Below are 115,343 nucleotides of genomic sequence, written 5' to 3'. Positions count from 1 at the left end.
ACCATCCATTTTTTAATAATGATTGCGAAGCACCATTAATTCGCGATTTATTATATCCAATTCTATAGTATATTTCTTTGCTTTCACCTTTTTCAAACACAAATACTTTAGTTACAGCTTTAATTTTTTTCAGGTGATAACCTTTGGCAGACATTTTACACAACCAATTTTCAGTTTCTATAATATCAAGGCTCCAAAATGGTCTAAATACCCTTTTACTCATAAAAGTCCCCCTCAAATCTTACTGCATTTTTATAAATTTCCTTTATTCTCTGTATTTCCATAAGAATAAGTTTCTTACCTATTTCCGTTATTTCATAAACAGTCCGTCTTTTGTCGTCTGAAAAAACAGAAATTATGCCCTTATCTTGTAACTTTGTAAGGGTTCCATAGACCGTTCCTGAACCCAACTTAATTCTACCCTTCGTTATCTCTTCCACATGTATTATTATTCCGTAACCATGTCTAGGCTCCGCTAAAGATAGCAAAATATAATAAGCTGTCTCAGTCATAGGCAGGAATTTTTTAAATACCTTATCCATATAGCTCCTCCATATTAACCTTAATTCTAGCTGTTGTATGTCACGACGTGACATGTCTCAATTCGACTATATCATATTACTTTATAATTGTAAAGTAATATGAAAGCTTCAGTGGAGCAGATAACAATTGAGAATTATTATCTGCTCCAAAGGTCTACAACGAGGCTTATTCTACACTTTTAAGAGAACTAACCATATCAATATCTTTAACTTTCTTTGAAAACATAAGGTTAACAAGAATAGATATCAAAATTGTTCCGAAAATACTGTAAAACAAAGATTGAACAGATATTATGGTCATCATATCAAATGTATCACCCATGAATGAAATCATATAGCTAATAAGCCATTTTCCGCAAGGTATCCCAATTATAATTCCAAGGGTTGTAATCCAAATGGTTTGTGTAAGAAGTAGCCACCTAATTCTCTTTGTTTTAAAGCCTAATACCTTTAGCGTGGCAAGTTCTCTTTGTCGCTCTGTAAAGGATAATATGCCGAGATTGTAAAGCACTACTATGCCCAAAATAGCTGCTCCTAAAATAAGTATATATACCATAATGTTCATGGCTTCTGTCATGGTTTCATAACTTTTAGTTAAATCTACCCTTGACCAGATGCGCGTTACACCAGTAACATTAGAATTTATTTTTTTAGAAGTTATGATAGAGGTAGCTTTAAAGTTGTATCCCAGCCTTTCAAAATTATTTTTTGTCAATGTGATGCCTTGGGATATGGGTGTACGGTAAATGGCCCCGATTGTTGATGTAACGTAACGTTCATCACCATAAATGTGAAAGGAAATTTCATCGCCTACTTTAACTCCTAAAAGATTAGCCATTTTATAGCTTATTGATACTTTGTCTTGTGGTAATTGAATAGCCTCACGCTTGGCATTTTGAGGGTTAATAAGTGTTACATTTTCAGTTACAAGTAGCTGCGCAGTTTTCTTTTTATCCTTTGCTTTAATTTCGATAGTACCTTCCATTATTGATTCTCCAGCATAGCTATTTTTAATTGATGAAATTTCTTTTTTGGATGCTTTTTCAGAAAGTGTCAACTTTGTTTCATAGTGGTTAATATCCGAATACTGCCAACTAATAACATCCTTTACGCTATCTTTCATACCAAAAGCACATACAAGCAGTGATGTACATCCCATTACACCGATTATAGCCATAATGGAACGAACTTTACTTCGAAACATATCCCGTAAATTCCACTGTGTATTGAACCCAATCTTTGCCCATAACTTTGTTTTTTCAAAAAAGCCTTGTTTCATAATCCTTGGAGCCTTAGGCAAAAGCAATTGAGATGGTATATCTTTTAGAACTTTACGGCAAGTAAGGTAAGTTGCCAAAGTACATGCAATTACAGAAACTAGAGCCATTATAAATGAAGAGACTGAAACTTCCGGTTTCCAAACAGGCAAGGTGTATGCTGTTTTTAATGAATCGTAGAAAAGATGTGGCAGAATAAGTGGGCCTGCTACTAATCCAATAACAGCACCAGCAATGGAAATCCATAAGCCATAAGAAACATAGTGGAATAATATGTGTTTCTTCTTGAAACCTATCGCTTTTAATGTGCCGATTTGCGTACGTTGATTATTGACTAAACGCGTCATAGTTGTAATTATTGTAAGTAAGGCAATTGCAAGAAATACAATTGGGAAGACCTGCCCTATCGCTTTATGCTGCTCGATTTCTTCCTGAAACATTGCATAACTTCCAAAATTATTTCTTGTTAAAAATACACTGTACTTACCGTCTAAAGCGGTATCAATTTTTTTTTCTAACTTTGAGTAATCTGTCCCATCGGTAGTAACCAAAAGGTCTGTGTAGAATATTGGTATTGATTTTGGTAAAGACTTGTCGGAGAGATAAGCAAATCCAAAGTTTTCATGGTTTGGAACAATGTCATTATCGCCTGTTGCATACACATATTCAGGATTTAAAACTGTTCCTAGTATTTCTTTTTTCATAGTAATACCATTGAATGTTGTGGATATAGTATCTCCAAGGGTGAGTCCCTTTGCTTTAGCAAATGCGTCGTCCAGCCATACACCATCTTTATCAACAGAAAATTTCTGCCCATCAATAAGCTGGCACTTTGAAATCTTATTTTCATTTGTAAAATGTAGTGTTATCTTTGGTTTGTTTTCAAATCTCGCAACACTGTCTATTGTGAGCCTTCTTTGTACGGAGGTAACACCATTAACTGATAAAACCTTATCAGCATCCGATTTCGTAAACCCACTGCCATAAATCCAGACATTAGCAAAATTAGTATCCCGGTAATACTCATTTGATGCAGTTTGCAATCCATACCATTCACTGTTTATACCTACGTATATAAAAACGCCTAAAATAGACATTATAAAAATTGAAATGAATTGAGTTTTGTTTAGCTTCATATCTCGAATCATTTTGAGAAAAAGCATTACCAGTTCACCTCCTTTACATCAACGGGTGCAGCATTAATACTTATATCCCTCACTTTGCCGTTTTTAATTCGGATAACCTTATCTGCAGCCTGAGCCAGTGCTGAATTGTGTGTAACAATAATAACTGACTTATTTTTCTCTCTGCTCATTTTCTGTAGTAAGGAAAGAATAACAATACCTGTTTCACTATCTAGTGCACCTGTTGGCTCATCGCAAAGAAGCATGGTTGGATTTTTGCATATGGCCCTTGCTATAGACACTCGCTGTTGTTCCCCACCTGATAGCTGTGATGGAAATTTATTTAAGTGATCACCTAGTCCAACTGAGGTCAGTATTTCGGCAGCATCCAATGCCCCTTTCACTACATCCTTTGTAAGTGCCACATTTTCAAGGGCAGTTAATGTTGGAATGAGGTTGTAGAACTGAAATACAAAGCCCACATTTTCTGCTCGATATTCCGTCAATGCATCATCTTTGTAATTCGCTATATTTTTACCATTAATAATGATTTCTCCATTTGTAGCAAAGTCCATACCACCAAGCAAATTAAGAACTGTAGATTTGCCGGCGCCACTCGGACCTAATATAACAACAAATTCACTATCATTAATAGTAAAACTGATATTATCTGCAGCAAGTAGCGTCTTTTCGCCTAAATTATAAGCTTTTGTAACATTTTTAAATTCAATTGTATTTTTCATAGTCCCCCCCTATAATCTGAAACATGTTTCAGATTATATTATACCAACCCGTCCCTTTGTTGTCAATATTAACCTGAAATATATTTCAGGTTTGTTGACTGCTTCACTTAAACTAGTTATAATTAAATTAAAATCTTAGTCTAAGGGAGGACACCATGAGTAATAACTCAATTAGAGAACCTAAACAAAAACGTTCTATTGAAAAGAAAAAAAAGATAATTGAAGTTGGATTTAAACTAATGTGCGAAAAGGGCTACCACAATACAAACTCAGTGGAGATTGGTAAAGCTGCTGGAGTATCAACTGGTATTATATATAACTACTTTACAGACAAAAAGGATATTTTTATTAGCGCTATTCAAGATTATGCTAACAGTCTAACAGCACCAATGTTTGAAAAAATAAGTACACTTAAAGAACCTATTGATTTGACAGACCTATTAAAGCAATTTATTGATATTTTTATACAGTCACACTATATTTCAAAGTCTGCTCACGAAGAAATGATGGCTATGGCTCATTCTGATAAAGATGTAGCTAAGTTGTTTTACCAGTTTGAAATTGATACTACAAACACCCTTATTGAGTTAATGAAACAAAAAGGTATTACACCAACAAACCCTAGAGAGAAAGTTCATATTTCTATTGGGCTAATTGAAAACCTTTGCCATGAAAGGGTGTACCATAAACACGAGTCTATGGATTATATGATTATGACAGACGAAGTTATAAATCTTGTTATTAGTATGTTAACAAATTAAATATTTGTTAAAGTAGTGTAACATCTTTATTTTGCTTTTAGATCCAATATCCACTTAAAGCAAGTAACCCCATATCATTAGATATGGAGTTACCTGCGACGAAATATAAAGAAGATTGTAAAGCAATGATTCACTTTATTTTAATGCATTTTTTAAGCTTTTTTAGAAAAAATAATCATTTGAAAAAATCATTTCTTAAACCCATATATACTTGAGGTAAGACCAATTACAACAATAGTGAAGCCTATTAGATTAGAGTAAAAGATCTCATTAGACGAAAATCCACCCCCACCGATTGCTATGATTGCTACTCCAACAATAGTAACTTCTATACCTATTAACATTATTTGTATTGGAGTCTTATTCTTTGTATGTTTATCTAAAATAACTATAGTTAAAAGTATTGGAATAAGTAAAATAACGATCAAAATCAAAGCTGCCATAAAAACACCCCTCAGTCTATATTTGTTTATACAAATGCTTTAATAATAGTATTTTCTTTTTAAACTCATCTTCTAAAATAATATTTTTTTGAAATGAGTAATAGACTCAATGTGAATGTAACTCGATTGGCATTGTATTACATTTACTATAGAGTATGCTTATTTTACTCTTTGAGCAATTGGATGGTTCTCTTTAAATTGAACTAAATCCCATAAGTTTCCGTATAAATCTTTGAATACTGCAACTGTACCATATGATTGTTCTTTAGGTTCTCTAACAAATTCTATACCTTTTGCTATCATTTCGTTATAATCTCTCCAAAAATCATCTGTTCCAAGGAATAGGAAAACCCGTCCTCCTGCCTGATTTCCAATAAACGATAGTTGTTCAGGTTTAGAAGCTCTTGCAAGTAATATTGTAGTTCCTGACGAACTTGGTGGAGACACTACCACCCAACGTTTATCTTGGTCTTCTTGGTATGTGTCTTCTATTAATGTAAAATGAAGTTTCTTTGTGTAAAATTCAATGGCTTCATCATAGTCTTTGACTACTAACGCAATGTGTACAATAGATTGTATCATTTTATTTGCCTCACTTTCCTTACAAAATATAAGTAATATTATTGTGTCGTCTATTTTTACAAGTTCCTCATAAATATTTATTCACTTATACCACTATTGCCTTATCCAAGAGTAAGCATAATTCCCAATATGTTTAGGAATATTATTCATATCTATAGAGCAATCTTCAATTATTAATAGTTTCTTTTTTATTGAAATATTCCACATTAATGTTATCCTCCCCCCTCCTATGTAATCCTTACCTAATAATATCATAACATTATAAATAGCTAAACTTTAATTCCCCTAGGGAATACAATATAATATGGATGGAAAAAGAACAAATAACGTGAAACCAAAATTTCACGTTATTTTATAAGTATTTATAATGTTTACAAAAGGCTAAAGTAATAATAGACATACTTATTTACACAAGAAAGTAATCCCTAATACTGTTGTACAAACTCCAATTAACAATAATAATATAAAACCGATTATATTTTGTTTTTTAAGTTGCAAAATACTATAAAGTAAAGTATCGATACCAACACAAACCATTACTAAATTCAATAGAGACTTATCGTCTATACCATTGTAGGAATTAAATATATGAATAAAAAACAATATAAATATGGCCACAGAAACTATTTTACGTGAACTTTTATAAAATAAAGAATTTTCATTATATAGATTCATAAACATTCTCCTTTATTAAAAAATAAGATAGTATCTTATTTTTATATTTATATTTATATTTATATTTTAATGCTTTTTGTAATTATTTTCAAGAAAATCAGTTTGATGCTACCCCCATCATTCAATATAATAAGATGTTATGTTATCTATTTGGATCTGAGTTAATACATTGTTGTCTTTATTTCTTTATTTGAGATGTTCTTAATAATATTATCTAAATTAACTTCTAAAGGCGAAAATATATCCTGTAAGTACAATGTATCACCTTCAATTCTGGAATTACAATCGCATCCTGCTCTATATAATATATATTGTCTTCTTTATTCTTAATTGTAAGTAAGGTGACTTACTTGCATGCTATACTTTGCTGCTTTTATTGTCAAGATATTTATTAAGGTACATTAATTTTAAATATACCGATCAATCAAACTAACTTATAAATACGCATATGCACATATAATAATTGTTATATTTTTAGTTGAATATATCTATTTTTACTCCTTCATAGAAATATCTCGTTGAAGTTGAATCCATAAATATAATCCTATTATGCAAGTTAATATTTCTGTTATAGTCATCGACCATATAACCCCATGTAAACCAAACGTATATTTTCCTAAAATCATAATAGGAATTAATAATGTTCCCTGCACTACAGACATTATGGTTGCATCTTTACCTCTTCCAGCTCCTTGGAATATTGCTATAAAAAGACCAGTAATGCCAGCAAACAAAGCTGAAATAAGCATAGCTAGCAAAATGTATATCCCAGTGTTTATTACGTAAGTATTATGGCTAAATAAATGTAATATTGGTTTTCTGAAGATAAATATTATCAATGAAAAGGCCATAGTTAGGATTGCAATATAGGCTGCAGTAATATTTATAATACTCTTCATTCGTTTTATATTGTTAGCTGCATACGCATAAGCAATTAAGGGAATAACTCCAATATATAACCCTTTAGCAGCAAATTGAGCAAGTTGGGCAATTCGCAGAGATATTCCAAATGCAGCAACAGCATAGTCGCCATAGTATGCTGAAAAATTATTTAACAATAAAACGGAAACAATCAAAAATGCATCTAATAGGAAAGAGGATATTCCTATCTTAAAAATATCTTTCAACATGCTAAGCGTTGGTTTGAATGTACTTATGGAAACTGTCAAAGTAGAACTTTTGTTTTTAAGGTAATAAACATAGTACAATACTGCACATGTATTCGCAACAACTGTTCCAATTGCTGCTCCTACAATATTTAAATGACATGTAAAAATTAATATGGGGTCCAAAACAATATTTATGATAACACTTATAAACATACCATTCATCGAGACTTTTGATGATCCCTCCGCTCGTACTACTTGTCCTAATGCAAAGTTAGAAATTACAAATGGACTTCCTAAGATAAGAACCATAATAAAATCTTTGGTGAACAAAACCGTATCACCTTTTGCCCCTAATACTTTTAGAATAGGATGAATTAAAGGTATCGCGAATAACATAAAAATAAATCCAGCTAATATACTTAAGAAAAAAGTAACTGATGAAACTTTTTTTGCATCTTCTAATTTTGTTTCCCCAAGTAACCTAGATATATAGGTTCCACCACCTACACCAAAAACATTTCCAATTCCCGATAATATGATTGTAAAAGGTAACGCTAAGGTGACAGCTGTCATCATCGATGTGTTATTTAGCATTCCAATAAAAAAAGCGTTAATAACATTATAAATCATAATAACGGACATCCCCAACATCATAGGCACTGCCATGTGTGCAATCGCTTTTGGTATAGTTGCTTGTTCAAAATAATAATTTTCTGTATTTTCCATATAATGATCCTCCTTAAATTCTCGGTAGTGTAAATTTTTTATTTCTTATCAACGGTTTGTTCTGTATATTGTGTATTGATTTTAAATTTACACATTTAAAATTCACCTCTCGCAAAATAATATTTATGTTTCCTCGGAAACATAAATATTCTATCACTTTATTGTTTCCTTGTCAATAATAAAGGGGGCTGTATCATACGCTGATGTTTCAGCGCTTTGATACAGCCCGCCTTAGGCTACTTTTTATACAACTCCATTATTCAGAACCATTTCGATTTGTTGGTAAGTTGTATAATGAAATGACCGAAGAGTAACAAAAAATAAAGACTCAAGAGAAATACTCTTGTATAATGTTAAGTGACTAAACCAACATATACGGGAGGATTTCAAATGAGTCAATTAGATTTTATCACACAGAGCAGAAAAGGTAAACACATAACATACGAGGAACGCATAAAGTTAGAAGCTTTACACAAAATGGGACTTAATTCAACTCGTATTGCGGAGCAAATAGGTGGGCGTTCAGAACGTACAATAAGGCGTGAAATTGCTAAAGGAATTGTAGAACTATTGAATAGTGACTTAACCACTCGCATGGAATATAGCGCAGAAATTGGGCAGTCAGAGCATGACAAACAAGGTACCGCTAAAGGTCCTGCATTAAAAATAGGAAAAGATCATAAATTGGTGAAGTACTTAGAAAAAGCTATTGGTATAGATGGCGAATCTCCGTATGCAGCTATTCAAAATATCACAAATAAAGATCTACAATTTGAAACAACTATTTGCTTCAAAACTGTGTATAACTATTTGGATAATAATTTGTTTTTAAATATAAGTAACAAAGATCTGCCTGTTAAAAAGAATGCTAAAAAGAGAAACTATAAAAAAATAAGATCAGCGTATAACAATACCAAAGGAACTAGCATATCGGAGAGACCTGCAGCGGTAGCTGCACGTGATGAGATAGGCCACTGGGAAATGGACACTGTAGTTGGCAAACAGGGTACAAAAACTGTCTTGATGGTGTTAAGTGAAAGAGTAACTCGTAAGGAGTTAGTCTTTAAAATACCATCTAAATCACAGGCGGCTGTCGTGAAAGAATTGGACAAATTGGAGCGTAAAATGGGAATGTTATTCTCGAAAACATTTAAAACAATCACCTGTGATAACGGCTGTGAGAACCTTGATTTCGAGGGTATTGAGAACTCAGTAAGAAATAAACGAAAGAGAACTAAAGTGTATTATGCTCACCCATATAGTTCATGGGAGCGAGGCACAAACGAAAATATCAATAAAATGATACGACGATTTATCCCAAAAGGTGTGGATATTTCAGCATTCTCTAAAAAACAAATTATGCGAATACAGCACTGGATCAACAATTATCCAAGAAGGATTTTCAACGGTTTATCTGCCAATATGATGGAACAGAAAACCATTACAACTTAACATTATATTTTTCTTGAAAATTTCGGACATTTTATATTGCAATCTACACCATTTCGATTTGTTATATCTACACCTTGCTTCTTTATTTCTGCAAATAAGTCTTGTATTGAGCCAAAATAAAGACCCCTCTGAAATAATATAATGTATCCTATAGAGTAGACATTAAAAAAAAGTGAACTGCCCCCTGTCAAGTAGACAGGGGGCAGTTCATTAATACTTCTAACGCTGAACCTATATCTTCATAGGAGTTGGTTCTGTTAAATAACATAATATTTCTCCGAAGTAACCTTGCACTGAGTGCTTTGCAACAAGAAACGAAAAAACATTGAATTTCCATTTAGAAATTCTTGTTTTGCTAATATAAAATTCTCGTGAGACTTCCTGGAAGGAAAACTCGCATACTTTTATTTAATATTCAACATTTCTTAGAGATAATCCTTTTGCTTTTGCCATCGGTATATACTCTGATGCTGTTTCTTCATTTAGTAATTTTTCTATATCCATTGCCTTAATTTTTCCTTTACCCACTTCTAAAAGGCTTCCTATAATAATTCTTACCATATTCCATAAGAATTCATCTGCATTAATTTCTATTTCAATAATGCCTTCTTTTTCTGTTATATTTATATAATTGATAGTCTTAGTAGTTGATTTAGTATTTGTAGATACTGTCGCTAAATACTTAAAATCATGAGATCCAACTAAAGACTCTGCCGTAATTCTCATTTCTTCTAAATTAAGATTCATCTCAGAGTGATAAACATATTTTCTATTAAATACATTTCTTAGTTCATTATTATTTATTTTATACACATAAGTAATTGATTTTATATTATACCCTGCATGAAATTTTTCACTTGCATCCACCATGGATTTCACTACTATGTCCTCTGGTAAAAATTCATATAAACATTCTCTCATCTCATCTATGCTTAACTCACAATTAGTATGAAAGTTTGCCATATAATTTTCAGCATGTACACCTACATCAGTTCGCACGCAGCCTGTAACCTCTATAGGTTCTCCTGCCATTTTAGATAATGCACCTTCTAGTTTACCTTGAACCGTTAAATCGTTATCTGATTGTTTTTGCCATCCTTTATATCTACTTCCATCATATTCTAATATCATTTTTAAATTTCTCATATATATCCGCCTTTAACTTTTTTGATTATTCATGTTTTAATTTTACCCAATGAACATTTTAATTATAGCTTTTCTATTAAAATAAAGCTAATATATTTATCATTATTTAATTTCATATACCCTAGTTTCATAAGGTCTTAATTTTATATTCACACTAGCGGCATAACCTTCCACCACATAATTTGATAGCAATAGTTTAGCCTTTTCATAATGGATATGCTTTGGAAACTCAAATATTGGTTCATTTCCAAAGAAATTAACTATGATTAAGATCATCTCCCCCTCTAATTGTCTTAGATATGCATATATTTCCTCATCTTCTCTATTAATTTCCTCAAAGCTTCCATATACCAATACAGCCTTGTTTTTTCTTAAAGCTATCAATTTTTTATAATAATTTAGTATTGAATTTGAGTCTTCTATTTGTTCATCCACATTAATTTTTCTATAATTTGAATTAACTTTTATCCAGGGTGTGCCAGTAGTAAACCCTGCATTTTCACTATTATTCCACTGCATTGGTGTTCTTGAGTTATCCCGCGACATATAGCGTAGTCCCTTTAGATAGTTTTCTTCACTCACTAACCCGCCCTTAACTAAATCTTTGTGTTTATTAAAAACAGCCACATCTCTATAATCTTGTAATTTAAAGTCCCAAGCATTGGTCATTCCTATTTCATCTCCATAATAAATAAAAGGAGTTCCCTTTTGAGTTAATTGAAGACAAGCTAACATTTTTGCAGATTCTTTTAAATAATTCTTCTCTTCTCCTAGTCTTGATATAGTTCTCGTAGTGTCATGGTTCGAGTAAAACAAGGGGCACCAACCTTCTTCTTCAGGCCTTCCTTGCCATCCACTCATATTTTCCTTTATATCTTTTATTAAGTTTATAGGTTTCCTTTCCCAATCAGTTTCCCCTCTACCCACACTATGCATATCAAAATGGAAGGTAAAGTCTAATTCACCTTTATCTTTTCCTGTATAAACATAGGCATTTTTATAGTTTACTCCACCCGTCTCACCAATTACTACATGATACCCAGTGTTAAATACCTCTTTTCTTAATTCTTTTAAATAATCATGAACTTCAGGTAGATTTTGTACATATTTTATAAAATCACCATATACATGACCTTCTTCTATTATTCCATCTGGAAAGGAATGATCTTTTCCGAGATGATTAATAGCATCCATTCTAAATCCATCTACCCCTTTTTCCATCCAGTACTTTATCATGTTCTTTATTTCTTCTCTTAATTTTTCATTTTCCCAATTTAAATCTGGTTGTTTCTTAGAGAAAATATGAAGATAATATTCTTCTGATATCTCGTCATATTCCCAAGCGCTGCCTCCAAAAAAAGACCCCCAATTATTTGGAGGGTTACCCTTTGTACCTTTATTCCAAATGTAATAATCTCTATAAGCATTATCTTTGCTCTTTCTACTCATTTGAAACCAAGGATGCTCATCAGAAGTGTGATTTATTACCAAATCCATCACTAACTTCATTTTTCTAGAATGAAGTTCTTTAACTAACTCATGAAAATCTGCAAGCGTCCCAAATTCATCCATTATGTCTCTAAAGTCACTGATATCATATCCATTATCGTCATTAGGTGATTTATTTATAGGATTTAAATACAATATGCCTACTCCTAAGTCTTTCAAATAATCTAGTTTTTCTATTATCCCTTTTAAGTCACCTATTCCATCACCATCTGAATCCTTAAAACTTCTAACATATGCCTGATATGCCACTGCTTCCTTCCACCATTTTTTATCCATGGTTATCCCCCTCTTCAATTTTTTAGTTTTAAGACTTATGCGTAATTGCTATTTCTATACACGGTTGGAGAAACCCCCACTATAACTTTGAAAGTTCTACTGAAATGGCTTTGGTCATAAAACCCCAATAAAATCCCAATATATAAAATGCTTTCATCTGTACTGAGCAGTAGATTTTTTGCCCTGTCTATTTTTATTTCTTGCACATATTTCATTACTGAAATACCCATCTTCTTTTTAAAGCAATCGCTTGCATAACCCACTGAAATGTTTAAATCTCTAGCTAACTTATCAAGCGAAGAGTGATTTTCAATATTAATATGTATGTATTGAAGCATTTTATTAATCATAAAATTATCAGTGACTTCAATATCATTTATTAAAATATTAAAATATGCTGTGACCATGCTTATTTCTAAAGCTTGTAACTCAATTAAATCAGTAATACCTTGGACTTTATCATAGAAATTATTATATAGAGGATGCAGCGCACTTTTTGATACGCCATTTTTTATAATTTCCTTTGTGTATATAGCATTCCAAATAATTAAATCATTTTTTTTATTGCGAGCGGACTGTCCATTTTCTTTTTCCTGTAGATGTTTTTCTTTTAGGGTGCTTAATACTTTTGGTATATTTTTTGATTCGATGAAAAATGATATATCATTATTAAAAATATAAATATCTGATTCAAAGGTCTCCAGCATATTTTCACCTCTTTATTTTAATAATCACCTGCGGTGCTGCAATATTAAAGACTTCCGAAGGAGATTTACCACCTTGAGTTATTTAGTTGACTCTCTCTCAACTAATTTTGTATCAATAATATAATTGGTTATATATTCTTTCTCATCTTCCAATTTATTTATTAATAGCTTAACTGCAAAATAACCTAATTCTTCAGAATTAATATCAACTGAAGAAAGTGTAGGCTCTCTGTATGCAGTTAATGGTGTGTTATTAAACCCAACTATTGAAATATGGGTTTTGGACATTTCGCTTATTGCTTTTGATGCACCAAAGGCAATTAAATCGTCAGTGGTGACAACAGCTGTAGGGCTGGATTTTTCTAAAATTCTTTTCATAGCATCATAACCACTACTTTCTGTAAACTCTGCTACTTGTACCATATTTTCATCTATTTTCATCCCAATGTTTTCCATGGATTTCTTGTAACCTTCTAACCTATTTATAGTTACATTAAGTGTAGCCGGTCCTCCTATAAATGCAATTTTTCTCTCACCCTTTTGTATAAGATAATTAACAACACTATACATGGCGTGAAAGTTATCATTATCAACCCATAAAAGTCCTTCTGTATCTTCTGGTTTTCCTATTACTACGAAAGGATAATCTACCTTTTTTAAATAAGTGATGCATTTGTCATCCTTTTTTACAAATGGCAAAATAATTCCGTCAACTCTTCCACTATTTATTAAACTTGTTATATACTTTACTTCTTGATCCTCATTACTACTGTAAGCATACATAATATAATATCCCTTTTTTTGAGCATAATGGCTTATTCCCCTCATAATTTGAATGAAAAATGGATTAGAAAATAAATCTTCATCAGTGCTAGGTAAAATAAGTCCTATAGTTTTGGTTGTTTTACTAACTAAGCTCCTAGCTATTGCATTAGGGTGATAATTGATTTCTTTCATTACTTTATAAACTTTTTTCTTTGTTGCATCACTAATTGTAGAATTATCCGCAATAACTCTTGAAACTGTTGAGGGTGATACATTTGCTAGCTTTGCTACTTCCCTTATAGTTATCGACATGAAAACTTCACTTCCTACTTTCTAAAAATATTTATACGAGTTATATTATAATAAAACTTGATTTCTGAAATGTCGTTAAAGTTTTAGACATCATCTAAAATAACTAATTAGTATGTTATTCTAGATGATGTCTAATTATAAAACTAACCTTTAGTAGCACCAGATGCTAGTCCTTCTACAATGTGCTTTTGTAAATATACAAACAGCAATGTAATTGGAATAGCAACTAAAATTGCACCTGCAGCGAACATTGTAAATTGGGTGTTTTGTTGTTTTTGAACCCATTCAAATAATCCCATCGCAAGTGTTTTCTTCTCACTGCTTTTTAATATTATTTGAGGAAATATAAAATCAAACCAAGGTCCCATAAAGTTTGTAAGTGCAACTAATGTAATTATAGGCCTTGCCAAAGGTAATATTACCTTTACGAAAATAGTCATATTTGAAGCCCCATCTATTTTTGCAGCTTCATCTAAGCTTCTTGGAATACCATCGAAAAAGCCTTTACATAACCATGTATTATATGGTATTTGCCCACCTGCATACACAAGAATTAAACCCCAATGACTGTTTAATAATCCTAACTTACTTATTAGAATAAATACAGCAGTCATAGCTAAGAAACCGGGGAACATTTGTAAAATCATCATTGCCATAAGCCCTTGTTTTCTACCCTTAAATTTAAATCTAGAAAATGCATAAGCAGAAAGTGTTGTTAGTATAACTGACAAAACCATATTAATTATAGCAATTTTAAATGTATTCATATACCATTTCGGAAAATCAGTTTGTGTAAACAACTCTTTATAGTGGATTAATGTTGGATTTTTAGGAATTATAGATGAACTAAATAAGCTTGTACCACTATTGAATGAGGATAAAACAATCCAAATTACCGGTGTCAATATTACTATACATAATAGCACCAATATAGCATATATAATTATTTTTTGAATTACATCGGATAAATTTACCTTTTTATTTTTTACTATTTTTTTATTCATTACATCATGTCCTCCTCTTTGAAGGCTTTGGTTTTACTAAAGCTATATGCTGAAATACTTGCAACAAAAATAAATAATATAATGGTAATTACAGATGCCATATGGTATTGATTCTGATCCTTTGTCATCTTATAGATCCATGAAATTAAGATATCAGTATCTCCTGCATATTGCAAACTTCCATTAACTGGATTACCGTCTGTTAACAAATAAATCATCCCAAAGTTATTAAAATTAAAAGCAAAACTCATTGTTAATAGTGGCATGGTTTGAAAAAGCACTAGTGGCAATGTTATTTTATAAAACTGTTGCCACTTAGTTGCGCCATCAATCTCAGAAGCTTCATATAAAGACTTGTCTATATTAGTAAGTATTCCTGACATAAGTGCCATAAAATAAGGTGATCCTAACCAAACCGTTATTATTAAAATCATTATTTTCGCAATAGTCGGATCTGTAAAAAAAGGTATTTTTCCCATTCCAAAGGAAGCTAACATATTATTTACTGGACCTGGTCCACTAAATGCTAATCTCATTATAAGTAAGGATATAAATGCTGGTATAGCATAAGGCAAAAGAAAAATTGTTCTAAAAAACTTTTTGAATCTTATTCCCTTAGCATTAGTTATTAGTGCTAATAATAATCCAACAAAAAAGTTACAAGTAGTGCTTACTACAGCAAATATAAGTGTCCAAATTCCTACTTTTAGAAAAGTATTATTCCACATTTTTAAATTTACTAATTGTTTAAAGTTATCAAGTCCAACCCAGTCAACTAAGTTCCTTGGTGGCAAATGATTAGGACTTGAATAGTTAGTAAAGGCAACTGCTACAGTGAACATAATAGGAAGCACAATAAAAAATGCAGTAAACAAGAATCCAGGTGTTATCATGATATGAGGAAAATATTTTTTCCACACATAACTTAAGAATTCTTTTGTATTTAGTGGTTTATTACCTTTTTCTATACTTTCGCGTCCTCGTTTTGCATCATAGATATTAAGTATGTATACTGAAATTACAAGAAATAAAATTATAACAGCTATAAGACCTTCAATCATTAAGAAAATAGAATGATCTCCTGTTGCTTTCCCATTCACAAATTTCACACCAGAATCTCCTAGTGAAATTAGTCCCTTTATTGATGTTGAAAAATATCTTATATTAAATAATGCTACTATTTCTATAATTGCAAGCATAATTCCTTTGAATATTTCTTTGTTATATATTTGTCCTAGACCCATAAAGAGCACAGAGAAAAGAGTTGCTTTTTTTGATTTTTTCATTTCATACCTCCTAAATCAGATAGAATTTTATTTTAAATTAGTCATTTGCTATATAGCAAATGACTAACTTCTATTTACAACTAATTATTTTTGAGCAGCTATTGCGTCTCTCACAGTTTTAGCTGCAGTTTTAAGTGCTTTTTCAGGAGCAACTCCATCGTTCCACATTGATGAAAATGCTGCTCCGTATGGAGTCCAAACAAGTCCTATTTGAGGAATTGATGGCATTGGTACAGAATATTTTATTTGATCTAAAAATGGTGCAACCATTGGATCATCTTTAATTTTAGCGTTTCCCATTAGTTTTGTTACTGGTGGTATTTGTTTAGTCAATTCATATCTTTTTAATAACATTTCATCAGATGTTGCTAAACTAGCGAACATTTGAGCTGCTATTGGATATTTTGAATAAGAACTAACAAATAATGTTCTTATTCCTGATAAACTTGATTGTTGCTTTCCATTAGTTAATTTAGGTAATGGTGCTACACCAAAATTAACACCAGCCTTTTCTCTACCTGATACTGCCCATGGTCCATCTATCATAGCTCCTATTTTTCCTTCATCAAATAAACCTTCCGCAATTGTATTAGTTGAATCTGCTGCATTAATTGGTAAAACTTTTTTCAAATCCATTAGACATTTTGCTCCGTCAATTGCTCCAGCTGAATCAATACCTACGTCTGTTTTATCAGTTCCATTTTTAAAAATATAACCGCCGCTTCCTGCTATAAAACTATGAGAGAAGTAAGCATTTCCAATATCCCACATAAATGCATATTTGTTTGTTTTTGCATTGTTAAATGTTTTGGCTTTTGCGATTATCTCTTCATAAGTTTTTGGTGCTGTTTTGAATACATCTTTATTGTAAAATAATCCGTAAGTATCTACTGCTGTTGGATATCCGTAAACTTTACCCTCATATGATACTGCATCTAAGGCTGATTTTAAATAGTCCTTCTTAACTCTTTCTGCAAATAGGTTATTTTCTAAAACTAAACCTGATGATACAAGTTCTCCAGTGTGATCATGTGGTGCATCAAATACATCCGCCCCTACTCCAGCTGGTCCATCTGTAGCCATTTTGGCTTTAGTATCAACAGATCCAACTTCTTCATATGTAACTTTTACTCCGTATTTCTTTTCAAACTCAGTACCAATAAGTTTCATATAATCTGTTTCAACGCCTTTAGCCGTCCAAACTACTAGTTTAGCTCCTGATTCAGGTTTCACTTCAGTTGCAACTCCTTCTTTAGCTGCTGTTGCTTCTACTGCTACTTTTTTAGTACCACATGCTGCTAACGATACAGTGCATGATAAAGCTAATAATAGACTTAATACTTTCCTTTTCATATTTAATCCCCCCAAAATAGTATTTTTATAACATCTCTGCAAGCGTTTGCATATTTTTATTGTAAACCGAATTTTCAGAACTGTCAAATAATCTTTTTACCAAATTTTGTTTAATTAACTATAGTAAAATACTATGTAATATTATTATGAAATCAATTTCAAAATCACTTTGAGCCCTTATAATCTCTAGTTTAGATTCTCTCAATAACAATACTGCTTTACTTTATTACAACAATATTCTAAGGAAATTTTGTACAAACGTATAAGCAAATGCACAATTTTATATTACAATTCAATAAATACAAATAAATTAACATAGTGTATATACATATTTTATTAAGTATATACAATCATCACTAAATGCTTATGATATAATTGCACCCATAAATATACTAGGGCATACAGGAAATATCCATGACAACTTCCACTATTTACTTTTTTCATATGCCTAGAATAAACATAAAAGTGAGGTAGATTAAAATGAATAAGCATGCAATATATCATATTACTGAAACACCCTATGCCTATGGCAGAGATTTAAACACTCTAGTGCTGCGTTTAAGAACAGCAAAAGATGATGTTAAAAAGTGCAATTTATATTATAAAGATAGATATAACTGGGATGATCCATATGATGTTAAAGAAATGAAAATTACAGCTCAAGCTGATTTATTTGATTATTTTGAAACAGAAGTATCCGTTGAGAGAAACAGATATAGATATTACTTTGAGCTAATTGATTGGGATAATAATATAATATGTTTTGATGAAAGAGGCTTTAGAGATAAGACACCAGATCTAAAAGAAATCACAGCTTTTCAATTTGCCTATTTGGCAGAGGGCGATTTATATGAAGAAGCTCCTTGGTTACAAGAATCAGTTGTATATCAAATTTTTCCCGATCGTTTTTATAATGGAGATAAACGTAACGACCAAGAGAATACTTCGAAATGGGGCAGTGTAGTAAACACTGAATCTATGTTTGGTGGAACTATTAAGGGAGTTATTGATAAGTTAGACTATCTAGAGGAATTAGGCGTTAATTTAGTTTACTTAACTCCAATATTTAAATCCACTTCAAACCACAAATATAATACAGCAGATTATTATGGCATAGACCCTCAGTTTGGGACCTTAGACACAGCAAAAGAGTTAATAAAAAAATGTCATGAAAAAGGAATGAAAATTATTTTTGATGCTGTATTCAATCATTCAGGAAGTGACTTCTTTGCCTTTGAGGATTTACTAGACAAACAAGAAGCTTCAAAGTATAAGGACTGGTATTTTATCGACAGTTACCCAGTTAGTACTGATACTGTGAACTACTATACTTTTGCTGATGACGTAAGCACAATGCCGAAATTAAATACTCATAATAGTGAAGTAAGAGAGTATTTATTAAAGGTGGGAGAATATTGGGTAAAAGAAATAGGAATTGATGGTTGGAGACTGGATGTTTGCGATGAAGTTGACCATGATTTTTGGAGAGCTTTTAGTAAAGTAGTTAAAGCAGCTAATAAAGATGCGGTTATTGTTGGTGAAATAATGCATGAAGCAAACTCCTTCTTAAAAGGAGATCAACTGGACAGTATAATGAACTATCCTTTTAAATCTGCTTTAGTTGATTTTTTCGCTAATAGAAGCATAGCTGCAGAAGAATTTGACAATATATTATCTTCTAATAGAACTCTTTATATGAGTAGCATCACAAGGCAACTCTGGAATCTAATGGGTAGTCATGATACTAAGAGATTTTTAACTGAATGTGAGGATAATGTAGACAGAATGAAGCTTGCAATCGCCTTCCAATTTTGCTACCAAGGAGTTCCATATATTTATTATGGAGATGAAATAGGTCTTAATGGTGGTGAGGATCCTCAGTGCAGAAAATGTATGATTTGGGATGTAGAAAAACAAAATATAGAATTATTTAACCACTATAAGACTATGATATCTCTTCGGAAAAATAATAGTGCTTTAATTTATGGTGGCTACAAAAAACTCTATTGCAAGGACAATGTATTAGTTTTTGAAAGAAGTTATGAAGGTGACTCTCTATTAATTGCTATTAACAATAGTGATGAAGAGTATAATGTTAAGCTATCTTTAGATAACACCGCTATAGATATTTTCACATCACAGGAAACAAAATTAAACAATGGATTAATATTAGACCCTATGGAATTCAAAATATTAAAATTATAGGAAATAAGAAAGCGGGGCAGTCATTGATAAAAGGCGTGCCCCTTTTTTAATATATACTTTTCGTTATAGCATAATATAAGAAAAAAGATCCTAATATATTGGTTCATGATGATTCATAGAAAAACCATCAACCATTACATCTAACCTCTCCGAAGTATCCTCTTTTATCTCTACAGGTTTTAGTTTTTTCACAATTCCAAGAGGCTCCTTTAATGAAAGTTTATCGGTGCGTCCTGATATAACCCACAAAATTTTATACCCTTTTGGCATTACATCCAGTTTTTCTTCACCCTTTCCATCTGTAAAATATATTAGTATATTGGTATCCGTATTATTTACATACTTAACTACCGGTGTAAATTTTGTACCACCGCGCGAACTACAACGCTTTCTTATACTATTAATAGACTTAGCCTTATATACCTGCCTTATTTGCGAATCACATTCAATCAAGGTTATTTCATGCTTATAAGTTTTTACAATATTAAAAACTTCCTTTATTGCTCCATGAAACTCCTCATCACTTATGCTACCGCTTATATCTATAGCCAAGGTAATTTTAGCTGTATGCCCTCTTAGTTCTCCCCTTAAATCTAATCTATTAGGTTGACGTCTGCTCCTTCTTGACACAGTCTTTTTTTTATCACTTTCTAAGGTTCCCATTATTTTTTTCAGATATAAATTCCAAGGAATTTCACCTTTACTCGCTTTTAATCCTTTGAGAATTCCCTCTAAATAAAGAGGAACCTTGCCCTTTTCTGCAAGTTTCGCAAATTTTCGCGTAAAATCTTTAAGGGTCTCCTCATCTGTCTCTATAGATTCTTCCCATAAATCATGAGTTTTAGATGCATTAAATTCTTTTTCTATGTGCTTATCCTTAGAGTCATCTTTTTCTCTCTCATCTTCTTGTTCTAATAGATTTAAGGCTTCTTGAATTGTATGCGCATAATACTCCATAGTCATATAATGTTGCATCTTTAAACTATACTTAAAATTTATACTGTCTATTGTCGTGGCATAGGGCGGCAAATAATCTATATACTGGTTCACTACTATATCCATTGCCATATTAATAGAAAGGGTACTATATTTTGTTTTAAGACTCCTTGCACGATTCAAATGGGAGGATAATATGTGATAAATCTCGTGTTTAATAGAGCCCATCATCTGCCTCGGTGTAAGATTTAAAAAGATATAGGGATTAAAATAAATAACGTACCTAGATAATTTAAAGTTTACAGCCGTGGGCGAGGTTATGTCATATTTTATCTCCCTAGACATTTGAAGCAGAAAATACCCATAAAAGTTTTCGTTATCTTCTATGAGCATAAAATTAACCTTTTGCACAAGCTTCAAAAAGTTTTCCACAAAATCCTTTGGCATTTCTTCAATGCTTTTCACATTAGAAATTTCATCATAAAGCTCATTTTTAAGACTTTCAAAGTTTTTCACCATAATTTCACCTAGCCTTTTATTTCATTGTAGGCCTTAAAATACATTTCAACGAAATCCTCATTTTCCAAACATAATTTATAAACACTATTATGACTTTCTTTAATATCCTGCATAATTCCTACCCCTAGGTCCACAGGGTAAATCTCTAGGAATTCTACAAGTCTTTGTATATCACTATTTAAATTTTCTTTCTTATCTAAGATACATAAGATATTATTTGCAATCAAATATAATCTAGTATGACTTTCCTCTTTCACCTTTGCAATTACATCTTGTTGTAATTGCGTGCCATTAAATACCTCCTCATAAGAAATTAGAGGTTTATTATCTTCCTGTGAAAATGCCATAAACTCATGAGCTATTCTATTGCCTAAATTCCCTTTTAATATATTTAAAAATATTCTTTTATGGATTGTCTCTTTATTTTCCTTGTAAATCCTATAGCTTTTAGAAACCCGTTCATAACTTCTAGGGGTTGCTCTTATTTGCTCATCCTTTTGGTTATTAAGTAAATATTCTGGGAAAGTAGATATAAATTCTATAACCTTTTGCTCTATTTTATTCTCAATAGCCCATGAAATCCAAGCTAATGAATCACATTCCATTTGTAGCAAAACAAATCTATTTTCTTGCGCTGCATCCATATCAACTACTTGATAATCAAAATCTTCCCCGTATTTACTAGAAGGATTCATTGCAGCTAATATTTTAACTTTTTCATTTAGCTTGTACCCATTTATCTCCCTATTTAGTATAAGATTCATAAGCTCCTGCTGCACCGTATGTTCACAACGATTTATTTCATCAATAAATAAAAATACCTCTTTACCGCTAGATATCAAATTATCTATTTCTTGTAGCTTTGTGTGAACCGCGTAAACAGTATTTTTCTTACTAACAGTCTTTCCTCTATCATCTTTAAATCTATAATCCTCAACTGTTGGAAGACCACCTATTTCTCCTTCTTTCAAAAGGTTTCCATCTATAATAACTAGGCTCCAGCCTTTAATTTTTGAAAGTGTCTTCGCTAAGGCAGTTTTTCCTATACCACTCTCACCTATAACTAAAGGTACTTCATCCGTTTGTATAACAAGATCTACACTTTGCATTGTATCTTTAAAATTCATCATTCACCCTTCTTACATCATATTCAGTTTTTCATCAACTGCTATTTTTTTGCAGACTTTACTACCATATTTATAAATAAAAATTATTTTATCCATAGATATATTTCCATATTTTTCATTTATACTATCGCAGTTTATAAAATCTCTCACGTATTTTTCTGATATAGTTTCTTTAGATAATACATCTTTGAAAGCCAGCTCCGTAGCATCCATTGGTAGGTCATTAATGAAATATTTCATTACCAAGGCATTGTGCTTTAAAAATGACATTTTTTTATTTTCATCTATGTTTGAAATGAACTTTATTGCAGCTTCATTTTCGCAAACAGCCAAAATTTCTGCATTTAAGGTTGCATTTTTTATATACCTTAACGCATTATAATTTATTTTTATAGCCAAAATTTGTATTTCTTCATTTGGGTTGTCTATATATTTTATAGAGTCATAATCTTTTTCTATAGCTAGTTTTTGCAATAAATTGCTTGGTTCTTTTGCATATTTTATTGCATAGCCTTTTTGATCAATGCCTATTTTTATCAATTCTTCGCAGGGATTTTCAATAAATTCCAAAGTATTCCATAGCTTTGACACAACATATTTTTTCATATCATAACTTGGATTTTCTACAAACTCAATTGACCGTGGATTACTTCTTATTGCTAGCTCCTTCATTTCTTTTGTAGGGTTTCTTATATAACGTAGCATTACCCCATCTTTCTTTATAGCCATTATCTTCATTTGATCACTAGGATTTTCAATATTTCTTATAACAATTGGATTACTCTCTATCATCGCAACGACTTTATTTTCTATCATAAAATTGCACCTCGATACTTATTAATTTAAATTAATTATAACATGAAAAATGAATTTATTATTTCTTGGAAATAAAAAAAAGAGATATTTCTATCTCTTTCATAAACGATCTAAAATTTTATATTTTATATTCCAAAATACCGTTGCCCCAATTTTTACACCTATCTTTTCGATAGGTGGGTGTCCTCAGAGATGTTTAATAGTCCTTGCCACTTAAAATATTGGTCTTATAGGCCAAATCCACACCTAGATCTCGAACTCCCGTATTAATACTGTAGGTTGAAAATAAGAGCTTCACGAATACCTCAGAAATACAAACTTATAAAATCAATGAATACGTTTAAGTATTTCTTATTAAATTTATTATATCAGATTATAAATAAAATTCAATAGTAATTTATAATTTCTTTAAAAATTTTTTTTATGCAATAATGCCTTGTTTTTTTAAATACACTTTTGAGTTTTTATCTGCTTCTGCAGAAGTATATTCTCTTTGCATTTTTTTCATGGTCTTTAATATAACAGCATCTGCTGTACTCATACCGTCTATGGATAAAACTGCCAAATTTTTAATTGTGTCTTCTGCGGTTTCTGCAACAATCCCATTTCTTGCAGGTATAATAGAATTATTTATAGCCAAAATTGCTGATTGTACAGCGACTGATGCAGAAGTTGAAAGCTTTAATGCACAGCCTTCCTTTGCCCCATCACATATCATCCCACTGGTGTTTGCAATGGTATTTTTTATAACCCCATCTATTTGGTCATAACCAGCACCCATTAACCATGCTATAGCAACGCCAGCCCCGGTTCCAGCTGCAACACCACAAGCACACAGTGCTGATAATCTCCCTATATAATGTTTTATATAGCTGTTCGTAATATGACTTATTGCCACTGCCTTAGCCAATCTATCATCACTTACATTAAATTTATTTTTATATGCAACCAATGGCAAAATTGCCGTAAGCCCATTGTTTCCGCTTCCACTACTACTCATAACAGATAAATTCATCCCTGACATTCTCGCATCACTAGCTGCTGCTGTGAGCATCATTGAAGAGGTCATTAAGTCTTCTGACAGAATCCCTTTCTCTATGCTTTCCTTAAGACTAAACCCAACTCCCATGCCCATTTTCTTTTTAAGTCCTACCTTGGCTATATTTTCATTCATCACTATTCCTTCTAACATAGATGCGATATCCTCATGAGGGATTTTCTCAATTTCTTTTATAATGTCTCTTATTCTCAAATTATATAAAATATTCTTTCCCTTATTGCTACTCTCATCCTCATTTGTTAGATCTATTAGAACTTCGCCTAATCTTTCAATATAAATAAATCTATTATGTTTTCCGCTTATAATTACACTACAATTACCTTTATCTGTTACAAGATTTACTTCTACATAGACTTTATCTCCAGTATCTTTAATATCTAGTCTTAATTTCCCACTATATAAAAACTCTTTTGCAAGTTGAACTTGCATTTTGTTAATTCCTTCAAGTACCCTTAAATCCTTTTTACTTTCTCCACCAATAAAACCCAGTGAAGCTGCAATCGAAAGCCCAACCTCCTGCGTATTTGGTATACCAACTGACAATCCATTTTTATATATGTTAGGACTAACAAAAACTTCTGCACTTACTATATTATTAAAAGTTATTAGTTCTTTAGCCTTTGCACATGCAAGAGCAACAGCTACTGGCTCAGTACATCCCATGGCAGGGACAACTTCTTCCTTAAGTGTTTGAACTATAAGATTTCTTAATTTCATGAAAACACTCCCTCAACGAATTATTCTAAGACATACCTATAAAATTAAATACATTAAAAACTTATGTAGCTTTTATTAACATTTTTTTAAATATGCCTTATACATATAATAGCAATACTCATGCCAACAAAATTATACTGAGAATAAACGTTTCAGTGGTGTTTTTTCTCAAAATGATAAAAAAATCAGTATCAAAATGAGAATTAATTCTCATTTTGATACTGATTAATGATTTACAGCTTTGAAAAAGATGATTTGATCCCATATTCTTTTATTTTTCTATATAAAGTTGCTCTACTTAATTCTAAAGCCTCAGCAGCCTTTGTAATTGACTGTTTACTATGTCCAAAATACTCTAGAGCTTTTTCAATTTCTTTTTTTTCTAATTCCTTAATAGGTATAATCTCTACATTCTTATTCGACTTTAAAGTGCTCTCGCAACCTTTCAACCTCTTCGGCAGATCCATACATTTTATAACACTACCACTGCACATATTTACAGCATATTCTATGGTATTTTCAAGTTCACGTACATTGCCAGGCCACTTATAATTCATAAAAATTTCTAAAGAATCATCATCTATTTTATTTATATGCTTTTCTAGCTTAGAATTACATTTGTCTAAAAGATAATCCACAAGAACTATTATATCATCTTTTCTATCTCTTAAAGGAGGTATATTAAGTGGAATTACATTTAATCTATAAAATAAATCTTGCCTGAACTCTCCTTCTAATACTTTTTTTTCTAAATCTTTATTGGTAGCCGCAATTATTCTTACATCTATAGGAATGGATTCTTTTCCACCAATTTTTTCGATAACGTATTCCTGTACTACCCTTAAAAGTTTAGTTTGAAGATGAATAGCCATGTCTCCAATTTCATCCAAAAATATTGTTCCCTTATTTGCTAATTCAAATTTCCCTGCCTTGCCACCCCTTCGCGCTCCTGTAAAAGCCCCATCTTCATACCCAAAAAACTCACTTTCTAGCAGTTGTTCTGGAATAGCCGCGCAATTTATTGTAATAAACGGCCCTTTCGCTCTATTACTATAAAAATGAACAGCCCGTGCAAATAGCTCTTTTCCAGTTCCACTTTCTCCCTGAATAAGTACTGTAGAAGTAGATTTCGCTGCTTTTTCCGCCTCTAATTTAACTTGTTCTAAGCAGTAACTACTACCTATAATGCTGTCAAAAGACGTAACCATAGTCCCTGTGGTAATATTATTTACTGTTTTTAATAAATCGGATATATTACTAAAAGAGCATACTATACCAAAGTTTTTATCACCGATACTAATAGGCTTCGCATCAAGTACTCCTCTGAAATGATGACTACTACCATTATAAGTAAAGTCTTTATTCTTTAAATTCTTATGTTTTTCGATAAGTTTATTGAAATCTAAGTCACCAATAAGATTTTTTATATTTGTATTTAAAATTTGGTTTCCATGAAGTCTAAATAGCTCTAATGCTTTGGTGTTATAATGAAGAATATTTCCTGCGTGGTCCGCTGCTATAATTCCTTTATCTACAGCGTCAAGAACTATCTCAAGTTCCCCTGCCAAAAGCTTTATTTTCTCTGTATTTTCCTGTTCTAATAGCTTTGAGGATATTAAATCCGCCATTCTATTTAAAAAGTTCATTAGGTTTACTTGATTATTTATAATAGCATCCCTTTGTTCTTCTTCAAAAGCAATAAGCCCAATAACTCCAATAGTATCATTACCAACATGAATTGGGCAACAAACCTCGGCAAACTCCTTGCAACTGTAAGCATTATCACACTTTAAGCATGCAAAATGTTTTCTAGGATTTTCAATAACGAAGCTTTCTCCCTGCGTCAGCGCAAATCCAAAAACAGATTTTTCATTTACTTTTTCTCCGATACAATTTCTATACCTTCCCGTCCCTGCTATTCTATTATAATTATTATCTACAACCGTCACATCTACTCCTATGACACTTGATATCGCCTCAGAAATCTTCTGAACATTTGAAACTATTTTTATCAAATCCATACTTATCATCCTTTTAATTTTTTTACATAAATCTGAATTTATTATACCATAGTTAAATCATCTCCTGGGTCGCTGAAATGTCGTTAAACATCTGAATATATATCAGAAAATTCTATATTAATTCTTTCTGTACTAGTTTTATACTGAAATTCATCATCTACATAATGCTTTGTTAATGTTTTTGTTGGAAGTTTAATTATAGCCTCACTTCCTATGTTAATCTCACTTTTTATTTCAATGCTTCCTTCATGCATTTTTACAAAAGATCTTACAAGGGACAATCCTATACCTGCCCCTTCACAAGGACGTTTTAATGTTTTATCTATTTGTGCAAATCTCTCAAATACAAATTTTAACTTGTCCTCTGGTATACCTATACCTGTATCCTTTACAGAAATGAGAATACTATCTTCCTTATCAGTCAATGCCACTAAAATTTTACCACCACAATCAGTATATTTAATGGAGTTAGATAGTACATTAAGCATAATCTTCTCTATTTTATCCGGATCAAAGGTCATTATCTTTTCTTCTACATCTGTATCAAAAGTAAGTTGAATTTGCTTACTTTCCACGTAGGACGCAGCAGATAAAGCTATATTTTCAATCACGCTTACGATGTTAACCTCTACCATGTTTGGTTTAAGTAACCCTGAATCTACTTTCGTAATGTCTAAAAAATTATTAATTAACCTCATAAGCCTGAAACAATTTTGTTTCATTACAACTAGATATTCATCTTTTTTCTCCCAAAATTCTTCTGTATTGTTATATATACTCAATACCTGAATAGCCGAATATATAACATTTAAGGGAGTCTTTAATTCATGAGAGATATTTGTAAATACCTCTGTAATCAATTTATTCAATTTAATAGTTTCATTTAATAATTGAAGATTTTTTTCTATGTCCAATTGCAGTTTTTCAACCTGCTTTTCAGGAGTAATATCACGTATTATACTTAATATCACGGGTTGTCCTGCATATGTAAAATAAGTAGAGGTATTTTGCACATTAGCAACTTTACCATCCTGCTTAAATATTTTTCCTTCAAAATTTACAAGTGTGCTTTGCTTATTGTATATTTCATCAAACTTCTCTTTAATATTTTCACTCTCATCTATATCCATAAAGTCTAAGATAAGTCTCCCAATTAATTCATCTTGGGTATTTAAGCCCACTAATTTTATAGCACTTTCATTCACAAAAATCACTTTATCATTTCTATGAACAAATATAGCTTCTCTTGAATTTTCAATAAGTAAGCTATGGCAATCTTCATTTTTCAATAATATTTTTTCTATATATATACGTTGATTATCCGTGTCCTTTAATTCATCATTAAGTGCTTGAAGTTGTAAATTTTTTCTGTATGAATTTTCTTTTTCAATTTCTACGTAATGACCTAATGGCCATGCAGTTAAAATAAATACTGCTGCCATAATTAAATCATTTTGAAAATATAAATTAACACTAGTATACGGTGCATAAATCAAATCTATAACTAGTATTATCCCTGATGAAATAACAGCCGTAGTAACACCATTTTTCATACCTAATTCTAATGTGGAAGTAACAATTATAAATAGGAACAATAATTTATATTGACTAGTACAATTATTCGATAAAATAATTGTAATTGAAAAAATCATAATAAAAACTAAGTTCTCAATAATTTGTATTAACTTTACATATTTACATTTAAATCTTCTTATAGAAAAAAATGACCATAACCAATAAATACATATACTACTTACTGATAGTAGTGCCGTTGGAATTATATTAATATACCCACTTGAGTTTTGAAGAATCTCATTATTTGATATAAGAAGTTCATTGTATATTACAATTCCACAAAATAATAAGGAAATTAATTTAACAATAGATATAATATCATTTATTTCTTTTTTTCTGCCTCCGTCAATATTACTCATGTTTTTTCACATCCAATTAAAGCATTTATATTTAACAGCAATATAAGGATCATCACTGATCCTTATAACCTTTTTAAGTTCTTATTTTCCCCTAAAGCATTTTGATTCTTCAGCTTTTACATTTTAATACATATATCGCCTAAATTCACTTTATTTCTAATATTATTATATCTTTCTCCAATCATTTTAGCATCAATTTTCATGTTTTAAATTATGTCAATTTTCTACATAGAATGCAAAATACCACAAACCTCCTCTAATCTAAATATAAATTTCAATAAAATACATATAAATATAAATATAAAATATGGATATACTATCATTGAAAGGAGATGGTATTAATGAATGAAGGTCTAATAGTACTAGCGAGAGGAATCATCGGATTTTTCACCTTATTAATATTTACTCGTGTTCTTGGAAAGCAGCAGATTAGTCAACTAACTTTTTTTGATTATGTTGTAGGCATAACTATAGGCTCCACTGCCTCCACTCTAACTACAGATTTAACTAGTAGGGCATGGCCTCATTGGGTAGGCTTGCTTACTTGGGCTGTTTTATGCTTTATTCTTCAATTAATAACTGTTAGCTCAAAGACTGCTGAAAAATACTTAGATGGTGAACCTACCATTGTTATTATAAACGGAAAAGTACTTGAGAAATCCATGAAAAAATTTCGCTACACCATAGGTGACCTTTTATCACAGTTAAGAGATAAAGGTGTTTTTGACTTAAGCGACGTAGCTTATGCAATACTCGAAAAAGATGGACAATTGTCTATCTTAAAAAAAACTCAATGTGATACTGTTACAGCAAATGATTTAAAAGTTAAAACTACCCCTGCTAGTATTGATTTTGAAATAATTTACGATGGATCTATTTTGCAAGATAACTTAGATAAAATTAATAGAAATGAAAAATGGCTAATGACTAAACTAAAAAAGAAAGGTATTAATGATGCTTCCGAAGTATTTTTAGCTATCTATAACGCAACAACTGGTTTACATATAGATCTTTATAAAGATGATATAGAAGAAAATAATAAATAGCAGATAAAGGGGCTTAAACTATGAAAAAATTTATATCATATGCTATACCAATAGTTACTTTAACAATTTTCGTACTAATAATGTTAGGAGGTAATTATTTGAAAAAGCCTCGCACTCCTTCAGAAGACGTAGTTTCTTTTGTAGAGCTATCTATAGAACATGCAAAATCTGAAAAGTGGGATATGCTTGAGCAAGATATCGTCAGAATTGATACTGCCTGGAAAAAAATCATACCTCGCATTCAATTTAGCGTTGAACGAGATGAACTATATAATATAAGTTTAAACATCGCCAGTCTTCGCGGTTCAATAGCCAGTGAGGATAAAGCTAGTACCTTGATTGAATTAAATCAAATTATTGAAAATTGGGATGAACTAACAAAATAATACCTAGTGACCTAGGTATTATTTTTGTTAGTTTATTATTTTTTCTTTTTGAAATTTAGAATGAACTTTTCAAAACCACATGAAGTTCGTGTAATGCTCTAGTTGCCATTACATACCTAAGTTTATCCTCTTGCTTATATTCCCCCTGCAAACCTTCTGTTTTAAGTCCACAAGGCTCATCTAATATCATGATAACTGCATCAAACTCAAGTCCCTTAGCAAAATATGATGGGATTACAACAATCCCGCTATGATACACTGCGTTTTCTTTATTTATAATCTTAACATTAGCATCCTTGTTAATTAAATCAAAGATTTTTTCTGTTTCACTTATATCTTTACAGATAATCGCAATATTTTCATAAGTCTTACTTTTGAACTCAGAAATTTTTTGGGTCATAAAACTTTTAAGTTCATCCTTATCAGAAATTAATTTCTCTTTTACCACTTCACCATTTCGTACTACAGGAACAATAGGATCTGCATGCAAATATTTATTAGCGTACTCCATAATTTCCACTGTAGATCTATAGCTGGTACTTAGTCTAAACTCCTGAGTATTACACCCTGGAAGTATATTCTTTATATCATGCATAGGTAGCTTCCCGTCATATGGAATCAGTCTCTGATTGCTATCTCCAACTATCGTTAAAGAAGAACACTTTGTTAATTCCTTTATTACCATGAATTGAAGTTCATTATAATCCTGAGCTTCATCTATTACTACATGCTTTATTTCCTCAGAAATCTTGATCCCTTCTAGCTTAATTTTAAAATATAAGATACCACCTAAATCATTTTCTGTTAATGCTTTATGTCCATTTATTTTGTTGTATAAATCAACACAGTTTCCATTTTCAATCCAAGTAAGGTTTCTTTTCACTGCTAATATCTCTTTAATTACTTCTCTAATTTTGAGTCTTCTATTAAAATCTAAATCATTTATTTTAAAATCCTTTTCTTCCTCAGGTAACTCTACCACACTTTTTTCATATTCTTTTTGTATAAATCTAACTTTTTCATCTCTAGCGTCTCTAATCTTAGAATAAATAATTCTTTTAATTTTCTTACTTCTTCTGAATAAAGGCATAGTTTTATAGTGATTATAAAACATTTCCATTATTTCCTTTTTAGATAATACTATCTCATTCATAAATAATAAATCTTCTATTTTAAAGTATTCGTTATCTAATTTTTCTACTGAGGTGTCAAGAAAGTTTTTATACTCTGTAGAATTTTTATACATAATATCTCTAGCAAATTCTTTTTCTCCACTAAGCACTTTCTCCATATACTCTTTTAGGCTCATTACTTCCATAGGCCCTAAAATGTCAAAGGCAAAGTCTCTAAATGTTGTTTGCTTAACTCCCGATTCTCCAAGGCTTGGTAGCACTAAAGATATATATTCCATAAATACATTATTTGGCCCTAATATTAGAACCTTGTCTTGGAGTATTTTTCTATAATTATAAAGCAAATATGCTACCCTATGAAGAGCAATAGTAGTTTTTCCACTACCAGCAACGCCATCCACTACAATAGTTTTGGTTCTTGGTTGCCTTATTAAATCATCCTGTTCCTTTTGTATTGTCATTATTATATCTTTGAGCTTTTCTGACGCATTGCTACTAAGCACCATTTGAAGTATCTCATCTTTTACATCTAGCGCTGAGTCGAACATGCCTTTAAGCTTTTCTTTTTTAATAATAAATTGCCTCTTAGCTAAAATGTTTACTAGTATCTTTTCCTTAGGAGCATCATAAAAAGCTTCCCCTAAAGCCCCGGTGTAAAATAAAGATGCAACGGGGGCTCTCCAGTCTACTACTAAAGGTTCATAAGTATTTTCTGGAGTAACTCCAAACCTTCCTACATACATTTTATTAATACCATAGTCTTCTTCAGAAAAATCAACTCTTCCAAAATAAGGAGAGCTCTTAAGCTCAGTTAACTCCATTACTCTTCTATCAATAGTTTTAAATGCTTCCTCCTTTACATATACCTCATGATCAAAATATTCTATTACCATATCTTCATCATCTCTATAATCTTCAATCACTTTTTTCCTATATTCTAAAATATATTTTGTAATTTCTTTTCTCTTTTGAATATATTTTAGAATTTCTTCACTAATGATTTTAATAATGCCATTTAATTTTTCTTCTTCTACATTAAATTCTAATTGTTTCTTTAATTCAACTTCTATTAAACTAGCATCCATATCATATTTATTATTATTCAAAACTACCACCCCATTTAACGATTTTATTTTTTCGTATAATTCGCACTCGTATATTTAAAAAATTTCATTCCATCCAATTATATCTATAATGCCGAGACCTGGAGAATCATTAATAGTTATCGTATTCCCTGTAATACATGCACCACCAACTATTGAATCATGTTCAAATAGCAACATAGTATCTAGATCAGCTTTAATCATATTGGATTTTGACGCTGCAAAACTCGTTGCTGCTGTAATGCCTATTCTACTTTCTAGCATACATCCCATCATACATCTTATACCCATATTTTCTGCCATATTATACATCTTTATTGCATTATTTATACCACCGCATTTCATAAGCTTTATGCTTATGAGGTCTGCCGCTCTTTTTTCAATGATCTTAAAGGCATCTGATGGACCAAAAACTGCTTCATCTGCAAGAATTTTTGTTTCCACATTATCTGTTACATATTTTAGTCCATCTATATCCCAAGCATTAACTGGTTGCTCAACAAACTCAATATCTAACCCCATGTCTTCGAACTTTCTAATAGTACTTACAGCTTCCTTTGGGCTCCACCCTTGGTTAGCATCTACTCTTATTTTTATTCCACGCCTTACCGCTTTTCTTACTGCTTTTACTCTCTCTATATCACGAGCCATATCATTTCCAATTTTCACTTTTAAATATGTATAACCATTCATTACAGCTTCTACTGATTTTGTCACCATTTGTTCCACTGTATCATTTGCTATTGTAATATCTGTAGATAATGAAGTTTTATATCCACCTAAAAATTTGTAAAGTGGCACTCCATATTTTTTGCAAAGTAAATCATATATAGCAACATCAATAGCTGCCTTAGCACTATTATTTCCGTGCATAGAACCATGAATTACTTTCATAATTTCTTCAATATTATCAATATCTAAACCTATAATTCCAGGTTTAATATGCTCTATTGCTCCAATAATTGAACTCTGGGTTTCCCCAGTTATTAAAGGTGTTGGGGCTGCACTACCATATCCTATTTCTCCTGTATCTGTAACCATTTTTATAACTATTTCATCAGAAAAATTAAGAAGTCTCTTCCCTACTTTATATGGTTGTCTCAAAGGAGTATTAATTTTACCTATCCTAATATCTTGTATTTTCATAATTATCCCCCACTAAACGTTTAATATTTTAATAGTATTTAACTTACTTAACCTATTTATACAATAAGAAGTAAATTCTTAACAGTACAATATTTCATTATACCTCTATATCTACTTTAATTCTATTACTTTTATAAAATTCTTTACTAATTATTTTTATACAATTTAACCCTTAAATTTATTCTATTTTTATTTACTTCTATTTAGACATACGTAGGAGTTAAACAATATAATAGGGCATTAAAATATTTTAATGCAGCCCTAAAATTAAAACCTAAATCTAGCTTAATATACTCTTGTATGGGTCGTCATTTATATATTCACACCAAAAAATATGATAAGGCTATTGAAAAGCTAAATACAGCAATCGAATTAAAAAGAAATATAATATTTGATCAAACTACATATTGTTATTTAGGAAATGTCTATACTAGGTTAAAGGAATACGACAAATCTAATAAAAATAATATTAATTGTTATGTTACTTTCCTTAATTTTTATATGTATATAAATTAAAAACAAAAATATGACATAAAATATAGTTTTAATTGTATTAATTTAAACAAAGTAGCCATAGATTTTCTTAAATCTGTGGCTGCTTTGCTTGTTGAACCGAAAATAACTTATTTTAAAATATGATAACTACAATAGAAGGAAATGAAGCACAAGCTGTTCGCAAAGCAGAGCGTTCTTATTTAAACAATTCATATGTAGACGGATTTGGGGATAATGGAGGCCCAACTGCTACTATAAAACTCGCACCTATGCCAGACATAACGAGTAATGCTGAATATGATAAAGCAAAAGTTAAGCTATGGGATGTAGTTTATCAACCGTACCCAGCAGCACGCATAAGATTCAATCAAAAAAATAAAATTGAAGATGTTCTAAAAGACTATAAGGATGAAATAAATAAAGCTGCTAAAAAATATGGTGTTCCTCCGGTATTAATAGCTGGTATAATTGTTAAAGAACAAATTACACAATCTATTCCTGCTGAAGTCGCGCTAATAGATTCTGTCATTAGAGATTTGTGGTTGGAAGATACAACGCTAATTATGATAATCCTAACGTTCAAAAAAATTTTTAAATAATGTTTTTGGTTATCTAGACTCATTAAATACAATGTTAAAGTAAGGAGGAAAGTATATTGAGGTTAAAGGTAATATCGATTATTACTATAATAGTTTCGGTTTCGTTAATTTTTGGCACGATTTATTATGTGAAAAGTGGTCCTAAAATTATTAACGAAAGTATTCCTGATAATAAATTTTCGGCAAAGGAACTTGTAAAAATATCAAAAATACATGTAGATAAGTTCTGGAGTAAAAAAAACTATCATATTAGTAAAATAAATATGGAATTGGATAAAGCTCAGCGGGGTAACGTTGAAATATGGTACGAGGATGATAGTGAAAATAAAAATGGTGTGCCTAATATAATAACAGTAGAAATAAATACTAAAAGCAAGAAAATTCTTAAAATAGCTACCCAACCCAGAGACTCAAAAATTGCAACTGGTGATGACCTAAATATTGAAAAATGGTCTATAGATAGTAATGAGGCAATTAACATAGCAAAAGAAAGGTTTAAGAGCAAAGGTAACTTTGAACTCGCTTATATTTCAGGTGAAAAGCAGTGCAACACCGGTAAAGAAACATGGGATATTATTCTTTGGAATGAAGTGGTATGTCATATTAAAATTGACGTTTATACAGGGGAAATTTACACAAGTGAGGAACAATAAATACAAAAGTTATATTAGTATTATGTAACATTCAATTTATGCTTCTAATATAAAATATTCAAAATCATTAATTAATAACGTTTATGATTTGTCATTGACATTGAGCCTCTATGCATATATTTTTCTGGCATAAAGAAACTACCATAAATAATGTGATAGCCATGTATATAGGCTATCATATAACTCCTCAATTACTTTTATGTTATATTCAAAATAGTAATATAGCAAAAACCCATATCTATGATTGATATGGGTTTTTCTTACGACGACCTGTATGAGACTGTGAACTATTTTTTTATTGCTTATAATCATCTTTCATTCGGACATCATAAGCTACTCGGAGTGCAGTGCCAATTATACTTGCCATTACTACACTTATATACACGCACGCTATCATCCCTAGCCCCAAAAGTCCAGCACCAAAATCATTTGGATCGGACTGAGTGTTGAAAAAATTTGGCACTTCAAATGTGATTATAGGAGAATAAACTAAATAATAAGGAACAGTAACTAATAGTATATTTACCCAATTTGCCTTTATAAAAAATGCCATTATAATTATATAAAATAATGTTAATAAACCAATCCCCAAAACTAGTATTGTACCATTCTTAAACGTCCAATCACATTGTAAATATACTCCTCCAGCAATAGCAAAAATAATACTTATTATTTGAGTTATAATAATCTGTTTTAAAACTTTTGAAATATTCTTCTTAATATAATTCACCTTCTTGATTTAATTCAATAATTCAGCTCCGCAGGAGATTATTTAACAATCACTTTACCAGTCGTATCAATAAATTTCCATTCATCTTTTATGTATACAGATCTAAATACATTTGTATTTTCGGTAATAGAAAACATCTCATTTTATAATGGAGATATTCTTCTTTGGATAGTTTCCGATAGTCGCATTTAATATTTCTTCTCTATCTTTGGTTCCCCAGAAAATATAATTTACCTTCCGAAAACGAACTACAACAAATTGGTATAATAAAAATTAGTCTATATTTTTAATAGTGCTTACAACCGATGAAAGCTCTTTAGAAAGTTTTTTATAATTAACGTACTCAGGGTGATCAGGTGGGAACCCTACATCCATAGGACCACCTATAATATAAGTAACTCCCCTTGCAGTAATATATCTTTTACCTATACCATCCGACATACTTTCATCAAAATCGGGTGATTTTTTTACAATTTCAAAGAGCATACCTCCGGCTATAGGATTAACCGGCTTAAATTTTACGACCAACCCATTATTATCTTCTTCAACCGTATACTTATTTTTCCAAGATGCTGGGAAAGTAACAGAAAAGCCCAAATTATTACTGACATATTCTTGTGGTGATGCTGAGATATTTTTTTTTGGTGAAGGCACTGTTTCTTCAGGAGGTGCTGTTTGTTTTGAGGAAACTGCTTTTTCAGAAGGCACTGTTTTGGTTGAAGGAACCGTTTGTTTTGAAGAAACAGTCTTTTCAGAAGGTACTGTTTGTTTTGAGGAAACTGCTTTTTCAGAAGGTGCCATTTGATTTGAACAAACTGTTTTTTCAGAAGGCGTTGTTTTTTCTGGAGAAACAGTTTCTTCAGAAGAAGGCTGTGACTTTGAATCTTGTACTTCTTCAGATTGCTGTGGTTGCTGCGGTGATGCATCCTGTGAAGTAACTGATGGTTTTGTATTTGCAGCTTTTTCACTAGATGATGACTTTGTACTAGGTGCAGTATTACTAGCAATCTTTGTGCCCGTGGTGTTTTTATTTGTGGTAGTATTATTTTTATTTGGTTGTTTTTTACCTGTTATATAAAAAGTTCCGACTAAAATAATGAATACAATAACTATTATAGACCCTCTAACTAATTTTTTTTTAAATAATTCAATCATATCTATTCTCCTTTTAATTGTAGATTTATTATTAAAACATAAAATAATATAGCTATTGATCCAACATCCCAAACAATTAATAATATTGATATAGGTGTTAAATAAATATTATTATTTGATTTAATAATAGGTTTTTGTGTTTTAAAAGTTTCTGAAACATTACTAAATGATGTATTGTCAATAACTTTAGCATTGATTATAGTATATTCTGGTAAAATTCTTAGCGTAATATTTGGCATGGCAATATTCCTTATAATATACAAACTTAAATCTGCTTGTATATTATAAGGAATAAGCAATTTTAATAAGAGTAGCAACCTTCATTACCAGCCATTCTGAATCTGATATTTTAGGTAAATCTTTCATTGTTAACACCAACTGTAAGAACTAAAAATCATAATTGTCTACACTTGTATTCTACAAGCTTAGTGTAACAGAAAAATTTTCAAAGTCAATATTATTATACAATTTATGCATTATTATACTTTCATTCCTTATTTTATAGCGGCTCCCCAGGAGATGTTTTAACTCAACGGTACACAGCGGTTCTATAAGTAATATAAGTACCAATATAATATTTGGTTATACTGATTAGCCCTAGATTTTCTAGGGGTTTATCTTTATATTAAATATGCATAAACACAGAGGCGTATACTTCTTCTTACCCATTGGTCTAACTCTTTATATTGGCATCACAAACCAAACCAATAGTTCTACGGGTTAGAATTATTTTGATGAAGAGTATGTTATAATAATTAAAATATAAGTAATTTATAGGAAATTAGGTGTACATAAAAATAAATTAATTACCTCAATAAAACTTTAGTAATATAACATACCTTAAAAATAGCATTTTCTGAAGAAAGGAGAAGATCTCTTAAGTAACCTATAATTCACATGATTATGAAAGGAATGTATGTTTAGTGAAAAATAATAATGAATTTCTTGAAAACTATACGCAAATACCAGATAAACAGGCTATAAGAAAATTTATTTGGACTCTTGTTATCCTTGTAAATGTTTTTAATTATGGTGGATTATCCTATTATCAAGATTCTGTATTAAATATGCCTATACCAAATTCTATATTAACTTTATTAATTGCCATTATTTCTATTTTCGATTTAGGTTCATTAATTTTTTATATTTTTCCCAAGCGATTTAACAAAATAATTTGGTTATATACAGCTATCGCTTTTACAGGAACTTCAATTTTTAATTTCTTTATTTCTTCCTTGGTCTTCCTACATGAATTAAATAGCCCTATATCTTATTTAATTGTAATAATAAGTTTATTAATATATATACTTATTATTACTGCTATAATATTTAATATAAAAAATAAGTTAAAAAATGGTTATAGCAAAAAACATATTAATAAGGCATTTGTAGGAATATTTTCTTCCTTCTGTATTTCACTTGGAATAATTTTATCAAAACAAATAGAATTTAACAATATCGGTTTTGCAATTTCTCAATTAGTAATGGCTTATTTACTAATACTCCCATGCTCAGGATTTCATAAGTTTTATTTAATAATTAAAAACAAGGACAAATATAATAATCATGAATTAGGTAGTAATCCACTAAAAAAATAAAATTATGTTTTGCCTAATCAAATTTGTACAAAACTATAATCGTTGACTTTTTAAGAACTTGATCTAATAAAGTTTTGTACTATTAATACAAAACTTTAGATTTATTAATAATATTTTATGTTTTTTTAATAAATTTCTTATAATATAAACTTTTTACTTTAGGACCTAACAATATAAATAAAGTAGGCATAAATAAAATAACGTAAAAAACAGTATGAGATATTAGTGGTGTTGCTGTTTTAAGTGCATCATGAGCAGAAGAACTAATAAATATATATGGTATCCAAACATATAAATTTTCAAAATATTGTGGAGATTCTACTTGATTTATTATAATAAGTACTAAATAACATATAAAAACAGATAAAAAATTTTTAATTTTAGACTTCTCTTTTGTTAATAACATACCAAATACAAGATATAAAATCATAAATACAACTCTAATTATACATTCAGCATAGTAAGGATTGTAATTTTCGTAGAAAAGCCCATAGTCAGGAAAGCCAGGTGTGTTATAAATAATCATTGAATTGTTCCACTGATATATCTCGCTGTGGATAGAACATGAAATCATATAAGCTACGAAAGTAAAAATAGTTTGTATTAAAAATGAGTTTATATTATTTTTTACAATGATGGGAGTATATTTTGAATTTATTATATATATTGTGGATAACTAAAGGGTTAATAACTAGTCAATTTGACAGTTATTAACCCCTTACAGACATGAATCTTATTTTTTACTTCTATTTAGACATGCATCTTGCTTCTAGGATGTATGTCTAAAATTGTTTACTTTGCAAGTTCATATAGTGCATGAGCATATATCTTAGCATTCGTAATTAAATTGTCTATTGTGATATATTCATTTTTTTTATGAATAGTATCTGGTTCCCCTGGGAACATTGGTCCAAAGGCTACAGTATTAGGCATTTCTTTAGCATAAGTGCCTCCACCTATGGATAGCAATTTAGCTTCTTTTCCAGTCTGCTCAGCATAAACCTTTTGAAGTGCCTTAATAATTGGACTATTTGGTGAAAAATATAATGGTTCTTGATGTTCAAACTTTTCTACCCTTATTCCAGTTCCATCAATTTTACTATTAAATGGAGTCATCATATCCTCTAATTTCTTTGTTACAGGATATCTTAAATTTAAAGTCATTGTAGCTGAATTTTCATTCATATCTACAACTCCAACATTAAATGATAACTTACCTGAATTCTCATCTTCAAGGCAAACACCAAAAGACTCTCCGTGTGTTTCCATACCTATGTTTTCATTTAAAAACCCTACAAATTCTGACGCATCATTCGATCCAAGGTCTAATGTTCCAACGAAAGCAAATAATTGCATTATAGCATTTTTACCAAGTTCCGGTAAACTTCCATGAGCTGCTTCGCCTATAGATTTAATTATTACCATATCTTTATTAACTACTGCAGAAAGCTTGTAATTATTATCTTTTATAAAAATCTCCAACGCTTTAACAATGCTTTGTGCGTTAGTAGCCACGATTCCTGCCTCACAATAATCAGGTACTATGTTAGATACTTGACCACCCTTAATATATTTTATAAAGTTTTCACCCTTATTCTTGATCTTAAAATCTTTTACAATGTTAAAAATAGTTATACCTTTTTCTCCATTGATTATTGGATACTCTGCATCTGGAGTAAATCCAGCAACTGGTGCTTTTTCTTTTTCTAAGTAATATTCAAGTTCCTTGCTTCCGGTTTCTTCATTAGTTCCAAATAGAACTCTAATTCTTTTAGATATAGGCAATTTCGCATCTTTAATAGCTTTTAATCCATAAAGTGTTGCCATTATTGGTCCTTTATCATCTGTAGTTCCACGTCCGTACATTTTTCCATCATGAATTTCTGCAGCATAGGGTGGATGAATCCATCCTTCACCTTCAGGAACTACATCTAAGTGACCTAATGCTACAACATAATCTTCACCTTGTCCATATTCTGCATATCCAACATAACCATCTAAGTTAACTGTATTAAAGCCTAAATTCTTTGCAGTGTTTAAAGCACATTCTAGTGATTTAGCTACTCCATCGCCAAAAGGCATTCCTGGCTTAGCTTCACCTTCTACACTCTTAATTCTTATTATTTCTTGAGTAGACTTAACAATATCCTCTTTCATAACGTCAATTAATTTATTTAATTCCATATTCGTTCCCCCCCACTTATAGTCTACGTACGTAGCTTTATCTACATTCGTAGCTTTGTCTACATTCGTAGCTTTATCTACATTCGTAGCTTTATCTACATTCGTAGCTTAGTTAAGATATCATATTATTTATTATTATTTTTCAAAGGTAATCCATCCTTTTTGAGATAAATACCTCAGAAACATAATTAACCTATTAATAGCATTCTGCTCAGTATCATCAAATTTTTGAGCCAGAGCTAAAGCTATATCATAAACTGTTTTAGTGCCATCACAAAGTTGCCAAACCATAGAACCCATTTCATCGAGCTCTATATCATTAACTTTTGATTTTTTTATGAGCCATCTCACAAATTTTTCCACTGGCTTATTATGGTTAAAAAATAGTTTTACTTTTTTATCACTTACAGACCATTGTTCAATCTTTCTTAATGGCCTGTAAATCATAAAATTTTCTTGTGATTTTTCTTTGTTTTTTTTATTAAACATATATTTCTCCTACAAAGAAGTTAAGAGCCATAGTGGCTCTTAACTATATTTTTTCTTTATTTTTCTTTAAGTTAAATTTTGTTTACCATGTCTAATTTTAACATTAAACAGTAGTTTTGTCCACTTTTGTAGCAAACATGTAGATCCATAATCCTAATCCCAAGAACATTATTGCAGCGAATTCGGGGCTTGCGGATAAAGCTGGGAATAACTTCGCTCCAAATCCTATGTCAAGCTTCGCTGTTGCAACTCCTGCTACAACTATACCCATTAAAGCATCTCCTGCAACAAGTCCTGATGCAAGAAGTATACCTTTTTCCACTTGTACCTTTTGTTTTTCTTCGTCTTTCTTGAATTTCTTTTCAACTAATATTCTAATAATACCACCACAAAGAATAGCTGAGTTTAAATGTATTGGTAAATATATTCCAAGTGCAACTGGAAGTATTGGAATTCCTGCCATTTCACAGAATATCGCAATTGTAACTCCAACAAATACTAGAGCCCATGGAAGTTCACCAGTCATTACACCTTTGATAACCATTGACATTAATGTTGCTTGAGGTGCAGCAACGTCCTTACTACCTATACCGTATGTGCTATTAAGCATTAATAATACTCCGCCAGCAACTGCTGCTGCTGCAACTATTCCTAAATACATACCAATCTGAACACTCTTTGGTGTTCCACCAATAACGTAAGTTGTTTTTAAGCTTTGTGCAGTACCACCAGAAACACAGATAGCAACACAAACTATACCACCTACAATAACAGCTGCAATCATTCCTTTATCACCAACGTTACCTGTAATCTTTAATATTGATGTTACAAATAACAATGTAGCTATAGTCATTCCTGAAGCTGGATTATTTGAACATCCAATTAAACCAACCATTCTAGCTGATACAACTGCAAAGAAGAATGAGAATACAACTGCAAGTATTCCACCAACTATACCCACATTAATTATTGGTAACAACCATGAAAGTAAGAATACTAATACTGCTGCGCCTACAACCCAAGTTATTGGTGCCTCAATATCTGATCTTTTTTGGGTATTTGCCCCACCTGCTCCAATACCAGACATAGCTGATTTAAAAGATTTGATGATTGTTGGAGCTGATTTTCCAAGACTTATAAATCCACCTGCTGCAACCGCACCAGCGCCTATATATCTTATATAATTTTTCCAAATATCCCATGCTCCCATTTCACTAATAAGTTTTACTGATGGGAATAATGGTGCTTGCAAACCATGCCCAACATACATTATTAATGGCATAAGTCCAAACCATGCTATTAAAGAACCTCCAAACATATAAAGTGATGCTTGGACTCCAACTATATAACCGACACCCATAAGAGATGCTAACGTATCAACACCAAATAATGTTGATTGCACTGGTTTGATAGTCCATTCAGCTTCTTCGACCCAGAATTTAAATCCACCAGAGAATAATTTGAAAACTGCTCCTCCTATAAGTCCTGTCAATACTGCCTTAAATCCTGAACCCCCTTCACTACCAGTTACAAGAACTTCAGCAGCTGCCATACTTTCTGGATATATAAGGGTACCATGTTCTTCTACTATTAAGAAGCGTCGTAGAGGTGTAACAAATAGCACTCCTAAAAGTCCTCCAAGTAATGTTACAACAATTATAGTAGAGAGTTTTAATTCCATACCCCAAAGTATAATTGCTGGAAGTATAAATATAATTCCACCTGCTAATGATTCTCCCATAGCAGCAATTGAAGATACCATATTAGCCTCTAATATGTTATTTCTTTTAAATAAACCTTTAAGTATTCCTGTAGCCAAAATTGCTCCTGGAATACCTGCTGAAATTGTCATACCTACTTTAAGTCCTAAATAAGTGTTTGCAGCCGCAAATATCATTGCAAATACCATACCCATTATTATGGATATTGCCGTAAGTTCTGGCATTGCCTGACTCGCTGGTATAAACGGTAAGTAATCCTCACCTTTAATACCACCGTAAGCTGTATGAGACAGTTTTTTTGATTCCGCCATTATATATCCCCCTCTTGATTATATATGTTAATCATCTATTAATATAATTCATAATACCATATGTTGTAATAATAACTAATATGAAAATTTATCGTATTTAACCAAATTTTCTCATTTTAATAATTTTTCAGTTAAATCCCTACAAAATGCTCGTTTTAGCTTAATATATCACTATAATTTTATTCTTAATATGGCTTTTGAAACCGTACAATTTTTTTTATTCATTTTCAAATATTTAGTTAATGTTGATTTAAATTACATCTTAAAGTACAAAAGAATATTGGTGTTTTTTCATCAAATAAATTGCCAGTAAATGTAAAGCTTTACCATGGTTTTTTTATTGCAAAACCTTTTAGCTAGAGGGATACTAAATTCAATTATTAGACTATAATATAAATTCCTAACTAATTAATTTTCAAAAAATGAAAATAGCAGATATATAAACTTGCATTTATATCCTGCTATTTTATTATTTTAATTTTCCAAATCTACTAAACGGACTAATTATAATTCCTGCCTTACCCATTATATCTTTTTTAGGTATAAAAGGTTTATCCCAATATCTTGCATCTAGAGAATCTACTCTATTGTCACCCATAAAGAAGTAACTATCTGCTGGCACTTTATATTTCCCTGTTTTACCACCTGGATATACAACATAACTTTCATTTATTTTTTTATTATTTATATATACAGATCCATCTTCTTTAACTTCTACTATATCATTTGGAAGTCCAATAAGCCTCTTTATTAAATCTTCACCCAATTCATCAGAATGAAATACTACTATATCTCCATGTTTAAGGTTATTTTTGTTATGAACTATTGTTACTAAAATCTTATCATTCAGATGTATTGTTGGTAGCATAGATCCAGTCGGAACAGTTACATTAAAGAAAACAACCTTGCGTATTACAAATGCTATTATAACGGCCACTACTATAGGTACTATCCAATCTTGAAATATTTTTTTAATAAAGTCCATAATTATCTCCTCCGAAATCTAACACATTAATATCTTATCACAATATTTACAATATATCAGTAATTAAAATTTATTTTCTTGTTAAATCATCTATTGCGGAGCTGCAATATAATTTGGTATATAAAGGTGAAAAGAGAAGCCGACCTATTAAAAGTCACTTCTCCAAATTTGACGGAAATATATAAAATTACTGTATGTACTATTCCATGCGATGCGCAAAATGTTCCATGATTTTTGCCCAAATACGTTGTGTTTCGATGAATTCAGCATAATGTTTTTCCACATTTCTATTGTATTTCTCGAGTTCTGCCAAGACATTAATAAACTCAGGCTTTCCAAAATAAGCACTGATTTTAGGCAATGTTACTCTCAGCTGCTCTTTTATCTCTCTAATCTTATCCGTGTAGTGATCTGGCTGAGTTATATAGAGCAGTAATGGCTTATAACGGATCCAACCTATACATGCATTATAAAAGCGAGTTTTAACCTTGTCCGTATCAGCTTTGATAAACTTCAATCGAATTGGGAGAACGCCTTCTAAAAGGTGATTATATGTAGAAAATCCGTCATGGAATGTGTAACATGGCACCCTCAAAACTTTTCTCTCACTTAGACATGTGCTTAAAAAAGTATCCTCCCCTCTAGCTCCTGGTGGATTGTAAAAAGGGAAAATACGCTTAGGCTCAGTTAGGTTAATACACAGATTAGCACCTGAGATGAATTTAGAATGATTTATTTCTTCTACCTCTCTGGCCTCATGGCTAGTCAATGTCTTTGTATCTGCATATGTTATCCCACCATTTTTCATAACAGATTTTAATTTATCCCACTTAATAATATCATTACTAATAGCCTCAATAAAAGACCTAAAATCACCTTCGGTCATAGTGTCATTGAATTCCATATATGGAATTGGAGATATATAACCACAGTGATGTCCGTGAGTGATGTCTGCTTCAGTGATATTATTAAGATGTTCTGCCAAAACAAACTGACCTCCCCAAATTGCAGTATCAAGCGTATTAGTTACTGCCATTGGGTATTCGTCATCATCCAAAAAAACAAGATAATCCATTTTGTTTTTTATAGCATTATATAGCACAGCGTTACGCTTGGCTGCATATCCTTTGCCAAAAATCATTTGAGTCTCCTCAAAACTAATGACGTTTTCTCTAATTAAATAATCAATTTCTTCTTTTATAGCAACGCTTCCAATAAATTTACTACTATCAATTTGCTTTACCAAATCGGGATGTACATTTGTGTAATCAGTTATTTCAGTTTTATTATAATGAAGATCATAGGCAACAAAAAGGTTTAAACTTAACCTTTTATCTGCTACCAAACCAGATTCCTTCCAATTGCTTATGTTAGTTCTCAGCACCTTTTGAAAACTCTTTCTTCCCGTCGCAAAACCTATTCCGACTTTAATCTCTTTGACGTTCGGCATTTAATCACTCCCTTTTATGAAAACCTTATGGTAAAGTCTTTCTGTATTGTATATTATACCATAACTAACCCATAAAATCACAAATAGCATTTCAGACTAAATACTACATTTTTCTTTGTCCAAATTATATTTTAATTAGACATTATTTATTATATATTGCTTTTTTTCTTGCAAAAATAAAGGGAGTCGTGAAATTCATGGATTTTCAATTTAAGTGTTATGACCTCAGGGACTTCGGCTTCCTGTTAATCGAAGCACATTTTCTAAACAGAGGTCATATAATGATTTTGTAATACTATGAAAGGATTAGCAATATGTATAATGTTTATGACCCATATCCTTATGGTGTTAATACACCTATGTATAACCCATACAATATGTATAATCTTTATAGAACCTATCAATGTCCTTATTACATTAACCCATTAATGCATACCTCAACTGATGAAATAGAGTATGATTCAATTCAGTTAAAGGATTATGGACCAGAACCGTTTGTAGTTAATATTAATGAGGCTACTAAGCAAAACAATACTTATCGTACCGCTTTATGGACAGGAAGCCATTTGCAACTTACCTTGATGAGCATCAAGGTTGGGGAAGATATAGGTTTAGAGGTTCATCCAGATCTTGATCAATTTATACGTGTTGAAGAAGGGCAAGGGCTTGTTAAAATGGGTGATAGTAAATATAACTTGGATTTTCAAAAAAACGTCTATGATGATTTTGCATTCATCATACCTGCTGGTAAATGGCACAATTTAATCAATACAGGTGACATACCACTTAAATTGTACTCTATTTATGCACCACCTCAACATCCACATGGTACAGTTCATGAAACTAAAGCAGATGCAGAAGCTGCTGAAGAGAACCACGACCACTTATATCAAAATGGACAAAGAGCTCTTAGGCAAAACAAGGAATTTACCTTAAGTGAACTTGCTCAGTATGATGGTACTATGGGAAACCCTGCTTATGTAGCAGTTAACGGAATTGTATATGATTTAAGCGCTAATTCAAAATGAAGCGGTGCTACACACTATGGCTTAACTGCTGGTAAAGATTTAAGCTCTCAGTTTGAAAGCTGCCATGGAGTATCAAGCAAACTAGCTAAGCTTCCTAAGGTTGGTGTGCTTAAAGTATAAGCAAAAAAACTATAAAATAAAATGAGATAACTTAAATACTAAGCTATCTCATTTTATTTTTATACTCTAGTAATAGTAACCTCTTGCTATTTTTGTGTCTCTTGATAAACCAAATGCGGTCTTCCGGGCTATTGTTCGCATTTTGATTTTAATTCGTTAAATAAGAATATTATATATTAACAAAACTAAACATTTAGTATTTCATTTGAAATTTCTTCAAATCTTTCATCAGTTATACCAAGTTTTTTCTTAAATATTTCATCTTCCATTCTTACAGTAATTATCTTGTTAGGAGATATCTCCTTAATAATATTTTTTATCTTCTGAATTGATTCTTCATCATCGGTATAGCCCTTTAGAATAGTTACTTCTAATATAAATTTGCCTTTATATTGCTCTCTAAAAGCTTTCATATTTGAAATATGATTCTCAAAAGTATACCCTCCAATTGGCCGCTGGATTTTTTGAAAATCTTCATTTGAAATAACCTTTATTTCGCCAATAACTTCCTCACACATGTTAGCAATCTCTTTAAATTCTAGCCAATTTAGAATATAACCGTTTGATAGCAGCTTAACTTGCAACCCTTTACCTTTAATAATATTAATCACATCAATAATTTTTTCATTCACTAAAGCTTCACCTTTTGAGTTAATAAAGATTACTTCTGCTTTTGTACTTTCTATCATACCTTCTAGTTCAATCAATGAACTATCTGTTTTATCAAATGATTTTTGGGTATCTACTTTATTTGGCGACCTTCCAATAGGACAAAATATGCAGTCAAAATTACAATGCTTTTCAGGCAGTATATTTACTTCCAGTACCCTTTTACCATCTTCAATATAAATCTCTTTATAACTAAACCCACCCATTGCTATATCCTCCTAAAATTACTCTATTACTACTTCCTTATTATTGATATCTAAAATTGAAATTTTGCTTGTTCCACCTAAATTGTCTTGTACTGCTTTTGCTAGTTCTTTTAATGCGTCCTGAAACTCTATTAATCTACTTTCATCAGTTAATTCAATACATAAAAAAGCATTAGTTGTATTTTCAGTAAGCATTGTTCTTACTGCTTCACGCCAATTCCAGCACCTGCAAATTGCTCCCTCATTATCTTTATATATTATCTCACCTTCATATGGTGGTTCACTTTTATCCGTTCCTAATGTAATAAAATTTTCATTTCCAACTGCCTTAGTCAATCTTATATCAGAAGCAAATGTATCGATATCCTCACCACCGCAGGGCAATGCATATCTTAATGAAATACAGTTGTAAATATCAACTAGTGGATTAATAGTCCCTAAATGATTTCCATTATTCACTCTCTTTAGTAACGCTTCTATTGATGCCCTTGCACCCTTCTTTGTTTTAAACTTTTGAAATGCCTCTCTCCATACTTTTATAACTTCGTTACTGCTAAATTCTGCATTCTGCAAATATTTTAAGGCTTCCTTTTCTGAATTTAAAATCATTTCCTTATATGTTTCTTTATCTTTTATAGTGTTATCTATTCCATAACAAACAACAACTCCGATCCGTGCACTGGGAAATAGGCTCCAAAAATCATCTTCAATGACAAACTTTTTCATTAAAATTCCTCCTTCATATTAAAATGTGATAGCTACATATTTTACCCTTATCACTTTTCTTTAGCTAATAGTCTACTTATTTTTTGCTATTTCTAAACTATATACGATACCACTCTCAACAATTGCGATAATGGATTGATCATCATCTATAAAAAATTGCGGGCGGATGGATAAATTGTATTTTTTAATAAAAGAAATGGTGTCTACATTATAACCTTCTCGTTGCAAAATAAAGGGCTGATCCCTGATATCTTCAATGGTAACATATTTAGAATGAACAGGTTTGAAATTTTTCGGTGTAATGCATAAAAGTCTATCGATATACAGCGGCGTTTCTACCAAATCTTCCTTAACAGGCAAAGTAGAAAGGCCAATACCTACAACACCCGTTTTTGCCCAGAAAAGAACATCTTCATAATCACCTTGCATAATATTGATATCAATATTGGGACTCTCGTCTGAGGGAACATAAAACACACTATATTAAATTACTCAAATCCTCTAACCCTTTGCTACCAGCCTATTTTCTCTCTATCCTCGCAACGCACTCTACATGAGCCGTCTGTGGGAACATATCCACAGGTTGAATTTCTAAAGTTTTATATCCAAGTTCATCTAAAATCCCAAGATCTCGAGCTAAAGTGCCTGGATCACAAGAGACATATACTATAGTTTTAGGCTTCATGCTACTAATTGCTTCTAAAAGAGTTTTGTCACAACCCTTTCTTGGCGGGTCAACTACCACAACATCAGCTTTTACTCCCTGATGAAGAAGCTCTGGAATAATTTTTTCTGCCTCGCCTAGTATAAATTCTGTATTAGATATATTGTTTTCTTTTGCATTTATTTTAGCATTTTCAATGGCCTCGGGTATTATCTCTACTCCATATACTTTTTTAGCCTTCTGAGATAAAAATAAGGATATAGTGCCTGTACCACAATAAGCATCAAGCACCACTTCTCCACCACTTAAATTTGCATACTCTAGCGCTTTACTGTACAGCACTTTTGTTTGTATTGAATTAACTTGAAAAAAGGATAGTGGAGAAACTTCAAATTTAAATTCGCCTATGTAATCTGTTATAGTATCTTTTCCCCATAGAGTTACGCATTTCGCTCCTAATATTACATTTGTTTTTTCACTATTAATATTTTGGATTACACTCACTAATCCTTTGATTTTTTTAGTCATTAAGGCTATAAATTCTTCTTTGTAAAGAAGTGTTTTACCATTAGTAACTAATACCACCATTACTTCTCCAGTCTCAATCCCTTTTCTAATCATAATATGTCGAAGATTGCCTTGGTGATTTTCCTCATTATAACACTCGATATTAAACTCTTTTATCCATTGTCTTGTTAGCTTTACCACAAGATCTGCAACTGTATCTTGAATATGGCAATTTTCCATATTTATTATGTCATGACTTCTTTGCGCATAAAACCCAATATTCACTATAGAATTTATATTGCTAACAGGTAGTTGAACCTTATTTCTATAATTATAAGGACGCTCCATGCCTATTGTAGAATGTACTATGACCTCTTCTAATTTCCCTATCCTATTTATAACCTGTACTACTCTATTAGTTTTAAAATCCAATTGGGCCTTATAGTCTATATGTTGCACGTTACAACCGCCACAGTTCTTGTATATACTGCAAACTGGATCTATTCTACTTGCTGATTCCTCAATTATCTCTAATAGTTTACCAAAAGCAAAGTTTTTAGAAACCTTAACAATTTTTATTTTTACCACTTCACCTATAATTGCACCAGCTACAAAAACGGTAAAATTATCTATTTTGCCTACACCTTCGCCCTCATATCCCATATTATCTATTGTCATTATATAATCTTCATTTTTTTTAACAGGAATAATATAATCATCAAACTTTCTCTTACTTTTCATTGTTTTTCCTCCCTAATTCTACCTTATCCTCTTTACTAAAGCACATGAAAATAAATAGCAAGCAAGCTATGCTCGTATATTTACTCCCATGTGCTTATTAATTTTGATTTTATAATACCTAAAAAATGCCTACATCACAATTTAAAAAAATTCTATTATTCTTTAAAAGTCTCACATTGTGTTTTTTCAGTAGTTAAAGCACCTGTACCATTAACCATAATATTATCTGCAGCACATAAATTTTCTCTATTGTGTATACAATTTTTAGCAATGCATCTAATATTTGGACTCATCTCTATAGAGCCACTATTAAATACTTGTTTAAATTCACCAACTACATTCATATTAAGTACATTAGTTAATGAATTCTTTAATCCTTTTTCAGCAAATGTTTCACACTTCGTTGCCTCACTACTATGAGCATTTGACCCCGAGACATCGATAGTACTAGCTGAGCAAATTCCTGACATATTATTGACGCAATTTGTTGCGCTGCAACTTAGCGTTCCGCTCATGTTTATCACTCCCACTACTTATTTCTTATTATAATCTGTAGCTTTAGCTTTTATTATACTATAAAAACGAAAAATAAGTATAATAATTATTATTTTGCGAAAGCTGTTCCTTATATAATAAAAAAAAGCACCATGTAGGTGCTAAAAAAAAAATCAGTTGCCATGTTGTTTTGTTTACACTTATAACTATATCCATATTTGTTTTCAATATACATGTCTATTGAAATTTTAAAAAAAGATTGCCAGTTAACTGACAATCTCTTGAGCTATAAACTCATTTTTTTTAGTTTTTTACATTAGCCCTACCACTATACACAATGCCTCTAGCTGCATCCATTGTTATAAATGAACCAGTTTTAATAACTTCTTCTGCTCCTATTGCACTATATATTATTGGAATTTCTCTTGATGTACATTCAATAACAACACTTGAACTTAATTCATCTTCTTCTACAATAATTCCTGAAACTCTATCTAATATGTCAATATATTCTCTATTTAATGTTTTCATTACTAAAATGTCTCCATCTCTCATAGTGTCTTTAGCTTCTTTTGCACTTTTTACATAATAAGCTGTACCACAAGCTGAAGCACTTATATTTCCCTTACCTTGAAGTAATATATCACCAACAATATGAACTTTCATCATATTTGTACTACCTACATAATTTGCTGGAATTCCAGCAGCAATAACTACTAAATCTCCCTTTTCTACATAGCCTTCTTTTAAAGCAATATTTACAGATTTATCTATAAGTTCATCTGTAGATTCTACCTTCTCTTCACATATTGCAACTACACCCCAGTTTAATGCAAGACTTCTAGCTATCTTTTCATAAGGAGTAACAGCTATAACAGGGCATTCTGGTCTGTAAGCTGAAACTTTTTTAGCTGTACTACCACTTTGAGTTGCAGTAATAATAGCTGAAGCCTTAAGTTCCATAGCTGTATTGCAAGTAGCTAAACTAATGGCATTTGGTACATTAGGAATGTGATATTTGCCCTTATTCTTTAAATTCTCTTCATAATTAAGAGCATTTTCAGCAGCTTTTGCTATTTTAGACATTATAGTTACTGCCTCTACAGGGTATTTACCATTAGCAGTTTCACCACTGAGCATTATAGCATCTGTACCATCGAATATTGCATTTGCAACATCTGATGACTCGGCTCTAGTTGGTCTTGGATTTCTCATCATAGAATCTAACATTTGAGTAGCTGTTATAACTGCCTTTCCAGCAGCATTACACTTTTGGATAATCATTTTTTGAACTATTGGAACTTCTTCAGTAGGGATTTCAACTCCTAAATCTCCTCTTGCAACCATAATACCATCAGAGAATTTAATAATATCATCAATATTATTAACCCCTTCTCTATTTTCGATCTTAGAGAAAATTTGTATATCTCCGCCACCATTTTCGTTAAGTACACATCTTATATCAAGTACATCTGATGCTTTTCTTATAAAAGATGCTGCAACAAAATCAACACCTTGCTCAGCTCCAAATTTTAAATCACTGATATCTTGCTCTGTAAGTGCAGGTAAGTTTATTGAAACACCAGGCACATTAACTCCTTTATGGTTACCTATCATACCAGTATTTGCAACCTTGCAATGTATTCTTTTACCTTTTACTTGTTCTACAATAAGTCCCACTAAACCATCATCTATTAGTATAGTATCATTCGGTTTAACATCTTCATATAATTTATTGTATGTTACTGAACAAATAGTTTCATCTCCAACAACTTCTTCACCACAAACAACAGTAAATTTTGCGCCTTCCTTTAATTCAACTTTACCAGCTGCAAAATTTCCTGTTCTGATTTCTGGTCCCTTAGTGTCTAGTATTATAGCAATATGTTTATTAAGCTCTGATCGTAGCTCTTTTACTAAGTCCATTCTTATCTTATGTTCTGCATGATCTCCGTGAGAAAAATTATGCCTTGAAGCATCCATTCCCGCATCAATTAAGCTTTTTATAGTTTCACTATTGTCACTTGCTGGCCCTACTGTACAGATAATTTTAGTTTTTTTCATAAATTACTCCTCTTATTGTTAGTTTTTTTTATTTAATACATTATTACGTTGTCTTATATTTAAATCCCTTAGCAGATGCGCAACTCTGAAAGAGATGATTAACAGCTCTGAAAAAGAGATTATTAGTAAGAAAGAATTTTTGAAATATGATAAAGTCTTTCATTAAATTTTCTTGGTATTTCTAATGCTTCATTGATGTCTTCATCCATTATTTTGCCATCTTTCATACCAATTACTCTTCCTGATTTACCTTCTATAAGAACTTCTACAGCTGCTACTCCCATTCTTGAAGCAAGCATTCTATCAAAGGCACTTGGGCTTCCACCTCTTTGAATATGGCCGAGTATTGTAGCTCTTGATTCAATTCCTGTTGTTTCTTCTACTTGCTTTGCAAGTTCATTTGCTCCGCCTACACCTTCAGCAAGAATTATCAGATTGTGCATTTTGCCTCTTAGTTTACCCTCAAATATAGTTTTGCATAAACCATCTATTTCATACCCTTTTTCAGGAATAATAACTTCTTCAGCCCCTCCGCCAATACCAGCGTATAAGGCTATATCTCCACAATTTCTTCCCATTACTTCAACTACACTAACTCTTTCATGAGAACTTGATGTATCTCTTATTTTATTTATAGCATCCAGTACTGTATTTAGTGCTGTATCAAATCCTATAGAATATTCACTATAAGGCAGATCATTATCAATAGTTCCAGGTATACCAACCGTTGCAATACCTAAATCTGATAAAAGTTGTGCTCCTTTGAAAGAACCATCTCCTCCAATTACTACTAATCCATCAATCCCAAATACTCTTAATACATTAACTGCCTTTGCTCTTCCAGCTTCTGTTTTAAATTCTTCACAACGGGCAGTTCTAAGAATAGTTCCACCTCTATGTATTATATCCGAAACAGAATGTCTATCCATATCAAAAATTTCACCGTTTATAAGGCCACTATATCCTCTTTTTACGCCCATAACTCTTATGCCTTTAAATATACCCATTCTAACTACTGCTCTAATGGCTGCATTCATTCCCGGTGCGTCGCCTCCACTTGTTAATACCGCAATTGTTTTCATAAAAATAACCTCCTTGTTGTTCTCTGTCTAAGATATCAACTATTGATTGTTACCTTATTGTACCAGAGGGACAAGTATAGTCCCACTGTAATTATAATATATTTATGTTTCCAAACAAAACATTACTACTAATTTTAAAATACCTTTATAGTCTAATATTATACAAATTTCTCGAAATATTCAACATTTTATATGAAAAAAAATATTTTTTTATTAAATGGTATAGTATTAACACTTTGTAAACCTTTTATTGAATAAAAACGGGAGAAAAGAAACATTGCTCCCATTATTTTACCATTATATGGTGTTATTTATTGAACTTTTATGTTGTTTTCTCCAAATATACTTCTTAGAAGTACCATAGTATCTGTTTCTTCACTTAACCACAACCCTTTATCTACAGCGTACATTTTTCTTGGCTCTTTTGTACAAAGATATACAGGAGTATTCCCTCTGTAAATAGCTAAATTCTGTTTTAATTTTTTTAGTGCATCCTTCATCATAAGTTCATTTTCTATTAGGATATAAATTTTTTCACTGTTAATCTTTAGGAGTGGTTTAATATCTTCACATAATATCTTTGGTTGCTCTTCTTCCCTAATGCTAACTCTACCTTTTAGTATTACTATTTCATCCTCTTCCATTAATGATTTATACTTTTCAAATGTCCTCGGAAAAACTATTACTTCCACACTTGCGTATAAATCCTCCAAATTAATAAAAGCCATCATATCATTATTCTTTGTAACTTTCTTATTAACAAATGATATTATACCACCAATAATAACTTTATCACCATCTTTAAGTTTAAAGCTTTCACCTAACATGTCATCGCCTTCTTCAAGGCTTTCTTCTGCTACAATATCAGAAATTCTTGTATTAGTTTGTATTTTAAGTGTCTCTTCATATTCATCCAGTGGATGACCAGATAAATATATCCCCGTCATTTCTTTTTCCATAGCTAAAAGGTGTTTCTTTTTAAATTCTTTAATATTAGGATACTCTATTTCAAAATTATTATAAGTATTTTCAAAATCTAAAAATAAATTTATTTGCCCCTCAATATTTCTCTTCCTATCATTATTTACTCCATCTAATACTTTTTCATAGATTGCTAGTAGTTGTGACCTGTGAATTTTGAAATCATCAAATGCTCCTGCCTTTATAAGACTTTCTACTGCTCTCTTACTTACACAGGAAGTATCTATTTTATTACAAAAATCCATAAAACCGGTGAAATCACCTTTTTCTTCTCTGTTTCGTACAATGCTATCTATCACATTTACCCCTACATTTTTTAAAGCTGTAAGACCAAATCTTATAGTATCACCTTTTACAGTAAACCCCGCAAAGCTTTCATTTATACTAGGAGGCAGCACTCCAATGTTAATTTGCACTGCATATCTAGTATAGAAGGCTATTTTCTCACTACTACCCTTTACACTATTCAGCATAGCAGCTATAAATTCTGTTGGATAATAACACATTAAATATGCTGTTTCATATCCCACAACTGCATAGGCTGCCGCATGAGATTTATTAAAAGCGTATGACGCAAAATCCATCATTTGATCAAATATGCGGTTTGCTGCCAACTCTGTAATACCATTTCGAAGACAACCTTCAACTTCTATATTGCCAGCCTCGTCCACTATCCCATGGATGAAATTATATCTTTCCTCTTCCATAACTTTATGCTTCTTTTTAGACATTGCACGACGGACAAGATCAGATCTTCCCATTGAATACCCAGCAAGCTTTCTAACAATTTCCATAACTTGTTCTTGATATACCATTACGCCATATGTAACGCCTAAAATTTCTTCGAGTTGTGGAGTTTCATATTCAACCTTATCCATGCTATTTTTATTTCTTATATAACGTGGAATCTCAGCCATTGGGCCCGGCCTGTACAAACTTATACCTGCAATAATATCTTCTAAATTATCTGGCTTTAGTTCCTTCATAAAGCTAGTCATTCCTGCAGATTCAAGTTGAAATATCCCTACAGTCTTTCCTTCTCCGATCATCTTGTAGACCTTGTGGTCCTCAATGTCTAAGTTGTCTATATCTATAGATACATTCCTATTTTCTTTAACGAAGTCTACACAATCCCTCATAACTGTAAGTGTACGAAGTCCCAGAAAATCCATTTTTAAAAGACCAAGTTCCTCAAGGGTTCCCATAGGAAATTGTGTTACTATCATTTCATCATTTTTCTGAAGAGGAACATAACTTACTAGAGGTTTTGACGCAATAACTACTCCTGCTGCGTGAGTGGAACTATGTCTTGGAAGTCCCTCTAATGCTTTTGCTACATCTATAAGCGCTTCAACTCGATTATCATCTTCATATAATACTCTGAGCTCTGCATTCATTTCAATAGCCTTATTTATAGTTATACCAATTACAGTTGGTATCATCTTAGCAATTCTATCTACCTCTGCATAGGAATAGCTCATAGCCCTTCCTACATCTCTTATGCATGCTCTAGGAGCCATTGTTCCAAATGTTATAATTTGCGATACGTTATCTGATCCATATTTTTGCACTACATAGTCAATTACTGCTTGGCGTCCCTCATAACAGAAATCAGAATCTATATCTGGCATTGAAACTCTTTCAGGATTTAAAAATCTTTCAAAAATAAGACTATATTTAATAGGGTCTATCTTGGTTATGTCCAAGGTAAAAGCAACTATTGAACCTGCCGCAGAGCCCCTGCCAGGACCTGTCGGAATATCATGCTCTACTGCAAACTTTATAAAATCCCATACTATAAGAAAATAATCTACGTACCCCATTTGTTTTATTATATTGAGTTCATATTCAAGTCTATCTACGTACAACTTAGCGAACACATTTCCATCCGCTATTTCATTTATATATTCTATAGAAAAACCATTAATCATTACGTCACTAAATACATCATACCGCGTTACCATACCTTTGTAGCAGTTTTCTCTTAGGTATTCGTATGGTTCTACCCCAGGAGGTAATGGAAATTTTGGAAGCTTTGACACATGAAATTCATAATCAAAGTTACACTGCTCTGCAATTTTGACTGTATTGCTAAGCGCTTCTGGGACATATGCAAAGTTCTTTTTCATTTCCCCTGGAGCTTTTAAATAAAATTGATCTGAAGGGTATCTCATTCTGTTTTCTTCATCAACAGTTTTCGCTGTTTGGATGCAGAGTAGCACATCATGAGCCTTAGAATCCTCTTGCTCAATATAGTGAGTATCATTAGTACAAATTAATGGAATCCCTGTGTCTTTTGACAACTTAACTAAAAGCTCATTTACCTTAAACTGTTCCTGCATACCATGATATTGTAATTCTAAGTAGAAACCATCTTTGAATATTTCACTATATTTTAACGCTATAACCTTTGCTTTTTCATAATTATCTTTTAGAAGAAGGCTCTGAATCTCACCACCAAGACAAGCGCTACTTGCAATTAACCCTTCACTATGCTTTGATAAAAATTCAAAATCAACTCTTGGTTTATAATAAAAACCCTTAATTGATGCAGCCGATACTATCTGCATCAAATTCTCATACCCCAATAAATTCTTGACTAAAAGCACTAAATGATGAGTACTATTATCCCTATCAGCTTCTTTTATATTCATAGATTTAGCCGCTACATATATTTCGCAACCAATAATAGGCTTAATTCCCTGCTCTTTTGCCTGCTTATAAAATTCCACACATCCATACATTACTCCATGGTCTGTTATAGCGATACTCTTCATGCCAAGCTTCTTGGTTTTAGAAATAAGATCTTTAATCTTTCCCGAACCATCCAGCAGGCTATACTCTGTATGCACATGAAGATGCACGAAACTTCCTAAGTCCTCTTTTTCTTTTATAGCTAGTTCTTGGTTCACATTTTCACTTCCCTTCAACTTTAGAATTATTTACAAAATACCCTTGCAGAAATCATAGCCTTTGCCACAGGTTCCTTAAATGCATTGTACATACTAATTTCAACCTTAGAAAAGTGTCTTCCTTTATCCACAATTTGTGCATATATATCAATATCACTACCCATTTGTACAGGCTTCATAAAGTATGCCATAATACTATCTACTGAAATATTAATATTATTATTCTGTCTTAATGCCATTATACCCATTGTTGATAATAGCATATTAAGTGAACTCCAAGAAGCAGTACCAAAATGGTCTAGCATTTGAGGAATAATCTGGCCATTAAAGTGTAAATCATCGCCCTCATGTAAACATATGAAATTTCTTAAAATAAGATCTTCTATAGTTTCCGCAACTTGTGGCTGCCTTAATGCAAACTCCATCGCCTTTATAACATCTTCTATACTTAGAACTCCTACTAGTTTTTTCTTATTAAGTACAGGACAAATCTTTATACCATCCCATCCCATAATATGAGCAGCATAAGCTACAGTTGTTTTCGGTGTTACACTTATAGTATTTTTATTCATAACCTTATGTATTAGTTCATTTTCATCATCATGCCCTTGCAAATCTCTTAAAGTAACTATGCCAATAAGCTTCATATTCTCGTCCACCACGGGATATCTCTCATGATTAGTTTCAAACATTAATTTTCTCCAAGTAGCAATAGTATCGGTCCCTTTTAAATACTTAACATTAACTTCCATTACATCTTCAACTAAGATAATTTCCTTCTTAATCATACTCTCATAAATAGCTTTATTTATCATACTTGCTACTGTAAAGGTATCATATGTTGAAGATAATACAGGAATACCTTTTTTATTTGCCAAGGCCTTTACTTTTTCACTACAATCAAACCCTCCAGTAATTAGCACCGCTGCCTCATTTTCAAGGGCAAGCTGTTGTGCTTCTTCGCGGTTTCCAACAATAAGTAAGTAACCTGGTCTTATATATTTGCTTATTGATTCAACATCCATTGCCCCTATTATAAATTTATTTAAGCTTCTATTTATTCCTTCTTTTCCGCCTAAAATCGTTGCATCAAGGATGCTTATAACTTCAGCATAAGTCAACGTCTCAATATTTTTTTTATTTACCTTTTCAACTCTTACGGTTCCAACCCTTGGCACGGTATTAACAATGCCTAAGTTTTCAGCTTCTTTTATAGCTCTATAAGCTGTACCCTCGCTAAGCCCTAATATACAACCGAGACCCCTTACTGAGATTTTAGTTCCAATCGAAAGGGAAAGAATATAGTTAATAACTTCTTCATGCTTTGACATTATATAATTTACCTTCCTTCTTTCCTTAGTTCTTCAGCAATTTTCTCTATTCTTCTTAATCTATGATTAATCCCAGATTTACCTACTGGAGGCTCAAGTATTGCGCCAAGTTCCTTTAGTGATTCATCTGGGTATTCTAGTCTTAACTCAGCAATTTCCCTTAAATTTTTAGGTAATCTTTGAAGCCCTATTTCCATTTGTATTAATTTAATACTTTCCACTTGTCTTACTGACGCATTTACTGTTTTACTAAGATTTGCCGTTTCGCAGTTCACAAGCCTATTTACATTATTTCTCATTTCCTTCATTATTCTTACATTTTCTAGAAATAATAATGAGTTATGTGCACCAATTATATTGAGGAGGTCTACAATCTGCTCACCCTCTTTAATATAAATTACGTAACTGCTTTTTCTTTGTATTATTTTTGATAATAGTCCATAGCTATTAATAAGAGTGCATAGTTCCTCCGCATAGTCATTATCATGCGTAACAAACTCTACATGGTAGTTTTTCTCTGGATTACTAATACTTCCACCACCTAGAAAAGCTCCTCTTATATATTTACGCTTGCACTCTTCAGCATCAATTAGTCTTTCAGGTATAGTATAATCTATTGAAAAAAAGTTCTCATCCTCGAGGACTGCCACTTGCTTTAATAAATCTTTAACACCCATTTCTTCAGTAATTATAACCACATAAACATTCTTTTTCTTAAGTGAATTACTTCTCTTAACTAGTAATCTAGGATGAATATTAAAATGTTCCTTTAATAATTTAAATATAAGTCTTGCTATTGCAGGATTCTCAGTAGTTATTTGGAAATTAACTTGTTTATTTGAACCAAGTCCAATAGTTCCACTAACCTTCATTATAGCAGCCAGCTCAGACACCGCTTCTTTCTTACTCATTTCTGTAAATCTACAAATTTCATTTTTAACCTTAGACGAAAATGACATTATACTACCCCTTACTGCGTTTATTTTCTTTAAGCCTTTGTGATAAATAAACATACTCTACTATTTTCTTTTTATCATTAAATAGCTTTTTCTCCATAATTGTTTCTACCAAAATGGTTGCAAGCTTATCTTCATCATGCCTTATATACCCTTTTCCAATTTTAACAAAATCACTCTTAATTACCTCTATGCCTTGCTTTGTAATTTCATCTTCATTTATCTTAACCATATTGGAATTATCGTTAAGATATTTTTGTTCTAAATCACTACCTATTTTCCCTATATTTACTAAAACGCAATCAATAACCTTGCATTTAGCATGTTGATGTATAGCATTTATATGGTCTTTCACACCAAAGTTATCACTTTCCCCTGGCTGGGTCATGATATTTGCCACATAAATTCTTAAGGCTCTCGTTTTATCTAATGCATTTCTTATTTCCCCTACTAACAGATTGGGAATAATGCTAGTATATAGACTTCCCGGTCCGAGTATTACAGCATCCGCCTCATTTATAGCAACTAATGCTTCTTTAATTGCTTTCGCATCTTTAGGTTCTATAAAAACCTCTTCAATAGCACTATTATTTTCAAGAACGCCTTTTGGTATATTTGATTCTCCATCAATTATCTTTCCGTTCTTAAGTTTTGCTTTTAAAATCATATTGTCTAAAGTAACTGGGATAACCCTTCCAGTTACAGCCAGGACTGAACTCATTTTCTGCACAGCTTCTTCGAAATTATTTGAAATTCCATCCATCGCTGCTAAAAATAAATTACCAAAGTTTTGGTCCTTTAATCTTCCATCTTTAAATCTATAGCGCAATAATTCGTCCATTAGTGGTTCCGTATCTGCTAAAGCTAATATACAATTCCTAATATCCCCCGGGGGAAGAATACCTAAATCTTCTCTTAAAACCCCTGATCCCCCACCATCATCTGCTACTGTAACTATTGCAGTTATATTATTGGTATATTTCTTTAATCCTCGGAGCATAGTTGATAAACCAGTACCTCCTCCGATTACTACAATTTTAGGTCCTTTTATAAGTACCCTCTTTTCAAATATTAAATCCCCTAAGCCTTTTGAACTTATAGCTACATCTAGCTTTCCTGTATTTACTAGTATAATAAAATATTTAACAATTTGTATTATAGCTACATATATCATCAACGACCCAATCACTATGAAAAGCATCGGAAAACTTATACTTCCCACAGAAGAATGTCCCTCATTTATAAGTTCAACAACACCAAAAACTAATAACAAGACACCCATAATCCCTAGAAAAATCCATCTTTTTAAGTTGATTCCAGGCTTCAGAAAATCACTCAACATCATAGCTTGTTGCCGCCTCTACTCACGTCTTCATTTATATCCCTGTGATCTATATTAGCGTTATAACCATCTTGTTCTAACATTTCATGGATTTTATTCGCTATAGCTACCGATCTGTGTCTTCCCCCAGTGCATCCTATAGACACTATGAGTTGTCTTTTTCCCTCTTTTTTATAATTTGGAATAAGAAATTGTAGCATATCTTGAAGCTTCTCTATAAATACTTTAGTCCCCTCGCACTGTAATACATAATCTCTAACAGGTTGGTCATTCCCTGAATACTGCTTAAGTTCTGGAATATAATATGGATTTGGCAAAAACCTAACATCAAATACTAAATCTGAATCCACAGGTATTCCATATTTAAATCCAAAAGAAAGCACAGTTATAATAATTTTAGTTTCTATCTGACCTTCCTCTGCATAAATATTATTTATTTCTTCTGTAAGCTCTCTTGCTGAAATTTTCGTAGTATTGATTATATGGTCAGCACGCTCACGTATATCCTTAAGTGTTTTCCGCTCAGAAGCAATTCCATTTAAAACCCTTCCCTCTGGTGCTAGCGGATGCTTTCTCCTTGTCTCTTTATATCTTTTAACAAGTACTTCATCTGTTGCTTCTAAAAACAAAATTTCATATTTATAATCTTGTTCTTTTAAAAAGGTTAAGCTTTCAAATAAATCATCAAAAAACTTTCCACCTCGAATATCTATAACTAAAGCAATTCTATCTATATTCCCGTTAGATTGATAACACGCCTCCGCAAATTTCGGAATCAATATAGGTGGCAAATTATCCACACAAAAAAATCCTAAATCCTCAAGATTTCGTATTGTTTGTGTTTTTCCAGCGCCTGATAACCCTGTCAATATAACAAATCTCATTTAAAAACCCCCCTATATAAAAAAAGTAATAACTACTACAATTGTTAATATTTTAATATTAATAATAAATTCGCTTTAAAGGCTCATTTACTGCATTGTACTAGCATAGTTTCACTTTTTATTATAACACATGGAGCGTTTATAGAAAGGTAAACATAAAAAAGAAAAAAAGTATATATTACTATTAGTGCATTCACTTCAATGCATTATACGTAATATATACTTTTTTTTGCGCATAAAAATATTTGTTATCTATTTATAAAATTTCTTTTAAAGCTTTTATAAATAACTCATTTTGTTTTAGTGTACCAATTGTAACCCTAAGCCATCGGGGCATACCTAATAAATGTCCTGGTCTTACAATAATACCTTTTAAAAGTAACTTATCAAAAACTTCCTTATCATCAATTTTTGTATCCACCATAAGAAAATTAGTGTTCGTTTCTATGTACTGCAGATTCATTAACTCAAATTGCTTATATAAATACTTTTTTCCAGCTATATTGGTTTCAGATACTAGTTTTAAAAACTCTTCATCCCTAAGTGCTGCCACTGCTGCTTTTTGTGCATATAAATTAACATCAAAAGGCCCAATAACTCTATTAAGATATGAGCATAATTCCTCGCTAGCTATTCCATATCCACATCTTAGAGATGCCAATCCGTAATATTTAGAAAAGGTTCTTAGAATAATCATATTAGGGTAATCATTTAAATATTCTAAAGAATTCGGGAATTCTTCTGAAGTTACATATTCATTGTAGGCCTCATCCATAATTATTAATACATGGTCTGGTATTTTGTTTATTACTCTCGCAAATTGTGCTTTAGTAAATATAGTTCCTGTAGGATTATTAGGGTTGCAAAACCATATGATTCTTGCTTTCTCAGTTATTGCATCTACCATTTTTTCTATATGTATTGCATTATTATCCATAGGTATTACGATACTAGTAGCTCCCATAAGTTTTGTCGAATCCTCATACCTAGAGAATGTAACCGCCGCCGTTATAGATTCATCTCCTGGCTCTAAAAAAGTGTTTGCAATTACTCTGATCAATGAATCGGAGCCTGTACTGCACACAATCTGTTGGGGATTTACCCCTAGTTTTGCGCTTATTACATCCTTCAATTCGTGATTTGATGCATCTGGGTACATATGAGTTTCCTCTACTAATTCTCTTAATGCTTTTTTTACCTTTGGCGAACATCCTAATGCATTCTCATTGGACGCAAGCTTTACAACCTCCTCAAGCCCCAATTCTCTCTTAACTTCACTTATAGGCTTGCCTGCCTTATAACTCCTTAAACCCAAAATTTCTTTACGTACCATGTATTCCATAATTTCCCCCTATATGATTGTACTTACTCCTCCTTGGAAGCTCGTTCGTCTTCTCCCCATATCTTTACTTCAGTAGTAAGCTTTACCTCAAATTTCTCATAAACTACATGCTGCACAAGCTTTATCAAATCCAAAATATCCTTAGCACTAGCATCTTTTTTATTAATAATAAAACCAGAATGTTTCTCAGACACTTGAGCATCCCCAACGCAAGTACCCTTTAAATCGCAATCTTGTATAAGAACACTTGCATAATGACCCTCTGGTCTTTTAAATGTACTCCCCGCTGATGGGTATTCTAAAGGTTGTTTATCACTTCTTTTTTTCGCAAGGTCGTCCATCCTTGCTTTTATAATCTCCTTATCTCCTTCTTGGAGACTAAGGGTAACACTTATTACCGTATATCCGTGTTTTAGAATAGCGCTACTCCTATAAGAAAGCTCCATTTCGCCTTTTGTTAAAGTTAATAATTCTCCATTATTATCAAGGGCTAATATACTCTCCATAACCATAGACATTTCACCATTATATGCTCCTGCATTCATAGCTGCCGCACCACCAATGCTACCTGGAATTCCATTTGCAAATTCCATACCTTTAAGTCCTTCACCCAGTGCCACCATGGTAACATCATATAAACTTGCTCCACTTTGAGCGATTACTTTATTTCCTTTTACCTCAATTTTATTAAACTTACATAGCTTTATAACTACTCCACGAATTCCACCATCACGTACAAGTAAATTAGAACCATTTCCTATTAAATAATAATTCACATTATTATCTTTACAAATTTTTATTATTGACTGAGCTTCCATTACATCTTCCGGAGTCACTAAAATATCAGCTGGTCCCCCTACTTTAAAAGAAGTATGATTTTTCATAGGCTCATCTATCTTTATGTTTGATCCCCTAGTAACTTTATCTATTTGTTTAATTAGTTCCTCATATTTTTTCATATTCTACTCCTTGAAAATATTAATATATTTACATAATTCCAGAGCATAAAGCATATAATATATGCTTTATGCTCTGGAATTATATAGTGCTTTTATTTTACCCTTTTTACTAAGATATTTCAACAATTTAACTAATCATTATTAATTATTAACTTTTCTGACATATTTGATTATTATTTTACTATTCTCTATTTACTCTTTTTAAAATATTCTAAAACACATTCCGAGGCCTTACTGTCCATAGATGGAGTCTCCATTAGTTCCTTAACACTTGCACTTTTTATCTTATCGATGCTACCAAATTTCTTTAGTAGCTCGCGTCTTCTCTTTTCCCCTATATTAGGTATATTATCTAATATAGAATACAGAGTTCTTTTATCTCTTAAAGTTCTGTGATAAGTAATAGCGAATCTATGGACTTCATCTTGTATTCTAGTAATCAAGTGCATGCTTTGAGAATTGCCTCTCATAACTCGCTCTACATTATTATATATTAACCCTCTAGTTTTGTGCTTGTCATCCTTAACCATTCCACATACAGGTATATTAATATTAAGACTATTCAAAACCTCAAGGGCCACATTGACCTGCCCTTTTCCACCATCCATAAGAATTAAATCAGGAAATATACAGAACTTTCCTTTACTTAATTCTAAATTTCTTTCTTTTATTTTTTCCACTTCATCTAGTCCACGATTAAACCTTCTCTCTAGTATTTCTCGCATACTATCATAATCGTTAGCTCCTATAACTGATTTTATTTTAAACCTTCTATAATCACTACTTTTAGGCTTTCCATCTTCAAAAACCACCATACTACCTACAGAATCCACGCCCATTATATTTGAGATATCATAGGATTCAATTCTTTCAGGTATTTCATCCAGTTCCAATAAGCCTGTAAGCTCCTCCAGTGCAATTTTGTGAATTTCCTTATCCTGCATATCCTTTAATTTAAATTGTTCAAGGGTTATCTTAGCATTATTTTCTACCATCTCTAATGTCTTTTTCTTTTCTCCCTTTTGAGGAACCTTAATCATAACTTTTGATTCTTTTTTGGAGCTGAGCCACTGCTCTAGAATCTTACCCTCATTTATGAACGGCACATATATTGTTTTAGGAATAAAGGCTGCCCCTCCATAAAATCGCTTTATAAATTCTTCTATAAGCTCATGTGCTACCTGGTCCGCTTCATCATTTAAAATAAAATGTTCACGTCCTACTATCTTACCATCTCGAAGAAAAAATACCTGAAGGCAAACATCTTTTTCATCAACATATAGATTAATAAAGTCTTCATTCTCGCAATTTCCTATTATAATCTTTTGCTTCTCATTTATTTTATCTATGGCCATGATTTTATCGCGAAACACCACCGCTTTTTCAAATTCTAAATCTTCCGATGCATTTTCCATTTTTCGCTTTAGCTCATCTTTTATATTCCTGTCTTTTCCTGCAAGTAACTGCATTGTACCTTTTATGATTTCCCCATAATCTTCTTTACTAATAAGCCCTGCACAAGGGCCTTTGCACAGCCCAATATGATAGTTCAAGCAAGTCCTAGTAGGGGGCAGTCCCTCTTTAATAGTTCGTCTACACGTCCTAAGTGGGTATATTTGTTTTATAAGTTCAATAATGCTATATACAGCTGCTGAATCTGTATACGGCCCAAAATATTTTCCGCCATCATTTGCAATGTTTCTAGTTACAAAAACCCGTGGAAATTCCTCATTTATAGTTATCTTTATAAAGGGATAGTGTTTATCATCCTTAAGCAAAATATTATATCTTGGGCTATATCTTTTAATAAGATTACACTCTAAAATAAGTGCCTCCATTTCCGAATCCGTTACTATATATTCAAACTCAGATATATTTTTCACCATAGCCTTTACTTTTACAGAATGATTTTTTGAACCCTTAAAATATTGCCTTACTCTATTTTTTAATATTTTAGCCTTACCCACATATATTATTTCACCAAGATGATTACTCATAAGATACACTCCTGGTGCATCTGGAAGAATCTTTAGTTGATATTCAAAATCAAACACATTAGCACCCCTTTAAAAATGTCGTTAAATTTCCTGGGCAATATACTACAAATTGCTCCATATATCATGTAGCTATCTTATTTCTAATAAGAAAGCCAGATATTATTTCAATATCTGACTTTCTTTACTATTATATGCATATATTTTTATGCTTTATTTTAAATAACTTTCAATAAGATCTCTAGTTACTTGGGCAGCTTTTTTACCACCAACTCCACCCTCTTCTACAATTACCGATATGGCAATTTCAGGATTATCATAGGGTGCAAATCCAGTAAACCAGGAATGAGCACCTCTTTGTGCACTAACATCAGCTTTATGATCTGCAGTACCCGTTTTTCCACTAACCTCGATGCCTGACACAGCTGCATTAGTTCCTGTACCTTCAGTTACAACGCCTCTCATTAAATCCTTCATAGTACTAGCATTTTCCTTTGATATCACTTCTCCTAGTTGCTTCGGTTCTATTTTTTTTAAAGATTTACCTTTGCTATCCAATATTTCTTTAACAAGCATTGGTTGCATCATAATACCATCATTAGCAACAGCGCTTACAACTAATGCCATTTGCATAGGAGTAGCTAAAACCTCCGCCTGGCCTATAGCACTTTGAGCGATATTACCTTTCTCATAGCTTTTATAGCTTGGGAATCTACTATTCTCTATAGTTAACCCTTCAGATGGGATATTCTTGTTAAAATAAAACTTTTCTGCGGTTTCCTTTAGTGCTTTATTTCCTAAATCAATACCTAAAGACCCAAAAAACGCATTACTAGAATGTTCATAAGCAGATTTAAAATTTAAACTTCCTAAAACCTCGTCATCAAAGTTTTTCAACAGTTGTATTCCATTGACAACTAATTTACCATTATCCTGGTATCCCTTATTATAAACATTAGTGATATTTTCTAAAGCGCTTATCGCCGGAATAGTTTTAAATACAGACCCTGGTGGATATAATCCAGATGTCGCCCTATTAAGTAGTGGTGTACCTTCTTTATCTGCATTTAAATCTTTCATATCTCTTTCTAAATTATTTGGGTCATAAGACGGATTAGATACCATAGCTAAAACTTCTCCAGTTTTAGGATTCATCGCCACTATCGCACCTTTACATCCTGTATCCTTTAAAAGCTCATAAGCTTTGTTTTGAAGCTTTGAATCAAGAGTAGTTCTTAATCCATTTCCAACTTTCTCTTCAGTATCTTTACTGAAGAAAACAAACTTTGGAATTGCTGTCTCTCCAGCCCCCATAAGTTCTTTATCGTATTTTTTTTCAAGACCAGCAAGATTATATACGGTATCCATATACCCTATAGCATGTGCAAACACTGGACCCTTTAAATATTCCAGCTTTTGAGTAGTTTCACTTGTTTTCGTACTTTTTGTTAAAGCTTTCATATCTTTATCGTAAATTGTTCCCCTTAATACCTTATTTCTCTCAGCCGAAGTTCTCCTATTATATGCACTATCTAAAGTCTTTTCGCTCCTAAACATATATGAATAAGTTATGTAGGAAATTAAAGCAATAAAAAATATTAAAAACACCAACATGACTTTTTTTATATTATCCACAAAATCATTCATAACTTTGACCGTCCTCCGAAATTTTTTGAAGTATACCTAGTGCAAAGAAAGTTATTAACATAGAACTACCACCGGAACTAACTAATGGTAGTGTTATACCTGTTAGTGGAATAGCTCCAACTACCCCTCCTACTATAACCAATACTTGGGCAGCTATCATTGTGCTATAACCCACCGCAAGTAGTCTTGTAAATTTATCTTTGCTATAAACAGGTACCCTCATGCATCTATAAAACAGTAAAAAATATAAAATAAGGATAGCAAAGCCAGTAAGAAGGCCCATCTCCTCAGCAATAGCGGAAAAAATAAAATCTGTAGTGACTACAGGAACCATTCCAGGGTGCCCAAGCCCAAAACCCGTTCCAAAAAGACCACCGGAAGCTATAGAAATTAAAGATTGTACCACCTGATGGCCTTCATTGCTACCATATTTCCATGGGTCATTCCAGATCATGACCCTTACACGAACATGTCCAAAAAGTTTATAGCTTATAAATCCGCCTATAATAAAAAGTCCTAAACATACTAGAACATATTTAGAATTTGAAGTAGCAATATATAACATGGTTACTGAAATAGCAAAAAATAAAAGTGCTGATCCTAAATCCGTTTGCTTTACCATGAAACCAAGGGATATCATAACTACAATTCCAGGCTCAATTAAGCCCTTAATTTTCATAAGCTCTGACTTTCCCTTAAGATTTTCTCCATAATTCTGTAATGATGCTGCTAAATATGCTACCAAAGATAATTTAGCAAATTCTGATGGTTGAAAAGTAAATCCACCAATAGATATCCAGTTTTTAGCTCCATAAAGCGACTTCCCAAATATACTTCCCAATGACATAAGTATAATAGTGCATACCAAATAAAAATATTTGTACTTTCCAAACTTAGATAAGCTAGGAAAAAGCACTACAACTAAGATGAATATGGCAATTCCAACTGCATAAAAAATAAGTTGTTTAAGTGCAAGAGATGAGTCTAACCTATATAACATGGCCATACCTATAACCGCTAAAACATTTGAAAACAGCAAAATATATTTGTCACCATCCGGGAAAAATCTTCTTATTATAAAATGAGAATACGCAAACATTAAGCATATTATTGCGCACATTATTATTGCGCCTTTGTCAAACTCATTTTTACCAATAAGAAACATATTAATAAATAAAACTATGCATAGAAGATAAGTATACCTTAGAAGCTTCCGCTCCTCTTTTATCTTTTCCATACTATCACCTCTCTCGCACTCATAATTTACCCTATAACTTTAAAAATTGAAGTTCCTATTTTAATTTCATCGCCCTTTTTTATGATTACCTTGTCCGTTACTTTTTTGTTGTTTTTAAGGGTTCCATTAGTACTTCTCAGGTCTTGCAAAATAAAATCTGTGTTTTTAAGATATATTCTTGCATGCTGAGATGACACGTATTTGTCCCCCAAAATTAAAAGATTATCTCCCTTTCTGCCTATGGTAAGCACATCGTTTAGAGGAATAACCGCACCGATTCTTAAATTAAAATTTTCTCCTCTTTCTATAACCTCAAGCCCCATAGTTTTCTTAATAACTGGTTTCTTCTTTGCACCACCTTTTATGTCCTTATACATTATTCTCAAAGCAAATATTATTATAATGTAAATAATCGCTATAATTGCATATCTCAAAAACAAGCTTATATTAGCCATAACTCACTTTCTCCTCTTTAAATCATAATCAAAGACTAGCATTAAATCATCTCCTGCGGAACTGCACATTTTAGCAGTAGATAAATTGGCGACTTCAGAAGGAGATTTACCCCTTTGTAGACCTCTAAAGGGGATACCAATTATTAATCGTTATCCCCTCACTTATAAAAATTGGGGAGTTCCTTCTGACATATCGTTAAATTAGTATGCTAGCTTATTATGAATTATAACATTTTTTTAAGATATTGTCCTGTATATGAATTCACATTTAAGGATATTTCTTTTGGAGTACCACTGCACAAAATGCTACCTCCCTTATCTCCACCCTCCGGACCTAAGTCTATAACATAGTCCGCGCACTTTATAACATCTAAATTATGCTCAATTACGACTACTGTATTCCCTGAATCTACAAGTCTTTGAAGTATTTTGATAAGTTTACTAACATCATCAATATGAAGTCCTGTAGTAGGCTCATCTAAAATATAAAAGGTCTTGCCAGTGCTTCTCTTAGATAATTCAGAAGCAAGTTTAATTCTTTGAGCCTCGCCACCAGACAATTGTGTTGATGGTTGACCTAGCCTTACATATCCGAGTCCAACATCCATCAGTGTTTTAAATTTGCTAGAAATTCTAGGAATATTTTCAAAGAACTTTACAGCTTCCTCAACAGTCATATTTAAGATTTCATCAATATTTTTCCCTTTATACTTAACCTCTAAAGTTTCTCTATTATACCTTTTCCCTTTGCAAACCTCACAAGGCACATACACATCAGATAAAAATTGCATTTCTATTTTAATTATTCCATCACCCTTGCAAGCCTCACATCTTCCGCCCTTTACGTTAAAGCTAAATCTACCTGGCTTATAACCCCGCATCTTAGCTTCTGGACTCATTGAGAAAACATCTCGAATGATATCAAATACTCCTGTATATGTAGCTGGATTAGATCTTGGAGTACGCCCTATAGGACCTTGGTCAATATTTATAATTTTATCTATATTCTCATATCCTAAAATATCTTTATGAAGTCCAGGATTCTTCTTAGATTTATTCACCTTTTTATTAAGACCTTTGTATAGAATTTCATTAACTAAAGTACTCTTTCCAGAACCTGAAACACCAGTGACTGCAGTGAATACACCTAGCGGAAAGTCCGCGCTAACATTTTTAAGATTATTTTGCCTTGCATTAAGTATTTTTATACTATTTCCATTAGATACTCTCGTCACCTTCGGAACATCTATCTTCTTTTTACCACTTAAATATTGACCTGTAATTGACCTCTCACAGTTTTTTATATCCTCAATTGTTCCGGTAGCCACAATTTCTCCACCATGTTCGCCAGCTGCTGGCCCAACATCTACAATAAAATCTGCTGCCTTCATGGTATCTTCATCATGTTCCACCACAATTAATGTATTACCTATATCTCTTAAATGCTTTAACGTCTTTATAAGTTTATCATTATCCCTTTGATGAAGACCAATACTAGGCTCATCTAAAATATATAAAACTCCCATAAGGCTTGATCCTATCTGAGTAGCTAGCCTTATTCTCTGCGCTTCTCCACCAGACAATGTACCTGCCGCTCTAGCTAAATTCAAATAATCAAGTCCTACATCCCTTAAAAAATTAAGTCTATCATTTATTTCCTTAAAAATTTGATTAGATATAATCTTATTTTTCTCTGATAATTTGATATCTTTTAAAAATATAACTTCATCTACAATAGACATTTGACAAAACTCGCTTATATTCTTATCCCCAACAGTTACGGCTAGTGCCTCTGAGCTCAACCTTGCCCCCTTGCACTTAGGGCATGCATTATCACCCATATATTGTTCAATTTCTCTTTTTATATAATCTGACGAGGTTTCAAAATATCGTCTTTTTAAATTGTTTATAATTCCTTCATAAGAATGATTAAAAGTACCTGATCTAAACTCCTTAACATACTCCACCTTAACTTTTTCTCCATTAGTTCCGTACAGTAATATTTTAAGAATTTCTGGTTCATAGTCTTCTATAGGCGTATCTAAGCTAAACTTATATTTTTCACTTATTGCCCGAAGCACCGAAAAAGTCCAGGAATCCTCCTTAAGACTACCTTCCCCAAAAGACATAATGGCGCCACCTTTAATACTCTTACTTTTATCTGGTATTATTAAATCCTCTTCAATTTCCATAAGGGTACCAAGGCCGTCGCAAGTATCACATTTACCATATGGGGAATTAAACGAAAACATCCTCGGAGCCAATTCTCCAAGGCTAATGCCGCAATCAATGCAGGCAAAATGCTCACTAAAAAGAATATCTTCACCACCAGAAATGCTAGCAATTGCAGTCCCCTCTGCTAATTTTAATGCACTCTCTAAAGATTCAGAAAGCCTCCCTCGAACTTCTTCTTTTACAGAAATTCTGTCTATTACTATCTCTATATTATGTTTCTTAGTCTTTGCGAGTTTTATTTCCTCTTCCAGAAGCTCTACAGTAGTACCATCTATCCTAGCGCGAACGAAACCATTTTTTTTAATATTTTCTATTATCTTGACATGTTCACCTTTTTTTCCCCTTATCACAGGAGATAAAATTGAAATCTTAGTTTTCTCTGGCATATCCATTATTCTATCCACCATCTGGTCTACAGTTTGCTGGGAAATCTCCTTACCACATTTAGGACAATGAGGCGTCCCTACTTTAGCATAAAGAAGTCTCAAATAATCATAAATTTCAGTTACAGTACCCACTGTGGAACGTGGATTTCTGTTAGTAGTTTTCTGATCTATAGAAATAGCAGGAGATAACCCCTCTATGTACTCAACATCTGGCTTATCCATATTACCTAAAAATTGCCTTGCATATGCAGATAATGACTCCACATACCTTCTTTGCCCCTCTGCATATAATGTATCAAAAGCAAGTGAAGATTTACCAGACCCTGACAGTCCAGTAAACACTACAAATTTATCTCTCGGTATCTCCAAATCAACATTTTTTAAATTGTGAACCTTAGCACCCTTTATAAAAATTTTATCCCTCATGTTTTCCTCCTCTGTTACAACACAATTATATATTTTTAATCTGCTTTTTGAGTTTATAAATTATATCGCGAAGCTGCGCCGCTCTTTCAAAATGTAAATCCTTAGCTACTTGCTTCATCTCATTTTCATACTTATCCATTAACTTTTTAGTTTCATCGTAATTCGCATCCATTGCAGCTTCAAGGGTTTCATATACCTCTTTATCTTCCGCAACTGTTATAGATCCGATTACTTCCCTAATATCTTTTACAATAGTGGTTGGCACTATATCATGTTCTTCATTATATTCCATCTGAATTCCTCTACGCCTTGTAGTTTCGTCCATAGCCTTTTTCATAGATTTTGTAATTTTGTCTGCATACATTATTACCTTGCTCTCTGAATTTCTTGCAGCTCTTCCTATTGTTTGAATTAATGAGGTTTCAGAACGTAAAAACCCTTCTTTATCTGCATCGAGTATTGCAACAAGAGCTACTTCTGGAATATCTAATCCTTCTCTCAAAAGATTTATACCTACTAGCACATCAAAAGTACCTAGCCTAAGATCTTGGATAATTTTCATTCTTTCTATGGTATCAATATCCGAATGTAAATATGTAATTTTCATATCCATTTCTTTAAAGTATTTAGTCAAATCTTCTGACATTTTTTTTGTAAGGGTCGTAACTAAAACTCTAAAGCCTCTTTTTATTGTTTCCTGAATGATCGCATATAAATCATCTATTTGCCCCTTAACAGGCCTTATAACTATTTCAGGATCCAATAATCCCGTAGGTCTTATTACTTGTTCTGCCACATTCTCACTATGTTCTGCTTCATAAACGTTTGGAGTTGCACTTACAAAAATCGTTTCATTCATAGTACCCTCAAACTCCTGAAAAGTTAGCGGTCTATTATCATAGGCTGACTTAAGTCTAAATCCATAATCAATTAAATTAGTCTTTCTTGATTTATCCCCACCAAACATAGCTCTAACCTGCGGAAGAGTTACATGGCTCTCATCTATAAACATTAAGAAATCCTTAGGGAAATAATGCATCAATGTTTGAGGTGCTGTTCCAGCAGCCCTGCCATCTAAAATTCTAGAATAGTTCTCTATACCAGTACAGTAACCAACCTCTCTCATCATTTCAATATCATAGTTTGTTCTTTGCTTAAGTCTTTGTGCCTCTAAAGCTTTATCCTCTGAAGTAAGCTCCTTTAACCTCTCCTCAAGCTCCTGCTCTATTTGAGCTATGCCAAGTTCCAATTTATCCTTGGATGTAGCAAAATGGGAAGCCGGAAAAATAGATACATGTTTTAGGGTTCCAATAATTTCTCCTGTAAGAGAATCAAATGATCTAATCCTTTCTATCTCATCTCCAAAAAACTCTACCCTAATTCCTTCACTTGACGATGAAGCAGGGAATATATCTATAGTGTCACCTCTCACTCTAAAGGTTCCGCGAATAAAATTAATATCATTTCTTTCATACTGTATATCTACTAACTGTCTTATTACTTCATTTCTATCCTTTTCCATGCCAACCCTTAATGACACTGTAAGTTTTTTATACTCCTCGGGGTTACCAAGTCCATATATACATGAAACCGAAGCCACCACAATAACATCGTTACGCTCTAGTAATGCCGATGTAGCTGAATGTCTTAATTTATCAATATCATCGTTAACAGATGAATCTTTTTCTATAAATGTATCCGTCTGTGCAATATAAGCCTCTGGCTGATAATAATCATAATATGAAACAAAATACTCAACACAATTATCAGGAAAAAACTCTCTAAACTCTGAGCAAAGCTGTGCTGCTAAGATCTTATTATGAGCAAGCACCAATGTAGGTTTTTGAACTCTCTCAACAATATTAGCCATGGTAAAAGTCTTACCTGACCCCGTTACTCCTTTAAGAGTTTGAAACTTTTTACCTTCTTCAATTCCGCGCACAAGACTATCAATTGCCCGTGGTTGATCTCCAGTAGGTTTAAACTTTGAATGTAACTTAAACTCATGCATAAAATCACCGCCTTGTATTCCTTCTTCTGAACATTTGTTCGTTACTTCTATTTTAACTATAAATTTTTAATATGTCAATATATCCTATACTAATTCACAAAAACTATTCACCTACTATAAATTAAAAAAATCTAAAGATTATAATTAACACCCTTCATAGTTCTTTCAACAATACTTCTTGCTAATTTACCGTTAAAAATTTTCATTAGTTGCATTTTATTCTAAATTATAAATATAGATACTATATATATATAATCACCTATTTGCATCTAGCCAAAATTAACGATTAATATTAGTTATTCTCATTAAATAATAATATACTGCATAAAAAAAATATTTTAAATGGAGGAATTGTTGTGAGTATTATGAATTCTGTAGAAAAAGGTGTAAAATCTAAAATCATGGAGACTTTAATTAATTATCTAGAAAAGAACCCAGAAAGAAATGTTGACAAAATTTTTGATACTATAAAAAAACTAATAAAAGATGAGTCTCAACTAAAACAAATAGATTTTGTCTATAGTTATTACAAGAGTAACCCACCAACACATGAATATATACAAAATATATTAACTAATACAGACACAAAGTGTCTTAAGAAATTGGTTACTAATTTCTTTGCAAATGCAAATTGGTATGCTGGTGCAAAACGCAACAAATTCTTAACTGACGAAGATACAAAAATACCATTTGTTTTGCTAATCAGTCCATCTATGAGATGTCCTTTGCACTGCGTTGGATGCTATGCATCTAATTATAGTAAAGATACTGATATTCCACCTATAGAAGTAGAGAGATTAATTAAAGAAGCAAGAGATTTGGGAATATACTGGATAATAATACTTGGGGGTGAACCTTTCTATAATGACTATCTGCTCGATATATATGAAAAATTTGATGACATGATGTTCTCCCCGTTTACTAGTGGCATTCTTATAACTGACGAAATTGCCAATAGGATACAAAAATGTTCAAATGTATTCCCAATGCTCTCGATTGAAGGCTTTGAAGAAGATACAGAATCAAGAAGAGGAAAGGGTACATTCGCAAAAGTTATACATGCTATGGATATGCTTAAAGAAAGAGGAGTTTTATTCGGAGTTTCAACATGTGTTACAAGAACTAACATAGATGATGTATTATCTGATAAGTTTACTGATATGCTAATTGAAAAAGGTTCTAAATTAAGTTGGTATTTCTTGTTTATGCCGGTAAGTTCACATCCACAGTTTGATATGATGCTTACACCAGAGCAGAGAATAAGACTTGGAAGAAGAACTAATGAAATAAGAACAACAAAACCATATTTTACAATTGATTTCTTTAATGATGCTCCATTAGTAGGGGGATGTATAGCCGGTAAATACTTCTTTCATATCAATTCGAAAGAAGACGCAGAACCATGTATATTTGCACATTTCTCAACAGTTAATTTAAAGGGAAGACCATTAATCGACGCTTTTAGGGATCCTTTCTTTAAAGAATTAAGACATAGACAGCCCTATAACAAAAATATGTTAAGGCCATGTATGATGATAGATAATACCAATGTAATAAGAGATGTATGTCAAAAGGTTGGCGCTAAACCAACTGATGCTGCTGGAGATGTTATGCTTAATGATAAAGAATTCCATGAAAATATTGACAAGGTTGCAAATGCTTTCACACCTTACGCCGATAAAGAGTGGAAGGAAACTTTTAATGAAAAAGGAAATGATGAATTATCAAAAGGTTAATTATGAACTTTCTCCTGCGTGGTTTGAAATAAGAGCTTGAAACGTGAAAGTTATCCACATTACTTTTCGCAAGCTATTCCTATATAATAAAAAGAAAAAAGTATATATTACTTATTAATTTATTATAAGTATTATATACTTTTTTTACGCATAAAAATATTTGTTAGCAATCCTGGTAAGTTGGGGTTAGCTTGTGAAGGAATTTAACGACATTTCAGCTCCGCAGGAGATGAGTTAATACAAAATTTATAGAAAATACACAAAACAAACAAAATAGACATTATATTGACACCTCGTTGACACTCGCAATTGCTATGATTAAAAGATAGAATCGATAAAAATAAATTAATGAGGGAGATATTAAAATGAAAATTATATCTATAAAAACCAAAATTCTATCTGGCTCACTAACAGTTGGAATACTTTTATCATCTGCGAGTACAACTTTCGCAGCAACTTCTAACCCATTAAATATTGGTAAAAAAGCGCCTTTCACAAATGAATGTAAAAAAATAGACACTAAAATAAAACAGGGTTTAGGCGCAAATGTTGAAAACCTTGTAACTGCTAATACTATAACTCAAACTGATGCGAATAAAATTAAAGCTGTACTAAATAGATCTGAATGTTCAGAAAAAACTAAAACTATTACTACTCAAGAAAATAAACTATATATGGATAGTAACAAGATAACTCATATAAATCCTTTAACATCCCTTGTAAGCAACGGAACTATAACTCAGGATCAAGCCGATAAAATTGTACTGAAGCAATTACATCTATACCACACTAGGGTGTTACATAGTTTACTTTAAAAATCCACTCAATATGAACTTTCTCCTGCGTGACTCCAAATAAGAGGTTGAAACGTGAAATTCCATTAAGGAATTCTAATCTTTTCGAATATAAAATTCCCTGGCGCTCACATTCGGCATCCTGCTTCAGGTTCGCTAGCCTGACTTCCTGTCAGACTCACGAGAATTTTACATTGGAAAAGAAGAATTTCTAAATGAAATTTCAATGTTTCTGCTTCTCTTATTTGGAATCACTTCCGGAGAAAGTCCATATTATTATGCATATCTATATCCACAGGTTGGATGAAATCTAAGGGCAGAAAAAAAAGTTATCCACATTATTTACCACAAACTGTTTCCTATATAATAGAAAAGGGGCTTGCCAAGGGTATTCCTAGCATGCTCCTGATTTTATATTTAAAGATTTATTTTTATTTAAAGGATTATCACTTGTTGAGAACTCTGCTTTTATTATCCTTGAAATCATATATGCAAGTGGTGGTAGTGGTGCTGTAAAACAGAATGTCAGTAAATTTTTAGTTGCAATATTTTTTATTGGTAGCAACCATACAACTAGCACAGCGCACCAAATAATCACAGATGCTATAATAAAATGTAGCCCTTTTTTACCCATTTTCGAAATATCAATTCTTAATTCATCTAATTCCATCCCTTTTCCCCCTACTATAAATGTATATTTCTTTAAATAACTTTATTTTATTATCATTTAAATTCAATATAATTTTAACTATAACTTCTATAAAAAATTGAAATTTAAGCCCTCCCAGTTAGGCTAAATCCGCATCGTCTATACCACATAGAACAATACATACAAAAACATAATTGCTTAATTAAATTTAATTAAATCTAGTTAAGTTTAATTAAATCCAGTTAAATATAGTTAAATTTAAGTAACATTTCACGATCTTTCCAAACAAAGATTAAACCATCCAAGTGCAAAGAGTATAAAATATATAAAAAAATTTATAATTCCCACCACCATTTAATCTTTCACTAAAAATATTAAATACATATTACTATTCTCGTAATTTAAAAATTTAATAAAAATAAGTTTATAAGTAAAGATAAAAATATTTTTGAATTTTACCATTCAAGTAGGACTGCTCCAGAAGAAAGCCCAGCACCAAATGCTACAAAAAGGATAATATCACCTTTATTTATCATACCACTAATTAAAGCTTCATCTAATGCAATTGGAATAGTAGCTGCAGTAGTATTAGCGGTTCTATCTATATTTATATAAAATTTACTCTCATCAATATTCATCTTTTTAGCTACTGACTTTAAAATTCTTAAATTAGCTTGATGTGGAATGATCAATTTAATATCGCTTATTGAAATATTAGCTTTATCTACAACTGCTTGTGTTGCTTCTATAAACGCTTTTGTAGCAAATCGCAATACTCCTTTGCCATCCATAACTACTTTTTGATTTTTTTCATTTTTATCTGTGAAAAATGGTGTGGATTCTATTTTATTATAGCATGTGAGAACATTATCATGGTCTATAAGACAATCTAAATGAGTAGCTATAATCCCTGTTTCTTCAGTATTTGATAATATAACAGCACCAGCACCATCGCCAAAAAGTACAGCGGTTGACCTGTCTTGCCAATTTACAATTTGACTGTTTGTATCAGCACCAATAACAATTGCGTTCTTATAATTACAATTTTTCATTAAACTTTCTGCCACAGTAATAGCATATATGAAACCTGAACAACTAGTATTCATATCAAATGCAACAGCACTTTCTATTCCTAATTCTTTTTTTATATTTGCTGCTACTGTTGGTACACATACATCTGGTGTTCCCGTAGAGCATATAACTAAATCTATATCCTCTTTTGATAATCCACTATTTTTTAATGCTATTTCAGCTGCATTTACACCTAAACTTGTGGTAGTTTCAGTTGTAGATATATGTCTCTCTTTAATTCCCGTACGAGTTGATATCCATTCATCATTAGTATCTAGAATTTCTGACAAGTTATCATTTGTTACTAATAATTCAGGTAAGTAACTACCAGTAGAAATAATCTGTATTCCCATTTATGCACTCCCTTACTTATGTAAACATTGAAATATTTACATACTTTCTATTAATTATAGTATAGCATAGATTATATATTGCGTAAAAAATACAATTTCATGGTAATTTTATATACTTTTTAACTAGGGATATATAAGCATTAAAAAATATGGACTAATTTACTATAAAGGTTTCAACTAGTATTAAAAAAAATTCTTTCAACTTATGCTTCTTTCCCATAATTAATTGGTACATTTCCATATGCGGTATTAATTATTGGGCTTTTATAAATAAAAGGATTTTATACTATCTGCTGTCTGTATATCATATTTAATTTCTGGAAAAACTTTTTTAACACTGATAAAATACCAAAACCCCTGTAAAGTATATATAATACTTTATAGGGGTTTTCATATTACAAATGTAAGGTATATACTTTATCTGTCTTTTAGTTTAAAATCTAAAACTTTTGACAGCGAATTTATGTCTCCTTTAAATGGGAAACAAAGTAGTTTGTTTTCATTTTCAAAAACCATAAGAAATGGTGCTTCACTTTCGGGTATAATTATATAAACTTCATTTATAAGTGCGTTTAAACATTCTCTCTGTACCTTTACAGGTGGATCAAGCGGGATTTTAATTGCATAACCATCATCTGTAAGAGGATCACTTTTAGCATAGATATTATCAACATTCTTTATAGAGCTTGCAACCATATTATGAATTTCTGGATTTAACTGGACTACTTTCACCACCTTTTCTTGCTTTGGATCAAAAATTTCAACATATTTTAATCCTTCAGCATGAATCACTGTTGAATTAAACAACATAATAAATAAGAACATAACTGACAGTATTTTTTTAATCATAAACATCACCCATTTATTAATGTTCCCATAATGAATTGTGGTTATGTTACAGGGATTCATTTAATAAAAATTTTTAAAATTTATTTATCTAAAATCACCGCTTTTGAATATTTAAGAAACCCCTCATCCATATTTAAAACTATCATTCCTGTTTCATTCAAATATTCAACATATGACCTAAGCATTCTTACTATTGTTGTATATCTATATTTGCTTTTTACATTAATATTAAAGCTTATAATAACAGCCTTTAGGATATCCTCCATTGTCATAGTACCATCTATGACATTATATATTCTTAATGCTCTATCCTTATAAAAACTTATATTGTCAGCTATAAGTCCTGTAATATCATCAAATATACCTTTGTGTGCCACTACATATTTGCTATATTTTAGATCATAAAGTTTTAATTTACTTAACAAATCCACACTCAGTATATAAGCGTAAGGCATTTTAGCCCCCCTCATGACTTCATAGCTTATGAGTGAATCTCCCAAATATGCAACATCATCAGGAGTAGTAATGCATATATGTGCAGGACTGTGCCCTGGTGTATGAATAATTTTAAATTTAACACCACACACAGTTACGCTATCTTGGTTGTCCAAAATCATAATATCTGTTTCACAAACCATATCTCCAAAATGCTCTAGAACATCGGATAATGTTTGGCTACTGTAATAGAGCTTTAGATTAACCGTTGAACTGCAAATAAGAGCTTCATAGGATGGCATAGCAATAATACAGTTATATTTTTCCTTCAAATATGCATTATTTCCTACATGGTCTATATGAGCATGACTGCAAATTATGGCGACTACCTTAAAGTTGTTTTTTAAAAGAAGCTCATCTATTCCTTTTCTTTCTCCTTGTGCCCATCCTGAATCCAACATAATGATTTCTTCATGATTAATTTTATAAAAAGGTATGTATGTCATTCCAGTATCAATACAAAATGTATTTCCCTTTACTTCTTTTATCTCCATATATTCACTTTCTTCCTTTTATACTCATTTATGTGATTACCTGTTAATAGCTATATATCTAATATATAATGTAATTGAAAACATTATAACAAAATACCTTAGATTTCTTTAAGTCATTTTGTTATTTTATAAACTATTATTTTACTAAAGTAATACGTTCCAGTGTTAAAAAACTGTATGGTGTTGTTTTATCATCATCAATATAACCAGTTTCTTCTTCTCTAATATTCCACTCCAAATAATTCAGCTCTGGGAAGAATACCTCAGCATCATATTCCTTATGCACTTTTGTTAAATGTATTTTGTTACAATGGGGCAATAATAACTTATAAATCTCTCCTCCCCCTATAACAAAATATTCTTTACTGTCTTCTAAAGTTTCTAATAATTCTTCCTTAGAATTTAAAACAGTAACTCGTTCATCGTTTACTACAAAATCCTTATTTTGAGTAATAACTATATGGTGTCTTTGAGGAAGAATACCCGGAAGAGATTCAAATGTCTTTCTTCCCATTATAATAGTATTTCCACTTGTAATCTGTTTGAATCTTTTTAAATCTTTTGAAAAATGCCAAAGTAATTTATTATTTTTCCCTATAGCAAAATTTTCTCCAATAGCAACAATACACGTAAGCATTATACAGCCACACTCCCCATATTTATTTTCCCAAGGTGTTTATAATCTATTAGTTTAACATCTTCAGGCGTAAAGTCATAAAAGCTTTTAATTTCTGGATTAATCCAAATCTTAGGTGCTTCTAAAGCTTCTTCTTTTCTTGAAATCTGTAATTTTAAACCTTCAATATGATTTTCATATACATGTGCATTATTTATAACATGAGTAAATAATCCCGCTTTGAGTCCTGTAACATGTGCTATCATATGAACTAATAATGCATATTGACTTGTGTTAAATGGAATTCCGAGGGCCGTATCTCCAGACCTTTGTATTAACATACAATTCAGCCTTCCATCAGTTACATCCCACATAGTTAAAAAACAGCAAGGTTGAAGCGCCATTTCAGGAAGATCTTCTATATTCCATAAGTTCATCATCATTCTTCGGTCTTGAGGATTCTTTTTTAAAGCCTCAATAAGTGTATCAATTTGGTGATACTTAGCTATTTGAAAACCATACGCCTTCCCTATTGTGCCATCTTCCAAAGCCCATTCATCCCATATATGTACATTTTGTTCTTGAAGTTTTTTAACATCATTAGATTGGTCTTTGAAAATCCAAAGCAATTCTTTTACTGCAGTTTTAAACGCAACAAATTTAGTCGTTAATATTGGAAATTCTTCTTCTAAATCAAATTGCATAATTTGGTGAGGAAGTTTTAAAGTTGCAACCCCAGTACGATTTTGGTCATAATATCCTTTTTTAATAATTTTCTCTGCCATTTTAATATATTGTATATCCATTTCATTTGACATAATTTATCATTAGTGAGAAAGTATCCATTAAGTATCCAAGCCCACTAAATATTCACTTCCTTTCTATATTTCTTTTTTATTATATAGCTCAACCCTTATTTAGACTTTTTTAATATTAACGACTCTTTTTTCCCATTCCACTCAATCTTAACTAACATATCCCTATCAGTAGCTTTTGGAAGTCCTGCCGTCAGTTTCAATTTGCCAGCATGCACCTTACTATTATGATTTTTAAATTCGCCACTTTCTCCTTCATTATACGTATCTATAGAGTACTTAACATCTTTTACCAAATTACCATCTATCCCAGTGTACTTAAATGTATAATATGTGTCATGTGAGTTTTCATTACCATCGATTTTATACCCTACAGCCCAATTTGGACTCTTACCTTCATACTTAATTAAAACATCTTCAATGTCTAAACGTAAATTACTTGCAAGTCTAGAAAGTGCTTTGCAATTACTTTTGTCATTAGGATTTATAACTATATAATGTAAATAATTATATATAAGTTCTCGCTTTTCAGTAACAGCTTTCCACCTACTATTAGTTGTATTATTTTCTGATATACAGGAATTAAGTTCATTTATCGCGTTAAATAATTCATTACTATTCTCAACATTAGCATACGAAGTCGAATTTAATAAATTCAAAGCTGTATGTAGGTTAGATGATGCCATTATATAATAATAATTTTTTTCATCATCCTTCATTTTATTATAGTCCTGTGCAAAACAATATTGGGCGTCAGATAAACTGAATATAAATGATTCAGTCGCAGTTTTTTCTTGCTGCTTTAAACTAAGAAAATTATAAGCCCCAAATATCAAACTAATTATTAAAGCTATTATTAATAGATGCTTTTTCTTCATTAAAATTTCACCTTTCATACAAATTATATTTTATATTTTAGAATCTAAACAAAAAATTTTTTTTAATATTATGATATATTAAGTTACAATTGAGTTTTAATTATAACATAAAGTATGCCTTTATATCATACATACTCTTCCCTCATCAAAACAACACACTTGTCATTTTTTATAAATAAAAATTGTTGATTCGTGTTTTTAAATTTTATTTTAAATTGCTTTGGCTATAAAAGATATTATATGTGCTGCTGGAACTAATAAAAGCTGGGCTAAAATAGTACCCACTATTAATCCTCCAACAATAAAAATTATACATCTATCAAATTGCAATTGACTACATTCTCCTTTTAGTACATCGTCTGTCAGAATCGATATATATGGATCTACGAATATAACCATAAGTATTGCTGCCATGCCCGTTATCACACCTGATAATGTACTACATGTACTTCTTAGTTCTGGATTTAAACATCCTGCATACAATGATGCTAAAACACCAACAGTTAATATTGAAAAGGCTATGGTGTTAATTAAAACTATTTTTTTAGGTATCATTTTAAAAGTTTTAAATTGTCCCAAATTTTCTTTTCTAGGTTTTGTAACACTACTTTTAAACTGCTCTATTCCTGATTTTGAAAACGAGTGTAATAACAATTTAGCTATAGAACGATTATAACTAAATGATTCAACAAGTTTTCCAAAAATTTTTATAAATGTTGGCATGAGTGCTGCGCCAATAATTGTTGCTATTGTTGTAGAAAATAGAATCCATCTAAATGTAGATAATAAACTTTGAGGGTCCCCGGCTTTTATAGTCTCTTCAATCCTTTTAGCTAGTAATGGTGCTTGTACTGTATTTGCAGTTCTAGAAATTAACGAAAAAATATTAAATACCGCAAAAGATACCGCTATTCTTCCCGTTCTTACACCAACAATTCTTACAGAATAGGCCAGTGTTGAAATTATGGAAATGACAACCGTAAGAATTAAAACAATTATTACTTGTTTAGACATATACTCTCCTCCGTCTTCCTTAATTTTTCTTAATATACTATTACGCCTTTGTTTCATTATATCGAATTTCAATAAACATTTCCAATATCATTATCATTAAACATGTATATGATATAATATCTAAATGTGTCTTAAAATCATAAATGGGTAAGGAGATATACATTTGGAAATTATAAAGTCAGTTTTCTATTTTGTGCTAGCAGGTATATTTGAAATAGGCGGAGGATATCTTGTTTGGTTATTTTTACGCGAGGGTAAAAGTCTTTGGTATGGAATTGTAGGCTCGATATTATTGATATTATATGGCATTATTCCTACACTACAGCCTCAAAATGCTAACTTTGGCAGGGTATATGCAACTTATGGGGGAATATTTATTGTCCTTTCAATCTTGTGGGGATGGAAAGTTGATAACGTACTCCCAGACAGATTTGATTTAATTGGCGGAGGCATTGCACTAATTGGGGTTATTATCATTATGTATGCTCCAAGAGGATAAAAAAAATTATTGTCTTTTTTAATAAGCATCAAAAAAATTAGTGCAGTTTCTTATTATCTTAAATTTTTCTTTTGAATTCTTTAAGGATATGAGAAACTCCAAGCCCCAGAAACCCACCTGCTGTTGCCCACATAAAATTCCCTGTAACACATCCAATGGCTGTTCCTAACATCATACAACCAATCATTAGCCTATCATATTCTTCACCTTCATCTTCATCATCTACACTATCAGTGCACCCTATATTTTTATCCTTTACTAGATCATCTAACGTTATTTCAAATAAATCACTCAATATTATCAGTTTATTTATCTCTGGATATGTTTGCCCAGATTCCCATTTCGAAATTGACTGACGAGATACCTTTAATAACCCTGCTAGTTGTTCTTGTGACAAACCTTTTTCTTTTCTTAACGTTTGCAATTTTTCTGAAAAACTCAACTTCATCACCCCACCTAAATAATACCCTAACATCAGCTATCATACTAGCAATTTCCATTTGCTTTCTTGTCAACTTACGGTTGCAATTACTATAGCAACCTAAAAGCGACTGTTTGTCTTTATCTCTATTCCTTATCTTTCAATATAAACAGCTCTTCAACTCTAACATCTAAATACTTTGCTAACCTCATAGCTAATTCTAATGTTGGATTATACTTATCATTTTCTATAGCTATAATTGTTTGGCGAGTAACCCCTAAATTATTAGCCAATTCCTCTTGCGTTAATTTATAACTTTTACGATGTTCTTTGATGCTATTTTTCATGATATTTCTCTTTGAAGTTGTGAAGTATTATCCCTTTAGCTATGTTATAAATAATGAATACCACTCCAATTATTATAAGAGGTAATCCTAATTTTCCACTAATGAAAATGTCAATAACAGCCCATATGATAAGAAATATATTAATATAAAGAAAAGTTACACTGATAGCTTTATCTGATACTTTCCGCTCCCTTTCATCCATAAATCTGAATCCAGCAGTTCCACTAATTAATGATTCCCTCTTTCCTCCAAAACGCTTATTGAATATTGCTTGAGCAGCAAACATAAACAAAATTTGTGTATTCACTATAAAGGCTATAAGTGGATCAAGTGAAATTGAAACATAAATAGAAGAGTTAAATAAATATAAAGGTGGCATCAATATTAAATTCTTATACATAATTGATAGAATACATAAAACCGATATACCCAGTATTTCAAATAAATAAGTATAGCGAACTGCAATGCGTTTAGAGTTTTGTACACGCTCATCTTCTCTTAAAATCATTTCTAAATCCCTCCTAAATGTTAATACATCTTTACATTTTATTGTAACAATATTTAGATAAATGTCAATGCTTTTTTTACATTTATTACCTTTAACGACATTACATAAGGAAAGTCTCCCACTGCTATAATATATTCTAATCCTGCATATGTGTCATTGATTGCAGTGGAATTGAGAATTTTTAAATATTAGAAATTCTTTTTTTAAAAGTGTTTGGAGGTATGGAAAACAGTTCTAATAATATAGAATTTATTTTATTTAAGTCTCTTTAATTGTAACGGAAGTACTGCTATGACTTCCAAATTAAAAAAAGCCTATTTTAAAGGCCTTTCAAAAAATTCTCCTTTAAAATAAAGCTTAACTTAGTACCACCAACAAAATATAATATTCATTTTATCTATAAATCACCATATAGATAATCAAAGATAAAGTTGGTAAAAGTAAAATTATATTTATTATATTAAAAATATAATCTTTTTTATTTTCATATTCTGCATTTTTAAAAAATTTATTTTTTAGTAACGAATACACAACTACGAATACAACAATTAAAGAAGTATGGTTATATTGAAATTGTTGCCAGGTGGAAAATAAAATTAACAATAAACATACTATTGTGCTGATTTTTTCAAAATAATATTTTTTTTTCATAGTCACCTCACTAAAATCAGTATCTGTTAACGATTATATACGCCTAATTTAATTCAATTTTAACTAATTTTAACATATTTAAAGTATTTATTCAATATCACTCTTTTGAGATCATTTTTATCATTCAGGCTTTACTAAGAGATAAAATAATAAGTATGAAGTTTCTCCGGAATGACTTGCAATAAGAAACGACAAAACTATTGAAATTCAATTTAGAAATTCTTCTTTTGCGAACATAAAATTCTTGTAAGCTTGCACAGGAAGTGCAAGCTAGCGAACTTGAGGCAAGACGCCGAATATGAGCGTTAAAGAATTTTATATAAGCAAAAGATTAGAATTTCTTAATGTAATTTCTAGTTTTTAGTTCGTTTGCAAGGCACGTAGGAGAAACTTCATACTTTTTCTATTTCTTATCCTTTTCTTTATTTTTTATTTTGTTCATCACATCTTTAAAGGTTTCATTATCCACCTTTACTATAGCAGTATCTTTTGGTAACTCCCTTGGTACAATAACTACTCCTAGTCTTTTGTCTCCAGCCATACTGCTATAACTAGTATCTTTTAGTTCTCCGGAAGGTTTTTTAATTTTAAGATTTATTGAATTAAATTTCCCTTTAACTATGTTAATAAGTTCTTCTTCATTCTCTATTTTACTCTTGTTCATCTGCACTATTAAATCTCCACTTTGAATCCCCATTTCAAAAGCAGGAGACTTAGGCGCTACTTCCAGTACCATAATTCCCTCTTCACTACTCATAAATTTTGGTTTTAAAGTGAGCTCCATGTACTTTTCTAGTCGTAGCATTGCCTCATGCAATATAGCTGCAAATATCAAAATAAATAATTGAAAAACTGACCCTAATACTGGTAATTGTGATACAGCTGTTAGCGCTATACCATAAGTAATTACTAATGCTCCCGAAGTAAGCGCCTTCCTTTTCTTAAGCTTTGTAAATGTAATGCTGCTATATCCAATAACTCCATACAGTGCCATAGATGCTATAACCGAATTTTTTACAATCCGATTGACTATGTCTCCTTTTATTAAACCCTTCCACTCAGTCATCATGAAGTTCTGCCCAACCGCTAATTCTGATGAAGACGCACTTAAAAGTATAAGTAAAGCAATTGGTAGTGCCCAATATCTTTTTAAGGCGAACCCGCCTATAATTTTTTGATCTCTATTAGTAAACACAGGAATAGCTCCTCTTGAGCCATCTATCATTACTAAGATCCCCTCTATAATATGTAATATTCCAACCAGTGTCATTAAGGTCAGAATATCTATGTTTATAATATTCAATTGTGGCATATGTAATGTACTGGATGCATATTTAAACACCAGGCTCATCATTCCCAGAACTGCACCAGAATAAGAAAAACTAATATATCTAGGCTTAACTGCCATAAAAAATAACGACACCATAAACAATAAATAAATATTTGAATTTTCATCAAAAACTAACCCTGAAAATGTAAATAATAGACTTGCCACAGCACCGGCAAAAATTCCTATTACAATTTGAGATATAGTTAGTTCAAAAGGTGAATCTAAACTTTCTCCCATTATCATTTTCTGCATAGCTGCAGTCTTCTTATTTTTATTATAAAAAATTATTGCAATTATTATTAAAATAAACGAATTTGAAGGGTCAACAATTGCAAACGCAACTGCTCTTAAAGTATGTATTGCAATTTCCATTGATTAAAATTCTCCTTTCATATCACTATGAAACACGTAATATTATAAGCTATTAAAATGTCGTCAAATCATCACCTGCGGTGCTTAATATTAACGACTCCAGAAGGTGATTTATATTCCCACTGAACTTCTATTTGTTATATTATATAACTTACGATTATAGAAGTAGGAGACTTCCCTTCTGAAATGTCGTTAAAAACCAAGTATCTACCAAATTCATTGGTAGATACTTAAATTATACTTTTATTTTATTATTTGATTTTATCTTTAGCTATCTCTAAAGCTTTTTTAAACTGCGGATCCAAAGTTCTATCATATGGTTTCTCTTTAAGTGCTTGTGGATACACAACCGGCACTTCTGGTTTTATTCCAATATGATGTATATTCTCACCACTTGGCGTATAATATTTTGATATAGTAATTTTTAATGCTGTACCATCATCAAAACCATCAACGCTTCTGTAAAACATCCTTTGAACTATGCCTTTACCAAAGGTTTTTTCTCCCACTAAAGTACCAACTTTGTAGTCCCTTATAGCACCTGCAAAAATTTCTGAGGCACTTGCTGAACCTTCATCTGTTAATACTGTTAATGGCATGCCTATTGCGAGGCCTCCCTTAGATTTATCTTCAGTTTTTCTCTTATTCTTATCTATTGTAGATACAATAACCTTTCCTTTAGGTACAAAGTTAGATGTTAAATCTACAACCTGATCTAAAAGTCCGCCAGGATTTCCTCTTACATCTACTATTAGACTCTTCATACCCTTATCTTGTAATTCTGATAATTTGTTTTCAAAATTCTTAGCAGTATTCTCATCAAACATTGTAAGCTGAATATATCCAACCGTGCCCTCTAGCATTTCGCCTTTAACTGTTATCAAATCGATCTTAGCACGTTTCATACTAATGTCAAAACTACCTTTTTCTTTTCGATTAATAGTTAAAGTAACTGACTCATTTGCCTTGCCCTTCATCATTGTAACAGCTTTTTCTAGTTCTTTTCCAGAGACTTCTGTTGAATTAACCTTTTCTATAACATCTCCAGAAATTAATCCTGCTTTTTTAGCTGGTGATCCATCAAAGGGTGCAATTACAACTATCTTATCGTCTTTAACTCCCACTTGTAATCCAAGGCCAGTATAAGCTCCTTGCGTTTGAGAATTAAAGTCTGAAAACTCTTTCTTGTTCATAAAAGTTGTATAAGGATCCTTTAGGGAATCAGTCATGCCCTTTATAGCTCCTTCAACTAAAACATCATCACTAATTTTGCCATCATAGTACTCATACAATTTATTTCTGACTAAAAATAGTTTTTGAAACTTTAATACCTGGTCATAAGCTTCTCTTCCAATAGCCACTTTTCCATTTGGAATACCTAATGAAATTTGAGTTGAGACAAATAAAGTTATGGTATTAGTAATAAGTACTAAAACTATAATCCATATAATACACTTCATTTTCTTTGCTTTGGGTTTTCCACTATCATTTTCTAAAACTCTAAATTTTTCAGGCTTATTTTCATCGCCCATTTTATACACCTCTTTATTATTCTCTATATATTATTCTCTATATATTATCTATATATTCTCTATATATTATTTATGTAAATATAATAAATTTATAACACTAATAAGAAAATAAATAAATTTAACGACATTTCAGAAGGATAGTTCTCCCTTTCTATAAGTATATGTTACATACTACAACAAATACAGAAATTCAGCGAAAGCATAGATCTCCTTTTGAAGTCGTAAAAGCATCTTCTGCGAAGCTGTGCAGATTCGCAGAAGATGCTTTTATACTATACAACCAAGAATTTTCTTATCGATATAGAACTTCCTATGGCTCCAATAACTAAGCCACCCAACATAAATTGCCATAAAGTAGTACTTAATATCATATGAGGGTTTATAAGGGTAGCTCCTAATAATCCATTAGTAATCTTTAAGAAAGCCATTTTATAAGCATAATATAGTAATCCAGTAGAAATAAGTGCTCCTGCTAAACCTAAAATCATGCCTTCGATAATAAATGGCCATCTTATAAACCAATCCGTAGCACCAACAAATTTCATAATACCTATTTCTTTTTTTCTAGAGTAAACTGTAAGTTTAATTGTGTTTCCTATTAAGAATAAAGAAACAGTTATTAAAACTGCAAATAATGCAATTCCTATTATTTTAAGAGTATTTGTTATCTTTACAATTTTATCAACATATTGTCTGACATCTTTAATTTCCTCTATGCCTTTTAATCCTGTAGCATTCTTAACCACATCATTTATTACTTCAGGTTTGGTAACACTTACAACGTATGCAGTCGGAAAAGGATTTCCCCCTTTACCTTCAAATCCTTTTACTAAAGCTTGGCTATCTTTGCCAAATTGTTTCTTTACTTTTGCTAGTGCATCGTTCTTATCCTCAAATCTAACATCTGTTACTCCCGGTGTTTTGCTTAAAGCATTTTCAACAGCTGATTTATCTGCTACTGTTATATCATCCTTAAGATAAATTCCCACCTCTAATTTAGCTCCTAGTTCTTGAATTCCTGCGTTAACATTAAAAACAATTAATAAAAACACCCCTAGAATAAATAGAGTAGCAGCCACCGTAGCCACTGACGCTATACTAACGGTTTTATTTCTTTTTAAGCTTTTTAAAGCATCCATAACAAAATTTTTAATTGTACTAATCTTCATAACCGTATCTTCCCCTTTGCTCATCTCTAACTATAACACCCTTTTCTATAGCTATTACCCTCTTCTTCATAGAGTCTACTATATTTTTTGCATGTGTTGCCATAACTACTGTGGTACCAGACTTGTTAATATCTTTTAAAATATCCATAATACCTAATGCAGTTTCAGGATCTAAGTTTCCTGTTGGTTCATCTGCTATTAGCAAAGTAGGATTATTTACTATAGCTCTCGCAAGAGAAACTCTTTGTCTCTCTCCACCTGAAATCTCATGAGGAAAAGCCATATATTTTTTTGATAATCCAACTAAATCTAAAACATAAGGTACTTTTTTCTTAATATCCTTTGCAGAACATTCTGTAGCCCTTAGTGCAAACGCAACATTTTCATAAATATTTAAAGACTCAATTAATCTAAAATCTTGGAAAACCACTCCAATTTTTCTTCTATGATAAGGTACCTTTTTTCTAGGTAATTTTGTTATATCCGTATCATTTATAATAACACTTCCCGTAGTTGGTTCTACCTCTTTTAAAAGTATCTTAACAAAAGTAGATTTTCCTGCTCCACTAGGACCTACAATGAATATAAATTCCCCTTTTTTAATAGTTATGTCAATATTCGACAAAGCCGTTACATTATTATCATAAATCTTAGTTACTTTTTTAAATTGTATCATATTAAACTCTCCTTACCATACTTATGTAATTTGTTTCATTAAATTCATCACTAACATTATAACATACTGATTAAGCCTGTAATAATTTATAATATAAAATTTCCGTGAATATTATAAATATTATAAATAAATCGCTCGTTATGATTTCCTAAAAAACAAAGTTTATTATAGTTAAACAATATTATCCTATAAATTATTTAGAGACTTTTATACATACGTGCATAAAAGTCTCTAAAATTATTTTAAGGAAAGACCCTTTTTGAGAGCTTTAACTATTTCATCTGTAGTTAATCCATATGCTTTTAAAAGTTCTTCTGGCTTACCACTCTCACCAAAGGTATCTTTAACTCCAACTCTCATAACTGGTACTGGATGATTAGTCGTAACAACCTCAGCTACTGCCGATCCAAGTCCGCCTATAATGCTATGTTCTTCAGCGGTAACAATTAATCCAGTTTCGCGAGCTGCAACAATAATTGCCTCTTCATCAATAGGTTTAATAGTGTGTATATTAAGCACCCTAACCTTTATTCCTTCCTCAGCCAATATGTTATAAGCTTCCAAAGCAGCATCTACCATAATACCTGTAGCTATTATAGTTGCATCATGTCCTTTTCTAAGCGTTACAGCTTTCCCCAATTCGAATTTGTACTCAGGATCATCATTTACTGTGCAAACACCTGATCTTCCAAGCCTTACATAGCAAGGTCCGTGGTACTTTATAATAGCCTTTATAGCAGCTTCCGTTTCAACATCATCACTAGGGCTTATAACTACCATATTTGGTATACTTCTCATTAAAGCTATATCTTCTATTGCTTGATGAGATGCTCCATCTTCTCCTACTGTGAGTCCAGCATGCGTTGCGCAAATTTTAACATTTAATTTTGGATAACAAATAGAGTTTCTTATTTGTTCAAAAGCTCTTCCTGCTGCAAATATAGCAAAAGTACTTGCAAAAGGAATTTTGCCACAAGAAGCAAGTCCTGCAGCTACGGACATCATATTTCCTTCGGCGATACCCATATTAATAAATCTTTCTGGAGCCACTTTTTTAAAGTCTGCAGTTTTAGTGGATTTAGATAAATCCGCATCTAAAACAACTATATTTTCATTTTCTAATCCTAATTTGGCTAAGGCTTTACCATAAGCTTCTCTTGTTGCAACTTTACCCATTATACAGTACCTCCAATTTCGTCTATTGCTTCTTGGCATTGTTCTTTATTTGGAGCGCTTCCGTGCCAACTAGCTTCATTTTCCATGAAGGATACACCTTTACCCTTTACAGTTTCGCAAATTATAACTGTTGGTTTTCCTTTTGTTTTTTTAGCTTCTTCTATAGCACTTTTAATTTGTACAAGATCATGTCCATCTATAGAAATAACGTTCCATCCAAAAGCTGCAAATTTAGCATCTACTGGATCAGAACCCATAACTTCCGAAACCTTACCATCTATTTGTAGTCTATTATGATCTACAAAAGCGGTTAGATTATCAAGCTTATAGTGTGCAGCTGACATAGTTGCTTCCCAAACTTGACCTTCTGCAAGTTCACCATCTCCAAGCAGTGAATACACTCTGTATCCTTTTTTATCTAGTTTTCCAGCTAATGCCATTCCTACTGCAGCAGAAATCCCTTGGCCTAAAGAACCTGTAGACATATCTACCCCTGGAATAGTATTCATATTAGGATGTCCTTGAAGCATTGATCCAAGTTTTCTTAGTCCCATTAATTCACTTTTATCAAAGTATCCCTTTCTAGCAAGCACGCTATATAATGCTGGTGCCGCATGCCCCTTTGAAAGTACAAATCTATCTCTGTCTGGATCATTCTTATTTTCTGGACCCGCATTCATCTCATTAAAATATAAAGTAGTTATGATTTCCACAGCAGATAACGATCCACCTGGGTGCCCAGACGCTGACTTTGTAACCATAGTTACGATATCTTTCCTAACTTCTTTAGTAATTGCTTTTAATTGTTCTAATGTTTTCTCCATATGTCTCCCCCTAATATTGCTTTGGTGTAGATAAGAACCAATAATTGTTATCTACCTGCATTCCTATTTATCTTATTTAATTATTATAACATAATTTTTAAACCTTTTATAAAATACAATAAAAAAGAAAAAGTATATATTACTATTAATGCATTCGCTTCCCTAAGAACTACTAATTTTATTTTAAATTAATCTGCTAAAAAACATAGCCTCGCTATCTCGCTCAACCATATGTTTTTCTTAACGCATCTTAATTAAAAATAAAATAAGAAGTTCTAAATCTCGCTTCAATGCATTATACGTAATATATACTTTTTTTTGCGTATAAAACTATTTATTATTTATTTTATAACCCTACACTAATTAAAAGCGCAGTATCTACTTTTTTCATATCTCCATCAGTCATATGACCAATTTTTTCTTTTAATCTTTTTTTATCTAATGTTCTTATTTGTTCTAGCAAAACTACAGAATCTTTATTTAATCCATACTCTTCTGAAGAAATTTCAACATGAGTAGGGAGTTTCGCCTTATTTATCTGGGAAGTAATAGCTGCAATAATAATAGTGGGACTGTACTTGTTACCAATATCATTTTGAAGTATAATTACAGGTCTAATCCCGCCTTGTTCCGAGCCTACAACCGGGCTCAAATCAGCATAAAATATATCTCCTCTTTTTACTATTGTTGTCATTTGACAAATCACTCTCCGAAAGCTTAACTTCGTATTCTTTAAAATCTTTAATATCAATTTCAAAACCCATATTAGCCATTTCTAAATTTAACTCAGCCATTTCTAAATATCCTTGTTTCATTTCATCTATATATTTAAGATTTTTCTTTCCCTCGATATATAGTATTATAGCTTCCCGAATAAATTCACTTCTTTTTTTACAATCTTTCGAAAGTATCTTATTAAATTCACTGTAAAGTTTTTTTGAGAGGTTTATTACTAATTTCTTTGAAGTTGACATAGAAAATTTAATACCTCCTAATAAGTAAAGCAACAATATGTATGAATATATTATAATTCAACCTACGTCAATCTGTCAAAGAAATTATTCGCGTTTTCGTTTTTTTTCGACAAGTAATTTTATGTTTAAATGGTTCATTCTACATATAATGCATGAATATTATACATATGTTTTTATCTTTACAACTCTACCTTCACTAACATAAACTCTTGGAACTCTTTTTCCAATCATGCAGATTACTTCATAGTTTATCGTCCCTATTAATTCTGCTACTGTGTCTGCTGTAAATTTATTATTTTCATCCTCACCTATTAATATTACCTCATCGCCAATTTTGGCTCCATCAATTTCAGTAACATCAATCATGCACTGATCCATACAAATTTTACCTATTACTGGAGCGAATTTCCCCCTCAATATAACCTTTCCCTTTTGAAATAAGAGCCTTGTATACCCATCAGCATATCCAATTGGAAGTGTAGCTATAATGCTTTCCTTCTCTGTTTTATACTTTCTTCCGTAACTCACATATTCTCCAGCAGGTAGTGTTTTTATGTGCACTACATTTGTTTTTAATGTCATTACAGGTTTTAAACTTATGTTTTCCTTATTTACCTCGCCTGACGGATAATAGCCATATACTATTATCCCTGGCCGCACTGCCTCATAATGAGTTTCTGGCAAATCTATAATAGCAGCACTATTAGCAATATGCCTCATTTTTATGTACACTTTTTTCTCTTTTAACTTTTCATAAAAAGCGTCGTATTTTTTTACTTGATCATAAGTATAGGTCTTATCTTTTTCATCCGCTGTAGAAAAATGACAAAATAACCCTTCTATGATTATGTTAGGTAGCTTGCTGATATTATATACCTCTTCAGCGCTTTCCTCATTTGGTAGATATCCTATCCTCCCCATACCGGTGTCTACCGCTATGTGAATTCTAGCTACCTTATTTTTCTTTTGAGCCATCCTCGAAAGCTTGCTTGCAAATTTATAAGAGAATACTGTTTGTTCAATATCATATTTCAATAAATTATCGATTAAATTTGGTGGTGTAAACCCCAAAATCATTATTGGGCATTCTATACCTGATCGCCTAAGTTCCACCGCTTCACTTTGCTCTGCTACAGCTAATCTATTGGCACCATTTTTAATGAGTACCGGTGCTACGTCTACAGCTCCATGCCCATAGGCATCCGCTTTTACAACCGCTATAATATTCTCACTTCTAGCTACCCGCCTAATTTCTCTCATATTATGAGCTAACTTATCTAAATCAATCTCTGCCCACACGGGTCTTAAGTGTTTAAACATGCCTTCACCTCATTTGTTATTTATAGCTAACACTACCGAACTGAAAGCTCTGATTGTTCAATTTTTACGTTAGGAAGAAAATCCGTATATTTTATCTCAATTTTTTCTTTATCATTGATATCATAAATAACCATTCTAGCTGGCAACATACTTTTAGTATTAACATAAAGCAACGCCTTATTAATATTTTTATTATTACCAGGAATAAATAAGTTAATTACTGTGTATTCAATACCATTAATGGTTTTGATATCATATTCTATTTTCTCATTAGTATATAATAATCCTATGTATTCGCCAATAAAACTTAATTTAAGGACTTCATCAAAATCTTTGCTCTGTACATACTTTGTTCCATTGTTTTTGTCACTAATATAAATTTTATCATCAGCTTTAAAAATAAATACTCTGTTTTTGTTTAGCTCTAGCTTGTATCCGCCTCCCCTTAAATAGGTTTGTTTTGCCTTATAATTAATTGTCTGTTTATCATTCTTTACATCCATATTCATTTGTGCAGTATAACTTTCCATGTTTTTTAAAAATGTTGTAATATCATTAGTATCCTTTGGTTTCTTATAGCATGAAGTTAATAATAGCGAGCTTAAAATCAGCAAAAAGCTTAAAATTAATAGTGAATTTCTTTTCATTGTTATCCTCCTAGCGTTTCTCTAAAGATGCAAAAGAATTTTCAATTGTTAGATATCTAACGAAATATTCTACTACTAATCTATTACTAATAGTTGCATACTATTACTAAAATAACTAATTCCAATGAATAATGCCCGTCTCTACTTACAAACTTCTTCAATCTTTTTTGTAGCTTCCACTATAGCATAAGCCACAGCACTGTCTTCTCCATGAGATATACTAAGGTGAATATTGTATTCCCCTTCTTTTTTGGCTATTAACTTTGCCTTCCCCTTTAAGCTCACTACAGGCTTTCCAAGGGTTGTCCTGTCAATTTCAATATCTTTAAAATCAAATCCTCTAAATCCTGTCCCTAAAGCTTTTGCTACTGCTTCTTTAGCAGCAAACCTTCCGGCCACATATTCTGCCCTTAAATTTCTGCTTTTAAGATATTCTAATTCAACTGTTGTGAAGATCTTCTCTAAAAACTTCTCATTGCTCTCCATAGCCTTTTTTATCCGTCGTATTTCAACAATATCAGTACCGACACCAAGAATCATAACCATCACTCCCACTCATTGATCTATATTTATAAGTTTAGTTTTTGTATTTCGTAAAATACAGCTGTTAATTTTATCATTAGATATCTATATATAATACTCCTACTACAACAATAATATAATACAATTTTGATTATTTATTGTACAAATTGATCTATTATTTTATTTTTACAATAATTATAATATTGTCATCATTAAAAAATTGTTATACTAAGAATATATAGTTTTCAGCTGCATTGTTCTTTTGGAGTAATTTTATAACAGTCTCATAACTTTCCATTGTAAACCAAAAAGAGGAGCATTCTCCTCAGGAAGAGGTTCAGTTTCCTCATATGTTAGACTAATTAAATATTAGCAAGTAGCTATATTTTTTAAAATCTCATCAAAGTCACTAGTATATTCATCAATATAATCACCCAATATGTCAATCATGTGAATAGGTGATACCGTATTGTCATATAACATTTTTAAAAGATTCTTAACTTTATGTCTTTGTGGGCTTATGTTTTCTACGCAATCTCTTTGTATACCTACCACTGATCCATCAACTATGTCCTGTCTTTCTATTTCAATACCATAAGCTTGTATTTCAGTAAGTTCACCATACATTGAAACGGAAATTTGACTTTTTACTAACCTATAAAAATAATTATGGTTTACATCACCATCTGTTACTTTTCTTAATAAATTCTCTATAACTACCATATATGTTTTCCCCCTATACTTATGTTATGAGAATACATTAACATTACTTTTCAAAATAATCTGTCACTTTATGAAATGCGTTTCACATATATTATCTCTTTAAAATGACAACTTAAACCTTTTCCACCCATAATGCCACGATTAATAAAGAATAGTAAACCATCCACATATATATGAGCTAGATTATTTTGTCGAAATTATAATAAATATAACTAAAAGTTTTTAATATAAAATCGAATATTTTTTAGCAAATTAGAACTATTCTTTATAATCACCTTCATTATTATGAAAATTATGATTATAATGTAAACATTTGTCATGATAATCTGGTATTCTATTCACTATTTTCTCTATTCTTTAATTTCATTACGTAATTGTATTTTTTTCCTTTATTCTCTTAACCATTTTATATCTATAAGCCCCAATTAATTTTCATAAATATTCCAATATTGATAATGCTGTAATAACTACAGTACACTCATCTTTACTATAATCCTCAATAAAAATAAATAACCCCTTACCAATAGGTAAGCTACCTATTGGTAAGGGATCATAATTTATAGCATCTTTAAAAACGCTGGGAATGCTACAGATAATCCTGTAATAATAAGTCCACATAGGAAAGATCCTACAACAGCACACATGACAGATCTTTTAAAATCCAACTTTAAAAAAGCAGCTATCGCAGTCCCTGTCCAAACGCCTGTGGTAGGAAGAGGTATCGCTATAAAAGTTATAAGCGCTATTTCTTCAAACTTTTCAAATTTAGATTTGTTCTTGCTTATTTTTTTATCAATTAGATTATATATACCACTAGTTAACTTATATTTACCTAACAATTCAAATATTTTATTAAAACATATCAATACAAAGGGAACCGGAAGCAAACTTCCAACAAAACTTAATAGGAATACTACTATTGGATTCATATTGTACAAATTTATTCCAAGAGGTATAGCACCTTTCTGCTCCATAAGAGGCACTGCGGATAACAATAATACATTTAACCAATTCATATAAATTCTCCTTATTTATAAATTATCTTCGTAATTATTTTTCAAAATTTTAAATATCTATTACGTGATGTTGTCTGCTCTCACCGATGAAAAACACTGCCAGAGCCCCTGGGCCACTAAATCTTCCAACTACTGGTCCGATATAATGAATAATTACTTCTTTAACCACAACCTTTGCGAGTATTTCCTCTTTAAGTCTTACAGCTTCATCATAACAATCTGCATGACAGATAGCTATAGTTTGAGTTTCAGGATTTTTAATCTTCTCCTTCACTATTTCTGCAAGCTTAGTTAGAGATTTTTTACGCCCTCGAACCTTGAGTACTGGCATTACACGTCCGACCTGGTTAATAGTAAGTATAGGCTTTATATGTAGTACTAGCCCTAGAGTAGCCGCTACATTAGATATCCTTCCACCTCTTTTTAAAAAATTTAAATCCTGCACAGTGATGTAAGTATTTAAATTTTGTATGTTTTCTTCTATTTGGCATACAATCTTCTCCAAAGTGTAGCCTTCATTTTTCATTTCCACGGCTTTTTTAACCATAAGACCTTGACCCAGTGATGCTGTTAACACGTCAACAATATATATACACGAATTAGGGAACTCTTCTAATATAGCAGTTTTACCAATATTAGCACTGTTATAGGTGCCACTAAGGCCTGAAGACACTCCAATATAAATTACATCCTTACCATTTTCTACAGCTGATTTGAAAATTTTATAGAAGCTTTCAGAATTTGCTTGAGAGGTATTAGGTAATGCTCCCTCCCGAAGGTCATCAAAAAATTGTTTGTGACTTAGGCTTTGTCCTAAATCATCTAAGTACTCTCTACCATTGTAACTAAATGGCAACATAGCAAAAGGGATATTATTACCGTAAATGTATTCCTTGGGCAAATCACAGCAAGAATCTGTCATAATAACAAAATCTCTCATTTGCATTCCTCCTACGTTTTATATTAATCATATTGTGGCAACCTTTAAGAAGGAAAATACATCTTTTTCACATAAAAAAATGTTTTGCCATTTTTCTTTATAATTCTTCAAATTTGTTACACAATCATTTAAAAACTATAGCATAAAAAGCGTTTACTGTAAAATAAAATTGCTCTAAATTGGTAAATTGTTATTGCTTTCTAAATATTCCTATACTATACTTTATAGCAATAACTATTATTTTCGAATAGTTATTAAAGGAGCGATATAAATGAATGCATTAGAAGTGACAAAGGATATTTACTGGGTAGGTGCACTAGACCCTAATCTTAGAATTTTTGATATAATTATGTATACCCCTTTTGGTACTACTTATAACTCTTATGTAGTAAAAGGTAGTGAAAAAACTGCAGTATTTGAAACAGTAAAAGAGAAATTTTTTGATGAATATCTAGAAAGATTAAAATCTTTAGACATTAATATAGAAAACATTGATTATATAGTAGTAGATCATACTGAGCCAGACCATGCAGGCTCAGTAGGAAAACTTTTAGAAATTGCTAAAAATGCTAAAGTAGTAGGATCACCTGCAGCAATTGGATTTCTTAAAGAAATCATAAATAGAGATTTTGAATATATAACTGTAGGAGACGGCGATAGTCTAAGTCTTGGAAATAAAACCTTATCTTTTATTTCAGCACCTTTTCTTCACTGGCCAGATTCAATTTATACCTATGTTGCACAAGACAAGCTACTTATCACTTGTGATTCCTTTGGAAGTCACTACGCAAGTGATGCGATGTATAATGATTTAAACCGAAACCAAGAAGATTATTGTGAAGCCTTAAAATATTACTTTGACTCTATTATGGGACCCTTTAAACCTTATGTGTTAAAAGCTATAGATAAAATAAAGGACCTGCCAATAGATATAATATGCCCAGGTCATGGTCCTATTTTAAGAGAAGATCCCTTAAGTGTCGTAAATCAATACAAACAGTGGAGCCTTCCCGAAAAATCACCCCAAGACGAAACACAGGTTACCTTATGCTACGTTTCAGCTTATGGCTATACTGAAACTGTAGCTAAAAAAATAGAAGAAGGTATAAAATCCAATAGTAATTTCAAAGTTAACATGTATGATGTTATCTATCATGATATGAATGATATTTTAAAAAGCATAGATAAGTCTGAAGGAATAATTTTTGGTTCTCCTACCATAAATGGAGATGCCCTAAAACCAATATGGGATATTCTAGTAAATTTAAATCCTATAGTTCATGGTGGAAAAGTAGCCTCCGCATTTGGTTCTTATGGTTGGAGTGGTGAAGCTGTTCCAAATATAGAGGATAGATTAAAACAAATTAATCTAGATTTATATCCTTCTATGAAATTTAAATTTAAACCTTCTGAAAAAGATTTAAACTTTGCCTTTAAATTTGGAGAAAGTTTTGCGGAGAAAATAGCTGAAAAAATTAAAATAAAAAACAGTCCCGCTAAACCTTCTACGGAGAAACGATGGAAATGCATCGTTTGCGGCGAAGAATTTGATGGAGAGAAACCACCTGAAATATGCCCTGCTTGTGGTGCAAGTGCTGATCAATTTATTCAAGTATCAGAAGATGTAATTACCTTTAGTTCTGATAAAAAAGAAAAATTCTTAATTATTGGTAACGGCGCTGCTGGATATTATGCTGCTGATGCCATAAGAAAAAGAAACAAACAATGCGTTATAGAAATGATATCTAATGAATCACAATTAACCTATTACAGACCTTCAATTTCCGATGGCATAAGTGAAGACCTTAAAGATGATACTTTCTACCTCTCTCCAAAAGAGTGGTATGTGGATAACAATATAAAGCTTACCTTAGGAGTGCAAGTTCAAAGCTTAAACCCTGAAGAAAAGCAAATATTACTTGAGGGTGGTAGCGCTATAAGTTACGATAAACTAATATTAGCAAATGGGAGTAAAAACCATATGATTCCTGTAGAAGGAGTAGATAAACAAGGAGTATTCACACTGCGAAGTCTAAAGGATTTAGAATCCATTAAGAATAAGATGAAGACCTCCAAAAGCGTAGTTATTGTAGGTGGTGGACTTTTAGGTCTTGAAGCTGCATATGAAATAAAAAAGGCTGGCCTCAAAGTTTCAGTAGTTGAATTTAGTGATTCCCTACTTGTTAAGCAATTAGATAGTGAAGGTAGCCTTATACTTAAAACTGCAGTTGAAAACGAAAATATTGAAATTATATTGGGAGATTCAGTAAATCTTATAAACGGTGAAAACGGTGTTACATCAGTTACACTCAAAAGTGGAAAAACAATAGATGCAGACTTAGTACTATTTTCAACAGGTATTGCACCAAACAAAAACATAGCTGATAACACTAATATAAAAACTAACAGAGGCATACTAGTCAATGAAAATATGGAAACTAATATTAGTGGCATATATGCCTGCGGTGACATTGCAGAATTTGAAGGCACCGTATATGGAAATTGGCCTGCCGCTGTAGACATGGGTAAGATTGCAGGTATAAACGCAGTAGGAGATAATAAATCCTATGTGCACGCACTTGGTGTTATATCCTTTAACGCCATGGGCCTAGAACTATTATCTGTAGGTGAGATTTCAAAGAATCAATTTAAAGCTATTAGCTCGAAAGATAGTGAAAACAACCTATACAAAAAATTGTTCTTCAATAAAGACATCATAACCGGTGGAATTATAATTGGAGACAACAAATCCTCCGCCAAACTAATAAGTGACATTGAGGAGTCAAAATCACTTGAAGAAGTAATGAAGGAATCTTTGATCTAATAAGACAAAAAGGCACATATGACTTTACGGTCTTATGTGCCTTTTTTATTTTATTAATTATACTTTTACTTTAGTGCCTGATCAATACCCTCTGCCAATGCCCTCGCTATCTTATCTTGGTAAGAGTCACTTGCAAGCAATTTATCCTCAGAAGCATTAGATTGAAAACCCATTTCCACTAAAATAACAGGTACCTTAGACCAATTAAATCCTGTCATATCATTTCTTTCCACAACGCCTCTATCCTTCATACCAACCTTATTAATTAAACTACTAAAAACTATCTCTCCATATTTTTTACTTGTCTTATATATGGCATTTGTATTTTTAGTATCTGCAGGTACAAGCATTGATGCTCCTTTAACAGATGAATTATCATCTCCATCCGCATGGATTCTTATAACTAAATCCGCCTGATTATCGTTGCCGAACTCGGCCCTTGCTTTACTTCCCATAACTATGTTATTTTGCGTTTTAGTCATTTTTACAGTATATCCTTTTTCCTGTAGTACACTTTTGAGTTTAACTGCTACCGCCATATTAACCACGTATTCAGGAGTTCTTGTATTAACACCCTGAGCACCACCCGGTTCAATTACTTTCATTGTACTTGAACCTGGATCTTGTTGCTCTTTTTTGCTACTAGTAACACTGCCATGTCCTGGATCTATAACAACAACTTTTTGAGAACTTCCAATTGAGCTTTTCTTATCTTCATCAGTTTTAATCTGTGATTTTTTCTCTATCAAAGCTTTTGCTTTTGCTTCTTCTTTTGCTTTTGCTTCTTCTTCTTCTTTCGCTAATTTTTCTTCTTTAGCTTTAGTTAATGCTTCTTCTTTAATCTTCATAGTTTGTACAGATCTTTCATGTTTTTTTACGGCATAGTTTGTACTATATAATGCACCACCCAAAATAGCTAAACACATGAACGCTAATATTATTTTTTTCTTTTTTAACATTTTAAATCCCCCAGCCTTTCTCTGCATACAACAAAAAATATTATTGCTTATTTCCCCATTTATTTATTAACATAACCATAATTATATCAGATTAGCAGCTAAAATAAAAAAGCATATGTTCACTGTTATGTTTTGTACATTATATTCCAAAAATTTCATAGTATTACGACGAGCTAAAAAGCCTAAGATAATAACATTAGTAATCAAATTTTAAAAAGGAGGAATTTTAATGCCACACAAAGACGATATATATTACGATGAAGACCGTGATAAAATAGAAAAAGCTAATAAAATAGAGGATCTCCAGAACTTAGAAAAAGTCCTACTAGAACCTAGCGATGCCTTAACTAGCACTATAATATTGCATCATTAGAATAGGTCAGTAAATCAAGAGAAAAACCTAAAATATCTATACAAAAAAATAAAAAGCTAGCAAAATTAAATTTTGCTAGCTTTTTTATATTTGTTTAAATAAAGGGATTGGGTTCTAGCATTAACTTAGTCTCTTCCTTGGGGGGATAAAGATTATTAGTACTATATGTATTAGAAGTTTCTATAGTGTTATTGTATATTAATTTTTCCTATTTGTCAATAATTATTATTATTTAATATCTTTTATATCGCGAATTCTTCTTCGCCATTTAAAATGAACTTATTAATAATATGTGCAACCCCATCTTGCTCGTTAGTTTTAGTTATAAAATTTGCAGCTCTTTTAACTTCTGGGAATGCATTCCCCATAGCAACTCCTAAGCCGGCATATTTAATCATATGAATATCATTACCTGCATCTCCTATGCATATAACCTCTTCTTGTTTAATATTTAGCTCCTTCGCTAGAGCCGCTACCCCTGTACCTTTATTAACTGATTTATGAAGAAACTCTAAATAGAAAGGTGCACTTCTAACTATTGTGTACTTATCACTTACTTCTTCAGGAATTCTTTGCATTACTTCATCTATAATGTCTGGCTCGTCCACAAACATAACCTTAACTATAGTAGTACCTTCTTCTACATCCTCAACAGCTATTACCTCATTAGAAATATGATTCATTTCTGCTTCATTTCTAGTGTATTTAGTATCCTTAGGCGAAATTACCGTATTCTCTGTTAATGCATGTATATTCACCTTTAGCTCTTTGCTTAATTCATACAAATATTTATAATCTTCAATAGTTAATGTTGTTTTAGCTATCGTTCTGTTACCTTCAGTATTTTGAACTAAAGCTCCATTAAATGCTACTGCATAATTATCTTCTGAAATTAAGTTAAGTTCTTCTAAATATCTTTTAAACCCAACTAAAGGTCTTCCTGATGCTAGTACAACTTTTATTCCATTTTTTTTTGCTTGTTGTATTGCGTCAAAATTCACTTGTGAAATTTGTTTTTTATCATTTAATAATGTTCCATCCATATCTAGTGCTATTAATTTATACATTCAATTACCTCCGTGTTAAAAACATTTCTTAGACCAGTTTAAGTATAACATATAATTTTATAAGTAATGGATTTCATTCTCTATAAATTCTCCGGTAATTTTACATTCAAAATAACTAAATTCATATATTTATTATGAATTAAAGCATATCATACCGTTAAGTTCCACATAAAATAATGTCATTTTTACTATACTTAGGTAATATACTGACTATAATATGTAAAATAGCACACTTACACTTACAAGGAGGTTATATATATGATGCTAAAAAAAGAAAAACCACTGATTATTACTCTATCTATCCTTATTTTAGCAGCATTATTATATGTCGTTTTCTCCTTAAATAAATTGGCTACGCCCAATGCATCTTCAAATATTCCTTCACAAAAAGGAGTACTTGAACTTTCAAATTGGGATTTTCATAAAGATGGATATACTTCCCTTGACGGGCAATGGCAATTTTACTGTCAGCAATTACTATCGCCAAAAGATTTTACTAATAATTCTCCCCTTCCCTCTTATATAGAAATGCCAATGCCTTGGAATAAATATAATAAAAATTATGATTCTAATGGTTATGCTACATATAGTTTAACAATAAATTTAAATTCAAAATATAAAGATACACTTTTAGGCATAAGTCTTCCTCCCATGTTATCTTCATATAAATTATGGATTAATGGACAGCTCTTTTCATCTAATGGTATTGTTGGCAAAAGTAGTTCTTCCGAGCTTCCTAAATCTCTTCCAATTACCAGCTATTTTATGAATAATAATGACAAAATACATTTAGTACTTCAAATTTCAAATCATAACTTTAGAGAAGGAGGTACCCGTGGCAATATTTATCTAGGATTGCAGTCCCAAATGTCGAATAAAAGAGACGCATCAATTGCACTTGGATTTTTTTACTTTGGTATACTGCTTATAATGGGCTTATATCACTTATGGTTATATGCTTTTAGAATAGATGATACTTCTAATCTTTATTTTGGTATTTTTTGCATAATTGCATCTTTAAGGGCCTTAACTGTTGGTAACAATTATTTTTTAACCTTATATGATAACGTAAGCTATAGCCTAGCTCTTAAACTGGACTACTTAACTTTCTATGCAGCAGTTTATTTTATACTTATTTACACATGCGTAGTTTTTAAACTAAATTACTCAAAAAAAATTATAATAATCTATAACTTTTTTTCCCTATTCTTTATAGTTACTACTGTTTTTATTTCCCCACTAATTGCTTCAAAACTCCTTAGGATATTTCAAATATTCAATAATTTAAATGACTATTCTTTATTAGGATTCTTCATTATCGTACTTTTAAATACTTTTATATTGGCAATGAATCATTCTAAAGCATATAAAAAAATCGAAACTTTATCTAAGGAAAATGAAGAGTGTCTTTTAAGAGAGAAGCTTAGAGAATCTACCTTTCTTCTAAATTCAACCTTGAATTTAGAAGAAGTTCTAGATAAATTATTAAAAAATTTAAAACAATTAGTGCCTTATGACAGCGCATCATTTTTCATGGAAGAAAACAACCATTTCAATATTATGGCGGGAACTGGTTTCAAAAACATAAATGAGGTATACAAAATTCACATAAGTAAAAAAGATGATAAGCTATTTAAAGAAATATATGAAACTAATACTACTTTATTAGTTTCGAACGTTAAACAAGATCCACGTTTTACGCATTATATAGGTCTACCCAATATTGAAAGTTGGATGGGCATCCCTATAATCTTTAAAAATAAAATCATTGGAATCTTAACATTAGATTCAGTTCAAAAAAACATTTATACTAAGAATCACTGTGATATAGCCTTATCCTTTTCCCACCATGCAGGAATGGCTATAGAAAATGCTACCTTGCATGGCAAAGCTAAAAAGCTAGCTTGCATTGACTCTCTAACTAATTTGTACAACAGACGAAGTTTTTTTGAACTTGCAAATATAAGCTTTGATAAGGCTAAATTATTGCTACAACCTATTTCATTCATTATGATTGACATTGACGATTTCAAAAAAATTAACGATAGCCTAGGCCACCATACTGGAGACTTAGTTTTAAAACGTCTATCGAAAATTTGCTTAGAAAATCTAAGTGAAAATCATGTTTTAGGTCGTTTTGGGGGTGAAGAATTTATTATATTATTACCTAACACCTCCTTTGAAGGTGCTGAAATAATCGGAGAAAATCTGCGCAGTGCTATAGAAAATAATCCTTTAATTATTAGAACATCAGATTCAATACCTATCACCTCAAGCCTTGGAGTTGCTACACTTACTCCTACTGTTCAAGATTTGAATTATTTATGCATAGCAGCGGATAAAGCCATGTACCGAGCAAAGGCTCTTGGTAAAAATAAAGTTGTATCAATAAATTTGGACTCTAAGAGTAATTTATACACCGCTGAGTGAATTAGAAAAAAGTTATCCACATTGTTTTCCGCAAGTTGTTCCTATATAATAAAAAAATGTAGCGTAAAGGAGGAACTAATGAAAATGCTGGGATTACTATAGGTGATCATAAAGTCAGTGACGAGCAACAAATTTACAATATCAGAAATGCTTGGAATTATTTATTTGATACAGTGAGGAAGAGCTAGAATGTTGCTTAACTTACAAGAATGCCAGCAATGTAAACTAGGTCATATCATCTTTTCGATTTGATTTTTCCTCCATCCATTTCATATACTGTATCCGGTAACCCAAATACGATTATTTTAAAAACATTATAAAACTTTTATTTTAGAGCACTATTTTACCGATGATACATAATATGAATTGTAGTTGGATTTTACATTCAGCTATAATTTAAAGGAGACTGATAAAATGTCTTGTAATGAAAATAATTGTATTAGTATGGTATTTTCTATGACAAATGAAATAAATAACAGTGTTGTTGCTTTTATTCGCGATAACATGGGAACTTTATCATGTCCAAAAGCTTTTAGAACAGGTGGAAATGGGACAGGCTTGCAACAAGTAGATCCTCTTGGTTCTCAAGGGTCAATTGCTTTATCCTCTGACCGTAAATTTCTCTTTGTGGTTAACGCTGGCAGTAATAATATAAGTAGTTTTCGCGTATGTCAAGGGGGCCTATCTCTTATTGAAGTAGTGCCATCAGGTGGTATTTTTCCTAACAGCCTAACTATAAATAACTACAATATTTATGTAACAAATGCCGGTAACCCACCTCAATCCACTGCTAATGTTACTGGATTTCATATTGATTCAGATGGACACCTTAGCATTATAAACGGTTCTCAAAGACCATTGAGTTCCAGTGATGCTCAACCAAAATGTATTGTTTCAAGACCTTACAATAATAAACTTGTTGTAAGTGAAGCTGTAACCAATAATCTCAGTGTTTACAATGTAGATTGCAATGGAAGGCTAAATGGTCCAACTGTAACCCCATCTAATGGTGTAGGTCCTTTTGGCTCAGCTTATCTTAATAATAATCTTTTGGTAGTTAGTGAGGTAGGTACAAATGCATTATCCTCTTATAGGGTTATGAATAATGGAGTTCTTGATGTTATTAGCGGTTCTGTCTTAAATAATCAAACAGCCACTTGTTGGGTTTCAGTTGATCCCAATGAGCATTATGCTTATACCTCTAACCCTGGTAGTGGCACAATAACTCGATATCGTATTATGAATGGAGGAACTCTTACTGTTGTAGAAAGTATACCAAGTACACCTAATAGAACAGGAAGTCCGATTGATAGTGGAATAGACATGTATGGCAAAAACTTTTATGTTTTAAATGGTGGCGAAGGCTCAATCAGTGTGTTTAAAATTGATAATAATGGACATTTAGTTCTATTACAGATTTATCAAGATACAAAATTACCACAAATTGGTGCACAAGGATTAGCAATACTCTAAATATCAATAAATTATGCTTTTAAAATGAATGTAAACAATAAAAACTGTTTTTACTTTTAAAGTATATCATCTGAAAGTAACACAAGTGTAATTGTGTTACTTCTCTATTTTTCCACTTACACCAATTAATTATTTAAATATATTGTATTCATACATTTTGATTCTACTACCACCTAGTAACAAATATCATACGTTCTTCATATTATGCATAATAGTGGTTTAACAATTAATAGTTGTTACCTACAACTAACTCACTACAAGGAGGGTTAAAATGTACGGAAATCCATATATTACGTATGATCCAAATTTATTATCAAACTCCTTAGAAGGTATTAGAGCGGCAGTTCAAGGTGAAAAAGAAGATGAATTGTTCTATGACTACTTAATAAGCGTTGCTCCTACAGACGATGAAAAAAAAATTATTGCATCTATAAGAGATGATGAACGTGGACATAATAAAATGTTTAGACAAATATATAATAACATCACTGGAATAGATGTACTACTTAAAGACGATGAGGAATTTGTGAAACCTATTTCTTACCTTGATGGTATTAAAAAAGCATTATTTGGTGAACTGGGTGCTGTGGAAAGATATCGAGAAATCAGAAGAGGACTTCCATGTACAATGTATAGAGATATACTTTTCAACATTATAACTGATGAAATAAAGCATAGTGTAAAATACAATTATCTATTTACCTTAAACAAAAAATAACATTTACATGCTATCCCGCGCCCTTTGTCCCAATGTAAGGATTATTACTGAGAATAAAATTAATATGCATCCAATTACAATAGTAAAGGACAGCTTTTCACTTAGAATTATAACTCCAAGTATAATGCTTACTATAGGCTCTAAAGTGCTTAATATCGCAGCACTCGAAGGGCCTATTATTTTTATGCCCTTTAAAAACATCGTAAGAGCTAAAACTGTAGATACTAGAGCGATGCTACCGGAAGCTAAAAAACTATATGGCTTTATATTAAAATCTAATTGTCCATTAATCATGCCCATTATGAAAATTGACAGCGCAGCTATAAACGCTAAATAGAAAGTTAGTACAAACGTATCGATTTTGTTAACTTCACTATGTGCAACTCCAACAATATAATACGCATAGAAAAAACCTGAAATAAGAGCAAGCCAAACTCCTTTAAAATTTAATGAAGCGCTCCCACTGTCCACTAAAAGATATATTCCGAGCACTGATAAAATTAACGCTAAAATTTTACTTAAATGCAATTTTTCTTTGTACAAAATAACTGAAAAAGCTGTTACTATCACAGGGTAAACGAAATGTAGAATAGTAGCGAGTCCCACAGATATATAATTATATGATAAAAACAGCGCATAAGATGTGCCTGTATATCCTATAATCGACAAAAAAATAATGTGCATTAGCTGTGACTTGTTTAATTTAAAATCTTTTTTTGTAACAACTATGTAAAGTAATATTATTAAAGTAGCTATAAAGAACCTAAGAAATAACACTGTTGTTGCATTCGCTCCCCCAGTATAAGCTATTTTTGCGAGAATTGGCATAACTCCAAAAGCCGCTGAAGATACTACTGTATATATTATTCCATCTATCTTTTTCATTTGTTCACATCCCTTTCTTTATGTCTACGTATCATTCTATCACAAACAAAAAAAATAAAACTACCAAAATACCTCTAATGTATTTTGGTAGTTAAGTCTCTAGCTGCGAATATGTTGCAGCCTCCCAGAAGATTATTTAATTAGTAACTTCATCAATTATACTATTAATATAATTTAGTACTTCTTTCTTTTGTTCTATAGATTTACCTTTTACTTCTTCTATTGTACTCAAAATGTTTTTTGCTTGTTCTTTTTTCGTTTCATTCATATATTTAGTGGCACTTTGTATTCTTTGTTTTGCCGCTACTAATTGCTTATCTATATCTTCGTCGCTTGTCGTGTCAAGACCTTCGGATTGAGTTTTTGTTTCCTTAAATCCAACCGTTCCTATTATTTTATGATTTCTAATTGCAAAGCTCTTTATCTTAATTGGAAGTATATCTGTTTTAATTTTTATTAGATTATCCTCAACATAAAAGACATCATTACTCTGCTTGGCAATTTGAGACATTATAAGTTCTTTAGGTAATGTTAGCTTTCCAACTTTAAAATTATCAGCAACGTATGTAATTTCACCATTAGAAACATCTAGCTTTCCCGTGGACGATAATAATAAATTAATATTCTTATAACTGAATGGAGCCTCAATCAAAATTTTATCATTTCCTATTTTTGTGTTAATTTCCTTAATAGTTATGTCTCCCTTACTTATAGGCTTTTTAAAATATAGATTAATCAACGCATTCATATTCTCTTGATTTATTGCAAATTGCCCACTTTTTAACAGTATGTCTTTTTCAAGTTCCTGTATAACATTTGTAGAAGCCGTTTTTTCAACTACTACTTCACCATTATATAATATCGAGCATGCAAAAATTGCCAGAGCCACGAGTAAAATAATTGGCACCCATATTAGTTTGCTTCTCTTTGATTTATTATTTCTAGCCATATTCCCCTCCTTAATCCCCTTTTACTTATATATGTTACCACAATTTCTATAATTCGGCACTTTAAATTAAATAATTAACAAATATTCTCTATTTAATTCTTAACCCTTTTCTTAAATATCTTTATGAAAAAGCATACTCTAAAAAAATAAAACTACCAAAATATCTCTAATATATTTTGATAGTTTTCTATTTATTTATTCCTCATAGTCCAGAAGCTTTTCTTAATTGTTCAGCATCGCCCCGATTTATATTCCTAAATGATGCATGCTTAACTCTATCCTTAGATTGAATCTTAGGTATTACCTTTTTCTCTTTTGTTAATGAATCGCGCTTAATTTCCTTTTGCTTCCCAGATCCTTTTTTCTCTTTCTCACTACTTGAAGATTTATTTTTAAATTCATTCACAGTATTGTTATTATCATTTATTACTTTTTTCTTTTCTTCTATAGGTTTACCATGCGCTCCATCTATGGTATTTAGAGGCTTTCTTTGTTTCGCTGTAGCTAATTGCTTATCTGTCTCTTCTACATTCTTTGCATCAATATTTTTAAATGGAATTCTGGAGCTTTGCTTCGCAGCTGTTCCTGATATTCTATTATTTTCAACTTTTAAACTATTTATCTTAAAAGGAACTACGCTTGGATTAATTTTTATTGAATTGTCCTCAGCATAAACATTCTTATTATCAGACTTTGAAATTTGTGACAACACTATTTTTTTAGGTATTGTGAGCTTGCCAATTTTAAAATTTTCAGCAGTATATGTAAAATTGTCTTTAGTAAAATCTATCTTTCCCTTGGACGAAAATAATAAATTTACCTTCTTATAGCTGATAGGAGCCTTAATTACAAGTTCATCCTTTACAATCTCTATATTAACTCCCTTAAGAGTTATATCCCCCTTAGTTTCAGGCCTTAATAATTTACTTAACTCATCTATGTCATTTTGAGTTAATTCAAATTTCCCGCCTTTTCCCTGTATTTTTTTAAGTTTATCTATAATCTCTGAGGAAGCTGTTTTTTTAAATACTAATCCACTATTGTATAATATTAGGTATGCACAAACTACTGTTGATCCTAATAAAATAGTTAATGTCCCTATAATTATTTTCCTCTTTAATTGCATGTTTTCCGACATATTCTCCCCCTTTTTTCATTAATATTTATATGTTAACACATTTAACATAATTTTTAACTCTAATTCACATAGTTCACAAAAAATTTTTCTCTAACTGCAAATAAAATTGGTCATATTATACTTATCTAGAAAAATTGCGGTACAAGCCTTTTGTATGATATTATGTATCTAATAAACAAAACATATTAGGAGGATATTATGGGAACACAAAAAACGCCTTATGTTAATCGAAAAAACCATTACGATACTCTATTAAAAAAGCAAAAACAAACCATAGGTTTTATAAGCTTATTAAGATTAATAGTTTTCGTATCCGGATTGAGCTTTACAATTTTCTTTTATTTACGAACTACTTACTATTTAAGCCTTTTAATATTAGTTACCACCATCATCACATTTATAACTTTGGCAATTAAACATAGCAAGATAAAACGCAACAAAATCAGATGTTCGATTTTATGTAAAATAAATGAAAATTGTCTAAAACGCATAAACAACAATTGGAAAGATTTTTCTGATAATGGTGATGATTTCAGCGATGAAAATCACAGTTACTCGAAAGACCTAGATATATTTGGCAATAACTCCCTTTTCCAATGGATAAACACCTGCATAACTTATCTTGGTAGACAAAAATTGAAAGATTCTCTTTCCGCCCCTATTTATAATACTGATGAAATACATAAAAGGCAGGAAGCCATAAAAGAGCTCGCTGGGAATATTGGATGGACACAGAGATTTGCAGCGGAAGCAATACTTAGCGAGAATAAAAACCATAACCCTGGGGAATTGCTTGAATGGGTAAAGGATAAAAATGAGTTTTTCCTAAAACCTCTAGTAATAACCGTAATAAGGATATTACCAATAATAACTCTATCTCTTATGGTATTATCATTTGTTTTCTCTAAAGTATCTTACAGAATACCCCTTTTAGCAATTGTCATTCAGATAATACTTCTTTTAGTTGGATATAAAGAAGTAAGTAGAAATTTGGACACTGTATATAAATATAAGGATTCAATTTTTATATATAATAAACTCCTTATGCATATAGAAAAGAAGACTTTTACCTCAGAGTACTTAATCAAATTGAAAGAAAAACTTGTTAATAAGGACGGAATGAACGCTTCTTTTCAAATTAAAAAACTAGTAAATCTAGTAACAGTAATATCCGACAGAAGAAATATGTATTATTTACCTATAAATATCCTCCTCCTGTGGGATTATCAATGTTTAATTAATCTTCAGAAATTTAAGAAAAAGAGTGGTTCTTCTCTAGCAACTTGGATAGATGTTATAGGTGAAATTGAATCCTTAAATAGTTTATCAATTATATCCTATGAACACCCTGACTGGGCAATGCCAAAATTTAAGGACGGATCCCCTATATTTGACGCTAAAAATC

101 protein-coding genes, 1 other RNA gene and 1 pseudogene (2 of these 103 running past the window's edge) are annotated in these 115,343 nt (G+C 31.6%); 19 read left to right on the top strand and 84 right to left on the bottom strand.

The window, feature by feature from the left end; genetic code table 11:
* The 4 genes from ACWJJ2_RS16865 to ACWJJ2_RS16850 form a co-directional block, all read right to left on the bottom strand.
* On the bottom strand, nucleotides 1–223 hold the beginning of the coding sequence (locus ACWJJ2_RS16865) for a DUF2812 domain-containing protein (protein ID WP_220286129.1). The gene continues 971 nt to the left of window position 1, outside the view; 223 of the gene's 1,194 nt are visible here — the first part of the coding sequence; it begins with the start codon at nucleotides 221–223; the stop codon falls past the left edge of the window.
* Nucleotides 216–542 (bottom strand): PadR family transcriptional regulator, encoded by a 327-nt coding sequence (locus tag ACWJJ2_RS16860; RefSeq protein WP_220286130.1) that lies wholly within the window; start codon nucleotides 540–542, stop codon nucleotides 216–218. Before ACWJJ2_RS16860 ends, ACWJJ2_RS16865 begins: the two co-directional genes overlap by 8 nt.
* 166 nt (nucleotides 543–708) lie before the next feature.
* Nucleotides 709–2,982, bottom strand: a complete 2,274-nt coding sequence (locus ACWJJ2_RS16855; RefSeq protein WP_462953583.1) for an ABC transporter permease — start codon at nucleotides 2,980–2,982, stop codon at nucleotides 709–711.
* Nucleotides 2,982–3,686: an ABC transporter ATP-binding protein gene (locus ACWJJ2_RS16850; RefSeq protein WP_216303940.1), complete on the bottom strand. Its 705-nt coding sequence runs from the start codon at nucleotides 3,684–3,686 to the stop codon at nucleotides 2,982–2,984. Before ACWJJ2_RS16850 ends, ACWJJ2_RS16855 begins: the two co-directional genes overlap by 1 nt.
* 155 nt (nucleotides 3,687–3,841) lie before the next feature.
* Between ACWJJ2_RS16850 and ACWJJ2_RS16845 the strand changes: the two genes are divergently transcribed.
* Nucleotides 3,842–4,447, top strand: a complete 606-nt coding sequence (locus ACWJJ2_RS16845) for a TetR/AcrR family transcriptional regulator (RefSeq protein ID WP_216303939.1) — start codon at nucleotides 3,842–3,844, stop codon at nucleotides 4,445–4,447.
* Nucleotides 4,448–4,635: 188 nt separating this feature from the next.
* Here the strand turns inward: ACWJJ2_RS16845 and ACWJJ2_RS16840 are convergent, their stop codons facing one another.
* The 4 genes from ACWJJ2_RS16840 to ACWJJ2_RS16825 all read right to left on the bottom strand — a co-directional run bounded on the left by ACWJJ2_RS16840 (nucleotide 4,636) and on the right by ACWJJ2_RS16825 (nucleotide 7,982).
* Entirely contained in the window at nucleotides 4,636–4,890 is a 255-nt protein-coding gene (locus ACWJJ2_RS16840) for a hypothetical protein (RefSeq protein WP_216303938.1), read from the bottom strand.
* 159 nt (nucleotides 4,891–5,049) lie between these two features.
* The gene (locus ACWJJ2_RS16835; protein WP_216303937.1) at nucleotides 5,050–5,472 is read right to left on the bottom strand and encodes a VOC family protein; all 423 of its coding nucleotides are present in this window, start codon (nucleotides 5,470–5,472) and stop codon (nucleotides 5,050–5,052) included.
* A gap of 402 nt (nucleotides 5,473–5,874) precedes the next feature.
* Nucleotides 5,875–6,147, bottom strand: a complete 273-nt coding sequence (locus tag ACWJJ2_RS16830; protein ID WP_216303936.1) for a hypothetical protein — start codon at nucleotides 6,145–6,147, stop codon at nucleotides 5,875–5,877.
* 494 nt (nucleotides 6,148–6,641) lie between these two features.
* On the bottom strand, nucleotides 6,642–7,982 hold the full coding sequence (locus ACWJJ2_RS16825; RefSeq protein ID WP_216303935.1) for an MATE family efflux transporter: 1,341 nt from the start codon (nucleotides 7,980–7,982) through the stop codon (nucleotides 6,642–6,644).
* Nucleotides 7,983–8,372: 390 nt separating this feature from the next.
* Here ACWJJ2_RS16825 and ACWJJ2_RS16820 point away from each other — a divergent pair, with 390 nt between their 5' ends.
* Nucleotides 8,373–9,434: an IS30 family transposase gene (locus ACWJJ2_RS16820; protein WP_462953225.1), complete on the top strand. Its 1,062-nt coding sequence runs from the start codon at nucleotides 8,373–8,375 to the stop codon at nucleotides 9,432–9,434.
* Nucleotides 9,435–9,842: 408 nt separating this feature from the next.
* Here the strand turns inward: ACWJJ2_RS16820 and truA are convergent, their stop codons facing one another.
* From truA to ACWJJ2_RS16785, 7 genes are all read right to left on the bottom strand, one after another.
* On the bottom strand, nucleotides 9,843–10,580 hold the full coding sequence (gene truA / locus ACWJJ2_RS16815) for a tRNA pseudouridine(38-40) synthase TruA (protein WP_216303931.1): 738 nt from the start codon (nucleotides 10,578–10,580) through the stop codon (nucleotides 9,843–9,845).
* 102 nt (nucleotides 10,581–10,682) lie between these two features.
* Complete coding sequence (locus ACWJJ2_RS16810) at nucleotides 10,683–12,365, bottom strand: glycoside hydrolase family 13 protein (protein WP_220286136.1); 1,683 nt, start codon at nucleotides 12,363–12,365, stop codon at nucleotides 10,683–10,685.
* A 35-nt stretch (nucleotides 12,366–12,400) separates the two neighbouring features.
* Entirely contained in the window at nucleotides 12,401–13,072 is a 672-nt protein-coding gene (locus ACWJJ2_RS16805; RefSeq protein WP_220286137.1) for a helix-turn-helix domain-containing protein, read from the bottom strand.
* A 78-nt stretch (nucleotides 13,073–13,150) separates the two neighbouring features.
* Nucleotides 13,151–14,149, bottom strand: a complete 999-nt coding sequence (locus ACWJJ2_RS16800; protein WP_220286138.1) for a LacI family DNA-binding transcriptional regulator — start codon at nucleotides 14,147–14,149, stop codon at nucleotides 13,151–13,153.
* 143 nt (nucleotides 14,150–14,292) lie between these two features.
* Nucleotides 14,293–15,153, bottom strand: a complete 861-nt coding sequence (locus tag ACWJJ2_RS16795; RefSeq protein WP_220320094.1) for a sugar ABC transporter permease — start codon at nucleotides 15,151–15,153, stop codon at nucleotides 14,293–14,295.
* Entirely contained in the window at nucleotides 15,153–16,439 is a 1,287-nt protein-coding gene (locus ACWJJ2_RS16790) for a sugar ABC transporter permease (RefSeq protein ID WP_462953582.1), read from the bottom strand. Before ACWJJ2_RS16790 ends, ACWJJ2_RS16795 begins: the two co-directional genes overlap by 1 nt.
* A gap of 84 nt (nucleotides 16,440–16,523) precedes the next feature.
* On the bottom strand, nucleotides 16,524–17,792 hold the full coding sequence (locus ACWJJ2_RS16785) for a sugar ABC transporter substrate-binding protein (protein ID WP_462953581.1): 1,269 nt from the start codon (nucleotides 17,790–17,792) through the stop codon (nucleotides 16,524–16,526).
* A gap of 480 nt (nucleotides 17,793–18,272) precedes the next feature.
* Here ACWJJ2_RS16785 and ACWJJ2_RS16780 point away from each other — a divergent pair, with 480 nt between their 5' ends.
* Nucleotides 18,273–19,997 (top strand): alpha-glycosidase, encoded by a 1,725-nt coding sequence (locus ACWJJ2_RS16780; protein ID WP_462953580.1) that lies wholly within the window; start codon nucleotides 18,273–18,275, stop codon nucleotides 19,995–19,997.
* A 90-nt stretch (nucleotides 19,998–20,087) separates the two neighbouring features.
* Here the strand turns inward: ACWJJ2_RS16780 and ACWJJ2_RS16775 are convergent, their stop codons facing one another.
* From ACWJJ2_RS16775 to ACWJJ2_RS16745, 7 genes are all read right to left on the bottom strand, one after another.
* Entirely contained in the window at nucleotides 20,088–21,452 is a 1,365-nt protein-coding gene (locus tag ACWJJ2_RS16775) for a vWA domain-containing protein (protein WP_462953579.1), read from the bottom strand.
* A gap of 8 nt (nucleotides 21,453–21,460) precedes the next feature.
* The gene (locus ACWJJ2_RS16770) at nucleotides 21,461–22,579 is read right to left on the bottom strand and encodes an ATP-binding protein (RefSeq protein WP_462954357.1); all 1,119 of its coding nucleotides are present in this window, start codon (nucleotides 22,577–22,579) and stop codon (nucleotides 21,461–21,463) included.
* Nucleotides 22,580–22,591: 12 nt separating this feature from the next.
* The gene (locus tag ACWJJ2_RS16765; protein ID WP_462953578.1) at nucleotides 22,592–23,395 is read right to left on the bottom strand and encodes a hypothetical protein; all 804 of its coding nucleotides are present in this window, start codon (nucleotides 23,393–23,395) and stop codon (nucleotides 22,592–22,594) included.
* 125 nt (nucleotides 23,396–23,520) lie between these two features.
* A non-coding RNA gene (gene ssrS / locus ACWJJ2_RS16760) (6S RNA) lies at nucleotides 23,521–23,710 on the bottom strand.
* Between the two features lie 106 nt (nucleotides 23,711–23,816).
* Entirely contained in the window at nucleotides 23,817–25,172 is a 1,356-nt protein-coding gene (locus ACWJJ2_RS16755) for an L-cysteine desulfidase family protein (RefSeq protein ID WP_462953577.1), read from the bottom strand.
* A 233-nt stretch (nucleotides 25,173–25,405) separates the two neighbouring features.
* Nucleotides 25,406–27,193, bottom strand: coding sequence for a sigma-54-dependent Fis family transcriptional regulator (locus ACWJJ2_RS16750; RefSeq protein WP_462953576.1), 1,788 nt, complete (start codon nucleotides 27,191–27,193; stop codon nucleotides 25,406–25,408).
* Between the two features lie 83 nt (nucleotides 27,194–27,276).
* The gene (locus tag ACWJJ2_RS16745; protein WP_216303918.1) at nucleotides 27,277–29,127 is read right to left on the bottom strand and encodes a sensor histidine kinase; all 1,851 of its coding nucleotides are present in this window, start codon (nucleotides 29,125–29,127) and stop codon (nucleotides 27,277–27,279) included.
* A gap of 341 nt (nucleotides 29,128–29,468) precedes the next feature.
* Between ACWJJ2_RS16745 and ACWJJ2_RS16740 the strand changes: the two genes are divergently transcribed.
* Together ACWJJ2_RS16740 and ACWJJ2_RS16735 are read left to right on the top strand one after the other, a co-directional pair.
* Nucleotides 29,469–30,173: a DUF421 domain-containing protein gene (locus ACWJJ2_RS16740; protein ID WP_216303917.1), complete on the top strand. Its 705-nt coding sequence runs from the start codon at nucleotides 29,469–29,471 to the stop codon at nucleotides 30,171–30,173.
* Nucleotides 30,174–30,193: 20 nt separating this feature from the next.
* Complete coding sequence (locus ACWJJ2_RS16735; RefSeq protein ID WP_216303916.1) at nucleotides 30,194–30,559, top strand: DUF4363 family protein; 366 nt, start codon at nucleotides 30,194–30,196, stop codon at nucleotides 30,557–30,559.
* Nucleotides 30,560–30,614: 55 nt separating this feature from the next.
* Here the strand turns inward: ACWJJ2_RS16735 and ACWJJ2_RS16730 are convergent, their stop codons facing one another.
* Together ACWJJ2_RS16730 and ACWJJ2_RS16725 are read right to left on the bottom strand one after the other, a co-directional pair.
* A complete protein-coding gene (locus ACWJJ2_RS16730) occupies nucleotides 30,615–32,777 on the bottom strand; it encodes a HelD family protein (protein ID WP_220286206.1) in 2,163 nt (720 codons plus the stop codon).
* Between the two features lie 75 nt (nucleotides 32,778–32,852).
* Nucleotides 32,853–33,941, bottom strand: coding sequence for a dipeptide epimerase (locus ACWJJ2_RS16725; protein WP_462953575.1), 1,089 nt, complete (start codon nucleotides 33,939–33,941; stop codon nucleotides 32,853–32,855).
* Between the two features lie 300 nt (nucleotides 33,942–34,241).
* Between ACWJJ2_RS16725 and ACWJJ2_RS16720 the strand changes: the two genes are divergently transcribed.
* The 3 genes from ACWJJ2_RS16720 (at nucleotide 34,242) to ACWJJ2_RS16710 (ending at nucleotide 35,688) form a co-directional block, all read left to right on the top strand.
* Nucleotides 34,242–34,457 carry a tetratricopeptide repeat protein gene (locus tag ACWJJ2_RS16720; protein WP_462953574.1) on the top strand — a complete coding sequence of 72 codons (216 nt, stop codon included), beginning with the start codon at nucleotides 34,242–34,244 and terminating at the stop codon, nucleotides 34,455–34,457.
* Nucleotides 34,458–34,576: 119 nt separating this feature from the next.
* Nucleotides 34,577–35,035: a hypothetical protein gene (locus ACWJJ2_RS16715; RefSeq protein WP_462953573.1), complete on the top strand. Its 459-nt coding sequence runs from the start codon at nucleotides 34,577–34,579 to the stop codon at nucleotides 35,033–35,035.
* Nucleotides 35,036–35,091: 56 nt separating this feature from the next.
* A complete protein-coding gene (locus ACWJJ2_RS16710; protein ID WP_462953572.1) occupies nucleotides 35,092–35,688 on the top strand; it encodes a hypothetical protein in 597 nt (198 codons plus the stop codon).
* A 295-nt stretch (nucleotides 35,689–35,983) separates the two neighbouring features.
* Here the strand turns inward: ACWJJ2_RS16710 and ACWJJ2_RS16705 are convergent, their stop codons facing one another.
* From ACWJJ2_RS16705 to ACWJJ2_RS16695, 3 genes are all read right to left on the bottom strand, one after another.
* On the bottom strand, nucleotides 35,984–36,418 hold the full coding sequence (locus tag ACWJJ2_RS16705) for a hypothetical protein (protein WP_462953571.1): 435 nt from the start codon (nucleotides 36,416–36,418) through the stop codon (nucleotides 35,984–35,986).
* Nucleotides 36,419–36,691: 273 nt separating this feature from the next.
* Nucleotides 36,692–37,573 (bottom strand): hypothetical protein, encoded by an 882-nt coding sequence (locus ACWJJ2_RS16700; RefSeq protein ID WP_216302662.1) that lies wholly within the window; start codon nucleotides 37,571–37,573, stop codon nucleotides 36,692–36,694.
* Nucleotides 37,574–37,575: 2 nt separating this feature from the next.
* The gene (locus tag ACWJJ2_RS16695) at nucleotides 37,576–37,812 is read right to left on the bottom strand and encodes a hypothetical protein (protein ID WP_268064073.1); all 237 of its coding nucleotides are present in this window, start codon (nucleotides 37,810–37,812) and stop codon (nucleotides 37,576–37,578) included.
* Nucleotides 37,813–38,496: 684 nt separating this feature from the next.
* Between ACWJJ2_RS16695 and ACWJJ2_RS16690 the strand changes: the two genes are divergently transcribed.
* Nucleotides 38,497–39,171 carry a hypothetical protein gene (locus ACWJJ2_RS16690; RefSeq protein ID WP_216302660.1) on the top strand — a complete coding sequence of 225 codons (675 nt, stop codon included), beginning with the start codon at nucleotides 38,497–38,499 and terminating at the stop codon, nucleotides 39,169–39,171.
* 115 nt (nucleotides 39,172–39,286) lie between these two features.
* Here the strand turns inward: ACWJJ2_RS16690 and ACWJJ2_RS16685 are convergent, their stop codons facing one another.
* The 6 genes from ACWJJ2_RS16685 to ACWJJ2_RS16660 form a co-directional block, all read right to left on the bottom strand.
* Nucleotides 39,287–39,697, bottom strand: a complete 411-nt coding sequence (locus tag ACWJJ2_RS16685; RefSeq protein ID WP_216302659.1) for a hypothetical protein — start codon at nucleotides 39,695–39,697, stop codon at nucleotides 39,287–39,289.
* A gap of 266 nt (nucleotides 39,698–39,963) precedes the next feature.
* A complete protein-coding gene (pepV, locus tag ACWJJ2_RS16680; protein WP_462953570.1) occupies nucleotides 39,964–41,355 on the bottom strand; it encodes a dipeptidase PepV in 1,392 nt (463 codons plus the stop codon).
* Between the two features lie 135 nt (nucleotides 41,356–41,490).
* The gene (locus ACWJJ2_RS16675) at nucleotides 41,491–41,844 is read right to left on the bottom strand and encodes a PqqD family protein (protein WP_216302657.1); all 354 of its coding nucleotides are present in this window, start codon (nucleotides 41,842–41,844) and stop codon (nucleotides 41,491–41,493) included.
* A 103-nt stretch (nucleotides 41,845–41,947) separates the two neighbouring features.
* On the bottom strand, nucleotides 41,948–43,876 hold the full coding sequence (locus tag ACWJJ2_RS16670) for an OPT family oligopeptide transporter (protein ID WP_462952762.1): 1,929 nt from the start codon (nucleotides 43,874–43,876) through the stop codon (nucleotides 41,948–41,950).
* A 469-nt stretch (nucleotides 43,877–44,345) separates the two neighbouring features.
* Complete coding sequence (lepB, locus tag ACWJJ2_RS16665) at nucleotides 44,346–44,861, bottom strand: signal peptidase I (protein WP_216302655.1); 516 nt, start codon at nucleotides 44,859–44,861, stop codon at nucleotides 44,346–44,348.
* 199 nt (nucleotides 44,862–45,060) lie between these two features.
* Nucleotides 45,061–46,311, bottom strand: a complete 1,251-nt coding sequence (locus ACWJJ2_RS16660) for a hypothetical protein (RefSeq protein WP_216302654.1) — start codon at nucleotides 46,309–46,311, stop codon at nucleotides 45,061–45,063.
* 314 nt (nucleotides 46,312–46,625) lie between these two features.
* On the opposite strand from ACWJJ2_RS16660, the pseudogene ACWJJ2_RS16655 reads away from it, so the two are divergent.
* Nucleotides 46,626–47,189, top strand: a pseudogene (locus ACWJJ2_RS16655) (cupin domain-containing protein); the annotation flags it as partial.
* A gap of 455 nt (nucleotides 47,190–47,644) precedes the next feature.
* Here the strand turns inward: ACWJJ2_RS16655 and ACWJJ2_RS16650 are convergent.
* The 20 genes from ACWJJ2_RS16650 to uvrB all read right to left on the bottom strand — a co-directional run bounded on the left by ACWJJ2_RS16650 (nucleotide 47,645) and on the right by uvrB (nucleotide 75,711).
* Nucleotides 47,645–48,334 carry a radical SAM protein gene (locus ACWJJ2_RS16650; protein WP_216302652.1) on the bottom strand — a complete coding sequence of 230 codons (690 nt, stop codon included), beginning with the start codon at nucleotides 48,332–48,334 and terminating at the stop codon, nucleotides 47,645–47,647.
* An 18-nt stretch (nucleotides 48,335–48,352) separates the two neighbouring features.
* Nucleotides 48,353–49,060 carry a B3/B4 domain-containing protein gene (locus tag ACWJJ2_RS16645; RefSeq protein WP_216302651.1) on the bottom strand — a complete coding sequence of 236 codons (708 nt, stop codon included), beginning with the start codon at nucleotides 49,058–49,060 and terminating at the stop codon, nucleotides 48,353–48,355.
* Nucleotides 49,061–49,132: 72 nt separating this feature from the next.
* Nucleotides 49,133–49,489 carry a LysR family transcriptional regulator substrate-binding protein gene (locus ACWJJ2_RS16640; RefSeq protein ID WP_220320109.1) on the bottom strand — a complete coding sequence of 119 codons (357 nt, stop codon included), beginning with the start codon at nucleotides 49,487–49,489 and terminating at the stop codon, nucleotides 49,133–49,135.
* A 91-nt stretch (nucleotides 49,490–49,580) separates the two neighbouring features.
* Nucleotides 49,581–50,972: a 23S rRNA (uracil(1939)-C(5))-methyltransferase RlmD gene (gene rlmD, locus ACWJJ2_RS16635; RefSeq protein WP_462953569.1), complete on the bottom strand. Its 1,392-nt coding sequence runs from the start codon at nucleotides 50,970–50,972 to the stop codon at nucleotides 49,581–49,583.
* A gap of 155 nt (nucleotides 50,973–51,127) precedes the next feature.
* Nucleotides 51,128–51,487 carry a DUF1540 domain-containing protein gene (locus tag ACWJJ2_RS16630; RefSeq protein ID WP_462953568.1) on the bottom strand — a complete coding sequence of 120 codons (360 nt, stop codon included), beginning with the start codon at nucleotides 51,485–51,487 and terminating at the stop codon, nucleotides 51,128–51,130.
* Between the two features lie 283 nt (nucleotides 51,488–51,770).
* On the bottom strand, nucleotides 51,771–53,531 hold the full coding sequence (gene pyk, locus ACWJJ2_RS16625) for a pyruvate kinase (RefSeq protein WP_216302647.1): 1,761 nt from the start codon (nucleotides 53,529–53,531) through the stop codon (nucleotides 51,771–51,773).
* A 122-nt stretch (nucleotides 53,532–53,653) separates the two neighbouring features.
* Nucleotides 53,654–54,613: a 6-phosphofructokinase gene (gene pfkA / locus ACWJJ2_RS16620; protein WP_216302646.1), complete on the bottom strand. Its 960-nt coding sequence runs from the start codon at nucleotides 54,611–54,613 to the stop codon at nucleotides 53,654–53,656.
* Between the two features lie 311 nt (nucleotides 54,614–54,924).
* Complete coding sequence (locus tag ACWJJ2_RS16615; RefSeq protein WP_366509998.1) at nucleotides 54,925–58,506, bottom strand: DNA polymerase III subunit alpha; 3,582 nt, start codon at nucleotides 58,504–58,506, stop codon at nucleotides 54,925–54,927.
* Between the two features lie 26 nt (nucleotides 58,507–58,532).
* Entirely contained in the window at nucleotides 58,533–59,837 is a 1,305-nt protein-coding gene (locus tag ACWJJ2_RS16610; RefSeq protein ID WP_462953567.1) for a DRTGG domain-containing protein, read from the bottom strand.
* A gap of 8 nt (nucleotides 59,838–59,845) precedes the next feature.
* Nucleotides 59,846–60,796, bottom strand: coding sequence for a DNA-binding protein WhiA (whiA, locus tag ACWJJ2_RS16605; RefSeq protein WP_165412424.1), 951 nt, complete (start codon nucleotides 60,794–60,796; stop codon nucleotides 59,846–59,848).
* Between the two features lie 4 nt (nucleotides 60,797–60,800).
* Nucleotides 60,801–62,138 carry a gluconeogenesis factor YvcK family protein gene (locus ACWJJ2_RS16600; RefSeq protein ID WP_220286145.1) on the bottom strand — a complete coding sequence of 446 codons (1,338 nt, stop codon included), beginning with the start codon at nucleotides 62,136–62,138 and terminating at the stop codon, nucleotides 60,801–60,803.
* Nucleotides 62,135–63,019, bottom strand: a complete 885-nt coding sequence (rapZ, locus tag ACWJJ2_RS16595) for an RNase adapter RapZ (RefSeq protein ID WP_165412422.1) — start codon at nucleotides 63,017–63,019, stop codon at nucleotides 62,135–62,137. The genes ACWJJ2_RS16600 and rapZ overlap by 4 nt, the downstream gene beginning before the upstream one ends.
* 256 nt (nucleotides 63,020–63,275) lie before the next feature.
* The gene (hisC, locus tag ACWJJ2_RS16590; protein ID WP_462953566.1) at nucleotides 63,276–64,361 is read right to left on the bottom strand and encodes a histidinol-phosphate transaminase; all 1,086 of its coding nucleotides are present in this window, start codon (nucleotides 64,359–64,361) and stop codon (nucleotides 63,276–63,278) included.
* A gap of 23 nt (nucleotides 64,362–64,384) precedes the next feature.
* The gene (murB, locus tag ACWJJ2_RS16585; protein WP_216302642.1) at nucleotides 64,385–65,320 is read right to left on the bottom strand and encodes a UDP-N-acetylmuramate dehydrogenase; all 936 of its coding nucleotides are present in this window, start codon (nucleotides 65,318–65,320) and stop codon (nucleotides 64,385–64,387) included.
* 188 nt (nucleotides 65,321–65,508) lie between these two features.
* Nucleotides 65,509–67,374: an excinuclease ABC subunit UvrC gene (gene uvrC, locus ACWJJ2_RS16580; RefSeq protein WP_462953565.1), complete on the bottom strand. Its 1,866-nt coding sequence runs from the start codon at nucleotides 67,372–67,374 to the stop codon at nucleotides 65,509–65,511.
* A gap of 153 nt (nucleotides 67,375–67,527) precedes the next feature.
* Entirely contained in the window at nucleotides 67,528–68,961 is a 1,434-nt protein-coding gene (locus ACWJJ2_RS16575) for a peptidoglycan D,D-transpeptidase FtsI family protein (protein ID WP_462953564.1), read from the bottom strand.
* A complete protein-coding gene (locus ACWJJ2_RS16570) occupies nucleotides 68,954–70,198 on the bottom strand; it encodes an FtsW/RodA/SpoVE family cell cycle protein (protein WP_216302639.1) in 1,245 nt (414 codons plus the stop codon). The genes ACWJJ2_RS16575 and ACWJJ2_RS16570 overlap by 8 nt, the downstream gene beginning before the upstream one ends.
* Before the next feature lie 26 nt (nucleotides 70,199–70,224).
* The gene (locus tag ACWJJ2_RS16565) at nucleotides 70,225–70,653 is read right to left on the bottom strand and encodes an FHA domain-containing protein (protein ID WP_462953563.1); all 429 of its coding nucleotides are present in this window, start codon (nucleotides 70,651–70,653) and stop codon (nucleotides 70,225–70,227) included.
* A 224-nt stretch (nucleotides 70,654–70,877) separates the two neighbouring features.
* Nucleotides 70,878–73,700: an excinuclease ABC subunit UvrA gene (gene uvrA, locus ACWJJ2_RS16560; RefSeq protein ID WP_462953562.1), complete on the bottom strand. Its 2,823-nt coding sequence runs from the start codon at nucleotides 73,698–73,700 to the stop codon at nucleotides 70,878–70,880.
* Nucleotides 73,701–73,725: 25 nt separating this feature from the next.
* Nucleotides 73,726–75,711, bottom strand: a complete 1,986-nt coding sequence (gene uvrB, locus ACWJJ2_RS16555; RefSeq protein WP_462953561.1) for an excinuclease ABC subunit UvrB — start codon at nucleotides 75,709–75,711, stop codon at nucleotides 73,726–73,728.
* A 356-nt stretch (nucleotides 75,712–76,067) separates the two neighbouring features.
* Between uvrB and ACWJJ2_RS16550 the strand changes: the two genes are divergently transcribed.
* Both ACWJJ2_RS16550 and ACWJJ2_RS16545 read left to right on the top strand, forming a co-directional pair.
* Nucleotides 76,068–77,447, top strand: coding sequence for a radical SAM protein (locus tag ACWJJ2_RS16550; RefSeq protein ID WP_462953560.1), 1,380 nt, complete (start codon nucleotides 76,068–76,070; stop codon nucleotides 77,445–77,447).
* A 365-nt stretch (nucleotides 77,448–77,812) separates the two neighbouring features.
* Nucleotides 77,813–78,262, top strand: a complete 450-nt coding sequence (locus tag ACWJJ2_RS16545) for a hypothetical protein (RefSeq protein ID WP_462953559.1) — start codon at nucleotides 77,813–77,815, stop codon at nucleotides 78,260–78,262.
* A gap of 373 nt (nucleotides 78,263–78,635) precedes the next feature.
* Here ACWJJ2_RS16545 and ACWJJ2_RS16540 read toward each other — a convergent pair whose 3' ends face one another.
* From ACWJJ2_RS16540 to ACWJJ2_RS16505, 8 genes are all read right to left on the bottom strand, one after another.
* Complete coding sequence (locus ACWJJ2_RS16540; protein ID WP_462953558.1) at nucleotides 78,636–78,911, bottom strand: DUF7010 family protein; 276 nt, start codon at nucleotides 78,909–78,911, stop codon at nucleotides 78,636–78,638.
* A 434-nt stretch (nucleotides 78,912–79,345) separates the two neighbouring features.
* Entirely contained in the window at nucleotides 79,346–80,314 is a 969-nt protein-coding gene (locus tag ACWJJ2_RS16535) for a beta-ketoacyl-ACP synthase III (protein WP_462953557.1), read from the bottom strand.
* 417 nt (nucleotides 80,315–80,731) lie between these two features.
* Nucleotides 80,732–81,163, bottom strand: a complete 432-nt coding sequence (locus ACWJJ2_RS16530) for a hypothetical protein (protein WP_462953556.1) — start codon at nucleotides 81,161–81,163, stop codon at nucleotides 80,732–80,734.
* Nucleotides 81,164–81,243: 80 nt separating this feature from the next.
* Nucleotides 81,244–82,152: an MBL fold metallo-hydrolase gene (locus ACWJJ2_RS16525; protein ID WP_462953555.1), complete on the bottom strand. Its 909-nt coding sequence runs from the start codon at nucleotides 82,150–82,152 to the stop codon at nucleotides 81,244–81,246.
* Between the two features lie 136 nt (nucleotides 82,153–82,288).
* Nucleotides 82,289–82,789 (bottom strand): dihydrofolate reductase, encoded by a 501-nt coding sequence (locus ACWJJ2_RS16520; RefSeq protein WP_462953554.1) that lies wholly within the window; start codon nucleotides 82,787–82,789, stop codon nucleotides 82,289–82,291.
* On the bottom strand, nucleotides 82,789–83,574 hold the full coding sequence (locus tag ACWJJ2_RS16515; RefSeq protein WP_462954356.1) for a thymidylate synthase: 786 nt from the start codon (nucleotides 83,572–83,574) through the stop codon (nucleotides 82,789–82,791). The genes ACWJJ2_RS16520 and ACWJJ2_RS16515 overlap by 1 nt, the downstream gene beginning before the upstream one ends.
* 107 nt (nucleotides 83,575–83,681) lie before the next feature.
* Complete coding sequence (locus tag ACWJJ2_RS16510) at nucleotides 83,682–84,461, bottom strand: hypothetical protein (RefSeq protein WP_462953553.1); 780 nt, start codon at nucleotides 84,459–84,461, stop codon at nucleotides 83,682–83,684.
* 210 nt (nucleotides 84,462–84,671) lie between these two features.
* The gene (locus ACWJJ2_RS16505) at nucleotides 84,672–85,475 is read right to left on the bottom strand and encodes a lipid II flippase Amj family protein (RefSeq protein ID WP_462952753.1); all 804 of its coding nucleotides are present in this window, start codon (nucleotides 85,473–85,475) and stop codon (nucleotides 84,672–84,674) included.
* Nucleotides 85,476–85,638: 163 nt separating this feature from the next.
* Between ACWJJ2_RS16505 and ACWJJ2_RS16500 the strand changes: the two genes are divergently transcribed.
* Complete coding sequence (locus ACWJJ2_RS16500; protein ID WP_216302625.1) at nucleotides 85,639–85,974, top strand: YnfA family protein; 336 nt, start codon at nucleotides 85,639–85,641, stop codon at nucleotides 85,972–85,974.
* Between the two features lie 58 nt (nucleotides 85,975–86,032).
* Here ACWJJ2_RS16500 and ACWJJ2_RS16495 read toward each other — a convergent pair whose 3' ends face one another.
* The 18 genes from ACWJJ2_RS16495 to ACWJJ2_RS16410 form a co-directional block, all read right to left on the bottom strand.
* Nucleotides 86,033–86,416 carry a helix-turn-helix domain-containing protein gene (locus ACWJJ2_RS16495; protein ID WP_462954355.1) on the bottom strand — a complete coding sequence of 128 codons (384 nt, stop codon included), beginning with the start codon at nucleotides 86,414–86,416 and terminating at the stop codon, nucleotides 86,033–86,035.
* A 125-nt stretch (nucleotides 86,417–86,541) separates the two neighbouring features.
* Nucleotides 86,542–86,742, bottom strand: a complete 201-nt coding sequence (locus ACWJJ2_RS16490) for a helix-turn-helix transcriptional regulator (RefSeq protein WP_165412532.1) — start codon at nucleotides 86,740–86,742, stop codon at nucleotides 86,542–86,544.
* Nucleotides 86,732–87,250: a hypothetical protein gene (locus ACWJJ2_RS16485; protein ID WP_216302621.1), complete on the bottom strand. Its 519-nt coding sequence runs from the start codon at nucleotides 87,248–87,250 to the stop codon at nucleotides 86,732–86,734. Before ACWJJ2_RS16485 ends, ACWJJ2_RS16490 begins: the two co-directional genes overlap by 11 nt.
* A gap of 393 nt (nucleotides 87,251–87,643) precedes the next feature.
* Entirely contained in the window at nucleotides 87,644–87,901 is a 258-nt protein-coding gene (locus ACWJJ2_RS16480; protein WP_462953552.1) for a hypothetical protein, read from the bottom strand.
* A gap of 403 nt (nucleotides 87,902–88,304) precedes the next feature.
* Nucleotides 88,305–89,603, bottom strand: a complete 1,299-nt coding sequence (locus tag ACWJJ2_RS16475; protein ID WP_462953551.1) for a PDZ domain-containing protein — start codon at nucleotides 89,601–89,603, stop codon at nucleotides 88,305–88,307.
* A 251-nt stretch (nucleotides 89,604–89,854) separates the two neighbouring features.
* Nucleotides 89,855–91,063, bottom strand: coding sequence for a S41 family peptidase (locus ACWJJ2_RS16470; protein WP_462954354.1), 1,209 nt, complete (start codon nucleotides 91,061–91,063; stop codon nucleotides 89,855–89,857).
* 344 nt (nucleotides 91,064–91,407) lie between these two features.
* Nucleotides 91,408–92,304, bottom strand: coding sequence for a permease-like cell division protein FtsX (gene ftsX / locus ACWJJ2_RS16465; protein ID WP_220286165.1), 897 nt, complete (start codon nucleotides 92,302–92,304; stop codon nucleotides 91,408–91,410).
* A complete protein-coding gene (gene ftsE / locus ACWJJ2_RS16460; RefSeq protein WP_165412528.1) occupies nucleotides 92,294–92,980 on the bottom strand; it encodes a cell division ATP-binding protein FtsE in 687 nt (228 codons plus the stop codon). The genes ftsX and ftsE overlap by 11 nt, the downstream gene beginning before the upstream one ends.
* A 237-nt stretch (nucleotides 92,981–93,217) precedes the next feature.
* Complete coding sequence (locus ACWJJ2_RS16455; protein ID WP_216302617.1) at nucleotides 93,218–94,156, bottom strand: transketolase family protein; 939 nt, start codon at nucleotides 94,154–94,156, stop codon at nucleotides 93,218–93,220.
* Nucleotides 94,156–94,980 carry a transketolase gene (locus tag ACWJJ2_RS16450; protein WP_216302616.1) on the bottom strand — a complete coding sequence of 275 codons (825 nt, stop codon included), beginning with the start codon at nucleotides 94,978–94,980 and terminating at the stop codon, nucleotides 94,156–94,158. Before ACWJJ2_RS16450 ends, ACWJJ2_RS16455 begins: the two co-directional genes overlap by 1 nt.
* Before the next feature lie 346 nt (nucleotides 94,981–95,326).
* The gene (locus ACWJJ2_RS16445) at nucleotides 95,327–95,674 is read right to left on the bottom strand and encodes a type II toxin-antitoxin system PemK/MazF family toxin (RefSeq protein WP_071614469.1); all 348 of its coding nucleotides are present in this window, start codon (nucleotides 95,672–95,674) and stop codon (nucleotides 95,327–95,329) included.
* Entirely contained in the window at nucleotides 95,634–95,954 is a 321-nt protein-coding gene (locus ACWJJ2_RS16440; protein ID WP_165412526.1) for a CopG family ribbon-helix-helix protein, read from the bottom strand. The genes ACWJJ2_RS16445 and ACWJJ2_RS16440 overlap by 41 nt, the downstream gene beginning before the upstream one ends.
* 159 nt (nucleotides 95,955–96,113) lie before the next feature.
* A complete protein-coding gene (gene alr / locus ACWJJ2_RS16435; protein ID WP_216302615.1) occupies nucleotides 96,114–97,274 on the bottom strand; it encodes an alanine racemase in 1,161 nt (386 codons plus the stop codon).
* A 32-nt stretch (nucleotides 97,275–97,306) separates the two neighbouring features.
* Nucleotides 97,307–97,921 (bottom strand): germination lipoprotein GerS-related protein, encoded by a 615-nt coding sequence (locus ACWJJ2_RS16430; RefSeq protein ID WP_462953550.1) that lies wholly within the window; start codon nucleotides 97,919–97,921, stop codon nucleotides 97,307–97,309.
* 141 nt (nucleotides 97,922–98,062) lie between these two features.
* The gene (gene acpS / locus ACWJJ2_RS16425) at nucleotides 98,063–98,461 is read right to left on the bottom strand and encodes a holo-ACP synthase (protein ID WP_220286167.1); all 399 of its coding nucleotides are present in this window, start codon (nucleotides 98,459–98,461) and stop codon (nucleotides 98,063–98,065) included.
* 351 nt (nucleotides 98,462–98,812) lie between these two features.
* A complete protein-coding gene (locus tag ACWJJ2_RS16420) occupies nucleotides 98,813–99,166 on the bottom strand; it encodes a DUF6514 family protein (RefSeq protein WP_165412522.1) in 354 nt (117 codons plus the stop codon).
* A 557-nt stretch (nucleotides 99,167–99,723) separates the two neighbouring features.
* Nucleotides 99,724–100,182, bottom strand: a complete 459-nt coding sequence (locus ACWJJ2_RS16415) for a COG2426 family protein (protein WP_220286168.1) — start codon at nucleotides 100,180–100,182, stop codon at nucleotides 99,724–99,726.
* A 49-nt stretch (nucleotides 100,183–100,231) separates the two neighbouring features.
* The gene (locus ACWJJ2_RS16410) at nucleotides 100,232–101,122 is read right to left on the bottom strand and encodes a DegV family protein (RefSeq protein ID WP_220320123.1); all 891 of its coding nucleotides are present in this window, start codon (nucleotides 101,120–101,122) and stop codon (nucleotides 100,232–100,234) included.
* Nucleotides 101,123–101,393: 271 nt separating this feature from the next.
* Here ACWJJ2_RS16410 and ACWJJ2_RS16405 point away from each other — a divergent pair, with 271 nt between their 5' ends.
* On the top strand, nucleotides 101,394–103,946 hold the full coding sequence (locus ACWJJ2_RS16405; protein WP_462953549.1) for an FAD-dependent oxidoreductase: 2,553 nt from the start codon (nucleotides 101,394–101,396) through the stop codon (nucleotides 103,944–103,946).
* A 65-nt stretch (nucleotides 103,947–104,011) separates the two neighbouring features.
* Here ACWJJ2_RS16405 and ACWJJ2_RS16400 read toward each other — a convergent pair whose 3' ends face one another.
* Nucleotides 104,012–104,905 carry an N-acetylmuramoyl-L-alanine amidase family protein gene (locus ACWJJ2_RS16400; RefSeq protein ID WP_462953548.1) on the bottom strand — a complete coding sequence of 298 codons (894 nt, stop codon included), beginning with the start codon at nucleotides 104,903–104,905 and terminating at the stop codon, nucleotides 104,012–104,014.
* A 229-nt stretch (nucleotides 104,906–105,134) separates the two neighbouring features.
* Between ACWJJ2_RS16400 and ACWJJ2_RS16395 the strand changes: the two genes are divergently transcribed.
* Nucleotides 105,135–105,278 (top strand): hypothetical protein, encoded by a 144-nt coding sequence (locus tag ACWJJ2_RS16395; protein WP_216302609.1) that lies wholly within the window; start codon nucleotides 105,135–105,137, stop codon nucleotides 105,276–105,278.
* A 242-nt stretch (nucleotides 105,279–105,520) separates the two neighbouring features.
* Here the strand turns inward: ACWJJ2_RS16395 and yidA are convergent, their stop codons facing one another.
* Nucleotides 105,521–106,345 (bottom strand): sugar-phosphatase, encoded by an 825-nt coding sequence (yidA, locus tag ACWJJ2_RS16390; protein ID WP_220286172.1) that lies wholly within the window; start codon nucleotides 106,343–106,345, stop codon nucleotides 105,521–105,523.
* 258 nt (nucleotides 106,346–106,603) lie between these two features.
* On the opposite strand from yidA, the gene ACWJJ2_RS16385 reads away from it, so the two are divergent.
* From ACWJJ2_RS16385 to ACWJJ2_RS16375, 3 genes are all read left to right on the top strand, one after another.
* Nucleotides 106,604–108,775 (top strand): diguanylate cyclase, encoded by a 2,172-nt coding sequence (locus ACWJJ2_RS16385; protein ID WP_462953547.1) that lies wholly within the window; start codon nucleotides 106,604–106,606, stop codon nucleotides 108,773–108,775.
* Between the two features lie 414 nt (nucleotides 108,776–109,189).
* Nucleotides 109,190–110,248, top strand: a complete 1,059-nt coding sequence (locus ACWJJ2_RS16380; RefSeq protein WP_216302606.1) for a lactonase family protein — start codon at nucleotides 109,190–109,192, stop codon at nucleotides 110,246–110,248.
* A 271-nt stretch (nucleotides 110,249–110,519) separates the two neighbouring features.
* On the top strand, nucleotides 110,520–110,966 hold the full coding sequence (locus ACWJJ2_RS16375; RefSeq protein ID WP_216302605.1) for a ferritin-like domain-containing protein: 447 nt from the start codon (nucleotides 110,520–110,522) through the stop codon (nucleotides 110,964–110,966).
* Between the two features lie 3 nt (nucleotides 110,967–110,969).
* Here the strand turns inward: ACWJJ2_RS16375 and ACWJJ2_RS16370 are convergent, their stop codons facing one another.
* The 3 genes from ACWJJ2_RS16370 to ACWJJ2_RS16360 all read right to left on the bottom strand — a co-directional run bounded on the left by ACWJJ2_RS16370 (nucleotide 110,970) and on the right by ACWJJ2_RS16360 (nucleotide 113,938).
* Nucleotides 110,970–111,851 carry a DMT family transporter gene (locus ACWJJ2_RS16370; protein ID WP_216302604.1) on the bottom strand — a complete coding sequence of 294 codons (882 nt, stop codon included), beginning with the start codon at nucleotides 111,849–111,851 and terminating at the stop codon, nucleotides 110,970–110,972.
* A gap of 136 nt (nucleotides 111,852–111,987) precedes the next feature.
* Entirely contained in the window at nucleotides 111,988–112,800 is an 813-nt protein-coding gene (locus ACWJJ2_RS16365; protein ID WP_462953546.1) for a hypothetical protein, read from the bottom strand.
* A 202-nt stretch (nucleotides 112,801–113,002) separates the two neighbouring features.
* Nucleotides 113,003–113,938, bottom strand: coding sequence for a hypothetical protein (locus ACWJJ2_RS16360; RefSeq protein ID WP_462953545.1), 936 nt, complete (start codon nucleotides 113,936–113,938; stop codon nucleotides 113,003–113,005).
* Nucleotides 113,939–114,136: 198 nt separating this feature from the next.
* Here ACWJJ2_RS16360 and ACWJJ2_RS16355 point away from each other — a divergent pair, with 198 nt between their 5' ends.
* Nucleotides 114,137–115,343, top strand: the 5' portion of a protein-coding gene (locus tag ACWJJ2_RS16355) for a MutS-related protein (protein ID WP_462953544.1). It continues 617 nt past the right edge of the window; 1,207 of the gene's 1,824 nt are visible here — the first part of the coding sequence; it begins with the start codon at nucleotides 114,137–114,139; the stop codon falls past the right edge of the window.

Source organism: Clostridium sp. CM039 (genome assembly GCF_055081075.1).
Note: the sequence above shows the minus strand (reverse complement) of the source record. Positions and strands in the feature narration are given on the sequence as shown.

Excerpts from the sequence above, each read along its gene's own strand:
- ACWJJ2_RS16745 (WP_216303918.1), bottom strand. The coding sequence starts at position 29,127 with ATGAGTAATATTGACGGAGGCAGAAAAAAAGAAATAAATGATATTATA.
- ACWJJ2_RS16485 (WP_216302621.1), bottom strand. The coding sequence starts at position 87,250 with ATGATTTTAAGAGAAGATGAGCGTGTACAAAACTCTAAACGCATTGCA.
- ACWJJ2_RS16450 (WP_216302616.1), bottom strand. The coding sequence starts at position 94,980 with ATGGAGAAAACATTAGAACAATTAAAAGCAATTACTAAAGAAGTTAGG.
- ACWJJ2_RS16645 (WP_216302651.1), bottom strand. The coding sequence starts at position 49,060 with ATGAAAAAGTTTGTCATTGAAGATGATTTTTGGAGCCTATTTCCCAGT.
- ACWJJ2_RS16455 (WP_216302617.1), bottom strand. The coding sequence starts at position 94,156 with ATGGGTAAAGTTGCAACAAGAGAAGCTTATGGTAAAGCCTTAGCCAAA.
- rapZ (WP_165412422.1), bottom strand. The coding sequence starts at position 63,019 with ATGAGATTTGTTATATTGACAGGGTTATCAGGCGCTGGAAAAACACAA.
- ACWJJ2_RS16600 (WP_220286145.1), bottom strand. The coding sequence starts at position 62,138 with ATGATGTTGAGTGATTTTCTGAAGCCTGGAATCAACTTAAAAAGATGG.
- ACWJJ2_RS16570 (WP_216302639.1), bottom strand. The coding sequence starts at position 70,198 with ATGGAAAAGATAAAAGAGGAGCGGAAGCTTCTAAGGTATACTTATCTT.
- truA (WP_216303931.1), bottom strand. The coding sequence starts at position 10,580 with ATGAGAAATTTAAAAATGATATTAGAATATGATGGAAGTAGATATAAA.
- ACWJJ2_RS16510 (WP_462953553.1), bottom strand. The coding sequence starts at position 84,461 with ATGAAGAAAAAGCATCTATTAATAATAGCTTTAATAATTAGTTTGATA.
- ACWJJ2_RS16670 (WP_462952762.1), bottom strand. The coding sequence starts at position 43,876 with ATGGCGGAATCAAAAAAACTGTCTCATACAGCTTACGGTGGTATTAAA.
- uvrB (WP_462953561.1), bottom strand. The coding sequence starts at position 75,711 with ATGCATGAGTTTAAGTTACATTCAAAGTTTAAACCTACTGGAGATCAA.
- ACWJJ2_RS16640 (WP_220320109.1), bottom strand. The coding sequence starts at position 49,489 with ATGCAAGGTGATTATGAAGATGTTCTTTTCTGGGCAAAAACGGGTGTT.
- hisC (WP_462953566.1), bottom strand. The coding sequence starts at position 64,361 with ATGGAATACATGGTACGTAAAGAAATTTTGGGTTTAAGGAGTTATAAG.
- alr (WP_216302615.1), bottom strand. The coding sequence starts at position 97,274 with ATGTTTAAACACTTAAGACCCGTGTGGGCAGAGATTGATTTAGATAAG.
- rlmD (WP_462953569.1), bottom strand. The coding sequence starts at position 50,972 with ATGAAAAGTAAGAGAAAGTTTGATGATTATATTATTCCTGTTAAAAAA.
- ACWJJ2_RS16520 (WP_462953554.1), bottom strand. The coding sequence starts at position 82,789 with ATGCTTACGTGTATTGTTGCTATTGGAGAAAATTTTGCTATAGGGAAA.
- ftsE (WP_165412528.1), bottom strand. The coding sequence starts at position 92,980 with ATGATACAATTTAAAAAAGTAACTAAGATTTATGATAATAATGTAACG.
- pyk (WP_216302647.1), bottom strand. The coding sequence starts at position 53,531 with ATGAAAAAAACTAAAATTATCTGTACAGTAGGGCCAGCAAGTGACAAT.
- ACWJJ2_RS16775 (WP_462953579.1), bottom strand. The coding sequence starts at position 21,452 with ATGGTGAAAAACTTTGAAAGTCTTAAAAATGAGCTTTATGATGAAATT.
- ACWJJ2_RS16825 (WP_216303935.1), bottom strand. The coding sequence starts at position 7,982 with ATGGAAAATACAGAAAATTATTATTTTGAACAAGCAACTATACCAAAA.
- ACWJJ2_RS16410 (WP_220320123.1), bottom strand. The coding sequence starts at position 101,122 with ATGAGAGATTTTGTTATTATGACAGATTCTTGCTGTGATTTGCCCAAG.
- ACWJJ2_RS16470 (WP_462954354.1), bottom strand. The coding sequence starts at position 91,063 with ATGAAGTGTATTATATGGATTATAGTTTTAGTACTTATTACTAATACC.
- ACWJJ2_RS16545 (WP_462953559.1), top strand. The coding sequence starts at position 77,813 with ATGAAAATTATATCTATAAAAACCAAAATTCTATCTGGCTCACTAACA.
- whiA (WP_165412424.1), bottom strand. The coding sequence starts at position 60,796 with ATGTCATTTTCGTCTAAGGTTAAAAATGAAATTTGTAGATTTACAGAA.
- ACWJJ2_RS16790 (WP_462953582.1), bottom strand. The coding sequence starts at position 16,439 with ATGAAAAAATCAAAAAAAGCAACTCTTTTCTCTGTGCTCTTTATGGGT.
- ACWJJ2_RS16830 (WP_216303936.1), bottom strand. The coding sequence starts at position 6,147 with ATGAATCTATATAATGAAAATTCTTTATTTTATAAAAGTTCACGTAAA.
- ACWJJ2_RS16490 (WP_165412532.1), bottom strand. The coding sequence starts at position 86,742 with ATGAAAAATAGCATCAAAGAACATCGTAAAAGTTATAAATTAACGCAA.
- ACWJJ2_RS16785 (WP_462953581.1), bottom strand. The coding sequence starts at position 17,792 with ATGAAAAGGAAAGTATTAAGTCTATTATTAGCTTTATCATGCACTGTA.
- ACWJJ2_RS16430 (WP_462953550.1), bottom strand. The coding sequence starts at position 97,921 with ATGAAAAGAAATTCACTATTAATTTTAAGCTTTTTGCTGATTTTAAGC.
- ACWJJ2_RS16440 (WP_165412526.1), bottom strand. The coding sequence starts at position 95,954 with ATGTCAACTTCAAAGAAATTAGTAATAAACCTCTCAAAAAAACTTTAC.
- ACWJJ2_RS16375 (WP_216302605.1), top strand. The coding sequence starts at position 110,520 with ATGTACGGAAATCCATATATTACGTATGATCCAAATTTATTATCAAAC.
- ACWJJ2_RS16765 (WP_462953578.1), bottom strand. The coding sequence starts at position 23,395 with ATGATAGAAAATAAAGTCGTTGCGATGATAGAGAGTAATCCAATTGTT.
- ACWJJ2_RS16405 (WP_462953549.1), top strand. The coding sequence starts at position 101,394 with ATGAATGCATTAGAAGTGACAAAGGATATTTACTGGGTAGGTGCACTA.
- ACWJJ2_RS16480 (WP_462953552.1), bottom strand. The coding sequence starts at position 87,901 with ATGAAAAAAAAATATTATTTTGAAAAAATCAGCACAATAGTATGTTTA.
- ACWJJ2_RS16845 (WP_216303939.1), top strand. The coding sequence starts at position 3,842 with ATGAGTAATAACTCAATTAGAGAACCTAAACAAAAACGTTCTATTGAA.
- ACWJJ2_RS16835 (WP_216303937.1), bottom strand. The coding sequence starts at position 5,472 with ATGATACAATCTATTGTACACATTGCGTTAGTAGTCAAAGACTATGAT.
- ACWJJ2_RS16795 (WP_220320094.1), bottom strand. The coding sequence starts at position 15,153 with ATGAATAAAAAAATAGTAAAAAATAAAAAGGTAAATTTATCCGATGTA.
- ACWJJ2_RS16365 (WP_462953546.1), bottom strand. The coding sequence starts at position 112,800 with ATGGCTAGAAATAATAAATCAAAGAGAAGCAAACTAATATGGGTGCCA.
- ACWJJ2_RS16850 (WP_216303940.1), bottom strand. The coding sequence starts at position 3,686 with ATGAAAAATACAATTGAATTTAAAAATGTTACAAAAGCTTATAATTTA.
- ACWJJ2_RS16505 (WP_462952753.1), bottom strand. The coding sequence starts at position 85,475 with ATGTCTAAACAAGTAATAATTGTTTTAATTCTTACGGTTGTCATTTCC.
- yidA (WP_220286172.1), bottom strand. The coding sequence starts at position 106,345 with ATGTATAAATTAATAGCACTAGATATGGATGGAACATTATTAAATGAT.
- ACWJJ2_RS16400 (WP_462953548.1), bottom strand. The coding sequence starts at position 104,905 with ATGTTAAAAAAGAAAAAAATAATATTAGCGTTCATGTGTTTAGCTATT.
- pepV (WP_462953570.1), bottom strand. The coding sequence starts at position 41,355 with ATGGAATTAAATAAATTAATTGACGTTATGAAAGAGGATATTGTTAAG.
- ACWJJ2_RS16770 (WP_462954357.1), bottom strand. The coding sequence starts at position 22,579 with ATGAATTTTAAAGATACAATGCAAAGTGTAGATCTTGTTATACAAACG.
- ACWJJ2_RS16415 (WP_220286168.1), bottom strand. The coding sequence starts at position 100,182 with ATGAATTGGTTAAATGTATTATTGTTATCCGCAGTGCCTCTTATGGAG.
- ACWJJ2_RS16515 (WP_462954356.1), bottom strand. The coding sequence starts at position 83,574 with ATGGATATACAATATATTAAAATGGCAGAGAAAATTATTAAAAAAGGA.
- ACWJJ2_RS16445 (WP_071614469.1), bottom strand. The coding sequence starts at position 95,674 with ATGACAACAATAGTAAAAAGAGGAGATATATTTTATGCTGATTTGAGC.
- ACWJJ2_RS16700 (WP_216302662.1), bottom strand. The coding sequence starts at position 37,573 with ATGATTGAATTATTTAAAAAAAAATTAGTTAGAGGGTCTATAATAGTT.
- ACWJJ2_RS16855 (WP_462953583.1), bottom strand. The coding sequence starts at position 2,982 with ATGCTTTTTCTCAAAATGATTCGAGATATGAAGCTAAACAAAACTCAA.
- ACWJJ2_RS16840 (WP_216303938.1), bottom strand. The coding sequence starts at position 4,890 with ATGGCAGCTTTGATTTTGATCGTTATTTTACTTATTCCAATACTTTTA.
- ACWJJ2_RS16755 (WP_462953577.1), bottom strand. The coding sequence starts at position 25,172 with ATGAAATTAAGAAATCTTATAGTTCAAACACTTAAGGAAGAAGTTGTC.
- ACWJJ2_RS16860 (WP_220286130.1), bottom strand. The coding sequence starts at position 542 with ATGGATAAGGTATTTAAAAAATTCCTGCCTATGACTGAGACAGCTTAT.
- ACWJJ2_RS16725 (WP_462953575.1), bottom strand. The coding sequence starts at position 33,941 with ATGAAAATACAAGATATTAGGATAGGTAAAATTAATACTCCTTTGAGA.
- ACWJJ2_RS16380 (WP_216302606.1), top strand. The coding sequence starts at position 109,190 with ATGTCTTGTAATGAAAATAATTGTATTAGTATGGTATTTTCTATGACA.
- ACWJJ2_RS16575 (WP_462953564.1), bottom strand. The coding sequence starts at position 68,961 with ATGAATGATTTTGTGGATAATATAAAAAAAGTCATGTTGGTGTTTTTA.
- ACWJJ2_RS16420 (WP_165412522.1), bottom strand. The coding sequence starts at position 99,166 with ATGGTAGTTATAGAGAATTTATTAAGAAAAGTAACAGATGGTGATGTA.
- ACWJJ2_RS16525 (WP_462953555.1), bottom strand. The coding sequence starts at position 82,152 with ATGGAGATAAAAGAAGTAAAGGGAAATACATTTTGTATTGATACTGGA.
- ACWJJ2_RS16540 (WP_462953558.1), bottom strand. The coding sequence starts at position 78,911 with ATGGAATTAGATGAATTAAGAATTGATATTTCGAAAATGGGTAAAAAA.
- ACWJJ2_RS16805 (WP_220286137.1), bottom strand. The coding sequence starts at position 13,072 with ATGCTGGAGACCTTTGAATCAGATATTTATATTTTTAATAATGATATA.
- ACWJJ2_RS16685 (WP_216302659.1), bottom strand. The coding sequence starts at position 39,697 with ATGATTATTTATAACACACCTGGCTTTCCTGACTATGGGCTTTTCTAC.
- lepB (WP_216302655.1), bottom strand. The coding sequence starts at position 44,861 with ATGGACTTTATTAAAAAAATATTTCAAGATTGGATAGTACCTATAGTA.
- ACWJJ2_RS16630 (WP_462953568.1), bottom strand. The coding sequence starts at position 51,487 with ATGAGCGGAACGCTAAGTTGCAGCGCAACAAATTGCGTCAATAATATG.
- ACWJJ2_RS16370 (WP_216302604.1), bottom strand. The coding sequence starts at position 111,851 with ATGAAAAAGATAGATGGAATAATATATACAGTAGTATCTTCAGCGGCT.
- acpS (WP_220286167.1), bottom strand. The coding sequence starts at position 98,461 with ATGATTCTTGGTGTCGGTACTGATATTGTTGAAATACGACGGATAAAA.
- ACWJJ2_RS16610 (WP_462953567.1), bottom strand. The coding sequence starts at position 59,837 with ATGTCAAAGCATGAAGAAGTTATTAACTATATTCTTTCCCTTTCGATT.
- ACWJJ2_RS16730 (WP_220286206.1), bottom strand. The coding sequence starts at position 32,777 with ATGGATGCTAGTTTAATAGAAGTTGAATTAAAGAAACAATTAGAATTT.
- ACWJJ2_RS16810 (WP_220286136.1), bottom strand. The coding sequence starts at position 12,365 with ATGGATAAAAAATGGTGGAAGGAAGCAGTGGCATATCAGGCATATGTT.
- ACWJJ2_RS16675 (WP_216302657.1), bottom strand. The coding sequence starts at position 41,844 with ATGTTTAATAAAAAAAACAAAGAAAAATCACAAGAAAATTTTATGATT.
- ftsX (WP_220286165.1), bottom strand. The coding sequence starts at position 92,304 with ATGAAGATTAGTACAATTAAAAATTTTGTTATGGATGCTTTAAAAAGC.
- ACWJJ2_RS16475 (WP_462953551.1), bottom strand. The coding sequence starts at position 89,603 with ATGGAAATTGCAATACATACTTTAAGAGCAGTTGCGTTTGCAATTGTT.
- ACWJJ2_RS16715 (WP_462953573.1), top strand. The coding sequence starts at position 34,577 with ATGATAACTACAATAGAAGGAAATGAAGCACAAGCTGTTCGCAAAGCA.
- murB (WP_216302642.1), bottom strand. The coding sequence starts at position 65,320 with ATGAAAAAATATGAGGAACTAATTAAACAAATAGATAAAGTTACTAGG.
- ACWJJ2_RS16800 (WP_220286138.1), bottom strand. The coding sequence starts at position 14,149 with ATGTCGATAACTATAAGGGAAGTAGCAAAGCTAGCAAATGTATCACCC.
- ACWJJ2_RS16740 (WP_216303917.1), top strand. The coding sequence starts at position 29,469 with ATGAATGAAGGTCTAATAGTACTAGCGAGAGGAATCATCGGATTTTTC.
- ACWJJ2_RS16750 (WP_462953576.1), bottom strand. The coding sequence starts at position 27,193 with ATGGATTTGATAAAAATAGTTTCAAATGTTCAGAAGATTTCTGAGGCG.
- ACWJJ2_RS16535 (WP_462953557.1), bottom strand. The coding sequence starts at position 80,314 with ATGGGAATACAGATTATTTCTACTGGTAGTTACTTACCTGAATTATTA.
- ACWJJ2_RS16650 (WP_216302652.1), bottom strand. The coding sequence starts at position 48,334 with ATGGGTGGGTTTAGTTATAAAGAGATTTATATTGAAGATGGTAAAAGG.
- ACWJJ2_RS16360 (WP_462953545.1), bottom strand. The coding sequence starts at position 113,938 with ATGTCGGAAAACATGCAATTAAAGAGGAAAATAATTATAGGGACATTA.
- ACWJJ2_RS16735 (WP_216303916.1), top strand. The coding sequence starts at position 30,194 with ATGAAAAAATTTATATCATATGCTATACCAATAGTTACTTTAACAATT.
- ACWJJ2_RS16780 (WP_462953580.1), top strand. The coding sequence starts at position 18,273 with ATGAATAAGCATGCAATATATCATATTACTGAAACACCCTATGCCTAT.
- ACWJJ2_RS16820 (WP_462953225.1), top strand. The coding sequence starts at position 8,373 with ATGAGTCAATTAGATTTTATCACACAGAGCAGAAAAGGTAAACACATA.
- ACWJJ2_RS16695 (WP_268064073.1), bottom strand. The coding sequence starts at position 37,812 with ATGCCAAATATTACGCTAAGAATTTTACCAGAATATACTATAATCAAT.
- ACWJJ2_RS16385 (WP_462953547.1), top strand. The coding sequence starts at position 106,604 with ATGATGCTAAAAAAAGAAAAACCACTGATTATTACTCTATCTATCCTT.
- uvrA (WP_462953562.1), bottom strand. The coding sequence starts at position 73,700 with ATGAGGGATAAAATTTTTATAAAGGGTGCTAAGGTTCACAATTTAAAA.
- ACWJJ2_RS16565 (WP_462953563.1), bottom strand. The coding sequence starts at position 70,653 with ATGGCTAATATAAGCTTGTTTTTGAGATATGCAATTATAGCGATTATT.
- ACWJJ2_RS16660 (WP_216302654.1), bottom strand. The coding sequence starts at position 46,311 with ATGCCGAACGTCAAAGAGATTAAAGTCGGAATAGGTTTTGCGACGGGA.
- ACWJJ2_RS16530 (WP_462953556.1), bottom strand. The coding sequence starts at position 81,163 with ATGATTAAAAAAATACTGTCAGTTATGTTCTTATTTATTATGTTGTTT.
- pfkA (WP_216302646.1), bottom strand. The coding sequence starts at position 54,613 with ATGAAAACAATTGCGGTATTAACAAGTGGAGGCGACGCACCGGGAATG.
- ACWJJ2_RS16720 (WP_462953574.1), top strand. The coding sequence starts at position 34,242 with ATGGGTCGTCATTTATATATTCACACCAAAAAATATGATAAGGCTATT.
- ACWJJ2_RS16395 (WP_216302609.1), top strand. The coding sequence starts at position 105,135 with ATGCCACACAAAGACGATATATATTACGATGAAGACCGTGATAAAATA.